General features: G+C 63.9%; 101 protein-coding genes and 1 tRNA gene (2 of these 102 only partly in view). 53 read left to right on the forward strand and 49 right to left on the reverse strand.

From position 1 onward, the window contains the following. Window positions 1-158 carry the 3' portion of a DUF1289 domain-containing protein gene (locus tag ACP150_RS08665; RefSeq protein WP_424966195.1) on the forward strand. Its footprint begins 100 nt before the window's first position, so only the last 158 of its 258 coding nucleotides appear in the window; its start codon lies beyond the left edge, outside the window; the stop codon is at window positions 156-158. A 27-nt stretch (window positions 159-185) separates the two neighbouring features. On the opposite strand, the gene ACP150_RS08670 is transcribed toward ACP150_RS08665, so the two are convergent. The 6 genes from ACP150_RS08670 to ACP150_RS08695 all read right to left on the reverse strand — a co-directional run bounded on the left by ACP150_RS08670 (window position 186) and on the right by ACP150_RS08695 (window position 5,084). Continuing rightward, window positions 186-656, reverse strand: a complete 471-nt coding sequence (locus ACP150_RS08670) for a Dps family protein (protein WP_424966196.1) — start codon at window positions 654-656, stop codon at window positions 186-188. 69 nt (window positions 657-725) lie between these two features. Next, window positions 726-1,142 carry a hypothetical protein gene (locus tag ACP150_RS08675; protein WP_424966197.1) on the reverse strand — a complete coding sequence of 139 codons (417 nt, stop codon included), beginning with the start codon at window positions 1,140-1,142 and terminating at the stop codon, window positions 726-728. An 81-nt stretch (window positions 1,143-1,223) separates the two neighbouring features. Next, window positions 1,224-2,114: an L-threonate dehydrogenase gene (gene ltnD / locus ACP150_RS08680; RefSeq protein WP_424966198.1), complete on the reverse strand. Its 891-nt coding sequence runs from the start codon at window positions 2,112-2,114 to the stop codon at window positions 1,224-1,226. Window positions 2,115-2,117: 3 nt separating this feature from the next. Further along, the gene (locus ACP150_RS08685) at window positions 2,118-3,602 is read right to left on the reverse strand and encodes a tripartite tricarboxylate transporter permease (protein WP_424966199.1); all 1,485 of its coding nucleotides are present in this window, start codon (window positions 3,600-3,602) and stop codon (window positions 2,118-2,120) included. Then, window positions 3,603-4,058: a tripartite tricarboxylate transporter TctB family protein gene (locus ACP150_RS08690; protein WP_424966200.1), complete on the reverse strand. Its 456-nt coding sequence runs from the start codon at window positions 4,056-4,058 to the stop codon at window positions 3,603-3,605. Between the two features lie 69 nt (window positions 4,059-4,127). Continuing rightward, window positions 4,128-5,084: a Bug family tripartite tricarboxylate transporter substrate binding protein gene (locus ACP150_RS08695; protein ID WP_424966201.1), complete on the reverse strand. Its 957-nt coding sequence runs from the start codon at window positions 5,082-5,084 to the stop codon at window positions 4,128-4,130. An 86-nt stretch (window positions 5,085-5,170) separates the two neighbouring features. Between ACP150_RS08695 and ACP150_RS08700 the strand changes: the two genes are divergently transcribed. Beyond that, window positions 5,171-6,217, forward strand: coding sequence for a LacI family DNA-binding transcriptional regulator (locus ACP150_RS08700; RefSeq protein WP_424966202.1), 1,047 nt, complete (start codon window positions 5,171-5,173; stop codon window positions 6,215-6,217). On the opposite strand, the gene ACP150_RS08705 is transcribed toward ACP150_RS08700, so the two are convergent. The 5 genes from ACP150_RS08705 to ACP150_RS08725 all read right to left on the reverse strand — a co-directional run bounded on the left by ACP150_RS08705 (window position 6,214) and on the right by ACP150_RS08725 (window position 12,686). Then, entirely contained in the window at window positions 6,214-7,536 is a 1,323-nt protein-coding gene (locus tag ACP150_RS08705) for an ABC1 kinase family protein (protein WP_424966203.1), read from the reverse strand. The genes ACP150_RS08700 and ACP150_RS08705 overlap by 4 nt on opposite strands. A gap of 39 nt (window positions 7,537-7,575) precedes the next feature. Beyond that, window positions 7,576-8,217, reverse strand: coding sequence for a DUF3047 domain-containing protein (locus ACP150_RS08710; RefSeq protein WP_424966204.1), 642 nt, complete (start codon window positions 8,215-8,217; stop codon window positions 7,576-7,578). Between the two features lie 81 nt (window positions 8,218-8,298). Next, window positions 8,299-9,159 (reverse strand): DMT family transporter, encoded by an 861-nt coding sequence (locus ACP150_RS08715; protein WP_424966205.1) that lies wholly within the window; start codon window positions 9,157-9,159, stop codon window positions 8,299-8,301. Beyond that, the gene (locus ACP150_RS08720) at window positions 9,156-11,501 is read right to left on the reverse strand and encodes a PIG-L family deacetylase (RefSeq protein WP_424966206.1); all 2,346 of its coding nucleotides are present in this window, start codon (window positions 11,499-11,501) and stop codon (window positions 9,156-9,158) included. Before ACP150_RS08720 ends, ACP150_RS08715 begins: the two co-directional genes overlap by 4 nt. 12 nt (window positions 11,502-11,513) lie before the next feature. Continuing rightward, a complete protein-coding gene (locus ACP150_RS08725; RefSeq protein WP_424966207.1) occupies window positions 11,514-12,686 on the reverse strand; it encodes an ROK family transcriptional regulator in 1,173 nt (390 codons plus the stop codon). Between the two features lie 114 nt (window positions 12,687-12,800). Between ACP150_RS08725 and ACP150_RS08730 the strand changes: the two genes are divergently transcribed. The 10 genes from ACP150_RS08730 to ACP150_RS08775 all read left to right on the forward strand — a co-directional run bounded on the left by ACP150_RS08730 (window position 12,801) and on the right by ACP150_RS08775 (window position 22,881). Next, window positions 12,801-14,066: an extracellular solute-binding protein gene (locus ACP150_RS08730; RefSeq protein WP_424966208.1), complete on the forward strand. Its 1,266-nt coding sequence runs from the start codon at window positions 12,801-12,803 to the stop codon at window positions 14,064-14,066. Between the two features lie 108 nt (window positions 14,067-14,174). After that, window positions 14,175-15,071, forward strand: coding sequence for a carbohydrate ABC transporter permease (locus tag ACP150_RS08735; RefSeq protein WP_424966209.1), 897 nt, complete (start codon window positions 14,175-14,177; stop codon window positions 15,069-15,071). Next, window positions 15,068-15,946: a carbohydrate ABC transporter permease gene (locus ACP150_RS08740; protein WP_424966210.1), complete on the forward strand. Its 879-nt coding sequence runs from the start codon at window positions 15,068-15,070 to the stop codon at window positions 15,944-15,946. The genes ACP150_RS08735 and ACP150_RS08740 overlap by 4 nt, the downstream gene beginning before the upstream one ends. A 229-nt stretch (window positions 15,947-16,175) precedes the next feature. Next, complete coding sequence (locus ACP150_RS08745) at window positions 16,176-16,610, forward strand: VOC family protein (RefSeq protein WP_424966211.1); 435 nt, start codon at window positions 16,176-16,178, stop codon at window positions 16,608-16,610. Further along, window positions 16,607-18,091, forward strand: coding sequence for an argininosuccinate lyase (gene argH / locus ACP150_RS08750; RefSeq protein ID WP_424966212.1), 1,485 nt, complete (start codon window positions 16,607-16,609; stop codon window positions 18,089-18,091). Before ACP150_RS08745 ends, argH begins: the two co-directional genes overlap by 4 nt. After that, on the forward strand, window positions 18,092-19,144 hold the full coding sequence (locus ACP150_RS08755) for an ABC transporter ATP-binding protein (RefSeq protein WP_424966213.1): 1,053 nt from the start codon (window positions 18,092-18,094) through the stop codon (window positions 19,142-19,144). Then, window positions 19,141-20,031 (forward strand): carbohydrate kinase family protein, encoded by an 891-nt coding sequence (locus tag ACP150_RS08760; RefSeq protein ID WP_424966214.1) that lies wholly within the window; start codon window positions 19,141-19,143, stop codon window positions 20,029-20,031. The genes ACP150_RS08755 and ACP150_RS08760 overlap by 4 nt, the downstream gene beginning before the upstream one ends. A gap of 31 nt (window positions 20,032-20,062) precedes the next feature. Further along, window positions 20,063-21,055 (forward strand): SIS domain-containing protein, encoded by a 993-nt coding sequence (locus ACP150_RS08765; RefSeq protein ID WP_424966215.1) that lies wholly within the window; start codon window positions 20,063-20,065, stop codon window positions 21,053-21,055. A gap of 295 nt (window positions 21,056-21,350) precedes the next feature. Next, window positions 21,351-21,932 carry a sulfotransferase family 2 domain-containing protein gene (locus tag ACP150_RS08770; protein WP_424966216.1) on the forward strand — a complete coding sequence of 194 codons (582 nt, stop codon included), beginning with the start codon at window positions 21,351-21,353 and terminating at the stop codon, window positions 21,930-21,932. Window positions 21,933-22,059: 127 nt separating this feature from the next. Continuing rightward, window positions 22,060-22,881 (forward strand): sulfotransferase domain-containing protein, encoded by an 822-nt coding sequence (locus ACP150_RS08775; protein ID WP_424966217.1) that lies wholly within the window; start codon window positions 22,060-22,062, stop codon window positions 22,879-22,881. An 18-nt stretch (window positions 22,882-22,899) separates the two neighbouring features. Here ACP150_RS08775 and ACP150_RS08780 read toward each other — a convergent pair whose 3' ends face one another. Both ACP150_RS08780 and ACP150_RS08785 read right to left on the reverse strand, forming a co-directional pair. Then, the gene (locus ACP150_RS08780) at window positions 22,900-24,225 is read right to left on the reverse strand and encodes a glycosyltransferase family 2 protein (RefSeq protein WP_424966219.1); all 1,326 of its coding nucleotides are present in this window, start codon (window positions 24,223-24,225) and stop codon (window positions 22,900-22,902) included. After that, entirely contained in the window at window positions 24,222-25,877 is a 1,656-nt protein-coding gene (locus ACP150_RS08785; protein ID WP_424966220.1) for a glycosyltransferase domain-containing protein, read from the reverse strand. Before ACP150_RS08785 ends, ACP150_RS08780 begins: the two co-directional genes overlap by 4 nt. A 402-nt stretch (window positions 25,878-26,279) precedes the next feature. Between ACP150_RS08785 and ACP150_RS08790 the strand changes: the two genes are divergently transcribed. Continuing rightward, complete coding sequence (locus ACP150_RS08790) at window positions 26,280-26,990, forward strand: dimethylsulfonioproprionate lyase family protein (protein ID WP_424966568.1); 711 nt, start codon at window positions 26,280-26,282, stop codon at window positions 26,988-26,990. A 193-nt stretch (window positions 26,991-27,183) separates the two neighbouring features. Here the strand turns inward: ACP150_RS08790 and ACP150_RS08795 are convergent, their stop codons facing one another. Then, window positions 27,184-28,608 (reverse strand): helix-turn-helix domain-containing protein, encoded by a 1,425-nt coding sequence (locus ACP150_RS08795; RefSeq protein WP_424966221.1) that lies wholly within the window; start codon window positions 28,606-28,608, stop codon window positions 27,184-27,186. A gap of 288 nt (window positions 28,609-28,896) precedes the next feature. Here ACP150_RS08795 and ACP150_RS08800 point away from each other — a divergent pair, with 288 nt between their 5' ends. The 3 genes from ACP150_RS08800 to ACP150_RS08810 all read left to right on the forward strand — a co-directional run bounded on the left by ACP150_RS08800 (window position 28,897) and on the right by ACP150_RS08810 (window position 33,864). Beyond that, on the forward strand, window positions 28,897-30,792 hold the full coding sequence (locus ACP150_RS08800) for a propionyl-CoA synthetase (RefSeq protein ID WP_424966222.1): 1,896 nt from the start codon (window positions 28,897-28,899) through the stop codon (window positions 30,790-30,792). A gap of 22 nt (window positions 30,793-30,814) precedes the next feature. Continuing rightward, window positions 30,815-31,999 (forward strand): acetyl-CoA C-acyltransferase family protein, encoded by a 1,185-nt coding sequence (locus ACP150_RS08805; RefSeq protein ID WP_424966223.1) that lies wholly within the window; start codon window positions 30,815-30,817, stop codon window positions 31,997-31,999. 74 nt (window positions 32,000-32,073) lie between these two features. Beyond that, a complete protein-coding gene (locus ACP150_RS08810; protein ID WP_424966224.1) occupies window positions 32,074-33,864 on the forward strand; it encodes a PHA/PHB synthase family protein in 1,791 nt (596 codons plus the stop codon). A 77-nt stretch (window positions 33,865-33,941) separates the two neighbouring features. Here the strand turns inward: ACP150_RS08810 and ACP150_RS08815 are convergent, their stop codons facing one another. From ACP150_RS08815 to pufB, 4 genes are all read right to left on the reverse strand, one after another. Continuing rightward, the gene (locus ACP150_RS08815) at window positions 33,942-34,964 is read right to left on the reverse strand and encodes a PucR family transcriptional regulator (RefSeq protein WP_424966225.1); all 1,023 of its coding nucleotides are present in this window, start codon (window positions 34,962-34,964) and stop codon (window positions 33,942-33,944) included. Further along, entirely contained in the window at window positions 34,961-36,418 is a 1,458-nt protein-coding gene (locus tag ACP150_RS08820) for a PucC family protein (protein WP_424966226.1), read from the reverse strand. The genes ACP150_RS08815 and ACP150_RS08820 overlap by 4 nt, the downstream gene beginning before the upstream one ends. A gap of 84 nt (window positions 36,419-36,502) precedes the next feature. Next, complete coding sequence (locus tag ACP150_RS08825; protein ID WP_424966227.1) at window positions 36,503-36,835, reverse strand: light-harvesting protein; 333 nt, start codon at window positions 36,833-36,835, stop codon at window positions 36,503-36,505. Window positions 36,836-36,847: 12 nt separating this feature from the next. Beyond that, the gene (gene pufB / locus ACP150_RS08830) at window positions 36,848-37,003 is read right to left on the reverse strand and encodes a light-harvesting antenna LH1, beta subunit (protein ID WP_424966228.1); all 156 of its coding nucleotides are present in this window, start codon (window positions 37,001-37,003) and stop codon (window positions 36,848-36,850) included. Window positions 37,004-37,597: 594 nt separating this feature from the next. On the opposite strand from pufB, the gene ACP150_RS08835 reads away from it, so the two are divergent. Then, a tRNA-Thr gene (locus ACP150_RS08835) sits at window positions 37,598-37,673 on the forward strand. Window positions 37,674-37,905: 232 nt separating this feature from the next. Here ACP150_RS08835 and glnT read toward each other — a convergent pair. From glnT to ACP150_RS08860, 5 genes are all read right to left on the reverse strand, one after another. Continuing rightward, complete coding sequence (glnT, locus tag ACP150_RS08840) at window positions 37,906-39,234, reverse strand: type III glutamate--ammonia ligase (protein WP_424966229.1); 1,329 nt, start codon at window positions 39,232-39,234, stop codon at window positions 37,906-37,908. Window positions 39,235-39,309: 75 nt separating this feature from the next. Continuing rightward, window positions 39,310-40,656, reverse strand: a complete 1,347-nt coding sequence (locus ACP150_RS08845; protein ID WP_424966230.1) for an FMN-binding glutamate synthase family protein — start codon at window positions 40,654-40,656, stop codon at window positions 39,310-39,312. Window positions 40,657-40,666: 10 nt separating this feature from the next. After that, window positions 40,667-41,344, reverse strand: coding sequence for a protein GlxC (locus ACP150_RS08850; RefSeq protein WP_424966231.1), 678 nt, complete (start codon window positions 41,342-41,344; stop codon window positions 40,667-40,669). 1 nt (window position 41,345) lies between these two features. Next, window positions 41,346-42,242, reverse strand: coding sequence for a class II glutamine amidotransferase (locus ACP150_RS08855; protein WP_424966569.1), 897 nt, complete (start codon window positions 42,240-42,242; stop codon window positions 41,346-41,348). Between the two features lie 114 nt (window positions 42,243-42,356). Continuing rightward, window positions 42,357-42,983: a helix-turn-helix domain-containing protein gene (locus ACP150_RS08860; protein ID WP_424966233.1), complete on the reverse strand. Its 627-nt coding sequence runs from the start codon at window positions 42,981-42,983 to the stop codon at window positions 42,357-42,359. 128 nt (window positions 42,984-43,111) lie between these two features. On the opposite strand from ACP150_RS08860, the gene ACP150_RS08865 reads away from it, so the two are divergent. Beyond that, a complete protein-coding gene (locus ACP150_RS08865; protein ID WP_424966234.1) occupies window positions 43,112-44,107 on the forward strand; it encodes a GlxA family transcriptional regulator in 996 nt (331 codons plus the stop codon). Here the strand turns inward: ACP150_RS08865 and ACP150_RS08870 are convergent. The 5 genes from ACP150_RS08870 to ACP150_RS08890 all read right to left on the reverse strand — a co-directional run bounded on the left by ACP150_RS08870 (window position 44,104) and on the right by ACP150_RS08890 (window position 49,972). Further along, window positions 44,104-44,676, reverse strand: a complete 573-nt coding sequence (locus tag ACP150_RS08870) for a sarcosine oxidase subunit gamma (protein ID WP_424966235.1) — start codon at window positions 44,674-44,676, stop codon at window positions 44,104-44,106. The two genes, ACP150_RS08865 and ACP150_RS08870, sit on opposite strands and share 4 nt — an antisense overlap. Next, the gene (locus ACP150_RS08875; RefSeq protein ID WP_424966236.1) at window positions 44,669-47,620 is read right to left on the reverse strand and encodes a sarcosine oxidase subunit alpha family protein; all 2,952 of its coding nucleotides are present in this window, start codon (window positions 47,618-47,620) and stop codon (window positions 44,669-44,671) included. Before ACP150_RS08875 ends, ACP150_RS08870 begins: the two co-directional genes overlap by 8 nt. Further along, window positions 47,617-47,904, reverse strand: coding sequence for a sarcosine oxidase subunit delta (locus ACP150_RS08880; RefSeq protein ID WP_424966237.1), 288 nt, complete (start codon window positions 47,902-47,904; stop codon window positions 47,617-47,619). Before ACP150_RS08880 ends, ACP150_RS08875 begins: the two co-directional genes overlap by 4 nt. Before the next feature lie 9 nt (window positions 47,905-47,913). Beyond that, window positions 47,914-49,164: a sarcosine oxidase subunit beta family protein gene (locus tag ACP150_RS08885; RefSeq protein ID WP_424966238.1), complete on the reverse strand. Its 1,251-nt coding sequence runs from the start codon at window positions 49,162-49,164 to the stop codon at window positions 47,914-47,916. Window positions 49,165-49,282: 118 nt separating this feature from the next. Continuing rightward, a complete protein-coding gene (locus tag ACP150_RS08890; protein WP_424966239.1) occupies window positions 49,283-49,972 on the reverse strand; it encodes a GntR family transcriptional regulator in 690 nt (229 codons plus the stop codon). 102 nt (window positions 49,973-50,074) lie between these two features. Between ACP150_RS08890 and ACP150_RS08895 the strand changes: the two genes are divergently transcribed. From ACP150_RS08895 to ACP150_RS08915, 5 genes are read left to right on the forward strand one after another with little or no spacing between them, the layout of a single operon-like run. After that, on the forward strand, window positions 50,075-50,677 hold the full coding sequence (locus ACP150_RS08895; RefSeq protein WP_424966570.1) for an amino acid synthesis family protein: 603 nt from the start codon (window positions 50,075-50,077) through the stop codon (window positions 50,675-50,677). Further along, window positions 50,649-51,473 (forward strand): alpha/beta fold hydrolase, encoded by an 825-nt coding sequence (locus ACP150_RS08900; protein ID WP_424966240.1) that lies wholly within the window; start codon window positions 50,649-50,651, stop codon window positions 51,471-51,473. The genes ACP150_RS08895 and ACP150_RS08900 overlap by 29 nt, the downstream gene beginning before the upstream one ends. Next, on the forward strand, window positions 51,470-52,399 hold the full coding sequence (locus tag ACP150_RS08905; RefSeq protein WP_424966241.1) for a flavin reductase family protein: 930 nt from the start codon (window positions 51,470-51,472) through the stop codon (window positions 52,397-52,399). Before ACP150_RS08900 ends, ACP150_RS08905 begins: the two co-directional genes overlap by 4 nt. Beyond that, window positions 52,396-53,433, forward strand: coding sequence for an LLM class flavin-dependent oxidoreductase (locus ACP150_RS08910; protein ID WP_424966242.1), 1,038 nt, complete (start codon window positions 52,396-52,398; stop codon window positions 53,431-53,433). The genes ACP150_RS08905 and ACP150_RS08910 overlap by 4 nt, the downstream gene beginning before the upstream one ends. Before the next feature lie 10 nt (window positions 53,434-53,443). Next, window positions 53,444-54,907 (forward strand): aldehyde dehydrogenase, encoded by a 1,464-nt coding sequence (locus ACP150_RS08915; protein WP_424966243.1) that lies wholly within the window; start codon window positions 53,444-53,446, stop codon window positions 54,905-54,907. 77 nt (window positions 54,908-54,984) lie between these two features. Here ACP150_RS08915 and ACP150_RS08920 read toward each other — a convergent pair whose 3' ends face one another. The 3 genes from ACP150_RS08920 to ACP150_RS08930 form a co-directional block, all read right to left on the reverse strand. Then, window positions 54,985-56,478: a heme biosynthesis protein HemY gene (locus ACP150_RS08920; protein ID WP_424966245.1), complete on the reverse strand. Its 1,494-nt coding sequence runs from the start codon at window positions 56,476-56,478 to the stop codon at window positions 54,985-54,987. Between the two features lie 10 nt (window positions 56,479-56,488). Continuing rightward, complete coding sequence (locus ACP150_RS08925) at window positions 56,489-58,012, reverse strand: hypothetical protein (protein WP_424966246.1); 1,524 nt, start codon at window positions 58,010-58,012, stop codon at window positions 56,489-56,491. 71 nt (window positions 58,013-58,083) lie between these two features. Next, a complete protein-coding gene (locus ACP150_RS08930; protein ID WP_424966247.1) occupies window positions 58,084-58,800 on the reverse strand; it encodes a uroporphyrinogen-III synthase in 717 nt (238 codons plus the stop codon). 48 nt (window positions 58,801-58,848) lie between these two features. Between ACP150_RS08930 and tsaD the strand changes: the two genes are divergently transcribed. The 8 genes from tsaD to ccmI all read left to right on the forward strand — a co-directional run bounded on the left by tsaD (window position 58,849) and on the right by ccmI (window position 66,003). Then, window positions 58,849-59,922 carry a tRNA (adenosine(37)-N6)-threonylcarbamoyltransferase complex transferase subunit TsaD gene (tsaD, locus tag ACP150_RS08935; RefSeq protein WP_424966248.1) on the forward strand — a complete coding sequence of 358 codons (1,074 nt, stop codon included), beginning with the start codon at window positions 58,849-58,851 and terminating at the stop codon, window positions 59,920-59,922. Further along, window positions 59,919-60,881 carry an NAD(P)H-dependent glycerol-3-phosphate dehydrogenase gene (locus tag ACP150_RS08940; protein ID WP_424966249.1) on the forward strand — a complete coding sequence of 321 codons (963 nt, stop codon included), beginning with the start codon at window positions 59,919-59,921 and terminating at the stop codon, window positions 60,879-60,881. The genes tsaD and ACP150_RS08940 overlap by 4 nt, the downstream gene beginning before the upstream one ends. A 1-nt stretch (window position 60,882) precedes the next feature. Further along, window positions 60,883-61,155 (forward strand): YciI family protein, encoded by a 273-nt coding sequence (locus ACP150_RS08945; protein WP_424966250.1) that lies wholly within the window; start codon window positions 60,883-60,885, stop codon window positions 61,153-61,155. Further along, entirely contained in the window at window positions 61,155-61,574 is a 420-nt protein-coding gene (locus tag ACP150_RS08950; protein WP_424966251.1) for an EVE domain-containing protein, read from the forward strand. Before ACP150_RS08945 ends, ACP150_RS08950 begins: the two co-directional genes overlap by 1 nt. A gap of 206 nt (window positions 61,575-61,780) precedes the next feature. After that, on the forward strand, window positions 61,781-63,775 hold the full coding sequence (locus tag ACP150_RS08955; protein WP_424966252.1) for a heme lyase CcmF/NrfE family subunit: 1,995 nt from the start codon (window positions 61,781-61,783) through the stop codon (window positions 63,773-63,775). A 4-nt stretch (window positions 63,776-63,779) separates the two neighbouring features. Then, on the forward strand, window positions 63,780-64,343 hold the full coding sequence (locus tag ACP150_RS08960) for a DsbE family thiol:disulfide interchange protein (protein WP_424966253.1): 564 nt from the start codon (window positions 63,780-63,782) through the stop codon (window positions 64,341-64,343). Then, entirely contained in the window at window positions 64,343-64,828 is a 486-nt protein-coding gene (locus tag ACP150_RS08965) for a cytochrome c-type biogenesis protein (protein ID WP_424966254.1), read from the forward strand. The genes ACP150_RS08960 and ACP150_RS08965 overlap by 1 nt, the downstream gene beginning before the upstream one ends. Continuing rightward, window positions 64,825-66,003 carry a c-type cytochrome biogenesis protein CcmI gene (gene ccmI / locus ACP150_RS08970; protein ID WP_424966255.1) on the forward strand — a complete coding sequence of 393 codons (1,179 nt, stop codon included), beginning with the start codon at window positions 64,825-64,827 and terminating at the stop codon, window positions 66,001-66,003. Before ACP150_RS08965 ends, ccmI begins: the two co-directional genes overlap by 4 nt. Before the next feature lie 3 nt (window positions 66,004-66,006). Here ccmI and ACP150_RS08975 read toward each other — a convergent pair whose 3' ends face one another. Together ACP150_RS08975 and ACP150_RS08980 are read right to left on the reverse strand one after the other, a co-directional pair. Next, the gene (locus ACP150_RS08975; protein ID WP_424966256.1) at window positions 66,007-68,142 is read right to left on the reverse strand and encodes a protein-disulfide reductase DsbD family protein; all 2,136 of its coding nucleotides are present in this window, start codon (window positions 68,140-68,142) and stop codon (window positions 66,007-66,009) included. A gap of 133 nt (window positions 68,143-68,275) precedes the next feature. Then, window positions 68,276-68,824 (reverse strand): L,D-transpeptidase, encoded by a 549-nt coding sequence (locus ACP150_RS08980; RefSeq protein ID WP_424966257.1) that lies wholly within the window; start codon window positions 68,822-68,824, stop codon window positions 68,276-68,278. A gap of 269 nt (window positions 68,825-69,093) precedes the next feature. Here ACP150_RS08980 and ACP150_RS08985 point away from each other — a divergent pair, with 269 nt between their 5' ends. Next, entirely contained in the window at window positions 69,094-69,816 is a 723-nt protein-coding gene (locus ACP150_RS08985; RefSeq protein ID WP_424966258.1) for a DsbA family protein, read from the forward strand. An 18-nt stretch (window positions 69,817-69,834) separates the two neighbouring features. Here the strand turns inward: ACP150_RS08985 and ACP150_RS08990 are convergent, their stop codons facing one another. Further along, the gene (locus ACP150_RS08990) at window positions 69,835-70,035 is read right to left on the reverse strand and encodes a hypothetical protein (RefSeq protein WP_424966259.1); all 201 of its coding nucleotides are present in this window, start codon (window positions 70,033-70,035) and stop codon (window positions 69,835-69,837) included. A gap of 228 nt (window positions 70,036-70,263) precedes the next feature. On the opposite strand from ACP150_RS08990, the gene ACP150_RS08995 reads away from it, so the two are divergent. The 7 genes from ACP150_RS08995 (at window position 70,264) to ACP150_RS09025 (ending at window position 78,954) form a co-directional block, all read left to right on the forward strand. Beyond that, a complete protein-coding gene (locus ACP150_RS08995; protein WP_424966260.1) occupies window positions 70,264-72,003 on the forward strand; it encodes an AMP-binding protein in 1,740 nt (579 codons plus the stop codon). Window positions 72,004-72,405: 402 nt separating this feature from the next. Further along, window positions 72,406-73,671 (forward strand): M10 family metallopeptidase, encoded by a 1,266-nt coding sequence (locus ACP150_RS09000; protein WP_424966261.1) that lies wholly within the window; start codon window positions 72,406-72,408, stop codon window positions 73,669-73,671. A gap of 76 nt (window positions 73,672-73,747) precedes the next feature. Continuing rightward, entirely contained in the window at window positions 73,748-74,515 is a 768-nt protein-coding gene (locus ACP150_RS09005; RefSeq protein WP_424966262.1) for a methyltransferase family protein, read from the forward strand. After that, window positions 74,508-75,236: a bifunctional 2-polyprenyl-6-hydroxyphenol methylase/3-demethylubiquinol 3-O-methyltransferase UbiG gene (gene ubiG / locus ACP150_RS09010; RefSeq protein ID WP_424966263.1), complete on the forward strand. Its 729-nt coding sequence runs from the start codon at window positions 74,508-74,510 to the stop codon at window positions 75,234-75,236. The genes ACP150_RS09005 and ubiG overlap by 8 nt, the downstream gene beginning before the upstream one ends. A gap of 328 nt (window positions 75,237-75,564) precedes the next feature. After that, a complete protein-coding gene (locus tag ACP150_RS09015) occupies window positions 75,565-76,608 on the forward strand; it encodes a TRAP transporter substrate-binding protein (protein WP_424966264.1) in 1,044 nt (347 codons plus the stop codon). Between the two features lie 87 nt (window positions 76,609-76,695). Next, the gene (locus ACP150_RS09020; RefSeq protein WP_424966265.1) at window positions 76,696-77,499 is read left to right on the forward strand and encodes a TRAP transporter small permease subunit; all 804 of its coding nucleotides are present in this window, start codon (window positions 76,696-76,698) and stop codon (window positions 77,497-77,499) included. Window positions 77,500-77,502: 3 nt separating this feature from the next. Continuing rightward, a complete protein-coding gene (locus ACP150_RS09025) occupies window positions 77,503-78,954 on the forward strand; it encodes a TRAP transporter large permease (RefSeq protein WP_424966266.1) in 1,452 nt (483 codons plus the stop codon). Window positions 78,955-79,026: 72 nt separating this feature from the next. Here ACP150_RS09025 and ACP150_RS09030 read toward each other — a convergent pair whose 3' ends face one another. Further along, window positions 79,027-80,037 (reverse strand): Gfo/Idh/MocA family protein, encoded by a 1,011-nt coding sequence (locus tag ACP150_RS09030; RefSeq protein ID WP_424966267.1) that lies wholly within the window; start codon window positions 80,035-80,037, stop codon window positions 79,027-79,029. Then, complete coding sequence (locus ACP150_RS09035) at window positions 80,034-81,107, reverse strand: isocitrate/isopropylmalate dehydrogenase family protein (RefSeq protein WP_424966268.1); 1,074 nt, start codon at window positions 81,105-81,107, stop codon at window positions 80,034-80,036. Before ACP150_RS09035 ends, ACP150_RS09030 begins: the two co-directional genes overlap by 4 nt. A gap of 121 nt (window positions 81,108-81,228) precedes the next feature. Here ACP150_RS09035 and ACP150_RS09040 point away from each other — a divergent pair, with 121 nt between their 5' ends. The 3 genes from ACP150_RS09040 (at window position 81,229) to ACP150_RS09050 (ending at window position 83,073) form a co-directional block, all read left to right on the forward strand. Beyond that, window positions 81,229-81,510 (forward strand): putative quinol monooxygenase, encoded by a 282-nt coding sequence (locus ACP150_RS09040; RefSeq protein ID WP_424966269.1) that lies wholly within the window; start codon window positions 81,229-81,231, stop codon window positions 81,508-81,510. Beyond that, window positions 81,507-82,304, forward strand: coding sequence for an N-acyl homoserine lactonase family protein (locus ACP150_RS09045; protein WP_424966270.1), 798 nt, complete (start codon window positions 81,507-81,509; stop codon window positions 82,302-82,304). Before ACP150_RS09040 ends, ACP150_RS09045 begins: the two co-directional genes overlap by 4 nt. Window positions 82,305-82,374: 70 nt before the next feature. After that, window positions 82,375-83,073: a metallophosphoesterase gene (locus ACP150_RS09050; protein ID WP_424966271.1), complete on the forward strand. Its 699-nt coding sequence runs from the start codon at window positions 82,375-82,377 to the stop codon at window positions 83,071-83,073. Here the strand turns inward: ACP150_RS09050 and ACP150_RS09055 are convergent. From ACP150_RS09055 to ACP150_RS09065, 3 genes are all read right to left on the reverse strand, one after another. Further along, window positions 83,067-83,918 carry a tyrosine-protein kinase family protein gene (locus ACP150_RS09055; protein ID WP_424966272.1) on the reverse strand — a complete coding sequence of 284 codons (852 nt, stop codon included), beginning with the start codon at window positions 83,916-83,918 and terminating at the stop codon, window positions 83,067-83,069. The two genes, ACP150_RS09050 and ACP150_RS09055, sit on opposite strands and share 7 nt — an antisense overlap. Before the next feature lie 46 nt (window positions 83,919-83,964). Beyond that, complete coding sequence (locus ACP150_RS09060) at window positions 83,965-85,398, reverse strand: GumC family protein (protein ID WP_424966273.1); 1,434 nt, start codon at window positions 85,396-85,398, stop codon at window positions 83,965-83,967. A gap of 92 nt (window positions 85,399-85,490) precedes the next feature. Beyond that, on the reverse strand, window positions 85,491-86,339 hold the full coding sequence (locus tag ACP150_RS09065; protein WP_424966275.1) for an ExeA family protein: 849 nt from the start codon (window positions 86,337-86,339) through the stop codon (window positions 85,491-85,493). Between the two features lie 577 nt (window positions 86,340-86,916). Here ACP150_RS09065 and ACP150_RS09070 point away from each other — a divergent pair. The 4 genes from ACP150_RS09070 to ACP150_RS09085 all read left to right on the forward strand — a co-directional run bounded on the left by ACP150_RS09070 (window position 86,917) and on the right by ACP150_RS09085 (window position 92,669). Next, complete coding sequence (locus ACP150_RS09070; RefSeq protein WP_424966276.1) at window positions 86,917-87,603, forward strand: sugar transferase; 687 nt, start codon at window positions 86,917-86,919, stop codon at window positions 87,601-87,603. A 117-nt stretch (window positions 87,604-87,720) separates the two neighbouring features. After that, window positions 87,721-90,180 carry a tetratricopeptide repeat protein gene (locus tag ACP150_RS09075; protein WP_424966277.1) on the forward strand — a complete coding sequence of 820 codons (2,460 nt, stop codon included), beginning with the start codon at window positions 87,721-87,723 and terminating at the stop codon, window positions 90,178-90,180. Window positions 90,181-90,292: 112 nt separating this feature from the next. Continuing rightward, complete coding sequence (gene xrtD, locus ACP150_RS09080) at window positions 90,293-91,894, forward strand: VPLPA-CTERM-specific exosortase XrtD (protein WP_424966278.1); 1,602 nt, start codon at window positions 90,293-90,295, stop codon at window positions 91,892-91,894. 46 nt (window positions 91,895-91,940) lie between these two features. Next, window positions 91,941-92,669 carry a rhomboid family intramembrane serine protease gene (locus ACP150_RS09085; RefSeq protein WP_424966279.1) on the forward strand — a complete coding sequence of 243 codons (729 nt, stop codon included), beginning with the start codon at window positions 91,941-91,943 and terminating at the stop codon, window positions 92,667-92,669. Here ACP150_RS09085 and ACP150_RS09090 read toward each other — a convergent pair. Then, on the reverse strand, window positions 92,663-95,917 hold the full coding sequence (locus tag ACP150_RS09090; protein ID WP_424966280.1) for a translocation/assembly module TamB domain-containing protein: 3,255 nt from the start codon (window positions 95,915-95,917) through the stop codon (window positions 92,663-92,665). The genes ACP150_RS09085 and ACP150_RS09090 overlap by 7 nt on opposite strands. Further along, a complete protein-coding gene (locus ACP150_RS09095) occupies window positions 95,914-97,704 on the reverse strand; it encodes an autotransporter assembly complex protein TamA (RefSeq protein WP_424966281.1) in 1,791 nt (596 codons plus the stop codon). The genes ACP150_RS09090 and ACP150_RS09095 overlap by 4 nt, the downstream gene beginning before the upstream one ends. A gap of 198 nt (window positions 97,705-97,902) precedes the next feature. Between ACP150_RS09095 and ACP150_RS09100 the strand changes: the two genes are divergently transcribed. The 5 genes from ACP150_RS09100 (at window position 97,903) to ACP150_RS09120 (ending at window position 103,710) form a co-directional block, all read left to right on the forward strand. Further along, window positions 97,903-98,721 (forward strand): flagellar motor protein MotB, encoded by an 819-nt coding sequence (locus ACP150_RS09100; RefSeq protein ID WP_424966283.1) that lies wholly within the window; start codon window positions 97,903-97,905, stop codon window positions 98,719-98,721. Between the two features lie 83 nt (window positions 98,722-98,804). Then, window positions 98,805-100,115, forward strand: a complete 1,311-nt coding sequence (locus ACP150_RS09105) for a flagellar hook protein FlgE (RefSeq protein ID WP_424966284.1) — start codon at window positions 98,805-98,807, stop codon at window positions 100,113-100,115. 24 nt (window positions 100,116-100,139) lie between these two features. After that, window positions 100,140-101,597, forward strand: coding sequence for a flagellar hook-associated protein FlgK (gene flgK, locus ACP150_RS09110; protein ID WP_424966285.1), 1,458 nt, complete (start codon window positions 100,140-100,142; stop codon window positions 101,595-101,597). A gap of 2 nt (window positions 101,598-101,599) precedes the next feature. Next, on the forward strand, window positions 101,600-102,610 hold the full coding sequence (locus tag ACP150_RS09115) for a flagellin (protein WP_424966286.1): 1,011 nt from the start codon (window positions 101,600-101,602) through the stop codon (window positions 102,608-102,610). Continuing rightward, entirely contained in the window at window positions 102,607-103,710 is a 1,104-nt protein-coding gene (locus tag ACP150_RS09120) for a flagellar basal body P-ring protein FlgI (RefSeq protein ID WP_424966287.1), read from the forward strand. Before ACP150_RS09115 ends, ACP150_RS09120 begins: the two co-directional genes overlap by 4 nt. Here ACP150_RS09120 and recF read toward each other — a convergent pair. The 6 genes from recF to mutM all read right to left on the reverse strand — a co-directional run bounded on the left by recF (window position 103,707) and on the right by mutM (window position 110,217). Beyond that, entirely contained in the window at window positions 103,707-104,792 is a 1,086-nt protein-coding gene (gene recF, locus ACP150_RS09125; RefSeq protein ID WP_424966288.1) for a DNA replication/repair protein RecF, read from the reverse strand. The two genes, ACP150_RS09120 and recF, sit on opposite strands and share 4 nt — an antisense overlap. A 6-nt stretch (window positions 104,793-104,798) precedes the next feature. Continuing rightward, complete coding sequence (gene dnaN / locus ACP150_RS09130; RefSeq protein ID WP_424966289.1) at window positions 104,799-105,917, reverse strand: DNA polymerase III subunit beta; 1,119 nt, start codon at window positions 105,915-105,917, stop codon at window positions 104,799-104,801. Window positions 105,918-106,055: 138 nt separating this feature from the next. Continuing rightward, window positions 106,056-107,438 carry a chromosomal replication initiator protein DnaA gene (gene dnaA, locus ACP150_RS09135; RefSeq protein ID WP_424966290.1) on the reverse strand — a complete coding sequence of 461 codons (1,383 nt, stop codon included), beginning with the start codon at window positions 107,436-107,438 and terminating at the stop codon, window positions 106,056-106,058. Window positions 107,439-108,147: 709 nt separating this feature from the next. Beyond that, window positions 108,148-108,414, reverse strand: coding sequence for a 30S ribosomal protein S20 (gene rpsT / locus ACP150_RS09140; protein ID WP_424966291.1), 267 nt, complete (start codon window positions 108,412-108,414; stop codon window positions 108,148-108,150). A 92-nt stretch (window positions 108,415-108,506) separates the two neighbouring features. After that, a complete protein-coding gene (locus tag ACP150_RS09145; RefSeq protein WP_424966292.1) occupies window positions 108,507-109,283 on the reverse strand; it encodes an enoyl-CoA hydratase in 777 nt (258 codons plus the stop codon). A gap of 61 nt (window positions 109,284-109,344) precedes the next feature. Continuing rightward, a complete protein-coding gene (mutM, locus tag ACP150_RS09150) occupies window positions 109,345-110,217 on the reverse strand; it encodes a bifunctional DNA-formamidopyrimidine glycosylase/DNA-(apurinic or apyrimidinic site) lyase (RefSeq protein WP_424966293.1) in 873 nt (290 codons plus the stop codon). 84 nt (window positions 110,218-110,301) lie between these two features. Here mutM and ubiE point away from each other — a divergent pair, with 84 nt between their 5' ends. Next, window positions 110,302-111,054 carry a bifunctional demethylmenaquinone methyltransferase/2-methoxy-6-polyprenyl-1,4-benzoquinol methylase UbiE gene (gene ubiE / locus ACP150_RS09155; protein WP_424966294.1) on the forward strand — a complete coding sequence of 251 codons (753 nt, stop codon included), beginning with the start codon at window positions 110,302-110,304 and terminating at the stop codon, window positions 111,052-111,054. A 1-nt stretch (window position 111,055) separates the two neighbouring features. Then, on the forward strand, window positions 111,056-112,585 hold the full coding sequence (gene ubiB, locus ACP150_RS09160; protein WP_424966295.1) for a 2-polyprenylphenol 6-hydroxylase: 1,530 nt from the start codon (window positions 111,056-111,058) through the stop codon (window positions 112,583-112,585). On the opposite strand, the gene ACP150_RS09165 is transcribed toward ubiB, so the two are convergent. Further along, the gene (locus ACP150_RS09165) at window positions 112,547-113,398 is read right to left on the reverse strand and encodes a phosphotransferase (RefSeq protein ID WP_424966296.1); all 852 of its coding nucleotides are present in this window, start codon (window positions 113,396-113,398) and stop codon (window positions 112,547-112,549) included. The genes ubiB and ACP150_RS09165 overlap by 39 nt on opposite strands. A 93-nt stretch (window positions 113,399-113,491) precedes the next feature. Next, window positions 113,492-113,952, reverse strand: partial view of a flagellar hook capping FlgD N-terminal domain-containing protein gene (locus ACP150_RS09170; protein WP_424966297.1) — the 3' portion only. It continues 205 nt past the right edge of the window; 461 of the gene's 666 nt are visible here — the last part of the coding sequence; its start codon lies beyond the right edge, outside the window; its stop codon occupies window positions 113,492-113,494.

Here is a 113,952-nt window from a genome sequence, read left to right on the forward strand (position 1 = left end):
AGAGCCTCAAGAAGGACAGTCATCGGGAGGCCTTTGTGGCCATGCTCGTCCAGCAGCAGAAGATGCTTGGCAAGTACAAGCATTGGGCGCCGGTCTATATGCGGAAATGTCTCAAGAAAAAGGCCAAGCCCGTGCAGGCCGTGCGCGACGCAGCCTGAGGCCCCGTCGCGCCAGATCGTAAGAGTTCAGCGCAGATGCGCGCGCAGGAACCAGGCGAACTTCTCGTGGGTCTGACCGCGCGCGATGCAGAGATCCTCGGTCAGCGTATCGCCATGCTCGGCGGCCAGCTCGCCACAGCCCGCAAGAGTCGCGGCTAGGGTTTCCTGAGCGGATTTCATCGCTTCGATCATGGATTTCGCATCCCCGTGACCGTCATTCTCGGCGACTTTCGAGCGGGCGATCATCCCGGCCAGCGTGCCTTCGGCATGGGCGTCCAGCGCCTTGACTCGCTCGGCCAGATCATCCTGGGCCTGAAAGTGATCCTCGTAGATTTCCTGAAACAGAGCGTGCAGCGGGCCAAATGCCATGCCGGTCACGTTCCAGTGGAAGTTCTGCGCGAGCATCGTGGCGACAGCGGTCTCAGCAACGGACTGATTCAACGCGTCGGCAATCGCCATTTGCGCGTCTTGAGACAAGGCGGCGGCGGTTTGGGTCATGCTACCCTCCGTAAAATATTTCTGATTTTTGGCTGGCGTCGGGCTGGCTGTCACCCAAACTTAGACTTGTTATAAGTCTTGGCAAGCACCAAGCAGCATCCGAACTGCAACTCGGGCGGGTCGACACACGCGACGCGCGATCAGAAAGTGCAAGCTATCCCAATCGGTTGCATCGATCCGGTCCAGCATGCTTAAAATCCACGCCTCATCGAAGGACAGGCTGTCCTCTCCGAGCCGGTAAATGATGATCCGTCGGTCCAGCGCCTCGGGCAGACAGGCGGCGAGGCTTTCAAACGGATGTGCGCGGTGCCGATCGGTCAGGCAGGTCTGCTCCAGCGAGCAATAGGGCCGGAACCGGGTCTGCCGCGCTGCATCGCGGAGGGCCGTCAGCCGCGCGCGTCCTTTTTCCGACAATTGCGCCACAGGGCGCTCGGGCGCCTTGGCTGGGCGCAGATCGGCGGCAGGGGGAACAGCGTGCGGGGGCATTGCGACGATCTTTGTTCGAATCTAATCCCGAGTAGATTTATCGGAAATCAGCGTGTTTGGCAATGCGTCCGGGTAAAATTGTCAGGATTGCGTGTCACCTGGAAGTGTTAATCCCGCATTACGCGCATAGATCTTGGCCACCGCCGCATCATCCTCGGCTCCCAGCCCGGATCCGGCCGCTGCCATGAACTGCTGGAGCGCCGCCGCCGTAAGAGGGGCCGAGAATTTCGCCTCCGCCGCAATGTCGAGAACGATGCCCAGATCCTTGGGCCAGATATTGACCGAACTGCGCGGCGTGTAATCCCCATCGACGATATGCGGGGCCCTGTTCTCGAACATCCATGAAGAGCCGGCGCATTTCGAGATCACCTCGACGGTCTTGGCCGGATCGACCCCCTGGGTCATGCCAAAGGTCACGGCCTCGGCCATGGCCGCGATATGGGTGCCCGCCAGCATCTGGTTGATCGCCTTCATCGCCGAGCCCGCCCCGGGTTCCGGCCCCAGTCCAAAGACGGTCTCGGCCATGGCCTCCAACGCGGGACCGGCCCCGGTGAACGCCTCTGCGGATCCGGCGGCCATGATGCTCAACGCGCCCTGTGCGGCCTTGGCCGCGCCGCCCGAGATCGGCGCGTCGAGGTAGTGCAACCCGGCCTCAGCACAGCGCGCCGCCATGGCACGGGCAAAGCTCGGCGGGACCGTCGCGCAGGCGATCACGGTGCCACCGGGGCGCAGGCTTTGCGCCCAGCCGTCCGGGCCAAAGAGGACGGCTTCGGTTTGGGCTGCGTTCAGAACCGCGATGACCAACGAGTCGATGGCCTCGGGCCGTTCCGCCAGCCCGCCCTCGGTCTGAAACCGGGCCATGGGCGCGGGCGCGATATCCGCGCCATAGACCGCATGCCCGGCCCGCAGCAGCGATTGCGCCATGCCATAGCCCATGGAGCCCAACCCGATCAGCGCCATCGTTTCCGTCATATCCTAGTCCTTTCGAGCCCGCAGAGCGCGGATCAGCGGCAGGCTCAGCATGCCCGCCGCGGCGATGGTCAGGCCAAGCGCAATCGGGTGACCGGTGAAGAAGGCCGCGAAGCTGCCATCGGTGATGATCAGGCCCTGCCGCAGGCTGAGCTCCAGTGTCGGGCCCAGCACCATGCCGATGACCAGCGGCGCCATGGGATAGCCCTGCCGCCGCAGGATGAAACCGACAATCCCGGCCCCCGCCATGACCAGCAGGTCGAACGGGTTCCCCCGCACGAAGAACACGCCCACGGTGCAGAGCAACGTGATCACGATCAGCATATAGGCCTCGCGCATCCGTAGAAGCGGGGCCGCCATTTTCGACACCACCATCCCCAGCGGCAGCAGCATCAGGTTGATGACGAAGAACCCGGCAAAGATCGACGCCATGAGGACTGGGTTGTCCTCCATCAGGCGGATCCCCGGCGTCACCCCGTGCAGGGTCAGCGTGGCGAGCATCACCGCCGTGATCGCATCGCCGGGGATGCCGAGCGCCATTGTCGGCACCAGCGCGCCGCCGGTCACGGCGTTATTGGCGGATTCGGACGCGATCAGGCCGTCGGGTTCACCCTTGCCGAAATTGTCCTTGGTCGGGGCAGAGCGGCGCGCCTCGGCATAGGAGATAAACGCCGCCGTGGCCGCCCCGGTGCCGGGCAGGATGCCGACGCCATTGCCGATGGCCACGGATTTGACGAGCCCCCGGACCCGGCCCTTCCACTCGGCCAGCTTCGGCAGGACGATACCCTTGAAATCCACCAGCATCCCCGCCGGATCCGGGCCGGCGCTTGCCCGGATCAGCACCTCCGACAGGGCGAAGACCCCGATCACCACCGCCAGCAGGTTGAAGCCCGCGATCAGCTGGAACTGTCCAAAGGTGAACCGCGCCTCACCGGTGATCGGATCACCGCCGACCGTGGACAGGAAGATCCCCAGCATCCCCGCCATCAGGCCCTTCACAAGGCTCCCTTCGGAGACCGAGACGATGCAGGTCAGACCCAGCAGGATCAGGGCAAAGGTCTCGATGGGGCCGAAATTCAGGGCAAAAGCCGCGAGTTGCGGCGCGGCGAAGATCAGCACGACCGCCGAGACAAGCCCGCCCGTGACCGAGGCGATGGTCGCCCAGCCGAGCGCCTTGCCCGCCTCGCCCCGCTGGGCCATGGGAAACCCGTCGAGACAGGTCGCCGCCGATTGGGGCGTGCCCGGTGTATTGATCAGGATCGCCGAGATCGACCCGCCATAGACCGAGCCCGCATAGATCGCGAGCAAGAGCAGGATCGCCGGGGCCTGATCCATGGTCAGGGTAAAGGGCAGGATCATCGCCACGGCCACGGTGGACCCGATCCCCGGCAGCGCGCCGAGAATGATCCCCAACATGGTGCCGACGCTCAGCACCAGCAGGCCTTGCGGCGACAGAAGCAGGGCAAACGCCTGGGGCAGAAGCTCAACCATTCAGAGCCACCACAGGAACGGCGAGACCGGCAGCGGCATCGTCAGGATATGATTGAACAGCAGCACCAGACCGCCCGGCACCCCCAGCGCAATCCCGGCGAGCGCCAGCGGGTTGCGCACCTCCAGCACCCAGAGCATGCCGAAGGCCAGCGGTACGGAGCAGAGAAAGAAGCCCAGCTTGGGCAGCAGGATCACATAGGCGACAAAGGCCACCGAGATCGCCGCGACCGTGCCGAGCCGGATCGGCTTGGACGTCGGCTGCGCCATCACATCGCTCATCACGTTGAGCAGGGCGAGGGCCACCCACATCATCAGAACGATCCGGGGAAAGAACATCGGGCTGAACGCGCCGCCCAGATCCGCGAATTGCAGGCCAAAGGTGCTGAGCATGAGCCCCGCGCCAATCAGCAGCAATATCACTGAGACGACCGATCTTTCGGTCAGCATACGCGTCATCCCGCCCCTCCCCCGAGCAAGATAGGGCCGCGCCCGGGGTCTTGCCCGGGCGCAGCGGATGGGATGGTCTTAGAGACCCGCCGCCTCGATCAGGGCGCCGTTGGACTCGTATTGTGCCCGGAAGAACGCCTCGAACTCCTCGGAGCCGCGATAGTTGATCACGGTGGAGGTGTTGGTCGCGAACTCCTGGAAGCCGTCGGAATTCACCGCCGTCTCGCAGGCCGCTTCAAGCTTGGCGACAACCTCGGGCTCGACACCGGCGGGCGCAAAGAGGCCGCCCCACAGATAGAGCTCGTTCAGGGGGGGCTCGATCCCGGCCTCGGCGGCGGTGGGCACATCCGGGTAGTTCTCGAGACGCTCATCGTTGAACACCATCAGCGGGCGGAAATCGCCGCGCGACATCAGGATCTCGGTATCGCCGAAGAACTGGATCGTGCCCGCCGCCATGGCCTGCACTGCGGGGCCGGAGCCCTGGAAGGGCAGATGCTTGAGCTTGTCGAGCACACCCAGACCGGCAAAGCCCGCCACAGTGGTCAGGTGGGTCATCGCGCCCGGACCGGAGGAGCCATAGATCAATTTGCCCGGCTCCGCCTCGATGGCGGCAATCGCCTCTTCGATGGAGGTGTAGGGGCTGTCGGCGGTGGTGAAGAGCAGCGTCGGCGAGGCCGCGACCGAGCAGATCGGCGTCCAGCTGTCCACATCATAGGGGACGTCCTTGATCTGCGGCTGGATCGTCGAGACGGTGATCGAGAAATAGCCCAGCTGGTAGCCATCCGCCCGCTGACCGGCCAGCGCGCCTGCGGCCACGGTGCCGGAACCGCCCGCCATGTTCGACACAAAGGCGTCGCCGCCGATGGCTTCGGCGAAATGCGGAGCAAAGCCGCGCAGCAGCAGGTCCGTACCGCCACCCGCGTTGAACGGGGCAATCAGGTTGATGGGGCGCTGCGGAAAGTCATCGGCAAGTGCCGTTGTCCCGACCATGGCCACGGTCGCGCTCAGCAGCGCGGAGAGCGTCAATGTCTTCATGTCTTCCTCCCTGGTATCGCCTTTATTGCGATTGGTAACGTTGTCACGACATATGGTAACGTTGTCAATAACCCTGTTATAGGGCTATGCTGACCCGTATCCACCGATTGCAACTGGAGCTTGCCGTGCCCGATGGGGACTCTCGTCCGACGCTGAAACACGTGGCCGCCCGGGCGGGCGTCAGCCTGATCTCGGCGTCGCGGGTCATGCGGGGTGCTGCGCATGTCTCTGCCGATCTGCGCCAGAAGGTCGAGGCGGCTGCGAGCGAGCTGGGCTATAGCCGCAACCGGATCGCGGGGTCCTTGCGCGGGCAGTCGAGCGATCTGATCGCGGTGATCGTGCCTTCCATGTCCAACCATGTCTTCCCGCCCATCGTCGACGGGATCGATGCGGCCCTGCAGGGCAGTCGGTTCCGCCCGGTGCTCGGCATGACGGGATATGACATCGGGACCGAAGAGACGATCTTGCGCGACCTGCTCTCCTGGACCCCGTCGGCGGTCATCCTCAGCGGGGCGGAGCATACGGAGGGGACGCGCAAGCTTCTGATGCGCCATTCCGGTCCGGTGGTCGAGATGCTGGACACGGATATGGTGCCCATCGATCTGGCGGTCGGGATTTCCCAGCGCGCCGCGGGCGAGATGATGGCTACCCATCTGATCGCGCGCGGCTACCGGCGGATCGGCTTTGTCGGGGCCTGGGGCGGGCGCGACATGCGCGCGGCCAAGCGGCTTGCGGCGCTGGCGGCAACGATCGAGTCCAATGGCCTGCCGCCTCTGGTCCAGCATATCGCGACCGAGCCGTCCTCCTTGCCCGTTGGGGCCGAGGCGGTGGGCGTGCTGCGGGCCATGGCGCCGGATCTCGACGCGGTGGTCTTTGCCAATGACGATCTTGCGCTGGGGGCTCTGTTCGCCTGCCAGTCCGCCGGGCTGTCAGTGCCCGGGGATCTGGCGCTGGCCGGGTTCAATGGGCTCGACATGTGCCAGGTGATCGCGCCCCGGCTCACCACGATCCAGACCCCGCGATTCGAGATCGGGCGCACGGCGGGGCGGCTCCTGCTCGCCAATCTGGAGGGTGAGACGCGCCCGCCTCCGGCGACGCTGCCCCTGCGCCTGATCGAGGGCGAGACGACCTAGAGATAGGGCTCCAGCAGCGGTCGGATCGCGATCTCGGCCCTGAGCCGCGCCGCCAGCAGGAACATCCCCCCCATCTTGCGCTGCAGATAGAGCGCGTCCATGGGCGGGATCACCCAGAAATCCCGATCCTCTGCGAACTCCATGCCCGCTTCGCGCAACTCGCGCGCCAACGGGGTCGTGGCGAAATTGACGGGCGCATCGCTGCGCAAGGGCGTCATGGCCATGTCGACCATGTCGAGGATCGGCTCACGATGCTTCGGGGCGGTGCCCGGTTCGAGAAAACCGATCGCCTCCATCGCGGACCGGGTCGCGCTGCGATCGGCGCTGAGCCCGGCGCGCATCAGGTCGTGGTACTGGGCGACAAGCCCGGTGGCAAAAGCGCGCGACGCCCCGAAATCCAGCAACACGATCCGCCCGGTCGCGGGTTGATAGCGGTAATTGGCGAAGTTCGGATCGGTCTGCATCAGCCCGAACTCGAACAGCTCGCGCAGCATCAGCCGGATCAGCCCGGCCACGACCCGGTTCCGGGTCTCCGCATCAGCCTCGGTCAGGCTCTCGACCGCGACGCTCTCGACGAAGCTCATCCCCAGGATGTCGGGCGTGGTGAGGTCCGGATGCCCCTCTGGCACGAGGTAGTCGGGGTCCTTGTCCAGCAGCGCCCCGAACCGGGCGAGCATGTCGGCCTCGCGGGCGTAATCGGCCTCTTCATGGAGCTGGCGGCGGGCCTCTTCCATCAGCGGCGCGAGGTCGATCTCTTTCGGGACCAGCCCGGACACCCGCATCAGGCTCGCCACGTTGCGCACATCGCTGTCGATGCTGTCGCGGACGCCCGGATACTGGATCTTGAGCGCGACGTCCCGACCATCCTTCATCCGTGCGCGGTGCACCTGCCCGATGCTGGCCGCCGCCACGGGGCGCACGTCGAATTTCGCGAATTTCCGGCGATAGTCCGGGCCCCAGTTGCGCCGGAGCACCTGATCGAGCTGCTGCGGCGGCATGAAATGGGCGTCCGCGCGCAGATGTCCGAGGATCTCAGCCAGCTCCGGCGGAAGGAAATCCCCGCCCTCAAGGCTCAGAAGTTGGCCGACCTTCATCGCGGCCCCGCGCATCTGCGCGAGCTGTGCGGTGATCCGGGCGGCGTTCCCGGGGGTCAGCAGAAGCTCTTCGAATTTGGGGCGACGCCCGGTCAGAAGCTGCCGACCGCCCTGCACCGCCATGGAGCCTGCGACGCCCGCCGCCATCCCGCCAAGCCGCGCCATGCGCGACGCGCGGGAGTTGGGCACGGGCAAGCCGCGCGGTTCATGGACATATCTGGTCATGCAGGGCGAGCTAGGGCGCAGCCGCCGCCCCGCCAGCGGTTACTTCAGCTGCAGGCTGCTGACCCGCGCGGCAATCTTGCCATCGGTGTCGTCGCTATCGGCTGACACCCCGAGCCCGATCAGGACAGGGGCCTCTTCGCCAAAGGCCTTGCGGTAATCCGCGCGCAGATCGACATTCTCGGCAAATTGCCCGGTGCCCGGCCCGCGCTTGACGATGGTCACAAGCCCCGGGTGGTAGGGGCTGGGCAGTACGGCGTTTTTGGCGTGATCGCCCCCCCAGACATAGACCAGCGCCTTTGTGCCCGGCGCCTTGAGCAGCTTGCGTGCCGAGCTTGGATCGACCGTGGCGGCCGTGCCTTCGTCGGTGAACACGAAATACAGCGCGAGGTTGCGGTCATCGCCGCCCTTGCGCCGCAGATCCGTCGCGCCGACGCCCTCGGCCACGGCCCATTGCCAGGATGCCTTGCCCGCATCGCGCGACGTCTCGGGCACCGCCCGCCACAGCAGCGAGACTGTCCCGTCAGAGATCACGTCGAGGGACCCGCCCTTTTGCACGAAGTCATTTGTGAACAGGCGCAGGAACCCCTGCTCGCGCCATGACCCGTCAAAGGGCACAGGCTCGGCAAAGGCCGGGGTGGTCAGGGCAAGGGCGAGGGCGGTGAGTGTGGCACGGTAAGTCATGCCCCTGAGCTAGCGGGCCCACGGGCCTCGGGCAAATCAACGGCTCTCACGCCTGTGTGACGCTCTGTTGCAAAGCGCGGCTCAGCGCAGGCGGACCCAAAGGCTCGCCGCCACGATCAGGGTCGATCCGGCCAGCAGTGACAGGGTGGGCACCTCGTCAAAGACAAAGAACCCCACGGCGGTCGTCAGCACGAGGCTGAGATAGCCGAGAATGGCCAGCATCCCGGCCTCGCCCAGCTTGTGCGCGCGCAGGAAACAGAACTGCGCTGCTTGGGCGAAGGCGCCAATGGCCAGCAGGGCCGGCCAGTCGCCAGGGGCTACGGGGGTCCATTGAACTGCCGCAACCGGGGCCAGCACCAGCGATAGTCCGGCCGTGTAGAAGGTCATCAGCACGACCGTCGGCGCGGCCTTCAACCGCCGGGTTACGATCACCGCACCCGTGCCCGCCAGGATCGTCACTGCCAGCGCCCAGAGCGCGGGGTCATAGGCCACCGTGCCGGGCTGCAGCGCGATGGCGACACCGCAGAGGCAGACGAGCCCCGCGATCCACTGGCTGCGGCGGATCGGCTCGGCCAGCAGCATTGCGGCCATGGCCATCAGGACAAGTGGCCGGGTGAAGTTCATCGCCGTGAAAAGCGCGAAAGGCACCCGCGCGATTGCGTAGAAGGAACAGGTCAGCGCCAGCGCCGAGAGCCCCACGCGCAGCCCATGGAGCGGCAGGTTGGTGAGCGTGCGAAACGCCGCGCGGTCCCTCCAGATCCAGGGCAGCATCAGGATCAGCCCAACCCCGGCCCGGATCAGCACAAGCTGGGCAGCGGGGACCTCCAGCCCCATGGCCTTGACGATCGACAGCGCCCAGATGTTGAGCGCCATATCCGCCAGCAGCCATCCGCCGCCCCGGCGATTGCCCTCTGATCCCCGCGTTTGGCTGTCGCCGCTCACTCGGCCCGGGGCGCGGTGAGGTTCATCATCAACCGGAACGCACCGGGGGTCAGACGCTCCATCTGGTGGTGCAGGATCAGCGCGCAATGGACATGCCGCCCGGCGCCGATCTCGGCGGCCAGCAGCGCGCCGCGATGGGGGGCTTCACCCGGATCGGCCATCTCCAGAAGCGGGGTATAGGCCGTGTCCCAGGATTTGGCGAAATAGAGCCCGCGCTCCTTGTGCCAGCCTTCCCAATCCTTGGGGCCGATGCGGTTCGGATGGGTCAGGCAGGGGTGATCGGGGGCGAGGGCCGTGACCTCGGCCCGCTCATCCGTGACCCGCCAGCGCAGGGAGGGTTGCCCGATCTCCAGCGGGCGCGGCGCGGTTCGGGCGGCATCCCAGTTGTCCCATGGGCGGTGATAAAGCGTCAGCAATGTGCCGCCCTCTGCCACCCAGTCATGGATCGCCGGCAGGGCCTCGGTCAGCCCCTTCCGCATCCGGATCGCAAAAATCCCGATGACCAGCGTGTCGTAGCGGGCCAGGGCGTCGGCATCGCTCAACTCGCGGTCACTGAGCGCGGTGACATCCGCGCCGATCTGGCCGAGCCAATGGTCAACCCGGTCATTGCCTCCTCCGATATAGCCGATCCGTCCGGGATGCAGCGCGGCGTCGAGAACGCGGACCTGCACCTCCGCCGCGCCCGACAGAAGGCGGGGCGCCGTATGGTCGTGGACGATGAGTTGGCTTTCATGGGCCGGGGCCCCGTCGAGGGTCAGGGGCAGGCGGTACAGCCCCTCCGCCGGATCCTTGGGCAGGGTCACGCGCAGCCCGGTGGCCGTGGGCTCGGCCCGCCACCCCTCGGGCAGGGTGATCCCGGGCGTGGCCCCGGACGGACGGATCTCCCGCAGGGTCAGCTCGATCACCTCCGGCGGCGCGGCACGGTTCACCGCGATGCGCGTCTGATCACAGGACAGGCTCCGCGCGGGTTGGACGAGCGGCGGCGTCTCGAAGGGCAGGGAGGTCACGCTCTCGACCCCCAGCGCGCGCGTCACCACGCGCAGGGCGGGTGTGCTTGGCGCATCGGGCAGGAAAACCGGCGGATAGGCGTCCGAGGGCGCGGCCTCGGGCCCGGGGCCGATCGCACTGCCGGCCTGCACCCAGTCGGGGGGCAGCATCGGCATCACCTCGACCGAACCTGTCTCGGCAAAATGCTCCACCGTCAGCTCGGTGACCTCGCCCGGGGCCAGCACGGTGCGCGCCACATGGCCATGGATCTCGACCCCGGCAGCTGCGCGGATCAGGGTCGAAAGCTGTGCGATCTTGCGGGCGATCCGATGGGCGCTGCGCGGCGGGTTTCGGGCTTCGGCCGCCCGGCGCAGGGCCTGCAGGGCTGCGGTCGCCGCGGCGAGGATGTCGGCCGTATCGGGAAAGGCAGCTGCGGAGCGGGCGATCTGCGCCTCCGCCTCAGCCAGATCCACCTTTGCCGGGCTGTCCAGCGCGCTGAGCGCGGCGGGCAGACCGTCCGAAACCGCTGTGTCAGGGCCCGTGGTCCGCCGCCGGGCCAGGTGCAGGGGCAGATCGCGCCCTGCCCCGCGCGGGACCCAGCGGCCCATGGCTTGCGTCCGGTGGCAGGCGCGCGATTGCTGGCCGATCTGGGCATAGTCCCAGCCCGTGACCGGATCGCGCCCGGCGGCGGGCACGGTCATCGTGGCCGGAGGCGGCGGCAGATCATCGTCATAGGCCTGCCCCGCACCGGACCATCCGGGCAGATAGAGCTTCGCAATCTCCCATGGCGCGCCAAGCTCGGGGGCAAAGCCCGGATCGGCGGCCAGATCAAACGCTTCATGGGCGGCCTGTGTCATGGCCCGGTGATGGCCATGCTGGCCCGGCACATCGAGGAAGGTGGGGCAGAGGATATCCGGCTTCTCGGCGCGGATCACCTGTACCAGCCGGGTCAGCGTGCGGTCGCGGCCCCAATTGCGCAGGGTCTCTTCGCCGGATTTCGAGAAGCCGAAATCGAAGATCGCGTCGTCAGGGTGCTCGGACAGCCAATAGAGCCGCAGGGGCAGGATCTCGGCCGCGCGCTCCATCTCGGCGGTGCGCAGGGTGCCAAGCGCGGTGGTTGCCTCGGTCCCGATATCGTTCTGCCCGCCTTCGCCGCGATTGGCGCAGACATAGCTGAGCTCGATCCCGTCGCGCCAGCTCAGCGCGGCGAGCATGTCCGAGATCTCATCATCCGGGTGGGCGCCCGAATTCATGAAACTCACCGTTGTCTGCAGCGGGCGCAGGGCGCGCCACAGCGCGGTGATGCGGGGCGCGGCGCGTTGGGCGGCGATGCGGGTCTGGTCCGGGGTCGGCATGGCGACGGCTCCTCAGGCGGAGAGACTGAATTGCGGTGAGAGCGCGTTGCTGAGCACGAGGGCAGCGGCCCCGCGCGTGGCGGTGAGACGCCCGCAACTGCCCACTTGCAGACGCGGGTATTGCCGGTCCGGGCGGTGGGCGACCGAAACCTCCGGCAGGGTGATCCGCGCGACCATGGCCTCGACGATCTCTGCGGGCATGGCCCCGCCCAGCAGGATGGTTTCTGGGTCGAACAGGTTCTCGAGCAGGGGCAGGACCTGCGAGAGGGCCGCCGCCGCGCCGTCGATCCATCCCAGCAGCGCGGGCTGTCCATCGGCGAAGTGGCGCGCGAGCTGCTCGATGTCATCCCCGGGCAGGCCCGCGCGGGCCAGATGGCTCTGGACCGCGTTGCGGCTGGCGCAGTTTTCCAGAGTGCGGGGGCCGTCCGGGGTCATGACCGGGATCTGGCCGAGCTCGCCCGCATTGCCGAAGGCACCGGTAATGAGCTGCCCATGGGCGACGAGCCCGAGCCCCAGCCCGGACCCGAAATAGAGATAGCCAAAGGTTTGGACACCTTGGGCCAGCCCGCCCAGCCGCTCGGCCATGGCCGCCGCATTGGCGTCGTTCTGCACGAAGACGGGTCCGTCGAGGGCGGTTTCGAAAGCCTCCTGCACATTGATATCGGTCCAGCCGGTCAGGTCCGCCGACGCCCCGGACAGCCCGGTCGCGCCGAACGGGCCGGGCATCACGAGACCAGCCCCGAGGAGCTTGTGCTGCGCCTGCGGGCAGCTCGCCAGAAGCCGCTGTTTCAGGCTCTTTACAAGGGGCAGGATGGTCTCGGGCGCGGTATCGGTCAGGGACACCCGCTCGGTCGCCTGGATGGCACCGCCCAGATCGAGCAGGGCGCCGACGATGGCCGTCTGGCGCACTTCGATCCCGAGGGCGAACGCCCCGCCCGGGTTGATCTGGTACTGCATCGCCGGAAGGCCGCGCCCGACCGTGCGTGCGCCGCACGGCTCAAGCAGCCCGTCGGTTTCGAGATCGGCGATGATGTTGCTCACGGCTTGCGTGCTCAGCCCCGTGGACCGGGCGAGCGCGGCGCGGCCCATGGGGCCCGCGGCCTGGATCTGGCCGAGGATGACATGCCGGTTATGGCTGCGCGACCGGGGCGCATTGGCGCCGGGGGAGGGGGGGATCAGGGCCATGCCCTCAGGATTAAGTCAAATCAGTTGATAGCTCAAGTGACTTGACCTAAGCTCGCCCCCAGTGCGGGGCGCGCGCAAGCTGCGGGCCGGAAGACATCATCAGGGAGACGATAGATGACGACAGAATTTCGCAAGCTGACCCTGGCCGGGATGACCAGCCTTCTGGCGCTGGGCGCGGGGGCGGCGCAGGCCGAAAAGGTCGAGATCGAGTACTGGCAGTATTTCTTCGATGCGCGTGTCACGGCGATGGAGCAGCTGATCGAAAGCTTCGAGGCGGCCAACCCGGATATCGACGTGACCATGACCCATTTTCCCTATGCGGATTACCGCACCAAGGTCGCCGCAGCGGTGCCTGCGGGCGAGGGGCCGGATGTGGTGCAACTCTTCTACGGTTGGCTGAACGACTATGTGGAGGCCGAGCTGATCCAGCCGCTTCCGGCGGCGGATTTTCCGCCGGAGACCATCGAGGCGGAGTTCTTCCCCATGGTTGCCGCCATGCGCGAGGGTGACAATTACTGGGCCCTGCCGACGGCGGTACGTTCGCTGGCGCTGTTCTACAACGAGCGCCTGTTTGACGCGGCGGGCATCGACGCGCCCCCCACCACGCTGGACGAGCTGGTCGAGACGGCGGCCAAGCTGACCAAGCGCGATGGCGCGGGCAATATCACCCAGGTCGGGATCACGGCGGGCATGACCGCGCAGGATCACCACTGGTTCCGCGAAGTGTTGGTCCGGCAGATGGGCGGGGAGCCTTATCTGAACGACTACCAGACGGTGAACTACAACAGCGAGGCCGGTCAGAAAGCGCTGGAGTTTTACACCAACCTCTTCACCGGCGATGATGCCGTCAGCGCGATTGGCTTCATGGATGAGCCGCAAGCCGCCTTCAAGGCGGGCCGTGCAGGCATGCATATCGACGGGTCCTTCCGGATCGGCTCGCTGAACAAGACGCGCGGGCTGAAATGGGGTGTCACCGAACTGCCGGCGACGGCGGATGGAACGCGCTCGAACTACTCGTCCTATTGGGTGAACGCGATCACCACCAAGGCAGAGGGTGCGAAATACGACGCCTCGGTGAAGTTCATGCAATACATCACCTCGGATGAGGCGATGCAGGTCTGGCTTGATGTGGTTGGGGAACTGCCTGCCAAGCCCTCGGTCGGGATGACCGATGCCAATGCCGCCGACGAGACTTTTGGCCCGTTCATCCGGGGTCTGGCCTATGCCAACACTACCAAGTTTGCCAATGAGAGCGCCCAGCGTCAGCTCATGGTCGAGATGGTGGAGCGGATCACCCTGCAGGATGTCTCGTTGGCCGACAGTCTCGCCACGGCGGCGGAGGCCGAGCAGGCGATCCTCGACGATTACTACGCCGACTGAGATCGGTGGCACCGCCCGGGCGAGCCGGGCGGTGCGGACCCGCCCCGGACCACCATGATCCGCCCTACAGGATCCCGGGGCGGGTGAACCCCTTGCAGAGAGCCGCCGATGCCGGGCTATTCCAACCTGTCGATCAAACAGAAGCAGATCGTCTGGGCGTGGATCTTCCTCGCCGTCCCCGTTCTGTTTTACGGGATCATCCGGTTCTATCCGACCGGCAACGCCTTTCTGATCTCGTTTCAGGACTGGAACCTGCTCGGGGACCGGGCCTGGACCGGCTGGGACAATTACGAGAAACTGGTCGCCGATCCGGTCTTCTGGAAGGTGTTCAAGAACACGTTTCTCTACCTGCTGATCGGCACGCCGGTCAGCCTCGTGATCGCGTTTGCGGTGGCCTATCATCTGGACAAGCTGCGCTTTGCCCATGGCTTCCTGCGGATGCTCTATTTCTTGCCCTTCATGACCTCAGCGGTGGCCATGGCCTGGGTCTGGCGCTGGTTCTACCAAGGGGTGCCGATCGGGCTGTTCAACAACCTGTTGGCCTCGGTGGGTATCGCGCAGATCGAGTTTCTGAACTCGACCACCAACGCGCTCCCGGCGGTTCTGGCCCCGACGGTCTGGGCGGGGCTCGGATTTCAGATCATTATCTTCATGGCCGGTTTGCGGGCGATCCCGACCTCCTATTACGAGGCGGCCAAGATCGACGGGGTGAGCAGCTGGACCGTTCTCACACAGATCACCATCCCGCTTCTGCGGCCCACGATCGTCTTCATCGTGGTGTTTTCCTCCATCGGGTTTCTGCGGATCTTCGACCATGTCTTCAACATGACGACAAACAATCCCGGCGGGCCGCTGAATTCCACCAAGCCGCTGGTTCTGATGATCTATGAGACTGCCTTTTCGAGCTTTGACATGGGCTATGCGGCGGCGCAGACCGTGGTGCTCTTCCTGATCCTGCTGGTGGTGAGCCTGATCCAGCTCTGGCTGTTGAGGACAGACCGATGAGCACGTTTGAGGAGATCCGTCCGACCGCCAGTGCGGCACTGGATGCCAAGGGTCCGAAGAAGCCGCGCAATATGGGGCAGGTGATCCGCTGGTGGATCCTGTTTGTCGGCGGGATCCTGATGATCATGCCGATCGTCTACATGATCTCGACCTCGCTGAAATGGCCCCACGAGATTTACAACGTCAACCTGATCCCCGAGGAGCCCACCCTCGAGAACTACACCTTCGTGCTGGAGGATGGGCGGTTCTACGGCTGGTTCATCAACTCGCTGATCATCGCGGTGCTGACGACGATCTCGAACCTCTTTTTCGATAGCCTGGTGGGATACACACTCTGCAAGTTCAAGTTTCCGGGGCGGACGCTGGTCTTCATCGCGATCCTGTCGACCTTGATGATCCCGACCGAGATGCTGGTGATCCCGTGGTACCTGATGAGCCAGAGCCTCGGCTGGCTGGACACCTATTGGGGGATCATGTTCCCCGGCATGATGACGGCCTTTGGTGTGTTCCTGATGAAGCAGTTTTTCGAGAGCGTGCCCGATGACTTTATCGAGGCCGCGCGGATCGACGGGCTGAACGAGTTCCAGATCTGGTGGACCGTGGCGATGCCCCTTGTGCGGCCCGCGCTAGCGGCATTGGCGATTTTCGTATTCCTCGGGAACTGGACGGCATTCCTCTGGCCGTTGATCGTGACCAACTCGGTGGAGATGTACACGCTGCCTGTGGGGCTGTCGGGCTTTGGCGACGAGGCGGATGTGCAATGGGAGCTGATCATGACCGGGGCGGCGATCTCGACCATCCCCACACTGATCGTGTTCCTGGTGTTCCAGCGCTTCATCATCCGCGGCGTCGTGATGGCGGGGCTGAAGGGGTGAGGGCCGGTCCGACACTGTCGGCAATCGGTCCAGTGGACCGATTGAGGCCCGAACGGGCGGAGCCCTGGGCAGGCGGTGGTTCGGCGCAGCCGATGAACGGTCTAGTGGACCTTTCAAGCCGCGAACGCGCGGAGCGCTGGGAAGGTGGCGCGTCGCGGTTCTCTATCCAGATGGCGCGCCCTTGGCTTCGTCAGAATTTGAGTATTTGGAGAACAATGAGGGGGGCAGTATGAGCGGGTCAGCCCTCGCGCCGGTTTCGGCGATTGATCACGGGCATCTCTATGTAGCGGATCTGGACGCGGCTGTGGCTTGGTACGGGCGGGTTCTGGGATTGTCCGAGTTGCCCTTTCGGCCGCGGGCGGCGGAGGGTCGCTACATGGCGACGCCCAAGGGGCAGTATTGCGCGACGATTTTCCCCGGGCGGCCGCCATCGGACGGGGATCACACCAAGGCGTTTCGGGTTACGGGCACGGTGTTTCTGGGCTTTGCCGAGGTTCTGCCCCATCCGGATGTCATGGGGCGGACGGGTACGCCACTGGGGATCGATGACGCAGATGACCATGGCCGGGCCTGGTCATTCTATTTTCAGGATCCCGATGGCAATCATCTGGAGCTGACCACCTATGACCATGACAAGGTCCGCGCCGTTCTGGGGGAGCCATGACCGACCATTCCACCTTTCCCGATCCCACCTATCGCGACACGGTGCTTGCCCCGCTTTTTGAGGGGGTGAAGACCCATTACGCGGCGCATATGGGCGCGATCAACCGGGCGCATCTGGTGATGCTGGTCGAGACCGGGATCCTGGGCGCAGGGGACGGGGCGGCCTTGGCGCGTGCGCTGGCGGATATCGACGCGGAGGTCGAGATCCCCAAGCTCACCTATACGGGCGAGCATGAGGATTACTTCTTCCTCGTAGAGGCAGAGTTGCGCGCGCGGCTCGGGGATCTGGGCGGGGCGCTGCACACGGCCCGCTCGCGCAACGATATGGACCACACGCTGTTCAAGTTGGCCCTGCGCAGCCGGGGGGCCGAGGCGCAGGGGTTGGTGCTGGCCCTTGCGGAGGCTCTGATTGCCAAGGCCGAGGTCGAGCGCGACACCCTGATCGTGGCCTATACCCATGGCCAGCCGGCGCAGCCCACGACTTTTGGGCACTACCTCTCGGCGGCGGCGGAGGTCCTTTTGCGGGATGCGGCGCGGCTCGACGCAGCGCTTGAGGGGTTGGAGCATTGCCCAATGGGCGCCGCGGCCATCACCACCAGCGGCTTTGCTATTGACCGGGACCGCGTGGCGGAGCTGCTGGGTTTCGACGGGCCCTTGCGCAACTCCTATGGCTGCATCGCCAGCGTGGATTACGTCACGGGGCTCTATTCCGCGCTGAAACTGGTTTTCCTCCATCTTGGGCGGGTGGTGCAGGACATGGCCTTCTGGTCATCCTTTGAGGTCGGGCAGCTTTATGTGCCGAACGCGTTGGTGCAGGTCAGCTCGATCATGCCGCAGAAACGCAACCCGGTGCCGATCGAGCATATGCGGCATCTGGCCAGCGTGACCTGTGGGCGTTGCGACATGGTGGTGAACACGATGCACAACACCCCCTTCACGGACATGAATGACAGTGAGGGCGAGGTGCAGCAGGCGGGCTACGCGGCCTTTGACAGTGGGAACCGCGTGTTGCGGCTGCTGGCGGCGATGGTGCCGCAATGCGGGATCCGGGCGGACCGGGTGCAGGCCAACGCGGATGCGGCCTGTGTCACGATCACCGAGCTGGCTGATACGCTGGTGCGGGCCGAGGGCCTGACCTTTCGCCGGGCCCATGAGGTGGCGGCGCAAACGGCGAAATCGGTGATCGCGCGGGGCGTGCCCCTGTCGGACGGGTATGATGCCTTTGCCACCGCCTTTACCGCGCAGGAGGGCCACGCGCCCGGGCTGGACGCGGCGGGCTATGGCGCGGCGGTCTCGGCCGAGAGCTTCGTTGCGCGCCGGGACCGGTTCGGAGGGCCCGCGCCCGCCGCGCTCGACGCGGCATTTGCCGCTTATCGCACCGAGCTGGCGTCCCTGCGTCGGGCATTTGAGGCCCGGCAGGCCCGTTGGCAGATGGCGGATAAGGCTCTGGCGACGGCATTCACACAGGTTTTGGAGGGGTAGATGGCAAATCTGAAGCTTACGGAGCTCACCAAGGCCTATGGCAGCACGCAGGTTCTCCATGGGATCGAGTTGACGATCCATGATGGCGAGTTCGTGGTGCTGGTCGGTCCCTCGGGGTGCGGCAAGTCCACGACCTTGCGGATGATCGCCGGGCTCGAAGAGGTGACCGGGGGCACGATCGAGATCGGGGGCCGCGTGGTCAACAATCTCGAACCCAAGGAGCGGGACATCGCCATGGTGTTCCAGAATTACGCGATCTATCCGCATATGACCGTGCGCAAGAATATCGGCTTTGGCTTGCGGGCGTCCAAGATGTCCAAGGCGGACAAGGATGCGCGGATCGACGAGGTGTCGGGCATTCTCGACATGACCGACCTTCTGGGGCGCAAGCCCAACCAGCTCAGCGGGGGCCAGCGGCAGCGCGTGGCCATCGGGCGGGCGATGGTGCGCGATCCGGCGGTGTTTCTCTTTGATGAGCCGCTTTCGAACCTCGATGCGCAGCTCCGGACACAGATGCGGCTGGAGATCAAGAAGCTGCACCAGCGCGTGGGCAACACCATCGTCTTCGTCACCCATGATCAGGTCGAGGCGATGACCATGGCGGACCGGATCGTCATCATGAAGGACGGCCATATCCAGCAGGTCGGCACCCCGGCTGAGGTCTATCACAGCCCGGCCAACACCTTTGTCGCGCAGTTCATCGGCGCACCGGCCATGAACATGCTGCCGGGGCAGGTCGCCGATGGGGCGGTGCGGCTTGCCTCGGGGCGCGACATCGCCCTGCCGCGGGCCACGGCGGGCGGCGATGTGCTGGTGGGCGTCCGTCCCGATGATCTCATTGCGGATCACGGCGTGCCCCTTGTGGAGGGCCGGGTGTCCGTGCGCGAACCCCTGGGGTCCGAGACCTTGATCTACGTGGAAACCGAAGCTGGCGAGGTCGTGGCCAAAGCCGATGGCCGCACCCCGCCGGAGGTCGGCGCGACCGTCCGGCTTGGGGCTGCACCCGAGACACTGCACCTCTTCGACACGGCCACGGGCGCGGCCCTGCCATGAGCGGAGGAGTTCTCTGCGCCGGTCGGCTCTATTGCGATCTGGTGTTTCAGGGGCTGGGGCGGATGCCCAGCCTCGGCACCGAGGTGTTTGCCGAGGGGCTGAGCCTGCATCCCGGGGGCGGGGCCGCCCTGACGGGCGCGTATCTTGCGGCCCTGGGCGTGCCCGTGTCGCTGCTGGCGACCCTGCCCGCCGCGCCCTTCGACGGGCCGGTGACCGAGACGCTGGATGCCGCGGGGCTCGACCTGAGCCTGTGTCCCAACGCGCCCAAGGGTGCGGACCCGCAGATCACCGTGGCCATGCCCTTGGGCGAGGACCGCGCCTTTCTGACCCGGACCGACGGGCCAGCCTTGCCCCGGATCGATGGCGGCGGGCTGCGGACCCTGAAGGTGCAGCATCTGCATATTGGCGAGCTGCGCACCCTGGCCGAGCATCCCTGGCTCGTGGCCGCTGCGCGCGAGGCTGGCATGACCGTGTCGCTGGATTGCGGCTGGGACGATGCCATGGGGGCCGAGGCGCTGGGCCTGATCGCGCAGGTCGATGTCTTCTTGCCCAACCGCGCCGAGACCGAGGCGCTGGAGCGTCTGGGAATGGTCGATTGCCCGGCCCCTGTCACGGTGATCAAGCGCGGGGCCGAGGGGGCCGAGGCCCTGACCCGGCAGGGCAGCGTCCGTGTCCCGGCCCACAAGGCGGAGGTCGTGGACAGCACCGGCGCGGGGGATGCGTTCAATGGCGGTTTCCTCGCGCGCTGGCTCGAAGGGGCCTCCTTGCGTCGATGTGTCGAGGAAGGTGTACGCTGCGGAGCCGCTGCCGTTGCTGCGCCGGGCGGGCTGAGCGGGGCTGCGGCCCTGCGCAAGGCCGAGGCGCCCGCCGAACAGGTGCATGGGTGATGGCAAACCACGCCCGCGGGGCATCGCGCCCATGACATCCCCCGACACGCAAAGCTGGATGGCGCGGGAGATTGCCGAGATCCCGGAGGCTGCCGCGCGCCTGACCGGGGCCGACGCGCAGGCATCCCTGCAGGCGCTGGCCGGAACCCTGCGCGCCGCAGAGCCGACTTCGATCTCGCTGATCGCCCACGGGTCCTCGCGCCATGCGGGGGCGGTGATCGGCCATGCGCTCTGGCGGTGCCTCGGCCTGCCGGTCGCGCTGGAACCCCTCGCGCCGGGGGGCCTGCCGGAGGCGGTGGCCAGCGGTCGGCCGCGCGCCGTGCTCGGGATCAGCCAATCAGGGCAAAGCCCGGATCTGAGCGCGGCGATGGCGGCAGCCCGGGGCACCGGCGCGCTGACCCTTGCCGTGACCAACACGCCCGGCAGCCCGTTGGCCGAGGCGGCGGCCCATGGTCTCGATATGGCCGCCGGACCCGAACAGGCGGTGGCGGCGACCAAGAGCTTCGTGAACTCCGCCTTGGCCGGGCTCTGGCTCGTGGCCCACTGGGCCGAAGATGCGGCGCTGGCCGATGCGCTGACCCGGGCTCCGGAGGCGCTGCGGACAGGCACGGGTGTGGATCCGGCCCTGGAGGCGATCCTGTGCGACAGTGCGGGTCTTTTTGTGCTGGGTCGGGCTGCGGCGGCCGGTGTGGCGGCGGAAATCGCGCTGAAGGCGATGGAGCTCTGCGGGCGGCATGCCACGGCCTATTCCGAGGCCGAAGTCCTCCATGGTCCGGCGGCCATCGCGGTGGAGGGGTTCGGGGTGATCGGCCTTGTGCAGCCAGAGGGCGGTGCCGTGCTCGACCGGCTCGCGCAACAGGGCGCGCGCTGTTACCGGGTGCCCGAGGCGCCCCTGCTCCATCCGCTTATCGACCCATTGATCCAGCTCCCGGCGGTCTACCGCGCGCTGGAGGCGGCGACGCGCAGGCTGGGCCGCAACCCGGACCGTCCCCAGTTCCTCGCCAAGGTTACCCGCACACATTGAGCGGGCCCCCCGCCATGTGCATCCCCAGCATAAATCCGCGCGCAGACCTGCGCGGGCGCAGGCCGGATACAGGGCTGGTACATTGTAGCTGTTTACCAGCAAATGGCTTCATGCCATGGTCCAGATGTGGCGCCAATTCGCGCGCTTTACCGAATGATGTACCCACCAGATGCCCTTGACGCGCCGTCGAAACACCCCGATGCAGCAGCAGATCACCACGTGGCCACCACGGGATCTGCCGATGCTCGGAGCGGGTCGCGCCGCCTCGGATACGATCTGAGCTTGGAGTGTCGCTATGCTGTATGAAGAACATAATCTGGTGTTCATACATCAACGCAAATGTGCCGGTTCGACCGCGTACAAGTTTCTGGGCGAGCTCCCACCGGAGGACAAGGCAAAGTATCAGAATGGTGTATACAAAGATGACTGGGATGAGCAAAAGCTGGCGAAGTACCTCAAGCTAGCCATTGTCAGAAACCCCTGGGATCGGTTCATCTCCGGCTGGAAATACTGCGAGTCCACCAAGAAGAATTCCTTGCTCGAAACCCTCGAGAACCCGCCAGTGAAGGGCCATGATTACCGGCACCTGACGCGTAGCCAGGTTGGGGCGCTCAAATATCCGGATGGGCGCTGGGCGGTGGATATGCTGATCAGTTTCGAGGACCTGCAGACCGGGTTCGACCGCCTCTGCGAGCTTCTGGATCTTGAAAAGAAGACCCTGCCCAAGGTCAACGCGCTGAAAGACCGGCCCACCTATCAGGCCGCCTTTGGCCCCGAGGAGCAGGAGGTGTTCGCCGCCCTGATGGCAGATGACATCGAAAACCTCGGCTATTCTTTCGACAAGCCCGGCGAGCCCGGCATCACCATCTATCCCTGAAGACTGTCCGGGTATCCGCGTCAGCCAGTTCCGATCCGGGCGGCTCTGGTCGGGCAAGCCGGTTGGACGTGACAGCGACTTCCTTTACCTTTTGTGGCAGACATGACCGACGGAGACAGCGCATTTCATGAAACCCAATATCATCGTCATCGGCGCGCAGAAAGCTGGCTCCACATGGTTCCACGCAATGCTCGGGGATCATCCGGACATCTTCATGTCCGAGACCAAGGAGTTGCAATATTTCGATCAGGGTGACCACACCGATGATGGGTTCGTCGAATACATGGAGCACTTCACTGATGGTTCGTCTCTAGCCTATCGCGGCGAAAGCACGCCGGGCTACTTTTGGACAAGTCGAAAGCGCGTTGCCATACCGCAGCGGATCAAACACCGGTTGGGCAATGATGTGCGCTTCTTTCTTGCGCTGCGGAACCCGGTAGAGCGGGCGATCTCGGCCTATTGGCACCACCTGCGACATGGGCGTCTCGACCTGACCAAGTCTTTCATGCACAACTTTCGCGCCGCTGTTGGCGATATTGAGCAAATTGGCCATTACAAACAGCACTGGCTTGACTGGCGTGCTGTTTACGGCCGCGAACATTTTTTCGTTGAGCAGTTTGATAACATAAAGACCGACGGTCAAAGCGTCGCTCAGGCGGCCTATGCGTTTCTCGGATTAGAGCCGCATATTTTCAAGGAGCAGGGCACGCAGTTCAATCGTGGAGTAACGTATAAGAAGGTTGGCGATGCGATCACCGTTGTTGGTGAGCTGCACAACCGGATCCACAAGCGCTATCCCGACCTGAACCTGGATGACCGCGAGGCCCTGCCCGGGCTGAGAATTCCCGACAGCGCGATCGCGGAGCTTTATGAGGTCTATGCCGAGGACATCGCCTTTTGCGAGACCGAGATTTTCGGCACGCCATTGGGTTGGGAGCCGCGCAGCTAGGCGCCGCTCCCCGCCGGGTCAGTTCGACAGCCAGAGCCGCGAGAAGGACAGCTTGTCGGTGTCCTCGGGCATGGCCCAGGCTTCGGGCCAGGGGGCGACCGGCGCTGCGTCGCTGTCCTCGTCGGTCTCGGCGGCGGGCGGTCCCGCGGGGATTTCCCAGCCGGTCACGTAGAGCGTTTGCAGCAACGAGGCCTGGCTCAGCGCGCGCAAGGCGCTGTGCACGGGCGCGCCACCCACAAGGGTCAGGGCGCTGCTCTCCGGCAGGCTGACGTGCAGCGCGTCCGGCGTGGCCGAAACCGTGATCCCCGGCAGATCGCCTGCATTGGGGGTCGCGTTCAGCCCCGTGGCCGAGATGCGATAGGTCCCGCCGCCCTGCAGCGCGAGGCAGGTCCGCGTCCCGTCCGCAGCCGGGAGGGACACCGCGCCGGCATCGGGCGCGATCCCCTCGACCTGCGGGGTCGTCCCGGTGTCGAGCGCGGCCTTGACCAGTGCGCGGATGTTGTTCAGGGGCAGGGACGCGCCCATCTGCTTGCTCAGGCTCGGGACCAGCTCGGGCCCGAATTTCTTGGCGAGCGTGCGCGCACCCCGGGCCGACAGCGTCTCTTTGCGGGCGGAGCCGAAGGATTTGCTTTTCTGGTGGTGAACAAAGCAGTCCAGCAGCACGCAGAGGCGATAGCCCTCGGCCTTCAGCCGGATGCACAGGTCGTTCTCTTCGCCATAGCCTTCGGGGTAGCCCTGGGTGTCGAAGCCGCCGATGGCGTCCAGTGCGCTGCGGCGGAACACCGTGCAGAACCCGTTCAGGATCGGCACATCCACGCAGACCCCCTTGCCAAGCTCGTGCAGCAGGGCGGCGACCGTCTCGCGCTCTGCGGGATCAAAGCCCAGCCCGTCATTCTCGGAAAACTTGCCGGTTTCGGGATCGACGAGATCGGGCACCGACTGGAAGCTCGCCGCGTTGGACAGCGGGCCGACCCCGGCGAGATAGGCATCACTCTCGAGCTTGGCGACGAGGGGCCCGGCCCAGACCGCCGGCAGCAACGTGTCGGAATTCAGGATGCAGACATATTCTGTGTTGGTCTGGTCCACGCCCATGGCGATGTTGCGCGTATAGCCGCGATTGCGGAAATGCGAGATCAGCGTGACATTCGGTGCGTCGGCGAATCGGCTGCGCAGGGTGTCCTGAACATGCCAGTCGGACCCGTCATCCATCAGGAAGATCGGGCAGCCCCCGGCATCGCTCTGCAAGAGCGAGGTGACGCAATCGAGCGTTTCCTCCAGCGCGCCATAGACGGGGATCACAATGGACAGGTCAGCCAGATTGGGCGAGGCGGCAGGCGTGCTCATACAAATCGTCCCGTCAGGTTCTTGTGGGCGCGCTTCGTGAAGAAGCGGCTGTTCTTGGCGCAGTAGCGCGCGTCGAGCGGGGTGATGTCGATCCCCTCTTTCCACGCGGAATAGGTGAAGGACATCTGATCCCGGCGCGACCCCAGATAGATCCGTCGCCACCAGGTCTCGAAAAAGGCGCGCACGCCCAGATCCTGATTGCGGGAGAACAGAACATTGGTCTCATAAAGCCCGTAATGCTTGGGCAGACCGTCCTTCTTCATCTGTTCGAGCACGCGTTCGATGATCGGGGCCTGATCGAGCTTCAGCTTCTTGATCATCAGCGCCTCTTCATAGACGCAATCGCGGTCTGGATGCAGGAAGGTGGCGATCTCCGACAGGGTCTCATGGGCGATCAGGATCTGCCCGCTGGAGGATTTGCACTCCACGTTGCTGTCGATCCAGGTGACGAACTCCGCGTCCGGAAAGAGCCAGTGGGGATGGGTCTTGTACCACAGGCATTGGCGCTTGATGTCGGTTTCCTGCAGGGTCGGGCTGACCAGGGTCCAGGGGCTGCCCTCGGGGATCTCGGCCGCGTCGGTGATCAGGAAATAGCTGCAATCCTCCATCTCCGGCGGGATCGGCAGGTCATCATAGCCGCCCAGATTGACACAATAGACCACCCGCTTGGTGGTGACCTTGTGCGCCCCGGACAGAAGATCGCGATCGAGGATCGCCTCGGCACCCACGGGGCGGAGGGTCGGGGCGGGCGCGTTCTCGTCCACAAGCGCGGGGATCACGAGGGTCTCGCGCTTGGCCATCACCTCCTGCAGCAGCAGAAAGCCCTCCAGGCTCAGATCCGTGACCTCATTGGGATGGGCGCGGGTCATGACCTTGCGCACGGCCAGGATGGTGGGGTCATCCGCCGCCCCGAATTTCAACGTCTGGGGCAGCAGGCTGGTCGGGTTTTGCGGCGACAGAAGCGAGCTGCGGGACATATGGGTCCGGTACACCGTCGCGCATTGGGTCAGGTAGACCATCTCCATCGCCGCGTTGGACGGGCGGCGGTTGCCGAGATACTTCAACCGGTTCTCGAAGGCGCCATTGGACCACAGATGGGCAAAGGCCGCCTTGGTCTTGCCCCGCAGATGCGCGAGATCCCGGTGGTTCGAGATGTAATGTGTCAGATCGATGAGCGAGAGTTCTTCGTAATCCGCATCGCTGAGACCCTTGAACAGGCTGTGCAGCGGTTGGGCCTCGGTGACCGTGATCGCGCTGAACCCGGGATGCAGCGAAATCTGTCCCACCGGGGCCTCCGTCGCCAGAAGCTCTGCAAGGCTGAGCTCCTCGGTCAGGCCAAGTTGCATCTTGAGCCATTGCGGACAGAGCAGCGGCGCGGGTCCGAACACCGTATCGGACGGCCAGTCCTCGAGCATCTGGGCGAAGGCATCGATGGTCTCGGGGATCTCTTCGAGCGGATGCTCCTCCTGCGAGACGAGAAACTTCAGGAACCCCATCTCGACCAGTCGCGAAGGCGCGCGACCCTCGGCAAAGCCGTTGGTCAGGAAGTGGCCAAACCCCTCGATCCCGGCATCCTGCACATCGGTGTTGGTGTCGAAGTAATGAGCCTCGTCAAAGAAGATCTCGACCGTGTCCCGTGCATCCTGTGTCAACAGGCTGGCGACGTCGACACCCGGATCGCTCTCAAATTCGTCGTCAGGGTAAAGCAAGAAAGCCCCACATGTTGCGGCGTTCGACGCGCGACGCCTGGGTGGCAGGAATGGGTTGGTGGTGCCCGAGATCACGTGATTTTGCAAGTTGGTTTGCCCAATCCCTGGGCGCTCCGGGGCGAAGTGTTCGCCCAGAGCCACAGGCGGATCCGCGCGGTGCGTGACAGGGGCGTGCCCGGGTTGCGCCGGATGCGGGGTCCGGGTCAGACAAGGGGGTGCATCGCGCGCGGATGTCGCCCATATGTCGTTTGCGACATGGGAAATGGCGCGGATTGCGACGAAGCGCGAACGCAGGTCGGGCATAGCTCGGCCAAACCGGATGTGCCTGATACGAGACCCGAGATGATGATGGACACCCCCCCGCTCTCCGAGACCGAGGCCCCTGCGCCGAAGCTCTTCGATCACCCTGACTGGCTGTACCTGCTGCGGGAATTTGACGGGCTCTACCGTCATGGGTCCGCCGGGGGCAGCAAGCTGATCCGTGGCCATCGCAAGCGGGTGCGGGACACGCTGTCCAAGACCATCGATGGCAACCCCGCGCTGGTGATGCGCGCGCCGGAGGTCAAGCCGGTCACGGCCCATCTCGCCCGGGCGCTGGATCTGGGGGAACGGGGTGCGGTCTCGGGCATGGCGCGCGCGCTGGAGCGGGTCTCGGGGGCGCTGACATGGGAATATGGCTATACCAAGGTGCCCCGGACGCTGGTCCGGAAATACGCCTATTGCGAGGTGCTGGGCCCCCGTGGCCCGGTGCAGTCTGACCGGCTGGTGCTGGGTTTCGTTCTTTTCGCGCCGCGCACGACCTATCCGCAACACAGTCATGCCGAGATCGAAGAGAGCTATATCTCCATCGCCGGGGCCTGGTCCGAGAATGACGTGGCGGTGCATGCGCCGGGGTCGCTGATTCTCAACCGTCCGGGCGAGGAACATCGGATCACCACGGCGGATCTGGATCCGTGCCTTTTGGCCTATGCCTGGGTCGGACCTTCCACGCGGCTAAGCGATCCGGGCATGAAGATGAGCTCGACCCGCAAGGCGCGGATGCGTCAGGGGATCTAGGGTCCGGCACCGGGGACGGTCGGACGGCAGTTCGGAGGTCCGGTCAGGACGTTGTCCTTGCGCGGCGTGGCCCGCATCCGCGTCGTGGCGATCTGGTCGGATCTCTGCCCCCGGAATGGCTCGGGGCGGGGCGGTCTTGGCCGGTAACTTCAGCCTTCCGGTGCTTGCCCGGCTAGGCGGACCCGCCCAAGCGTCAGTCGATCCGGAACGGCACCGCCTGACGCGAGTGGTGGTCCACCGCGATCTCGCGGGCCAGCGGCGGGACGGAGCGATGGCTGCAATCGGCCCGCTCGCAGATCCGGCATCCCGTGCCGATAGGCTCGAACCGATCCACATTCGTGACGTCCAGATCATCCGCATAGACCAGCTGTGAGGCGTATTTCGCCTCACATCCCAGCCCGATTGCGTATTTGCGCGAGCTGGTGTGGAAATCCCCGCTGCGGATCGTCTTGCTGAAGGCGAGGCACAGATATTGCCGCCCATCGGGGGTGCCAGCGAGCTGTCGCAGAATCTCGCCTTGGCTTTCAAAGGCCCGGTGGACGTTCCACAGCGGGCAGGAGCCGCCGAACCGGGTGAAATGCAGGCTCGTGGCGCTGTGGCGTTTGGTGATGTTCCCGGCCCGGTCGATCCGCAGAAAGTAAAACGGCACGCCCTTGTTGCCGGGGCGCTGCAACATGCTGAGCCGGTGGCAGACCTGCTCGCGGCTGGCATCGAAGCGAAAGGCAAGCCGGTCGAGATCATGGCGCATCTCGGCGGCGGCGGCGCGGAAATCCCCGTAGGGCAGGACCACGGCCCCGGCAAAGTAGTTCGCGAGGGTCATGCGACAGACCTCGCGCGCGCTGGTGGAATGAAAGGCTGCATCGTCGAGCAGGCCCTCGATCAACCCGCGCTGTTCGATCAGGGCGAGTTGATAGGCCATTTGGAACAGGTTCGTCGCCGCCGTCGATGTCGCGCTCAGATGCAGGGTTCTGGTCGCCGGATCATAGCGCCGGATCGCGCCCGCCTCGGCGGCTTTCTTGGTCTCCAGCACCCGGACGCCATGGGTGTCGGCGAGGTATTCCGCCAATTGCGTGGCGCGCTGGTTTTCCGAGTGGTCGAGGATCCGGGCAAAGGCCTCCGCCTTGCGGTCCAACTCGTCTATGTAGTTGTCTTTGTAATGGAAATAATCCCGCACCTCCTCGTAGGGCAGGGGGGTGACCGAGGCCTCGGTCTCGGCCAGCCGGTGGTCGATCTGGCCCAGCTGCGCGCGGGTCTGCTGGAACACCTGATAAAGCCCGAGAAAGGCGCGCACCATGTTCGGCGTGTTCGAGGCGGCGATCTTCAATTCCTGGGGCAGGACCGTGTCATCGGCAAAGATCGGGTCCGACAGGATCTCGCCCAGATCCACGGCGACCTTGCCGGATTCGTCCAGCGCCAGTTCCGACAGGTCGAAATCGAACACATCAAACAGCGCGAGGATGACCGAGGCCGAAAGCGAGCGATGATTGTTCTCAATCTGGTTGACGTAGCTCGTTGAGATCCCAAGTTCCTTGGCAAACTCCGCCTGAGTGAGCTTGCGGCTCTGGCGGAGATGACGGATGCGGGCTCCGGCAAAGACTTTTCGCAGTTCGTCGGCCATTCACATTTCCACATTTCACACATTTCAATTTGTGTATTCGTACATCGTAACACGTTCAGGGATCGACGCATAGCGGACCGGTCGCCTACCCCTGTGGACAGATCGACAATGGAGCGCCGCCAAGGTGCCAGACCAGGCGGTCGAGGGGGGATCCAAGACGATGATACTGCATGTCCGCATCCTGCACGGTGAGCAGGGTGAGGCCAGCGCAGCCGCGTGGTGACACGCGGACCAGACACAGCGCGGGCGGTCCCGGCTGCGCGATCCTAGACGTGAAGGGGGGATTTTATGGGGAAGTATTCTGAAGTTTATGGCGCATCGCAGGCCGATCCGGAGGCATTTTGGGCCGAGGCCGCGAAAGAGGTGTCCTGGAGCGTGCCGCCGACCAAGGTGCTCGATGACAGTGCTGCGCCGTTCTACCGGTGGTTTGCCGATGCCGAGGCGAACACCTGCTATAACGCGGTGGACCGCCATGTAGAGGCCGGGCGTGGCGATCAGCCCGCGATCATCCATGACAGTCCGGTCACCGACAGCAAGACGACCATCACCTATGCCGAGCTGCTGGAGCATGTCTCACGCCTCGCAGGTGTGCTGGCGGCGCGCGGTGTGGGCAAGGGCGACCGGGTGATCATCTACATGCCCATGGTGCCCGAGGCCCTCGTGGCGATGCTGGCCTGCGCCCGGATCGGTGCGATCCATTCGGTGGTCTTTGGCGGGTTTGCCGCCCATGAGCTGGCCGTGCGGATCAATGATGCGGCCCCCAAGGCCATTCTGAGTGCCTCCTGCGGGATCGAGGGCAGCCGGGTCATCGCCTACAAGCCCCTGCTCGACGAGGCGATCTCGCAATCCGAGCACAAGCCGAACTTCACGGTGATCCTCCAGCGTCCGCAGCTCGAGGCCAGCATGGAGGCCGGGCGCGATCTCGACTGGGCCGACAGCGTGGCCTGCGCCGAGCCGGTGGGCTGCACACCGGTGGGCGGGGCCGACCCGCTCTATATCCTCTATACCTCGGGCACGACCGGGCAGCCCAAAGGCGTGGTCCGCCATGCGGGCGGCCATATGGTGGCGCTGCTCTGGACGATGAAGAACCTCTATAATGTCGAGGCGGGTGATGTGTTCTGGGCGGCCTCGGATGTGGGCTGGGTCGTGGGGCACAGCTATATCTGCTACGGGCCCCTGCTCGCGGGCTGTACGACGGTTGTCTTCGAGGGCAAGCCCGTGGGCACCCCGGATCCGGGCACCTTCTGGCGGGTGATCGAGGATCACGACGTCAAGGTCCTGTTCACAGCCCCGACCGCCCTGCGCGCCATCAAGCGCGAGGACCCCGAAGGCTCCTATATCGGCAAATACGACCTGAGCGGGCTGCAGGCCCTGTTCCTCGCCGGAGAGCGTGCGGATCCCGACACGATCGCCTGGGCCCAGACCCATCTGGAAAAGCCGGTGATCGACCATTGGTGGCAGACCGAGACCGGTTGGGCCATCGCCGCGAACCCGCTCGGCATCGAAGAGCTCCCGGTCAAACCGGGCTCTCCGGCGGTGCCGATGCCGGGCTACAGCATCGAGATCCTGGACGACGCGGGACACCCCGTCGGTCCGGGCACCCTGGGGGCAATCACCGTCAAGCTCCCCCTGCCCCCAGGGACCCTTCCCACGCTCTGGAACGCTGATGCGCGCTACGAGAGCAGCTACCTGCACGCCTTCCCGGGCTATTACGAGACCGGCGATGCGGGGATGATGGATGAGGACGGATACCTCTACATCATGGCGCGCACCGATGACGTCATCAACGTGGCCGGGCACCGCCTGTCCACCGGTGGCATGGAAGAGGTGCTGGCCGCCCATCCCGATATCGCCGAATGCGCGGTGATCGGCATTGGTGACAAGCTCAAGGGTCAGGCGCCGCTGGGCCTTGTGTGCCTCAATGCCGGGGCGGATCGCACCGAGGCGGATATCGCCAAGGAATGCGTCGCCCTCGTGCGGCAGGAGATCGGACCGGTTGCGGCCTTCAAGACCTGCCTTGTGGTGAACGGTCTGCCCAAGACGCGCTCGGGCAAGATCCTGCGCGGGACGATGGTGTCCATCGCCAATGGCACCCCGTGGAAAATGCCCGCCACCATCGACGACCCGGCGATTCTGGATGTCATTTCGGACCGGATTGCCGGTCTCGGGCACCCGGTCGATTGATTTCAGGAGTGAGGAAAAAGCTATGACGAAAGATGTTGTTATTCTGGACGGGGCCCGCACGGCCATCGGAACCTTTGGCGGGGCATTGGCGGGCACGGCCCCTACGGCCCTGGCCACCGCAGTCTCGAAAGAGGCCATGGCCCGTTCCGGTGTCGAGCCCGGGCAGATCGGCGCCTCGGTCTTTGGCCATGTGATCAATACCGAGCCCAAGGACATGTATATGGGCCGCGTGGCGGCCGTGGATGCGGGCGTGTCCGAGGATGCGCCGGGTCTGACCGTCAACCGGCTCTGCGGGTCGGGGGCTCAGGCCATCATCTCGGCTGCGCAGCACATCATGCTGGGCGACACCGAGTTCGCCCTGGCCGGTGGCGCCGAGAGCATGTCCCGCTCCCCCCATGCGACCCAGTCGATCCGCACGGGTCAGAAGATGGGCGATGTGGCCTTCACCGACATGATGATCGGCGCCCTCAATGATCCGTTCGGGGTCGGCCATATGGGCGTGACCGCCGAGAATGTCGCCGCCGAGCATCAGATCAGCCGGGACCAGCAGGATGCCTTTGCCGTCGAAAGCCAGCGCCGCGCCGCCGCGGCCGTCGAGGCCGGGCATTTCAAGAACCAGATCCTGCCCATCGAGGTGAAGGTCCGGCGCGAGATGGTCGCCTTTGACACGGACGAGCACATCAAGGCATCGACCACCATGGAAAGCCTCGGCAAGCTGCGCCCGGCCTTCAAGAAGGATGGCAGCGTCACCGCGGGCAATGCCTCGGGGATCAATGACGGGGCGGGCGCGCTGGTGCTGGCCTCGGCAGACGCGGCCGAGGCGGCGGGGCTCAAGCCGCGTGCGCGGCTGCTCGGCTATGCGCTGGCCGGTGTGCGCCACGAGGTCATGGGGATCGGCCCGGTGCCGGCGGTGACCAACCTGCTCAAGAAGATTGACATGACCGCCGACCAGTTCGACGTGATCGAGAGCAACGAGGCCTTCGCCGCTCAGGCTTGCGCGGTGAATGCGGGGCTCGGGCTCGATACCGACAAGGTCAACCCGAATGGCGGCGCGATTGCGCTGGGCCACCCGATCGGGGCAACGGGCGCGATCATTTCGATAAAGGCGCTCTACGAGCTGGAGCGGATCGATGGTCGCTTTGGCCTCGTCACCATGTGCATCGGTGGCGGCCAAGGTATCGCGCTGGCCTTTGAACGGCTAAGCTGAGGACTTGCGAGGTGCCCCAGAGGGCGCCCCGCGACCACGCGTGTATTGTTCGGCGCAGCAGGGGGGAGAGTGCCATGACTGATGTAACCACCGAGACCGGGGGTGCGAACCTGCCCGAGGTGACGACACGGATGATGTCGATCGCGCAGCGGAGCATGGCCGTGGCCGCCCAGATGCAGGCCTTGTCCATGGCCAAGGCGAACGGCTCTGAATACTCGCTGATGGACGCCTCGACCCTGGCCAAGGCCTATACCAATGTCTGGACCCGGATGCTGACCAAGCCGCAGGAGCTTTGGGCGGCGCAGCTCCAGATGGGTACGAGCATGGCCCAGGCCTGGACCGCGATGCTGATGCCGCCGGGCGAGGAGGATGCGCCGATCCGGGATCGCCGTTTCGCGGATTCCCACTGGAATGACGATCCGGTGTCGCGCGCCTATCGCGACGCGTTTCTCGTGTTGGAAAAGTCGATCTCGGACCTGTTGGACACGATGACCGAAGAGGGGCGCGACGATATGCGGGTGAACTTCTACACCCGTCAGGCGGTCAGCGCGCTCTCGCCTGCGAACTACCTTGCCACCAACGCGGCGGCCCGGTCCAAGTTGCTCGAGACCGGGGGCACCAGCCTGCTCGACGGGCTGGAAAACATGCTCGACGATCTGGAGCGTGGCGAAGGTCGGCTCGACATCGCGACCAATGACGCCCATGCCTTCGAGGTCGGGGTGGATCTGGCCACGACCGAGGGCGAGGTGATCTACGAGAACGAGCTGATGCAGCTCATCCAGTATCACCCCCGCACCGAGACGCAGAACAAGATCCCCATGCTCTTTGTTCCGGCCTGGATCAACAAGTTCTACATCATGGACATGCAGCCGAAGAACAGCCTGATCCGCTATGCGCTGGAACAGGGGCATTCGGTCTTCGTGATCTCCTGGGCCAACCCGACCAAGGCCCATGCGGATCTGGATTTCGGCGATTACATGAAGCTCGGCCCGCTCACGGCGCTGGATGTGATCCGCGACATCACCGGCGAAGAGAAGGCCAATGTTCTGGGCTTCTGCATCGGCGGGATCCTTGTGACGGCCATGCTCGGCTATCTCGCGGCCAAGGGCGATGACCGGATCAACGCCGCGACCACGCTGGCGACCATGGTGGATTTCAAGGATGTGGGCGAGATCGGTGTCTTCATCGACGAAGAGCGGCTCGAAATCCTCCGCGCGCATATGGAAGAGAAGGGATATCTCGAATCCCATCACCTGCAGGACATGTTCTCGATGCTGCGGGAGAATGACCTGATCTGGTCTTTCTACGAGGCCAATTACCTGCAGGGGAACAAGCCCCGGCCGTTTGACCTGCTCTATTGGAATTCCGACAGCACGCGCCTGCCGAAGGCCATGCTGCTGTGGTATCTCAAGGAGGTCTATCTCGAGAACAAGCTGCGCCAGCCCGGCGGGCTCGAGATGGACGGGCAGAAGATCGATGTCAGCAAGGTCGAGACGCCGGTCTTCGTGCTGGCGACGATTGACGACCATATTGCGCCCTGGACCTCGATCTATCCGGCGACGGGCCTGTTCGGCGGCGAGGTGGAATTCGTGCTCGGGGGTTCCGGCCATATTGCCGGGGTGATCAACCCGCCCAACGAGCGGATGAAATACGGCTACCGCACGGGCGATGGCTATCCGGCCGATCCGCAGGCGTTTCTGGACGCCGCCGCGCAGCACAAGGGGTCGTGGTGGCCGCACTGGACCGAATGGCTCGCCCAGCATGACGGAGAGCAAGTGCCTGCCCGCAAACCCAAGACCCGGGGCAAGTACAAATCCATCGAGCCTGCACCGGGCCGCTATGTGACCGCGCGCCCGGCGGATTGACCGCCCGGACGTACCGCACAGCTGAATGCAAAAAGAGGCGCCGTGGCGCCTCTTTCCGTATTCGGGTTTGCGTGGGATCAGCGGCTGATCAGCGTCGGCATCCCCAGCATCTTGGAGAACGAGAACCGGTCCTCGCGCTTGCTCACCAGCGGGATCGGGAAGTTCGCCATCCGCTTGTGTCGCGAGAAGATCGAGCCGGTGAAGGGCTTGCGCTTGCTCAGGAGCGAGATCGGGAAGTTCGCCATGCGCCCATGTCTGGGGATCAGCGTGCCCGTAAAGGGTTTGCGGTCGCTTATCAGCGGGATCGGGAAGTTGGCCATGCGCGGCGCGCCCGGGATCAGAGCATTGGTCCCGGTCTTGCCATTGATCAGAAGCGGGAAGGGCCAGTTCGCCATGCGCTGGTGGCGCGGGATCAGCGAGCCGGTATAGGGCTTGCGCTTGCTGATCAGCGGGATCGGGAAGTTCGCCATCCGGGCGTGGCGCGGGAACAGGAACTTGTCCGAGGGCTTGCGCCGAATGGTCAGCGGGATCGGGAAGTTGGCCATCCGGGCATGGCGCGGAAAGGCGAACTCGTCGCGCGGCTTCATCCGAATGGTCAGCGGGATCGGGAAATTGGCCATCCGGGCATGGCGCGGGAAGGCGAACTCGTCCTTGGGCTTGCGGTGACTGATCAGCGGGATCGGCCAGTTCGCCATGTAATGGTTCGTCTCGTCAGGGTCCCGTTCGCGGGTCAGGAAGAGCGGGTGATCCGTCAGAACGCTGGTCGACTTGCCCGGCTTGTCCGCGACATAGACCTCTTCCACCAGATCGCCCATGTCCTTGGCGCCCATGGCCGCAGTCGTGTCCCGGGTCGTCTGGGCCACGCCAAGCGGCTTGTGCCCGGCATTGACCATCAGAACGGCGCCGCCCTTGGCCAGCGCCTTTTCATAGGCCTTGGCGGTTGCCTTTTCCACATGGGCCGCAGTCAGCGTGTCGGTCAGGCCGTCGGCATCGGTGTAGAGCCGCAGAATGCTGCGTGGAAAGCGCTGCGAGAGAAACCTGCGCTCCGCCGCCTTCGCTTGCTTTGCGTCTTCGAAATACCGCGTGATGACTTTTGTCATGATGCCTCCGCCTGTTCGGAATGTGTGTCCGATACGGACCTTGCGGACCGCGTGGTGTCAGGGCCCTGCGCAAACCGCGCCTTACCCAGCAACGGGAGTAAGGTAGCGCAAGCAAGGCCAAGGAAAACGATTTCGATGAGAAAAACGGCGTTATAGGGGGTGTGGACTGCGACCCCGCTCTCGCCGCCGCCGGCCAGGATCACATCCCGTACGATCCCCGCGAGGGCAATGCCGAGCCCGGCTGCGGTGGCCTGCACAGCCCCCCAGGTGCCCAATGCCATGCCGATCTGGTCCTTGCGCGCCATGCGCATGGTCGCCGTCAGGGTGGCATGGCCGAACAGCCCCGCGCCCAGTCCGCAGGCCAGTGTGCCCGCCAGAAAGACCTGCGCCCCGCCGCCCATGGAGGACAGGATGATCGCGGCAAATCCGGGGATCCCGATCAGCGCACCGATCAGGCCCAGCCGGATCGGCGCCCCGCCCGAGCCGAGGATGCGCGAAGCGATCCCGAAGCCGATCAGCGTGCCGCCCGCGAGCAGGGCCGTGAGTTTCGTGGTCTCGGCCACCGAAAAGCCGAGGGCCTGACCGCCATAGGGTTCCAGCAGCACATCCGCCGCCCCGAACCCGAAGGTCCCGAGCGCAATCACCACCAGCAGGCGCATCTTGCCCGGGGCCTGTACCAGTTTGGCCAGCGCGACGCGGAACGGATCATGCTTGGCAACGGCCATCTTCTGGGCGCGGACGCGGTCACGGGCTTCCTGCTTCCACATGGCGAACATGTTCAGCGAAACCGTGATCACCGCGGCGCCCTGGATCACCTGGATCAGACGACCGGGCGTGTAATTTTCAAGAAGCGCACCGAAGATCAGCGCGCTCACCACCATCCCGAAGAGCAGCATGACATACATCAGGCCGACCACCTTGGGCTGGTCTTCTTCCTCGACCAGATCTGTTGCCAGGGCGAGGCCCACGGTCTGGACCATATGCATGCCCGCGCCCACCAGCAGGAAGGCAAGGCCCGCCGCGGACATCCCGATCCAGCGCGGGGCGTCCACCGCCTCGCCATAGCCAGACAGCACCAGCAGCGAGAAGGGCAGGATTGCGAAGCCGCCAAACTGATAGAGCGTGCCCTTCCAGATATAGGGCACCCGGCGCAGGCCGAGGGCCGAGACATGGGTGTCCGACTTGTACCCGATCAGGGTGCGGAAGGGCGCAAAGAGCAGGGGCAGCGCAAGCATCCCCGCCACAAGGGTCGCGGGCACGCCAAGCTCGACGATCATCACGCGGTTCAGGGTGCCGACCAGCAGCACCACCGCCATCCCGACGGTCACCTGAAACAACGAGAGACGGAGCAGCCGCGACAGGGGCAGATCGTCCGTCGCGACATCTGCAAAGGGCAGATAACGCGGACCGATCGTGGCCAGTTTGCGTAAAGCGAAGTCGCGGTAATTCAGCATCACCCACTCATATTCGGGGGTCAAAAGGGACCTGCGGACAGGTGCCCGCAGATCTCAGGACAGTCTTGACGGTCAGAGGACGCGTCAGTGTTCCATCGTATGCACGGGAGGTGCAGCGCTGGCGAGGACCGCCGTCGTGGTGGATCCGTCCGGCATGATCACGAGGACCTGCTGGCCGCCATCCTGCGCGGGCATCACATAGGACGCTTTCGCGGTCTCGACATCCTTCAGCATCGTCGCCGAGGCTTCTTCCTGATCGCCCGTCCCCAGAGGTTGGCCGGACAGGAAGTCAGACACCCAGGAGGTGTTGCTCAGAACAGCAACATGGACAGAAAAGGAGCCGAGTGCGACGGCGCCGAGAAATACGGGCACGCCTACGGCGGGAGGCACGACAAGCCACATCTTTGCGTTGTTCATGTCGGTCCTCCGTTATCCGAGCCAGGGCGTCGAAGCCGCGACCAGGAAATGCGCAAGCAGCGCGATTGCACCGAAGACACGCGTGCCATCAATCAGATAGCTGTGCACCTCTTCAGCTTCGTTCAGGGTCAGGCCTGTGGGCCAGACCTTATCGGGGTCATCGGACATATGGGTCCTCCTTCAATGCGGCGTCATTTGAAGCGCAATGACGATCAGCAGTGCATTGCACCAATGATGCCACGCAACTTTACGGTCTCGAGACGTCCTTCTCCGGACCGCAGGCTTAGTGTGTCATGATTTATAGACATTGCAAGTGTAAATAAGAATTTACAATACGACGCTTTGAGGGGGCGACTCAGGGTCAAGAAGCTCAAGCGTTTCAGAACTTTGCCGGTGCTCGCGGGCTGTATCCCACCCGGTGGCGCGGGCCTGACAGGCCTGAACCCACATCTGAGATACACAAGATGGCGCGAGAATCGCTTTTTGCAAATCTTGAGTGCAGATTTGATCGGCCGGCCACTGACAGGCGCGCGCCGCCCCGTGTCTGTCCCGGCCTTTGCCGCGCAGCGCTGCCTCTGTTCCGCGGCTGGAAAGCCTGCGTCATGGCCGCGCTTCAAGAGGTCTTGCACGGGACCATCAGAGGGGATAAACGACCCGTCATTGTCCCGCCCGTTCGCCTTGAACGGTGGCCCGGAAGCTCCTGAAAACGGCGCATCGGACCCGGGACAGCAGCCCTCCGGGGGTGCAAAAAGGAAGAAAAGCGCCGCTGTAGCTCAGCTGGTAGAGCACGTCATTCGTAATGATGGGGTCGGGGGTTCGAGTCCCTTCAGCGGCACCACTTTCTTCCCCGAACCTTCCCCGTTCTGAGCTACGTTACATCAGACCACCCGTATCAAGTGCCTTGGCCGAAACCACGTTCCGCTCGGGGTTCCGCAGGGTGTAGCGCGTCCAAAGATGGTCCGTGTGGACCCCCATCTGGGGCTGTCGGATCTTCGCGAAGGTGGCAGCACCCGTTCTCAACGAGGTTGCGACGGGACAGACACGGGGGGCCGCCCCCCATGCCCTCCGCGTCAGATGTCGAGCGTGTTCACCCGCTCCCATTCCGAGAAGTGGGAGACATAGGAATTCCATTCCTGCATCTTCATCTTCAGGTAGGCGTTGGAGAACTCCTCGCCCATGGCCGCCTTGAGCCCCTTGTCGCGGTCATAGGCGCGCAGCGCGTCGAGCAGGTTCAGCGGCAGCTTGGGCGCGCCCCGGACCTTGTGGCCCTCGGCATACATGTCGATGTCGTGTCGCTTGCCCGGATCGGCCTTGCTGCGGATCCCGTCGAGACCCGCCGCGATGATCACCGCCTGCAGAAGATAGGGGTTGGCCGCGCCGTCGGGCAGGCGCAGCTCGAACCGGCCTGGGCCGGGGACACGGACCATATGGGTGCGGTTATTGCCGGTCCATGTCACCGTATTCGGCGCCCATGTCGCCCCGGAGACCGTGCGCGGTGCGTTGATCCGCTTGTAGCTGTTTACCGTCGGGTTGGTGATCGCCGCCAGCGCCGAGGCGTGCTTCATGATCCCGCCGAGGAAATGCTTGCCCCGCTCCGACAGGCCCACCTCGCCGGTCTGCCCATCGCCCTCACCCGCAAAGACATTGGTTCTGGCATCCGCCCCGGGCGCGTCCCAGACCGAGATATGCGCGTGACAGCCATTGCCGGTCAGGCCCTCGATGGGCTTGGGCATGAAGGTTGCGCGGAAGCCGTGTTTCTCGGCGACGGACTTGGTCATGAACTTGAAGAAGCTGTGCTTGTCGGCTGTCCTGAGGACATCGTCGAACTCCCAGTTCATCTCGAACTGGCCATTCGCGTCTTCATGGTCGTTCTGATACGGCCCCCAGCCCAGAACGAGCATGTAGTCGCAGATCTCGCGCACCACGTCATAGCGGCGCATCACGGCCTGCTGGTCATAGCACGGCTTCTCGGCTGTATCGAACGGGTCCGAGATCTGCGTGCCCTCGGGGGTCAGCAGGAAATACTCCGCCTCCACCCCGGTCTTCACATGCAGGCCCTCGCTGGCGGCCTCGTCGATCAAGCGACGCAGGACGTTGCGCGGGGCCTGCGCGACATCCGCGTCTTCCATGACGCAATTGCTCGCGACCCAGGCGACTTCGGGCTTCCAGGGCAGCTGGATCACCGAAGAGGCATCCGGCACGGCCAGCATGTCCGGATGGGCCGGGGTCATGTCGAGCCAGGTGGCAAACCCGGCAAAGCCCGCGCCTTCTTTCTGCATGTCGGCGATGGCCTGCGCGGGCACCAGCTTGGCCCGTTGGCCGCCGAACAGGTCCGTGAAAGAGATCATGAAGTAATTGACACCCTTGTCCTTGGCGAAGGCGGCGAGATCAATGGTCATGTGGCGTTGTCCTGTTGTCGGTTTGGGTCGAAATGAAGGGGCGCCCGCGGCGCGGGGCATGGCGGTTCGGTCTGGTCAGAAACTGGTCCCTGGTTTGCCCGGATACCAGTCGGTGCCGGCCAGAGGGATCCGCGCCATGGCTGCGGCCTCCATGGTCAGGGCGCAGAGGTCCTCGGGTTCCAGATTGTGCAGGTGGCTCTTGCCGCAGGCCCGCGCGATGGTCTGCGCCTCCAGCGTCATCACCTTGAGGTAGTTGTTCAGCCGCCGACCGCCTTCGACCGGGTCAAGCCGGGACATCAGATCCGGGTCCTGGGTGGTGATGCCCGCCGGGTCATTGCCCTCGTGCCAGTCATCATAAGCGCCCGCGGTGGTGCCGAGCCGCTGGTAGTCATCCTCCCAGCGCGGGTCATTATCCCCCAGCGCGATCAGGGCCGCCGTACCGATGGCCACCGCATCCGCGCCGAGCGCCATGCATTTGGCCACATCGGCCCCGGTGCGTACACCGCCCGAGACCACCAGCTGCACCTCCCGGTGCATGCCCAGATCCTGCAATGCCCGCACCGCCTCGCGGATGCAGGCGAGGATCGGCTGGCCCACATGTTCGATGAAGACGTCCTGCGTGGCGGCCGTGCCCCCCTGCATCCCGTCCAGCACGACCACATCCGCCCCGGCCTTCACAGCAAGCGTCGTATCGAAATAGGGCCGTGCACCGCCGACCTTGATATAGATCGGCACCTTCCACGAGGTGATTTCCCGCAGCTCGAGGATCTTGATTTCCAGATCATCGGGGCCGGTCCAATCCGGATGGCGGCAGGCCGAGCGCTGGTCGATGCCCTTGGGCAGGTTGCGCATCTCGGCCACGCGGTCGGAGATCTTCTGGCCCAGAAGCATGCCGCCCCCGCCGGGTTTCGCGCCTTGCCCGACCACAACCTCGATCGCATCGGCCTTGCGCAGATCATCCGGGTTCATCCCGTAGCGCGAGGGCAGGTACTGGTAGACCAGCTTGTCGGAATGCCCGCGCTCCTCGGGGGTCATGCCGCCATCGCCGGTGGTGGTCGAGGTGCCCGCGAGGGTCGCGCCCCGGCCCAGAGCCTCCTTCGCGGGGCCCGACAGCGCGCCAAAGGACATGCCCGCGATGGTGATCGGGATGTCCAGCTCGATGGGGTTGGCCGCAAAGCGCGTGCCCAGCGTCACCCGCGTGTCGCAGGTCTCGCGGTAGCCCTCCAGCGGGTAGCGTGAGATCGAGGCGCCCAGAAACAGCAGATCGTCAAAATGCGGCACCTTCCGCTTCGCTCCGCCGCCGCGCACGTCATAGATCCCCGTGGCCGCCGCGCGCCGGATCTCGGCATTGACGCTCTGGCTGAAGGTGGCCGACTGGATCGGTTCGGTCCGCGGAGGACCATCCTGCTTGATGTCCTTCATCTCTGGGTCCTCAATAGGCATTGTCGATATGGAAGTTGTAGAGCTTGCGCGCCGAGCCGTAGCGCTTGAACTCTTCGGGTTTCGCATCGCAGCCCCCGCGCGCGAGCAGGTCCGCCAGGATCTCGAGATGTTCGGGCCGCATCTCCTTCTCGATGCAGTCCGCGCCGAGCGATTTGACGGAACCGCGCACGAAGAGGCGCGCCTCGTAGATCGAATCCCCCAGCGCATCGCCCGCATCGCCGCAGACCACGAGGTTGCCCGATTGCGCCATGAAGGCGGACATGTGCCCGACATTGCCATGGACCACGATGTCGATCCCCTTCATCGAGATCCCGCAGCGCGACGAGGCATTGCCCTTGATCACCAGCGTGCCGCCATGGCCCGTCGCCCCGGCATATTGGCTGGCATCGCCATCGATCACGACCGTGCCGCTCATCATGTTCTCGGCCACGCCCGGGCCCGCCGAGCCATGAACATGGACCGTGGCCTGCTTGTTCATCCCGGCGCAGTAATAGCCGGTCGAGCCTTTGACAGTCACCTCGATCGGGGCGTCGAGACCGACCGCGATGGCGTGACTGCCGCGTGGGTTCACGACCTCCCACTGGGTCTGGTTGGTGGTCTCTGCCTGCGCATGGAGGGTGGCGTTCAGGGCGCGCAATCCCTGCGCCTCAAGGTCAAAAATCTGCATCTCAGTGGTTCCAGAAATAGACGGTGGCGGGCTCGGGCTCCCAGACGCGGGCGGTGTCGATCCCGGGCAGGTTGACCAGCGCGCGGTATTCGGAGCCGAAGGCGACATATTGGTCGGTCTCGGCCATGACTGCCGGTTTGCAGGCAATCGGGTCGCGGACCACGCCGAACCCGTCCTTGGTGCCCACCACGAAGGTGAAGAACCCGTCCAGATCCTCAAGCGAGCTTTCCAGCGCATCGCCCAGGGTCGCGCCATTCTGCATTTTCCAGGTCAGGTAGGCGGCGGCCACCTCGCTGTCATTCTCGGTCTCGATGCGCACGCCCTCGCGTTTCAGCTTGCGGCGCAGGGAGTTGTGGTTCGACAGGGACCCGTTGTGGACAAGGCATTGGTCGGACCCGGTATTGAAGGGATGCGCGCCCATGGTGGTGACGGCGGATTCCGTGGCCATGCGGGTGTGGCCGATGCCATGGGTGCCGGACATCTCGGAAATGCTGAACCGTGCGGCGACGTCCTTGGGCAGGCCCACTTCCTTGTAGATCTCGATGATGTCGCCAACGCTCATCACCCGGATCGCGGGGTCATGGGCCTCCAGCGCGGCGCGGGTCGCCTCGACCTGCGCGGTGGGCACCTCCAGCACTGCATGGGTGTCCTTCTGGTCCAGAGTAATGGGGGCACCGATCGCGGTCCCCAGCGTGTCGGCCAGCCCGTCAAACACCGTCTCGGGGTGATCAGACTGGATCGTCAGCTTCGACACTCCGCTCTGCTCATCGCCATAAAGGGCAAGGCCCGCACTGTCCGGACCGCGATCGGTCATGGTGACCAGCATATCCGTGAGCATGGCGCCCAGCGCGGGCTCCAGCGATTTGTCCTTCAGAAATAGGCCGACGATCCCGCACATCCGCACGTTCTCCATGATCTGGGGTTTGGCCGGACGGTAGCATTCCCCCCTGGCGATTCACAACCATGAAGAATAAAAATTTCACCACAGGAATATTTCCGGCGTCTCGAACGCTTACCGCCCCTGCGGATAGCTGATGATCGAGATGTAGCGCGCGGGCAGGTCCACCAGTGTTTCCGGCCCGTGCGGGGCATCCGCATCGAAAAACAGTGTATCGCCCGGGCGCAGGGGATAGACTTCGGCCCCGTGCCGGTAATCCACCGCGCCGCTGAGCATGTAGATCGTCTCGAGCCCGCCATGCTGGAACGTGTCGAACGTGTCGGATTCCGCGGTCAGCTCTATCAGGTAGGGTTCGACAATCACGCCGCTCGCATTGCTGCCGATATGGCCCAGCAGGTTGTATTGATGCCCCGCCCGCGTGCCCTCGCGCGCGATCTCGACGCCCTTGCCCGCCTTGGTATGCACGGCCTCGCGCCGCTCTTCATATTGCCGAAAGAACGCGGTGAGCGGCACCGACAGCGCGTTGGCCAGCGATTGCAGGGTCGAAAGCGAGGGCGAGGTATTGCCGTTTTCGATCTTGGACAGCATCCCGATGGAGAGCCCGGTCAGGTCGGAAAGTTCGGCGACCGTGATGCCGTGCTGCTTGCGAAAGGCCCGGACCTCGCGCCCGATCGCGACCTCCAGCACGCTCTCGCGCCCGGCCTGAACGGAATGGGGGTCCTGACTCAGTTTGACGACCATCGGTGTCTCCATCACTGGGGTACGCGCCGGGACAGGGGGCACGCACGGGGCTTCAGAGTTTCTTCTGATTGCCACTTTCTTTCCTGAGATTACACTAGGCGGATCGAAATCAAACCTCCACCGGGCCCATGACACAGACCATGACCGCCGGGTTTCTGATCTCGTCAGGCTTTCCGATGGCATGCCTGACCTCGATGATCGAACCCTTGCGCGCTGCCAACGAGATCCACGGCACGGATGTCTTCCGGTGGCGGTTGCTGTCCGAGGGGGGCGGGCAGGTCACGTCCAGCGCGCAGATCGGGTTCGAGACGGATCCGCTGCGGCGTGAGGACCCGGTTTTTGACTATCTGATCCTGCTCTCGGCCCCGACTGCCCGCCTTGCCACGCCGGCCACGGTCGGGATCCTGCGACGGCAGGCGCGGCACGGGGCGGTGCTCGGTGCGGTGAGCGGCGGGGTTTTTCCCCTGGTCCGGGCAGGGCTGGCGCCGGACACCCCCGTCGCGGTGCATTGGTGTTATCAAGCCGCCTTTGAGACGGCCTTCCCGGATCAGGCGGCCACGGATCAGGTGCTGGAGTGGCGCGGCAAGACGATCACGGCGGCCGGGGCAGCGGCGGCCTTTGACCTTGCGCTTTTGATGATCGAGCAACGGCTCGGACGGGCGCTGGCGACCGAGGTGGCCTGCTGGTTCCAGCACCCGGTGATGCGCCGGGGCGATGTGGCTCAGGCCATTCCCGCGCTTTTGTCCGAGGCACCGGGGGCCGAGTTGCCGCCGCTGGTGGCGCAGGCCGTGCGCCTGTTCTCCGAGACGCTGTCCGAGCCGCCCGGGGTGGCCGAGGTTGCAGCGCGGCTGGAGATCTCGCCCCGGCAGTTGGAGCGCGCCTTCAAGCAGGCGACCGGGCTCAGCCCCTCGCGCTATGCGCGCAAGCTGCGGATGGAGGCCGCACGCCAGATCGTGCTCTATACCAATGACCGGCTGGCCGAGATCGCGCAGGCCGTGGGCTATGGCGATGCTCAGACCTTTGGCAAGCATTACCGGGCGGCCTTCGGGAAATCGCCGCTGGAGGACCGGGCGCAGATCAACCTGTTCCGGGTGACCGGCAACCTGCCGGTGCCCTCGACCTAGATCGCGCCCATCGCCGTCAGCAGCGCATGGTGCAGCGAGCCCGCTGCCGAGCGTGGCCCGAGAATGCGCAGCCCGGCCTCTTGCCCCCGCCACCAGACGAAGCAGCCGAGATGGTCGAGCGTCGTGCGCTGCACCCCGCCGGGATCCATGCGGCGCAGATCGACGGGGCAGAGCAGTTCCATCGCCGCGACCATCCCCTCCCCCTGCAGGTCGAAGACGACCCAGCCATCGGTCTGCTCGGTGATCGAGGCACTCTCGCCGAAGCGCTGTTTCAGGCTGGCGGCAAGGTCCGCGTCGCGGGCCAGTGGAGCGGCGATCATCCACGCCTCCGGCCCGATCCAGAACCCGGCCTCGTCCGCGCGCTCGGTTGCTCGTCCCGGTGCGGGCACCGCATCAAGCAAAGCGATCAGATGGTGCTGGCAGGCTGCCTCCTGCCCCTGCCGCGCGGTGACCGAGGCCAGCGCGAGATCCGGGATCTCGGTCAGGGTCAGGTGGCCCACCGTATCGACCCGGGGCGTCCTGCCGCCGAGGGCGGTCAGCGGGTTCTGGGTGAGAAGGATCTCAGTCACGGAGCCGCTCTCCTTCGGGGTCGATGAAATGGGGTGAGACGACCTCCACCGCATGATCCACGCCCGTAAGCGGGCTGACCACGCGCAGGATCTCACCCAGGCGCGCGCCCCCGGACTTGAGAAATCCCAGTGCGATGGCATGACCCAGATGGGGTGAGAAACAGGCCGAGGTGACATATCCCTGATCCTGCGCGGCGGTGACCGGGGCGTCCTGCGCCACCAGATGCGCCCCCGCCGGCACGGGCAGGGCGGGATCCACGGGTTTGAGCCCCACCAGACGCAGCGCATCGGGCGCGGTCAGCCCCGCGCGGCGGGACAAGGTGCTGCCGATGCTGTCTTTCTTTTCGGACACCATCCGCGCCATTCCGAGGTTCAGCGCCGTGGTGGTGCCATTCAGCTCATTGCCCGCTGGATGCCCTTTCTCGATCCGCATGACGCTCAGCGCCTCGCTGCCATAGGCGACCACGTCATACTCGGCGCCCGCGGCCATCAGCTTGCGGATCAGGGCATCGCCATAGCGGGTCGGCACGGCAATCTCATAGGCCAGCTCGCCCGAGAACGAGATCCGGAAGAGCCGCGCCCGGATGCCATCCACGCTGATCTCGCCACAGGCCATGTAAGGAAACGCCGCGTTTGAGATGTCGTGTTCCGGGTCCACGGCCTTCTGCAGAAGACGCCGCGCATTTGGCCCGGCCACCGAGAACTGGGCCCAGGCCTCGGTGGTCGAGATGAGCTGCACATCCATGTCGGGAAAGAGGCATTGGCGCACGAATTCCATATGGCGATAGACGCTGACCGCGTTGGCGGTGGTCGTGGTGACGACGAAATGGTCCTCGGCCAGCCGTGCGGCGGTGCCGTCATCCATGGCGATGCCATCCTCACGCAGCATCAGCCCGTAGCGGACCTTGCCCACGGGGACCTTGGCGAAAGGGTTGCAATAGACCCGGTTGAGGAAGGCCGCCGCATCCGCGCCCTGCACATCGATCTTGCCGAGGGTCGTCACATCGCAGATCCCCACGGACTTGCGGGTCTGCAGCACTTCGCGGTCCACCGCTTGCCGCCAATGGGTCTCGCCCGGTCGGGGGAACCATTGCGCGCGCAGCCACATGCCGACCTCGACGAAAACCGCGCCTTGCTCTTCGGCCCAGTGGTGCGACGGCGTCTTGCGGGTGGGTCGGAACGCCGCGCCGCGCGATCGCCCGGCAAAGGCCCCGATGGCGGTGGGCGTATAGGGCGGGCGGAACATGGTCGTGCCCACCTCGGGGATCGGCTTGCCCGCAAGTTCGGCCATCACCGCGAGCCCGCCCATATTCGACGTCTTGCCCTGATCCGTGGCCATGCCCAGTGTCGTGTAGCGCTTGAGATGCTCGACGGAGGTGAAATTCTCCTGATGGGCCAGTTGGATATCCTTGACGGTGACATCATTCTGTTGGTCGAGCCAGGCGCGTTTGGCCCCGGCCACGTGCCAGAAAGGTGTCAGGCGCACCGGAGCATCCGCGGTCTCGGGCAGGTCCGGGCAGGGGGCGATGATCCCCAGATCGGCCAGCGCGGCCTGTGCGCATTCCGCGCCGCTGCGCAGGGCCCCGGCGGTGGTGAGCTGCCCCGAGGCCGCTCCCGCCACGCGCAATCCGTCAGGCAGGCTGTCCCCGGGGACGAAGGCGGCGATGGTCTCGTCCCATGTCGGTCTGCCGCGATGGTGGCTCGCCAGATGCAGGTTCGGGTTCCACCCACCCGAGACACCGAGGGCGCCGCAGGCCAGCTGCCGCTCTGTGCCATCCGCGGTGGTGACCGTGATCCCGGTCAGTCCGAGCCGTCCGCGTGTCTGGGTGATGGTCGCGCCCTGGAGGACCTCGACCTCTCCATGGGTGGGCGCGTCCGGGCGCGTGTCGAGAATGGCGGCAATCTCGACCCCGGCGGCCTGCAGGTCCATCGCCGCGCGGTGCCCGTCATCGTTATTGGTGAAGATCGCGACCTGCCGGGCCGGGGTGACCGCCCAGCGGTTGACATAGCTGCGCAGGGCCGAGGCGAGCATGATCCCCGGCCGGTCATTGTTCTCGAACGCAATGGGCCGTTCTGTGGCCCCTGCGGCCAGCACCGCGCGCTTGGCATAGATCCGCCAGAGGATCTGGCGCGGTTTGCCCGGCGGCGGGGTGGCCACATGGTCCCAGACCCGCTCCAGCGCGCCATAGATGCCGTGGTCGAACCCGCCAAGGACCGTGGTCCGGGGCATGATCCGGACATTGGCGAAGCTTCCCAGCTCAGCCATGACCGCGCTGGCCCAGTCAGCCCCCGGCTGGTCGCCGATGCTGTAGGTCTCGGAATTCAGCCGCCCGCCCAGACGGAAATCCTCGTCGGCGAGGATCACCTCCGCCCCCGCGCGCGCCGCGGTCAGGGCGGCCAACAGCCCTGAGGGTCCCGCGCCGATCACCAGAAGGTCGCAATGGCGGAACCCCTTGTCATAGGCATCCGGGTCGTCCAGCGCCGAGAGCGCGCCGAGCCCGGCAGCCCTCCGGATGATCGGCTCATAGACCTTTTCCCAGAAGGCGGCGGGCCACATGAAGGTCTTGTAATAGAACCCCGCTGCAAAGAAGCGCGAGAGCCGATCATTGATGGCCATGGCGTCGAAGGCGAGGCTCGGCCAGCGGTTCTGCGACGTCGCTTCCAGCCCGTCGAAGAGCTCCGCCGTGGTGGCGCGGGTGTTCGGCTCTGCCCGCGCGCCGCTGCGCAGGGTGATGATGGCGTTCGGTTCCTCCGAGCCTGCGGTCAGGGGGCCGCGAGGGCGGTGATACTTGAAGGACCGCCCCATGAGCCGCACGCCGTTGGCCAGCAGCGCCGAGGCCAGCGTATCGCCCGCATAGCCGCCATAGGTCTTGCCATCGAAGCGAAAGCTGAGCGGTGTGGCGCGGTCGATCTGCCCGCCTGAAACACGGTGGATCTGGCTCATCGCGACCGACCTTCCCGGCGGGCCACGTCCCGGGCCAACTCGACCGAGGTGATCTCATGGGTGAGGGTGTTGCGGGTCACGACGAGCCAGGACCGGTCCCCCTGCTCGTGGAACCACAGCTCCCGGTGTAGTCCGGCGGGGTTGTCGCGCAGATAGCCGTAACGCGTGAACGCCTCCAATGCGCCCTCGGCCATGCCATCCGGGCGCTGGATCAGGGCGGCATCGCCAAGATAGGTGAACTCCGCAGCGTCGCGGGGGCCAAGCAGGGGGTGGTCAATGATCATGGCAGCACCTCAATGCAGGTTGGGCTGATTGCCCATGCCTTTTTCGTCGATCATGTGCCCGGTGGCGAAGCGATCGAACCGATAGGCTGTGGCGGTGGGGTGGGGGGCATCCGTGGCGAGCAGATGGGCATAGGCATAGCCCGAGGCCGGCGTGGCCTTGAACCCGCCATAGCACCAGCCGCCATTGAAATAGAGCCCGTCGATATGGGTCCGGTCGATGATCGGCGAGCCATCCATGCTCATGTCCATGATCCCGCCCCACATCCGCAGGAGGCGCGCGCGCCCCAGCATCGGGAAGATCGCCATCCCGCCCTCGCAGACATCCTCGACCACGGGCAGGTTGCCGCGCTGGGCATAGGAGTTGTAGCCGTCGATATCGCCGCCAAAGACCAACCCGCCCTTGTCGGACTGGCTGACATAGAAATGCCCGGCCCCGAAGGTGATCACCCCCGGCAGCAGGGGTTTCAGCCCCTCCGAGACGAAGGCCTGCAGGACATGGCTCTCGATCGGCAGGCGCATCCCGGCCTGTGCCATCACCCGGCTGGAGGATCCGGCCACGCAGACCCCGACCTTGCCCGCCCGGATCGGCCCTCGGGTCGTTTCCACCCCGGTGCAGACACCGTTCTGGATGGCAAAGCCGGTGACCTCGCAATTCTGCAGGATATCCACGCCGAGCTGGTCGGCAGCGCGTGCATAGCCCCAGGCCACCGCGTCATGGCGCACGGTACCGCCGCGATGCTGGGCCAGCCCGCCCTTGATCGGAAAGCGGGCATCGGCGGTGTTCAGGAAGGGGTAGCGCGCGGTGATCTGCGCTGTGCTCAGCAGATCCGCATCCGCGCCATGCATCCGCATCGCATTGCCCCGCCGGATGAAGGCATCGCGCTGGGCGTCCGTGTGGATCAGGTTGAGGATCCCGCGCTGGCTGACCATGGCGTTGTAGTTGAGCTCCTGCTCCAGCCCTTCCCAGAGTTTCAGCGAGAACTCGTAGAAGGGTTCATTGCCATCCAGCAGGTAATTCGAGCGGATGATCGTCGTGTTGCGCCCGACATTCCCGCCGCCGATCCAGCCCTTCTCGAGCACGGCCACCCGGTGCTGGCCGTATTTCGCGGCGAGGTAATAGGCCGTGGCAAGCCCATGCCCGCCGCCGCCGATCACCACGATGTCGTATTGCGGCTTCGGCTCCGGATCGCGCCAGGCCGGACCCCAGCCCCGGTGCCCGGTGAGGGCTTCTTTGATGACGCGAAAACCTGAATAGCGCATGCGGTTCGGACTCCTTCCGGGTCACCATGGGCGCATTGCCCTTGTTTTGTCCCGGTGAAACCCGACCCGGGGTCAGGCAAATCGGACATCGGGGTGGAAAAGACGGCTCGCGCGCGGTTCAGTCGTCCTGCGCGTCTTCCGACGCCAGAAGCCGGTCCGCAATGGCCATGGTGTCGTCCAGATGGCTTTCGACCGCGGCGCGCGCGGCCGCCGCGTCCCCGGCCGCGATCGCGTCACAGATCCGGTCCATGTGTTCGGGTCCAGGGCGGGCGCGGTCGGGCTGGGTCAGGGTCAGCAGGCGCAACCGGCTGATGCGTCCGTTGAGGCGCTGAACGACCTCCCACGCGACGCTGTGCCCGGCCCCTTGGAAGATCTCGGCGTAGAATTCCGAGCTTGTGCGAAATACCGCGCCGGGGCTGGCCACTGCGACAGCCTGCTTGAGCCGGTCGAGGGCAGCGCGCAGGCGGGTGATGCCCTCGGGGGTGATATTGCGGGCGCAGGCTTCGGCGGCGGCGGTCTCCAGCGCGCGGCGGATATCGTAGATCTGCCGCGCGTCGTCCCGGCTCATCCGGGCGACGATGGGTCCGCGCCCGGGCAGGATCTCGACCAGACCTTCGGCCTCGAGATAGCGGATCGTTTCGCGCACCACCGTGCGGCTCACCCCAAGCTGGTCGCAAAGCGGGCGTTCCACCAGACGCTGACCCGGTTCGAAGACGCCTTCGATGATGGCCTCGCGCATCCGCTCCTGCACGAGGTCGCGCAGGGTGGCGGGAGGGTGGTCGATCTTCGCAAGGGCCGGTTTGGACATGGGTCTCAGGATAGGTCCCGCGCTGCGGCGGAGCAAGATCATATTGACAGATGATATTATGGTATACCAGATTTGAGCCAGCGAATCCTGAAAGGCGAGGCCATGGCGGCAGAGATCCGAAAAACGCTTCTGCATGTTGAAAAGACCCTGATCGAGGGGGGCAAGGCGGCGAAGACACCCCTGACCCTGATCGCGGCGGTGGCAGTGATCCGGAACCCCTGGGCCGGGCTGGGCTTTGTCGAGGACCTGCGCCCGGCCATCACGGACTGCGCCCCGGGGCTCGGCGCGCTGCTCACCGAGATGATCCTTGGCGCCGCGGGCGGCGGTGACAAGGTCGAGGGCTATGGCAAGGCCGCGATTGTCGGGGTCAATGGTGAGGTGGAGCATGGCTCGGCCCTGATCCACACCCTGCGCTTCGGCAATCACTATCGCGAGGCGGTGGGTGCGAAATCCTACCTCGCCTTCACCAACACACGCGGTCCCGCCTACGCATCCTTGCAGATCCCGCTGATGGACAAGAATGATGGCGGGCGGCGCAGCCATTACCTGACGATTCAGCTCGCGATCCCGGACGCCCCCGCGCCGGACGAGATCGTGATCGCGCTGGGCGCCTCGATTGGCGGGCGACCCCATCACCGGATCGGGGACCGGTATCAGGACCTCAAAGAGCTTGGCCATGACGTCGATAACCCAGCGGCAGTTTGACGGACCCGGGCGTGTCGCGTTTCGCGAGTGCGGGCGGGGCGCGCCGCTTGTCCTGCTCCACGGGGTCGGGATGCAATCGGCGGCCTGGGCGCCGCAGATCGCGGCCCTGTCCTGCGATCACCGGGTGCTCGCGCTGGATCTTCCGGGCCATGGAGGGAGCGCGCCGTTGCCGGGGCGCCCGCAACTGCCGGATTATGTCGACTGGCTGCACGGGGTGCTGGAGGGGCTGGGTCTCGGCCCGGTCTGCCTTGTCGGTCACTCCATGGGCGCGATGATCGCGACCGGCTATGCGGTGACGCATCCGCGCCATGTGCGCCGGGTGGCGCTGCTGAACGGCGTCTACCAACGGGATCCGCAGGCGCGGCGCGCGGTGATCGCCCGCGCTGCAGAGATCCGCGCCGGTGCGGTGGATCTCGAGACACCACTGGATCGCTGGTTCGGTCAGGATCCCGACACTGATACTGACACCGAAACCGTGCGCGCGCAGGTGCGCGGCTGGCTCGCGGCGATGGACCCAAAAGGCTACGCGGACGCCTATGGCGCTTTCGCAGCGGGCGACGGGATCTACGCCCCCAAGATGGGCGAGATCGCAGCACCGCTTCTGGCGCTGACCGGTGCGCTGGATCCGAACTCCACACCGGCCATGGCGCGGGAAATGGCGCGGGCTGCCCCGCATGGCCGCGCGGTCGTGCTGGACGGTGCGCGCCATATGGCAAACCTGACCGCCCCCGAGGAGGTCAACACCGCGCTGACCGCATGGTTGCGGGACGGGACCGCAGAAAGGCGCCGCGCATGAGCACGCTCGATCCCATGGAACTGCGCAAGGCATTCGGCACCTACCTGACCGGTGTCACCGTGGTCACCGCGATGGATGCGGCGGGTGCGCCGCTGGGCTTCACGGCAAACTCCTTCACCTCGGTCTCGCTCGACCCGCCGCTGGTGCTGGTCTGCCTCGCCGGCAGCTCGCAGAACTTCGAGGCCTTCACCCGGGCCGAGCGCTTTGCGGTGAATATCCTCGCCGACAGCCAGATCGCGCTATCGAACACCTTTGCCCGCCCGGCGGAGGACCGGTTTGCCGGGGTGGACTGGTCCCCGGGCCCAAACGGCGCGCCGATCCTGGCCGGGGTCTCGGCCTGGTTTGATTGCGACATGTTCCGGACAGTCGAGGCCGGGGACCATGTGATCCTTATCGGCAGGGTGCAGGCCTTTGACCATACGCCTGCCCCCGGGCTGGGCTATGCGCGCGGGGCCTATGTGGCACCCTCGGCGGAGGCGGATGCTCTGACCCCGCGCCGGGACATGGTGGTCTCGGCCCTGATCGAGCGGGATGGTCAGGTCCTGTTGCAGGATGCCGGGGATGGCAGCCTGACCCTGCCCATGAGCGATGACGTGACGGGCGGCGTGCAGGGCACGCTCGACCGGCTGATCGCAGGGACCGGCCTGAAGGCCGAGCCGGGGTTCATCTATGCCGTCTATCAGGACGCGCGTCTGAACCGGCGGCATGTCTCGTTCCTCTGTCCGGCCCCCGCAGGCACCCCGCGGCGCGGCAGCTTTACCGTGCTCAACCCCTCGACCCTGATGGATGTGGCGGATCCCGCAACCTGCACCATGCTGGAGCGGTTTGCCGAGGAAAGCCGCCTCGGCAATTTCGGGGTCTATTACGGAACCGAAGTGACCGGCGAGGTCAGACCGCGCGCGACAGGAGGCGCAGCCACCCCATGAAGTTTTCCCTTTTCGCGCATATGGAGCGGATCTCGCCCGATCAGGACCAGAAGCAGCTCTATGACGAGTTCATCGCGCTCTGCAAAATCGCGGATGCGGGCGGGATGCATGCGGTCTGGACAGGCGAACACCATGGCATGAACTTCACCATGGCGCCGAACCCGTTTCTCAACCTGATCGACGTGGCGCGCCATACGCAGCATGTCCGGCTTGGCACGGGCACGGTGATTGCGCCCTTCTGGCACCCGATCCGGCTGGCTGGCGAGGCGGCGATGACCGATCTGATCACCGACGGGCGGCTCGATCTCGGGATCGCGCGGGGGGCCTATTCCTTTGAGTACGAGCGGATGATGCCGGGCCTCGATGCCTGGGAGGCGGGGCAGCGCATGCGCGAGCTGGTTCCGGCCGTGCAGCGGCTCTGGGAGGGGGACTATACCCATGAGGGGGAGTTCTTCCGATTCCCCAAGACCACCTCCGCGCCGCAACCCCTGCAACCGGGCGGTCCGCCGATCTGGGTCGCGGCCCGCGATCCGAACAGCCATGAGTTTGCCGTGGCCAATGGCTGCCATGTGCAGGTCACGCCCTTGTGGAATGGCGATGGCGAGGTCGCGGATCTTATGGCCAAGTTCAAGGCGGCCTGTGCGAAATACCCCGCGCAGCCACGGCCGAAGATCATGCTGCTCCGCCACACCTACGTGGCCGAGGATGCCGCGGATGTGGCGCGGGCGGCAATCGAGCTGAACCGCTTTTACTGCTATTTCGGCGCGTGGTTCATGAACAAGCGCGAGATCCATCAGGGCCTGATTGACCCGCTGAGCGAGGATGAGATTGCAGCCCATCCGATGTATTCCCCGGCGAACATGGAACGGGATCTGGTGATCGGCACAGCGGGCACGGTGATCGACCGGCTGCGCAAATGCGCCGAGCTGGGCTATGATGAGTATTCCTTCTGGGTGGATTCCAGCATGAGCTTCGAGCGCAAGAAAGCCTCGCTCGAACGGTTCATCGCCGATGTCATGCCCGCGTTCCAATAGGACCCTGAGCATGCAGCAGTTCCAGCACTATATCGACGGCGCCTTTGCCGAGGGTGCGCGCCAGTTCGAAAGCCTCGATCCCGCCAATGGCCAGCCCTGGGCGCGGATGCCCGAGGCGAGTGTCGCCGATGTGGACCGCGCGGTCGCGGCGGCCGATGCCGCTTTCCTTGCGCCTGACTGGGCCGGGATGACCGCGACCGCCCGGGGCAAGCTTCTCTACCGTCTGGCGGATCTGATTGCTGAACATGCGGGGCGTCTGGCCGAGTTTGAGACCCGCGATACGGGCAAGATCATCCGCGAGACCTCGGCCCAGATCGCCTATGTTGCCGACTTCTACCGCTACTATGCGGGCCTTGCGGACAAGATCGAGGGCGCGCATCTGCCCATCGACAAACCGGATATGGAGGTCTGGCTGCGCCGGGAGCCTATCGGCGTGGTGGCCGCTATCGTGCCCTGGAATTCGCAGCTCTTTCTCTCGGCGGTCAAGATCGGCCCGGCGCTGGCGGCGGGCTGCACGGTGGTGCTCAAGGCATCCGAGGACGGACCGGCGCCGATGCTGGAATTTGCCCGGATTTTTGATCAGGCGGGGTTTCCCAAGGGTGTCCTGAACGTGATCACTGGCGGGCCCGAGGTGGGCGCGCGGCTCAGCAGCCATCCCAAGGTGGCCCATGTCGCCTTCACCGGCGGCCCGGAAACCGCGCGCCATATCCTGCGCAACTCGGCCGAGAACCTCGCCTCGACCTCGCTGGAACTGGGCGGCAAATCGCCTTTCATCGTGTTCGAGGATGCGGATCTGGACAGTGCCGCTAATGCGCAGGTCTCGGGGATCTTCGCGGCCACGGGCCAAAGCTGCGTGGCAGGCTCGCGGCTCGTGGTGCAGGCCTCGGTGAAGGAGGCGTTTCTCGCCCGGCTCAAGGCCAAGGCCGAGGCCGTGGTGATCGGTCCGCCGGACGCGATGGACACCGAGGTCGGACCGCTTTGCACCGCAGGCCAACGGGATGCCATCACCGACCTGACAAACCGTGCCATCGTCCAGGGCGCCCGCTGCGTGACCGGCGGAGCACCGCTGGAGGGGCCGGGGTATTACTTCCCGCCAACGATCCTCGATTGCTCGGATGCGCGCGCGGCGGACAGTCTCGTCGAAGAGTTCTTCGGGCCCGTCCTCTCGGTCGTCTCTTTCGAGACCGAGGCGGAGGCAATCGCCATTGCCAATGACACCCGCTATGGGCTGGCCTCGGGGCTGTTTACCCAGAACCTGACGCGGGCGCATCGGATGATCCGTGCGATCCGGGCCGGGATCGTCTGGGTCAACACCTACCGCGCCGTGAGCCCCATCGCGCCCTTTGGCGGGCATGGCCTGTCCGGGCATGGGCGCGAAGGCGGGCTGCAGGCGGCGCTGGACTACACCAAGATCAAGTCGGTCTGGCTGCGGACCAGCGATGAACCGATCCCCGATCCTTTTGTCATGCGCTAAGGCCCGACACGCGACCGGTGCATGAAAAAGCCCGGCGCTGGGGAACCAGGGCCGGGCTTTGCAGGTCTGTACGCAGATCAGGCCGAGGCGCGGTTCGGCTCCGCCGGATCCCCGGTCTCGTCGCTGGGCGTGATATCCACCACTTCGGGCACGATGACATCATCCTCGGGCGCTGGCTCGGCGCTCTTGTCTTCGATGGCACCCACGATCAGGGGCAACATCTCGGTCGAGTTCGTCAGCGCGATCTCGGATTGCGGCGGCTCGACCCAGGACAGGGCGTCGAAGGCGCCGCAATTGTCGCAGACCGGCACCCAGGCCGCGTGGATGTTGTTGCAGTTGCCACAGGTCCATTGCGGCCCGCGCGAGGCAGTGACGGCCTTGGCCAGCCAGGCGCGGACGATCGCGTCATCCGACCCTTCGCCCTTCTCCACAGCGGCCATGATCGTCAGGGACCGGGCGGTGGCCGCGGTCTCGTAGAGATCGCCGAGCGCCTTGCGCGCCGCCGGGAAATCCTCGGCCGCGATGAAGAGCTCGGCCATCAGCAGGCGCGATTCCACATGGTTCGGCTTGGGCTTGATCAGGGCCTCGAACCGCTTGATCCGCGCCGCGGCGGTCTCGTCCGGGGCGATCTCGGCATAGGCGGCGGCAAGCTCGGGATGGGGGTTCAGCTCCCATGCGCGCTTGAGCAGCTTGGTCGCCTGCCGGGGTTTGCCCGCGCGGATCGCCACGCGCGCCGCCATTGCCGCCGAGGGCACAAGCCCGGGCGCCATGCGGTTGGCGTCGTTGACCAGCGCATCGGCCAGTTCGGTCTTGTTGGCGCTCATGGCGTCCATGGCTTCGCTGACGGCCAGAACCGCATCACGACGCTTATGCACATCGCGGGGCAGGTCGCCGGTCTTCAGCTTGGCCGCCAATGTCTTGCGCGCACCGGACCAGTTCTCGTCACTGGCCTGCAGGCGCAGCAGCGTGTCCTGCACCTCGGTGTGGCGGGGCTTGAGCGCAAAGGCCTTCTCGGCCAGCGCCATCGCCGTCTCGGTATCGCCATCGGCCAGCCGCTGGCTCAGCAGGCCGCGCACCCCGGCGAACTTCGTCCGTTCATCGGTGAGCATGGTCTTGTAGGTCTCGGCAGCCTTGGCTCGGTCACCGGCCAGCTCCGCCGCCTGCGCGGTCAGCAGGCTGGTGAGGTCCGGACGGCCCAGATAGCGCTCGGCGCGCGCAGCCTTGGCCATGGCGACCCGACCTTCGCCGGAGGCCAGAGCCATCATCCCCTGGGCCAGCGCCTCGAAACCCTTGCGCTCCCGCCCGCGGGAGAAATAGCGCGACACGGCGGTCTCATCGCCATTGAGGAATTTCAGGGTTGCCAGCAGCAGCCCCGCCGCCTTGAACAGGAGCCATGCCGAAAGGAGCAGAAGCAGCATCAGCACCACCGCCGCCACGGGCGAGAGCGTGAATTCGGTCGAGGCCACGGCGATGCGCACTTGCTCGCCGGTATCCATCAGGAACGTGGCCCCAAAGGTGAGCGCCGCGACCATCGCGACGAAAATCAGGATCTTGATAAGTGACCAAAGCATCGGGGCGCCCTCAGTTCGAATTGATTTCAGTGGCGAGCGCGTCCAGCGCGGCGATCGCGTCGACCCGGGCCTGCGCAGCACCGATCCAGGAACTCATTGCGCTTTGACCTTCTTCGGGCAGCGCGGCGATTTCGGCCAGGGCCGCTTCGAGCTGCCCGGAATCCACCGCCTCCTGAGCGCGGGACAGGATCGCATCCGGATCATCCCCTTCCTTGGCGGTCAGCGACCGTGCCCCGACCTGCGCACGCAGGAAGGCAAAGACGCGGTCCTGCGGCGCGTCGCCCACGGTCGCCTTGAGCGAATCCGCGAGACCGGCCCGGGCGGCTGCCGGGAATTGCCGTTGCAGCTCCAACAGGGTGTCGACCCCGCTTGCGGCCACGGTGGTCAGCGCCTCGGGGACCGGAACGGTGATCCCTTCGACGGCACCGGCAAAGCCCGATCCGTTCTCGAGCGCCGCCGACAGGTTCGACACCAGAGCCCGGTTGGAGGCTTCGTCCACAGCCGATTGCGTTTCGCTCTGCAGCGCCCCGGCCTGGCTGCGCACGGCCTCCATCTCAGCCTGGGCGGCTTCCATCTGCGCCTGCGCCGCGGCGGCGGCTTCGGCCAGTTGGGCCTGCATGGCGGCATTTTCTTCCTGTTGCTGCGCCAGGGTTGCCTGCAGCGCGGCCATGGCGGCGCTGTCGGCGGTCTCGGTGCCCTCGGGCAGCGCGGCGATGGCGGCCATTTGTTCTTCGAGATTCGAGATCAGGCCGGTCTGGGCTGAAATCTCTGACTGGAGCGTGCCAAGCTCGCCCTGCAACCCGCCGAGCTGGTCGGCGACGCTGGCCACGGTGCCTTCGACGCTTTCCACTGCGCCCGCGATGGCATCGACGCGCGGATCCTCGGACGGGGCGCTGGCCACGGTCGCCAGCTCGCTCTGCAAGGCGGCGAGGCTGGTTTCCAGTGTGCCGATCTTGGCGATCTCGGCGGAATTGTCTTCGGTCCCGATGATGCCTTCGCCCACCAGGTAATAGCACAGCCCAAAGCCCAACCCGGCAGCGACCACACCACCGAGGAACGGGCCCATGAAGCCGCCCTTCTTCTGCACCACGACCGGTGCAGGTTGCGGCGCAGGCTGCGGCGCGGTCTCCGCTGTCGACAGATCCTCGATGACCGGCTCCGGTTGCGGTTCGGGATCGGACATCTCGGAGGCGTCTTCGGGTTTCTCCGCATCCGGATCGGCAGTCACGTCGTCAGTGGTCACCTCGTCCAGCGTGCTGTCCTCGGTGGGGGTCTCATCGCTGGCGGTCTCGGGGGTTTCCTCGGTGACCTCGGCGTCGGATTCCGTGGCGTCAGTAGTCTCTGGGGTGTCGTCGGAGGTCGCGGCGACCTCCTCTTCCGTGGCTGTGTCCGCCGGCTGTTCGTCCAGAATTTCGGCGTCTTCAATCAGCTCGTCTTGTTTCGTCGTGGCCTCTGCGTCGAGGCTTTCTGGGCTGTGTTCGGTGTCGGATACCTGGTCCTCGGGTGTTTCGTTCGGGGTTTTTGGATCTGACACGGACAACATCCTTCCAAGAATTCACGGAGCCATGCGCCCGAATCCTCTTTCCGACCGCACCGTCTGCCAGACTAGCCAGAGGACCTGCCTGTCTCAAGGCGATTGCCCGCCCCATCGACCAAAAGAGCAGCCCGCATTGCCGCAGCTGTCGGCGTTTTAAGCGTCTCGACACCCGCATAAGCAGACCCGTCCAGAGCGCTTGCAACTGCAGTGCTCATCGCGACGATCCGCGCGTCGGGGGCTGCGGGGCATTCTGCGGCGAAAATCGCGGCGGTGCGCGGGGAAAAGAGCGGCACGAGGCAGGGCCCGGTGAGCGCCGCGCGCGCTGCGTCGGTCAGGGGGCAGGGGAGCTGATCATAGGCGATGCAGTCCCGCGCATCTTTGCCCGCCGCACGCAACCGCGCGGCGATCTCGCCCCGGGCATGGGCGCCGCGGATATGCAGGAACGGACCGGGCTGGGTCAGGGCGAGGGCGAGGACATCCTCCGCCGTGCCCTCCGCCGATTGTGCGTCATACCCTGCGGCGCGGGCCAGCTCGGCGGTGCGCGCCCCGACGCAAAGCGCCCGTTGCCCGGCGCGGTCGGGGGCCGCCGGGTAGCGCGCCACGCCATTGGCCGAGGTGAATATCAGCGTCACCTCGGGGGGCGCGGGCATGAGCCCGTCCCGCGTCTCGATCCGCAAGAGCGGCGTGATTACAGGGGCGAGCGTATCGGGGAGTGTGGCGGCAAATGCCTCCGCCTGCGCGCGGGGGCGCGTCAGCAGAACGGGGAGAGGCGGTTGTCTGACCATGGTCCCGGTGGTAGCTGCGGGGCAACGAAGGCGCAACCGAGGCAGGCCATGTCGGCGACCCCCCTGACCGTTCTGGGCATAGAAAGCAGCTGTGATGACACGGCGGCGGCGGTGCTGCGCGGGCCCGAGGTGTTGTCCTCGGTGGTCCATGGCCAAACCGCGCTGCATGCGGAGTTTGGCGGCGTGGTGCCCGAAATCGCGGCGCGCGCCCATGTGGAAAAGCTCGACGTGGCGGTGCAGGCCGCGCTGGAGGCGGCAGGTTTGCGGCTCGATCAGATGGACGCGATCGCCGTGACGGCGGGGCCGGGGCTGATCGGCGGCGTGCTGTCGGGGGTGATGCTGGCCAAGGGGCTGGCGGCGGCCTCGGGCGTGCCGCTGGTCGGGGTGAACCACCTCGCGGGTCACGCGCTGACCCCGCGCTTTACCGATGGGCTCGCCTTTCCCTACCTGATGCTGCTGGTCTCCGGGGGCCATTGCCAGTTCCTGAGGGTCGAGAGCGCGGAACGGTTCCACCGGCTGGGCGGCACCATTGATGACGCCCCCGGCGAGGCGTTCGACAAGACCGCCAAGCTCCTCGGTTTGCCGCAACCGGGCGGCCCGGCGGTCGAGGCCGAGGCACAGGCGGGCGAAGCCAAGCGGTTTGCCTTTCCCCGCCCGCTGCTGGATCGGGCTGGGTGCGATATGTCCTTTTCGGGCCTCAAGACCGCGCTGCTGCGTGCGCGGGACGCGGTCGTGGCCGAGCATGGGGGCCTGCGCCCGCAGGATCGCGCGGATCTCTGCGCCGGGTTTCAGGCGGCGGTCTGCGATGTGCTGGTCGAGAAGTCCCGCCGCGCGCTGGCCGACTGCAGTGACCTGACCGGGTTCGCCGTGGCCGGGGGGGTTGCGGCCAATGGTGCCGTGCGCGCCGGCCTGCAAGGGTTGGCTGAGGCCGAGGGGCTGCCCTTCGTGGCACCGCCCCTGCGGTTTTGCACGGACAATGCCGCGATGATCGCCTGGGCCGGGCAGGAGGCTTTTGCCGCCGGGCAGCGCGCGGACATGACCCTTGGGGCCCGTCCGCGCTGGCCACTCGATGACCGGCAACCGGCGTTGCTCGGGTCCGGCAAGAAGGGCGCCAAGGCATGAGCCCGTCGATAGATGTCATGGGAGCGGGCGCTTTCGGATCGGCCCTGGCCATCGCGCTGTGCCGGGGCGGGCGGGATGTGCGGCTCTGGTGCCGGGACCCGGCACAGGCCGAGGCGATGACGGGGGATCGCAAGGTGCCGCGCCTGCCGGGGGTGACCTTGCCGCCCGAGATCGCGGTGACCGCTGATGCGGCGGTGATGACCGCGCCGATCCGCCTGCTGGCGGTGCCGATGCAGGCGCTTGGCGGGCATCTGGCCGCGCATCGCCCGCCGCGCGGCACCGCGCTGGTCGCCTGTTGCAAGGGGCTTGATCTGGCTACGCGTCAGGGGCCCACGGGGCTTATCCAGAGCCATGCGCCGGACGGGATCCCGGCCGTTCTAACCGGGCCCAGCTTTGCCGCCGATATCGCCCGCGGCCTGCCCACGGCCTTGACCCTGGCCTGCGCGGATGGCGCACGCGCCGTGGATCTGCAGAACGCGCTGTCGACCGAGGATTTGCGGCTCTATCGCAGTGCGGACCCGATCGGGGCCGAGCTGGGCGGGGCGCTCAAGAACGTGGTGGCCATTGCCGCCGGGCTGGTGATTGGGGCGGGCCTCGGTGAGAGCGCGCGCGCTGCCCTGATGACCCGGGGCTATGTCGAGATGCAGCGGCTCGCCCAGCATCTCGGCGCGCAGCCGACGACCCTCGCGGGGCTCTCCGGGTTTGGCGACATGGTTCTGACGGCGACATCAAAGCAATCGCGCAACTTTGCCTACGGGCAGGCATTGGGGGCAGGCACCCGTCCGGCCCCAGGCGTCACGGTCGAGGGCCGGGCCACGGCCCAGGCCGTCGCGGGGATCGCCGCCGCCGAAGGTCTCGACATGCCGATCTGCACGATGGTATCCGCTGTGATCGACGAAACCCTGACCATAGAGCAGGCGATGGGGGCCCTGATGTCCCGCGACCTGCGAGAGGAATGACATGCTGGTTGCCCTGATCGCCATAGACAAACCCGGAGCGCTGGAGGTGCGGAAGGCCAATCGCGAGGCCCATATCGCCTATCTCAAGGCCTCGGACGCCGTGCAGCAGGCGGGGCCCTTCCTGTCCAATACCGGCGAGATGTGCGGCTCGCTCATCATTCTCGACGTCGCCGATATGGAGGCCGCACAGGCCTGGGCAGCGGGCGACCCCTATGGCAAGGCGGGTCTCTTCGAGAGCGTCGAGCTGCGCCATTGGAACCGGGTCATCGGCTGATGCGCTACTGGCTGTTCAAATCCGAGCCCTCGGTCTGGTCCTGGGACATGCAGGTGGCCAAGGGCGCTGCGGGCGAGGAATGGGACGGCGTGCGCAATTATCAGGCGCGCAACTTCATGCGCGAGATGGCGCTGGGCGACCGGGGGTTCTTCTATCACAGCCAGAAGGACAAGGCGGTGGTCGGCACGGTCGAGGTCTCGGCCGAGGCCCATCCCGATAGCACCACCGAGGATGATCGCTGGGACTGCGTGGACATCCGCGCGCTCAGCCCTTTCGCGCGTCCGGTCACCCTTGACGAGATCAAATCCGAGCCCTGTCTGGCCGAGATGGTGCTGGTGCGCAATTCGCGGCTGTCCGTGCAGCCGGTCACGGCCACGGAATGGGCATTGATTTGCGAAATGGGAGGGCTTGCCCCCTGATTTCGAACGGAAGTCACTTTTTGCGTGCAGGTTTGTCGCAGTCTGTCGGGAATCCGTGGCAGGCTCGGGGGTGGCCCCCTATTGTAGAGAGAACGCGGACTGGTCGGCCTCGCAGATCCGTGATCGGACAAGAGGCGGTTCACGCCGTTTCGGACTTGATGTGATCGCCAGAAAAGCGTCGGCTTTTCAAGCAGGAGGACCGCGACATGATCCCTGAGATTGGCAATTTCGCCCTGATGCTGGCCCTTGCGGCGGCACTGGTCCAAAGCGTGCTGCCCATGGCCGGTGCGGCACGGCGGAACGTCCTGTGGATGCAATCGGCCATCACCACCGCACTGATCCAATGTGCCCTTCTGGCGGTGGCTTTTGCGGCGCTGATGCGCTCGTTCATCGTCAGTGACTTCACCGTGGTGAACGTGGTTGCCAATTCGCACTCACTGAAACCGATGCTCTACAAAGTGGCGGCGACCTGGGGCTCCCATGAGGGGTCGCTCCTGCTCTGGGTGCTGATCCTCGCGATCTTTGGGGCCGGTGTCGCGGTTCTGGGGCGGAACATTCCCGCCGAGCTGCGCGCGCGGACCCTGTCGGTGCAGGCCTGGATCAGTGTCGGCTTCCTGTCCTTCATGATCTTCACCTCGAACCCGTTCGACCGGATGTTCCCGGCACCGCTCAACGGCAATGACCTGAACCCGCTGCTGCAGGATATCGGTCTCGCCCTGCATCCGCCGCTTCTCTATCTGGGCTATGTCGGCTTCTCGATTGTCTTTTCCTTCGCCGTGGCCGCGCTGATCGAAGGCCGGGTGGATCCGGCCTGGGCGCGTTGGGTGCGGCCCTGGACCCTGGCGGCCTGGGTGAGCCTGACGGGCGGTATCGCGCTGGGCTCCTGGTGGGCCTATTACGAGCTTGGCTGGGGTGGCTGGTGGTTCTGGGATCCTGTGGAAAACGTGTCCTTCATGCCCTGGCTTCTGGGAACGGCGCTGCTCCATTCGGCGATTGTCACCGAGAAACGCGACACGTTCAAAAGCTGGACGATCCTGCTGGCGATCCTGACCTTCTCGCTGTCCTTGCTGGGCACTTTCATCGTCCGGTCGGGGCTTCTGACCTCGGTCCATGCCTTTGCCGTCGATCCCGAGCGCGGGGTCTATATCCTCGGCCTGCTCGCGGTTTCGATCGGTGGCTCGCTGGCGCTGTATGCGTGGCGCGCGCCGCAGCTTGAGGGCGGTGGCCTCTTCACCCCGATCAGCCGTGAGGCGGGTCTTCTGATCAACAACCTGCTTCTGGCGACGGCCACGGCGGCGGTCCTCTTCGGGACGCTCTATCCGCTCTTCCTCGAGGCGATCACCGGCGACAAGATCTCGGTCGGTCCCCCCTTCTTCAACGCAAGCTTCATCCCGATCATGCTGCCACTGGTGTTCCTGATGGGGATCGGGCCCTTCCTGAGCTGGAAGCGCGCGGATCTGCCGGGCGTGATGTCCCGGCTGAAGCTGGCGATCGGGCTCGGCATCCTCGCGGCGCTCTGGGCCTGGTACATGGACACCCAAGGCCCGGTCATGGCGATTGTCGCCATGGGCATCGCGGGCTGGCTGTTCATCGCGTCCGGGCGGGAATGGCTGTCGCGGATCAAGGCGGGCAGCGTGCCCATGGCCGAGAGCCTGCGTCGGGCGCGCAACCTGCCGCGTGCCGCCCATGGCATGACGATTGCCCATATGGGCGTTGCGGTGCTGATCCTCGGCATGGTCGGCTCTTCGGCATGGAAGTCCGAGCAGATCCTGTTCGCGGCCCCGGGCACGGTGGTCGAGATCGCGGGCTATGACGTGCGGTTTGACTCCGTCGACCGGGTGCGCGGGCCGAATTACGTGTCGGATATGGGAACGCTGACAGTCTTCCGCGATGGCGAGGAGATCACAGTGCTGCAACCTGAGCGTCGCTGGTATCCGGTGGCCGAGATGCAGACCACGGAATCGGCGATCCGCTCGACCCTGGCCGGGGACCTCTACCTGACCATCGGTGAGCCCGCAGCGGACCGGAACTCGAACGAGTGGACCCTGCGGATCCTCTATGAGCCCTTCGTCAACTTCATCTGGATCGGGACCGTCTTTCTTGTGATTGGCGGGATGTTCTCGCTGACGGATCGGCGTTTGCGTGTGGGCGCGCCGCGTCGGGCGCAGGCCGCGCCTGCCCAAGCCACCCCTGCGGAGTAACCTTATGAGACGTGTGCTCGTTGCCCTTCCGGTGCTGATTGTCCTCGTGCTGGGAGCGTTCTTCTGGTGGGGGCTGAACCCGGATCGGGACCCTAACGCGATCCCTTCCGTGCTGATCGATGCGCAGGCGCCGCAATTCGATCTGGGCGGGATCCCGGGAGTGGACACGCCGGGTCTGGCCACGGCGGATCTGTCCGGGTCGGACAGCCCGCTGGTGGTGAATGTCTTCGCGTCCTGGTGCGTGCCCTGCAAGGCCGAGCATACGGTTCTGACCCGCATGGCGCGGGATGAGGACATGCGGCTGCTTGGCATCAACTACAAGGACAAGCCCGAGGATGCGGCCCGCTGGCTTGCGGAGCTCGGCAACCCCTATGAACGGATCGGCGCGGATCTGAACGGGCGCACGGGCATCGAATGGGGCATTTCCGGCGTGCCGGAAACCTTTGTGATCGATGCCAACGGGATCGTGGTCTACCGCTTTGTCGGTCCGATCCTGACCCCCGACGATGTCGAGCAGATGCGCGGTGCGCTTGAGTTGGCCCGATCCCGCAGCGGGGGGGGCTCGTGATGCGGTTCCTCACAGCTGTCTTGCTGGCGCTGAGCCTTTTGTCCGCGCCCGCCCTTGCGGTGCAACCGGACGAGATCCTCGACGATCCGGTCCTCGAAGAGCGCGCGCGCGAGCTGTCCAAGGACCTGCGCTGCGTGGTGTGCCAGAACGAGAATATCGACAGCTCCCATGCGGGCGTGGCGCGGGATCTGCGGATCCTTGTGCGCGAACGTCTGGTTGCCGGGGACAGCGATCAGGAGGTGCTGGATTTCGTCGTGGCGCGCTACGGCGACTACGTGCTCTTCAACCCGCCTTTCAAGCCCGCGACCTATGCGCTCTGGATCGGGCCCTTCGCGGTGATGGGTCTGGGCCTGCTCGGGGTGGTGATCATGCTTGCCCGGCGTCCGCGCAAGATCGATGCACAGGCCGTGGCCCTGAGCGATGACGAAGAACGCGCCGTGGCGGCGATGCTGGCCGAGGACGGCAAGGAAGGACCCAAGGAATGATTTGGGCAATTGGCGGTGTTCTGGCCGCTCTGTCTGTACTGGTGCTGGTGCTGCCGGCGATGCGCAAGCGCACTGACACGCTGGGCCGCGATGAAAGTGCGTTGGAGATCTTCAAGGATCAGTTGGCCGAGGTGGACCGCGATGCGGCGCGGGGCCTGATCTCGGGCGATGAGGCGACCGCCGCGCGCTCGGAGATCAAGCGCCGGATGCTCGCCCTGACCAAACGGCAAGAGGCCGGCGGCGCTGGCGAGACCCGCACGGGCGGGGTGGCCGTCTTGCTGGCGGCGGCAGCCTTCATTCCGGTGGCTGGCTTTGCCCTCTACGCGGTGCGGGGCGCGCCGGAGATCCCGAGCCAGCCCTTTGCCGAGCGCGCAGCCGAGCAGGAGGAGGTGACCGAGGTTGCCGAGCTGGCCGAAACCCTGCGCACGCGGTTGCTGGAGGATGAGACCGGCGGGCCCTCGGATGGCTGGATGCTGCTCGGGCAGACCTATATGCGGATGAACCGCTTTGGCGAGGCGGCGCAGGCCTTTGCCGTCGTGGCCGTGCGGCCCGAGGCCGATAGCAGCGTGCATTCGCAATATGCCGAGGCCCTGATCGCGGCGGAGAACGGGGTCATTACCCAGACCGCCAGCCGCGCGATTGCCCAGGCGATGACGCTCGATCCGATGAACCCGGCGGCGGTCTATTACAACGCCCGCGAACTGGCGCAGGAGGGGCTGATCCGCGATGCGCGTGCCTCGCTTCTCACCCGGATCCAGCAGGCCAGCGGCCCCGAGCCCTGGATGGAGATTTTCCTGCAACAGGCCAATCAGCTTGGGGAAGAGATCGGCATGGACCCGATTTCCCTGCGGGATGTGGTGTCGATCCCGTCTCAGGCGCCGGCTCCTGCCATGCCCGGCCCCACCGCCGAGCAGGTCGAGGCAGCGCAGGAGATGAGCGTCGAGGATCGCTCGGCCATGATCCGGTCCATGGTGGACGGGCTGGCCGCGCGGCTTGAGGAAGAGCCCGGCGATCTCGAAGGTTGGCTCCGTCTGGCCCGGGCCTATGCGGTGCTGGGCGAGGCCGAGGGGGCGGCAGAAGCCGCTCAGAAGGCGCGGGCGCTGGCGGATGTGCTGCCCGAGGGGGATCCGGGACGGCTCGCCACGCAGGCCGCCTTGGACGCGCTCGGCCTCTGAGGATTACTGCGTGGCCAGAGCGATCTGGCGCAAGCCAGCCTCGCGCAGGGCTTCGGACACGGTCTCGGCGCTCAGGATCTCGGGCAGGGGGATGCCTTCGGGCGCGGCGGGGCCGTAGACCACGTTGAACGGAATACCGAAGCGGCCAAAGCTCTTGAGGTAGGCCGCGATCACATCGCTCGGGCGGGTCCAGTCTGCGCGCATGGGCGTGACGCTGTCGGATTTCAGCAGACTGGCCACCGGGTCACGGTCGAGCACCAGCGCCTTGTTGGCCTTGCAGGTCAGGCACCAATCCGCCGTCACATCCACGAAAACCACCTCGCCCGCCGCCACGCGGCGCGGGATCTCGGAGCGGTCAAACACCACCCAGTCCGAGGCCGCCAGGGCATCGCCGCTCTCGGCGCTGGTTGGGGCCGGACCAATGGGCAGAAGGAATGTCGCGATCAGCGCCGCGGCGGCCACCGGGGTGCGGGCGCGGGACAGGCGCGCGCCCAGAGGAGACAGGATCAGCACAAGGGCCGCGAGCGTCCCCGCTGTCCAGAGCGCTGCGGACAGGCCCGCCACACCGATCAGGACAAAGAGCAACCAGGCCGCGGTCAGAAGCAACAGGGCCGCGAGCACGAATTTCAGCGTGACCATCCAGGCGCCCGGTTTCGGCAGGTAGCGGATCAGCCCCGGCGCGGCGGCGATCAACAGATAGGGCAGGGCCAGACCCAGCCCGAGCGCAGTGAAGATCACCACGATATCAATCGGGCGCCCGGCCATGGCAAAGGCGATGGCGGTCCCGAGGAAAGGCGCGGAGCAGGGGGTTGCGAGCACGGCGGCAAAGGCCCCGGTCGCGAAATCCCCGAGATAGCCTGAGCCCTTGTCCGACGCCATGCGCGTCATCAGCCCCTGGGGCAGGGCGATTTCGAACAGTCCGGCCAGATTGGCGGCGAACACGGCAAGGATGGCCAGCAGCGCCACGAGGAAATAGGGGTTCTGGAACTGCAGGCCCCACCCCACCGAGACCCCCATACCGCGCGCGGCCAGGGTCCCAGCGGCGAGCGCCCACATGAAGGCCAGCACCCCTGCTGCGGACATCAGGAACCCGACGCGGACCCGCGCAGGGGAGTGGTTCTTGGCCTTGAGCGCCGAGGCGAACTTGATCGACAGCACCGGCAGGACGCAGGGCATCACGTTGAGGATCAGCCCGCCCAGTACCGCCACCAGCGCGATCCAGAGAAGCTCGGTCACCGCCGATCCGGCGGCCTGGGTCGCATCATAGGGCGGGGCAGGTGCGGTCGCGTCCAGCGCGACATCCTGCAGGTCGATGGCCACGGCCCCATCGGTGAGGGTCAGCCGGAGGGGCTCTTCGCCCGTCACGGGCTCCGACAGGATCGGCAGCTGGGCCCAAAGCGCGTCGCCCTCGACGCGGATATCGGGCACGCCAAAGGCCGTGAATTCGCCCATCTCGGGAAAGACATCCGGGTCGGTCCAACCCCCTGCGCGCGCCACCGACAGAACCAGGGCCGTGCCGTCATCGGTCAGTGCGGCAGAGGTCAGGCTGGCGCCGAACCGCTCCGGTGCTTCGGGCACCTGACTGGCGGCATCGGCGATCAGCGACGCCGCGTCGAGATCCACGCCCTCCCCCGGTGCCAGAGGCAGGGACAGCTCAAAGGTCTCTGGCACGCAGATATCCGCGCAGACGAGCAGGTTCACCTGCGCCGAGAGCTGGGCCGGCGCGCCGGGATCGGCGAGCGTGACCTTGAGCGGGAAGGTCACCTCATCCGCGTAGCCGAAATTCTCGATCCCGAAGGCGCGGAACCGGGTGGGCGCGGGGAAGAGAAGCTCGACCTCCGCGATGTTCTCGGAGCCTTCCCATGTCACTTCAGGGGGCAGTCCGACCTCGCCCGGCGAGCGCCAATAGGTTTTCCAGGCATCCTCGAGCGTCACCGCGATCCCGGCGGACAGGTAGCGTGCGTCGGGCGCGATCCCGTTCTCGGCGGTGACCAGACGGGCCGTGGATATGGGCGAGACATGGGGCTCGGATTGCGCCGCGGGGCTGGGCCCGGCAAGCGCAACCAGCCCGCTCGCCAGCGCGAGCGCGTATCCGACACCCCGCGCGCGGCGGGTCAGGTCTTTGAGAGTTCGGCTCACGCGTGCATATCCTGAGACTCAGACTTCGCTATTATATAGGCCCGCGTCGTCTCAGGAACGAGAGGACACATTTGCAGACCTGCCGTCTGCGGGCGGCAGGTGCAATCAAACTCTGGTCACGAGCTTGCGAGCGTCAGAGCACGGTCACCAGCGTCCCCGTGGGCACCCGCTCGTAAAGGTCGATGACATGCTCGTTGATCATCCGGATGCATCCATTGGAGACCGACCGCCCGATCGACCGGGGCTGGGTCGTGCCGTGAATGCGGAAATAGGTGTCCACATTCCCCTGATAGAGATAGAGCGCCCGGGCGCCCAAAGGGTTGTCCGGACCGCCGGGGACCCCATCGGCGTATTTCGCATAGCTGCGCGGATCCCGCTCGATCATCTCGTCCGTCGGACGCCAGCTGGGCCAGACGGCCTTGCGCTTGATCGTGGCATTGCCCTTGAACTCCAGCCCGGCCTTGCCGACCCCGACGCCATAGCGCAGCGCCGTCCGGTCCGATTGCACGAGATAGAGGTAATGCGCCGTGGGCACGACGATGATCTGACCCGCCTTGAACGGATAGCGCAGGGGCACGACCCGGGGTTCGAACCTTGGGTCGAGTTGAAACCCGCTTTGGGCGATGGCTGGTGTGGCGAGGGTCGCCAGACCCATCCCGAGAAACGCGCGCTTGGTAATCATGGCAACTCTCCTTCATGTCCCGCGGTGGCCCGGACGTTGCCGGGCGTGGCCTGACCCGCCGGTAAACCCGGCTTTCAGATCCGGGTTTGGGGTAACAAGCAATCACCGATTCGCTCATCACATCCCCGCGAGGCTAGGGCAAACATTCTGAATATGTTGTTTCTCGAACGCCAGATCCCGCCAATGGCTTTGACGCGGCACGGCATCTGGGACATTCTGCGCGCGACAACCCCGTGACGGTTTCGGACCGCCACCGTGAGGAGACTTCGATGAAAAACCTGCTGTCAACCGCCGCCCTGAGCCTGTGTCTCGCCCTGCCCGCCGGGGCGCAGGACCTGAGCGACGCGCGCATCAAGGAGCTGGCGCTGGAAGCGATCCTGGAGAACCCGCAGATCGTCATGGATGCCGTTGCGATCCTGCGTGAACGTGAGGCCGAGGCGCAGGCTGCCGCAGCCGCCGAGACCCTGTCCACCCAGCGCGATCTGCTGGAGCGGGACGAGAACGCGCCGGTGCTCGGCAATCCCGATGGCGATGTCACGGTCATCGAGTTCTTTGACTATAACTGCCCCTATTGCCGCCGGGCCAAGCCCACGATCGAAGGTCTGATCGCGGCGGATGCCGAAGTGCGTGTCGTGTTCCGCGAATTTCCTATCCTTGGCGAGAACAGCGTGATCGCCTCGCGGGCCGCGCTGGCCGCGCGCGAGCAGGGCAAATACGAAGAGTTCCACTGGGCGCTCATGGCGCTGTCAGGTCGGATTGGCGAGGCGCAGATCATGACCGCCGCCGAAGAGGTCGGGCTCGACACGGATCAGTTGCGCACAGACATGGAGTCCGATGCGGTGACCGCGCATATCGAAACCTCGATGGCGCTGGCTCAGTCGCTGGGGATCACGGGGACGCCGTCTTTCGTGGTGGGCGAGACCATCTTGCCGGGGCTGGTGGATCAGGCGCAGCTCGAAGAGCTGGTTGATGCCGAGCGCTCGGATGGCTGAAGTGGCAGCGGCCCGCGTCTAGCGGGCCACGTTCGCCGCAAAGCCGAGCTGGTTCAGGACCGACAGGACGACAGCCTCGGATTCCTGCGTGCGCACTTCGATGATGCAATTGTCCGGATGTGTGTCGACGACGGCATCCGGATCCAGTTCGGTCAGAGCATCCTGAATCGACGACACCCGGCTGGAGCGGTTGATATCTGGAACGGCAAACTTGGTCATCTGGATCTCCTCCAACTGCGCGGGGCGCTGTCGTTTTCGTTCGGTGACGCAGAGCCCCGTGGGGCTCAACCTCCAGTTCCTGGACGTATACCTAGCGTACCCGATCTCGTTCGCAACGATTTGTTAACGATTTGGGCGGAGTTGACACAGGCGCGGTGTCGAGACACCTCATGTGTTCATGGAGTGCCGTGAGTTTGGGCGCTTTCTTTGCAAAATGGGGAGGATGGCGTGGGTCAAAGTGTTCAGGGACAGGTCGGGGCGGGATTGGGAATCACGCCGGATGACGGCATCAGCCATGTGCGCGGGGCGACGGAGCGCCCGCTTCTCGACCTGACGATCCCGGATCTGCTGCGCCGGACGGCGGCGGCCCAGCCCGCGCGAACCGCCGCGATTTTCGCCGATCAGGACATCGTCTGGACCTATGAAGAGTTCGCCCGCAAGGTCGATGAGCTGGCCACGGGTTTCGCGCAGCTGGGTCTTGTGCGCGGGGACCGGGTCGGCATGTGGGCGCCGAATTGTGCCGAGTGGCTGCTGACGCAATTCGCAACTGCGCGGCTGGGGCTGATCCTCGTGAATATCAACCCGGCCTATCGCACCCATGAGCTGGGCTATGCCCTGACCAAGACCGGGTGCAAGGCGCTGATCCTCGCGCCTGCCTTCAAAAGCTCGGACTATGTGGCCATGCTGACGGAGCTGGCGCCCGAGATTGCCAGCGCCGCGCCCGGGGCGCTGGCCGCCGAGGGCCTGCCGGATCTGCGGGCGGTGATCGTCACCGGCAAGACGGCCCCGGCGGGGATGCTGGCCTTTGATGCTGTTCTGGCGTCCGGGCGCGATGTGGTGGCGGCGGATCTCGACGCGCTGGCGGCGGGTCTCGACCCCCATGACGCGATCAACATCCAGTTTACGTCCGGCACCACGGGTATGCCCAAGGGCGCGACGCTGACCCACCACAATATCGTCAACAACGCGGCATCCGTGACCGATGCGATCCGCCTGACAGCAGAGGACCGGCTCTGCATTCCGGTGCCGTTCTATCATTGTTTCGGCATGGTGATGGGGACGCTGGGCTGCGTGACCAAGGGCGCGACCATGGTCATCCCCGGTCCGGGCTTCGAGCCTCTGGTGACGCTGGAGGCCCTGTCGACCCATCGCTGCACGGCGCTTTATGCGGTGCCGACCATGTTCGTGACCATGCTCGAACATCCCGACTTCGCGCGCTTTGACCTCAGCACGATGCGCACGGGCATCATGGCCGGCGCGCCCTGTCCGATCGAGGTAATGCGGCAGGTGCAGGCGCGCATGCATATGAGCGAGGTGACCATCGCCTATGGCATGACCGAGACCTCGCCTGTCTCGTTCCAATCGGCGACCGATGACCCGGTAGAAAAGCGGGTGACCTCGGTCGGCCGGATCCAGCCCCATGTGGAGGTGAAGATCGTGGATGAGGCAGGTGATCCGGTGCCCGTGGGCATGCAGGGCGAGCTGCTGACCCGGGGCTATTGCGTCATGAAGGGCTATTGGGAGGACCCCGAGCGGACCGCTGAGGCGATAGATGCCGAGGGCTGGATGCACACGGGCGATCTGGCCACTCTCGATGCCGAGGGGTTTTGCAAGATCACCGGGCGGGTGAAGGACATGATCGTGCGGGGCGGCGAGAACATCTATCCCCGCGAGGTGGAAGAGTTTCTCTATACCCACCCGGATGTCAGCCAGGTGCAGGTCTTTGGCATCCCCGACGCCCGCTATGGGGAGCGCAGCTGCGCCTGGATCGTGGTGAAGCCCGGCGCCAGTCCGAGCGCGGAGGACATCCTCGACTTCTGTCGCGAACGGATCGCCCATTACAAGATCCCCGCCCTGATCCGGTTCAAGTCCGACCTGCCGATGACCGTCACGGGCAAACCGCAGAAATTCATCATGCGGGCGGAGATGGTGGCAGAGCTTGGCCTGGAGGAGATTGAGACCGCCTGAGCCGTCAGATGGCTGGTTAACGTCGCGGCTTTTGGCGGGTGTTTTACGGACAGGATCGCGGCCCGCTGTCCGGGCCGGGGGTCCTCAATACTCTCCGCGACCGGGACGCCAATTAAGGTTCTCTTAACCATAATGACGATAGGGTGACCCCCGCGGAGGCTAAGACCGTTTCCGTGGCCGAATAGGCGATAATCTGCCGCTCAAAGCGAGATAGTAACCTTAACGGGACGTAACGTTCCGGATGACAGAGAATTTGTTTGCCAGTAAAACAGACGGCCAATACAGCCGAAAAGATCTAGTTAACAACCCCGTCGCAGCATGCGACCCGGAGCTTTGATTATGTGTACCATTTGCCAGGCAATGCATCCCGATCGTGAACGGTTTACTTACCACGAGGCTCCCATGCTCGGCGCGCTTGCGCGCGTCACGCTTGAAGCGACCCTGCCGGAATACTCCGTGGACGAGGTCGCGGACCAGCTCAAGAGCGGTTTCTTCAATCCGAACGAGACGTCCTGGGATCTGGATCCGGGCGAGCCGATCAATGTCGATATCTCGCGCCTGACCGACAAGGGCCAGTACTATGCCGAGCTCGCGCTCGATGCCTGGACCATGACCACCGGGATCGAGTTCAACATCACCGAGCTGGATGTGATCGCCTTTGGCTTTGCCGAGAGCGGGATCGTGTTTGATGACACCGAATCCGGCGCCTATGCCCAGCCGATCACCAACAGCCGCGACGAGATCTACACGGCCAAGATCAACATCTCGCAATCCTGGATCCGGACGGATAGCGAGACCATCGATAACTATTCCTTCCAGACCTTTATTCACGAGATCGGTCATGCGCTGGGTCTGGAGCATGCGGGCAATTACAATGGCAACGCGACCTATCCGAAGGACGCGCTTTATTCCAACGACAGCTGGCAGATGTCGATCATGTCGTATTTCAGCCAGACCGAAAACACCTCGATCGACGCCAGTTTCGCCTATGTCGTCACGCCGATGATTGCCGATATCCGCGCGATCCAGCAGCTTTATGGCGTGGATGGCGGTCTTCGCACGGAGAACACCACCTATGGTGATAACTCGAATGCGGGCGGCTATTACGACGAGCTGATGACCACGCGGAACCCGATCGCCTATACGATCATCGATGATGGCGGGTTGGATACGCTGGATTTCGGCTCTGTGACCGAGAACCAGACAATTGATCTCACGCCCGGATCGATCAGCGATGTGAACGGACTCAAGGGTAACCTCATCATCTATACCGATACGGTGATCGAATTCGCCCGGGCGGGATCGGGCAATGACACGCTGACCGGCAATGCGGCGGACAACTACCTGCTGGGAGGCGACGGGTTCGATACGCTGATCGGTGGCGAGGGCGACGACGTGCTCATGGGCGAAGGGGGCGTTGACGTCCTCACCGGGGGTGCGGGCGCGGATGGCTTCGTGTTGTCCGGGACCGGCTCTGACGGGCTCGATGTCGTGACGGATTTCACCGACGGCGAGGATCAGCTCTTCTTCGAGTCTGCTCAGACCTTCAGTGATATTCTGGTGGTCGAACGCGCCTTTGGCACCGTGGTCGGCTTCGGCGGAGACCGGGCCGTCCTGCTCGGGATCGAGGCGGATGTCCTGGGTGCCGAAGACTTCGTTTTCATCTAGGCGCGGATTTTCTGTTTTGGCGGGGTTTTGACGCAGGCCCCTCGACAGGGGGCGCGGCGCTGCTAGCTCCGCCCCTATGACGTCCTCCGACACTCCTTTGTTCCGTATGGGCCTTGCCCTGACCTATGGCGCGATCTGCCATGGCATCTTTGCCTTGGCGGGGCTCGCGATGCTGCTGGGGTTGTTTACCGGGATGCAATCCGGCTTCGGTGCGGTGCCGCAGCCCTATGCCTGGATCGCGAACCTCGTGTTGCTGGCGCAGTTTCCCCTCGCCCATTCCGCGCTACTGACGCCCCGGGGGCGACGCGTGCTCGCGCGACTGGCCCCGGCGCCCCATGGGCAGACACTGGCGACGACCGTCTATGCGACCATCGCGTCGCTGCAACTTCTGCTTCTCTTCACGCTCTGGACCCCTTCGGGCGTGGTGCTTTGGCGCGCCGAGGGCGTGGCGTTCTGGGTGCTGTGCCTCTGCTATGGGGGAAGCTGGCTGCTCCTGACCAAGGCGTCGTTCGATGCGGGGCCCACGGTGCAATCGGGCTCGTTGGGCTGGATGGCCCTGCTGCGCGGGCAACGTCCGGTGTTTCCCGATATGCCGGAGCGCGGTCTCTTTCGGGTGGTGCGCCAGCCGATCTATGTGGCCTTTGCCCTGACGCTGTGGTGCGTGCCGGTGTGGACGCCGGACCAGCTGTTGGTGGCGACGGTTTACACCGCCTATTGCGTGACCGCGCCGAGGTTCAAGGAGCAACGCTTTCTCAGGATCTATGGGGATCGCTTCCGCGCTTATCAGGCCCGTGTGCCCTACTGGATCCCCGGGGGCCCAAGACGAGGACGGACCGATGCCTGATGGACCCGCGCCGCAGCGCAACGACCTGCAGATTTATGACGACCGCGCCGATCAGTGGTGGACCGGTGAGGTGCGCTGGGTTCGCACCCTCAAGAACATGGTGCCGGGGCGGCTGGCCTATTTCGACCGCTTCACAACGTGGGAGGGGCAGGCCGTGCTCGATCTCGGCTGCGCGGGCGGTTTCATGGCCGAGGCCATCGCGCGCAAGGGCGCGCAGGTCACGGGGATCGACCCGGCGGCCAAGGCGATTGCGGCCGCCCGCGCCCATGCGGCGGCCGAGGGCCTCGAGATCCGCTATGATACCGGGGTGGGCGAGGCGCTGCCCTATGACGATGCGCGCTTCGATGTGGTGGTCTGCGTTGACGTGCTGGAGCATGTGGAGGATCTGGCGCAGGTGATTGCCGAGGTCTCGCGGGTGCTGCGGCCCGGGGGGATGTTTCTGTTCGATACGATCAATCGCAACCCGCTTGCGCGGTTGGCGGTGATCACCATGGCCGAGGATGTGCTCGGCTTGCTGCCCAAAGGCACCCATGATCCGGAGATGTTCATCAAGCCGGCGGAGCTGCGGGATGCCCTGTCGGGCGCGCAGTTCGAGGTCGGGGCCTTCACCGGGCTTGGACCGCGCGGGATCACGCGGCGGGGTGATTTCACCTTCGGGCGGCTGCCGGGAACGGCGATCATCTATATGGGGACCGCGCGCAAACCGGAGCGCATTGGCTAGTTGAGGGCGCCGCGCATGGCTGCGACACAAAGCACCCGAAATCGCGCAAATTGTACCTTCGCCCGCTCCGGCCACGGCCCCGGTCAGAATCGAAGCCACCGTTGTCGCAGCCCGGACTCCCCTGCGTAGTATTGGGTAGAGCACATCCCGGGCTATGCCCCGGCAGGTAATTTTGTTATTAACATCAGGCACCTAATTTTTGGTAATTGCGCCTTGCCATGCCGAGTTATTTTTTAAATGCTCACGTGGTGATCGCAGCTTTTTTGAGTTGCGGAAAATGGTAAGAAAGTTTTACCAAAGCACGTGGGATACCTAGGGAGGGAAATCCATGAAGTTCAGAACAATGGCGGCGATCAGCTGCCTGAGCCTTGCTGCGACCGGGGCATCCGCGCAGGAAGTCCTCGAGATGACGTCGTCGTTCGGTAAGAACCTGCCGATCCTCGGCACCGCCGGCGTCGACTTCGTCGAAAAGATCAACAGCATCTCCGAAGGCGTCGAGTTCGAGCATTTCGATCCGGGCGAGCTTGTCCCGACACTCGAAGCGCTGGACGCAGTGTCCAACGGGTCAGTGGACGCGTCCTATGCGACCGCGGGCTACTGGCAGGGCAAGATCACCGCGGCATCGCTGTTCGCGGCCGTGCCCTTTGGTCCCGAAGCGGGCGAATTCCTTGGCTGGATGCTCTATGACGACGGCGCCGAGCTCTATCAGCGCATGTATGACGAAGCAGGCTATAACGTCCACGTTCTGCCCTGCGGGATCATCGCTCCGGAAACTTCCGGCTGGTTCAAGAACGAGATCACCTCGATGGCCGATCTCGAAGGCCTGAACATGCGCTTCTTCGGCCTCGGCGCCGAAGTGATGCAGCGTCTGGGTGTGTCCACCTCGCTGCTGGCTGGTGGCGACATCTTCCCGGCGCTGGAGCGTGGGGCAATCGACGCGACCGAGTTCTCGATGCCCCGCATCGACGCGCGCCTCGGCTTCTATAACATCGCGAAGTTCAACTACTTCCCCGGCTGGCACCAGCCCGCCACGATGTTCGAACTACTGGTCAACAAGGATCGCTGGAACGATCTGGATGAGCGCAGCCAGAAGCAGATCGAAGTGGCCTGCCTCGCGAACATCACCACGAACTACGCCGAAGGCGAAGCGACCAACTTCGCGGCCATGATCGAGAATACCGAACAGCACGGTGTGACCATCAAGACCTGGCCCGAAGAGATGCTCGCCACGTTCGAGAGCACCTGGAACGAGGTTGCCGCCGAGCTGGCCGCCGAAGATGCGTATTTCAAGGAAGTCTGGGACGACCTGCAGGAGTACCGCGAAGGCTACAAGACCTGGGGTAACACCATCTATCTGCCGCGCCCGCGGTAAGATCTGAGCCTACCAAGCCGGGGCGGCGCCAAGGGCCCGCCCCGGTTTTTTCGTGTCTGAGGGCACGCAACAAGGGCGGGGGGAGCCATGGAACCAGCCGACGAAATCATCAAACTTTCTGATCCCGGCGAAAAGGACCGCGCGGTCCATAATCGCGGTGACAGAGGTATTGTCTGGGTCTCGAACGCCGCCGCGTGGTTGTTCCCGATCCTGATGGTCGCGATCTGCGCTCAGGTGGTGCTGCGCTCTTCGGGGTTCAACCAAGCCTGGCTGGACGACCTGCAATGGTGGCTCTACGGCGCAGCCGTGCTGGTGGGGATCGGCTATGCCGTGACCACGACCAGCCATGTGCGCGTGGACATCCTGTTCGACAATTACTCGGAGCAAAAGAAGACCAAGATCGAGATATTCGGCCTCGTCTGGTTGTTTCTGCCCTTCATCATCCTGTGCTGGGACGTCACCGTTCATTACGCCATCTCGTCGGTGATCGCCGATGAGGGTTCGGACAGTCCGAACGGCCTGCATAACCTGTGGTTCCTGAAGGTGGTGATGAATGTGTCCTTCGCCTTTATCGGGATCGCGATTTGGGCGGCCTATGTGCGGTTCCTCGACAAGCTGACCGAGCCGGTGCTGTGGAAACAGCTCCTCTGGGCGTTCCCGTCCACCATGTTCCTGATCAACCTGATCGTGTTCTACAGCATCTGGTGGTTCCTGCGTCTCACCACGCCCGCCGATGTCACCGATCGCGAGATCGGGCGGATGCCGATCTTTGGCGAATGGGAAGTCGGTGTGGAGGAGATCCCCTACACCATCATCATCACGACGGTTGTCACCCTGCTCGTCATCGCGGGCGCGTGGCTGATGGACCGTCGCAAAGAGGCGAGGTTTTAACCTATGCTGACCTTGCTTGAGGCGGTTTCGCCCATCCTGACACTGAACGAGATCGCCGTGTTGGGGATGTTCGTTGTCTTCATCTTCATGCTGTTCCGGGGCATCCCGGTGGCCTATGCGCTGGTCGGGGTGAGCCTTGTCTTTGCCCTGATCGCCGAGATCTTTCTCGACCCGAACCGGTCTGTGCTGCGCGAGGTGATCGATTTCGACCGGACCGGTATCGATTACCAGCGATTGCAGGTCCTCTCGGGGCGCCTGTTCGGCAATATCGTCAAGAACCCGGTTCTGGTCGCCCTGCCGATGTTCATTTTCATGGGCCTGATGCTGGATCAGTCCGGCGTGGCCCAGCGGATGATGCACTCGATGCAGAAGCTGTTCGGGGGCCTGCGCGGCGGGCTGTCCCTGACGGTTCTGCTGATCGGGATCATTCTCGCGGCGTCCACGGGCGTGATCGGGGCATCGGTGACCCTGCTCGGGGTCATGGCGCTGCCGGCGATGATGAAGCAGAACTACTCGAAACCGATTGCCACGGGGACGATTGCCTCGGCGGGGACGCTGGGCATCCTGATCCCGCCCTCGATCATGCTCGTGATCATGTCGGACCAGCTGGCCATCAGCCTGGGCGATCTGTTCATGGGGGCGCTCTTCCCAGGGCTGATCCTCGGTGCGCTCTACATCGTGTTCATCGTGATCTACGGTCTGATCAACCCCAAGGCGATGCCGGTGCCCGAGCATACGGGTGAGGTCGGCTGGGAGGTGGTCAAGGACGTGCTCCTCGCCGTGGTGCCGCCGATGTTCCTGATCCTGCTCGTGCTGGGCTCGATCTTTGCGGGCTTCGCGACACCGACCGAGGCGTCGGGGCTGGGCGCCTTTGGGGCGACGGTGCTGGCAGCGCTGAACGGCAAGCTGAACTTCAAAGTTCTCAAGGAGGTCAGCCGTTCGACCCTGAACACCGCCGGTTACATCGTCGGGATCTTCCTGGCCGCGAACTTCTTCGCGCTGGTGCTGCGCCGCTATGGCGGGGATGAGATCATCCAGGGCTATGTGACCTCGGCCTTCTCGGATCCCTACATGATCGTGCTGTTCATTCTGTTCATCATTTTCCTGCTTGGGTTCCTGCTGGACTGGATCGAGATCACGATCATCATCATGCCGCTGATGCTGCCGATCATTCAGGGCCTCGAACTGGCGGTGCCCGGCTTTGATCAGGTGCGGGACCCGGCGGTCGTGTGGTTTGCGATCCTCGTGGCGGTGACGTTGCAAACAAGCTTCCTGACTCCACCGGTGGGCTTCGCGCTCTTCTATCTGAAGGGGGTATGTCCGCCGGGGGTGAGCCTTGGGCACATCTACAAGGGGATCATTCCCTTCGTGATGCTGCAGCTTCTGGGGCTCTTCATCGTGTTCGAGTTCCCGGCGTTGACCACATGGTTACCTGCGGTGGCCTACGCGGATTAGCGCGGAACGTGAGCTGACATCAAAAAAGGGCGTGCCACTGGCGCGCCCTTTGCATTTGCAATGTGCCCGGGGTCAGAGCGGCAGGCGGCGCTGCTCCGCGGCGGAGGTGTAGACCGCCTCTTCCATCCGACGCACCTCGAGATAGTCCCGCGCCGCGTTTTCGAAAGGCTGCTCCCCGCGCAAGGCGGCGAGCACATGGGCATTCAGGGCAAAGACGCAATCCCCTGCAAAGCCCGGATAGGTTCGGGCGGCGAGGATCTCGGTTTCGTCGGTTGCGCCGAACACCCGGCGTGTGACCGAACCATTGCCCCAGAGGCTTAGCGTCGCCTCCGTCCCCTCCAGCAGGGCCTCGCCAAAGGTCAGGCGCGGATTCTCCGTCGCATGGTCTAGCAGGCGGTTGCCGTCAAACAGCGCCCGCGCCCCGGAGGCGTAGTCGAACAGGATGTAGCCCGCATCCTCGCCCGCGATGACCGGGTTCTCGCGGCGCAGATCCGCATAGACCCCCGTGGCCGGGCCCAGAAGGTAGCGGAATGTGTCGATCCAATGGACGGCTGTTTCCTGCACCAACAGGCGGCGCATCCTCTGGAAATAGGGCTGCCGGTCGAGATAGGCCTCGGGCCCCCGGCCATCCCCCGTGCGGAAGCGAAAGGTCAGTTGGCGCGGATCACCGATCGCACCATCCTCGATGGCAGCGCGCATGGCGCGGTACCAGGGCTGGAAGCGGAAGTTCTCATGGATGATGAGGGGGATCTGCGCCGTCTCCGCCTCGGCAGTGACGGCATGGGCCTCCTCAAGGCTGCTGCAGAAGGGTTTCTGGCAGATGATCGCGCGGACGCCCTTGGAGATGGCCAGCCGGATTGCCGCCGCATGGGTCTTGGGCGGGGTGATGATGTCGAGGATCTCGGGAACCTCGACAGCGAACAGGTCGTCGAGTGTGGCAAAAGCGGGCAGACCCGTGGCTGTCGCCTTGTCCAGATCACGGTCCACCGCCCCGACAAGCGTGGCGTCGTCCAGACGCGCCCAGGCGTCATAGTGGAACCGGGCGAAATACCCGGCTCCGACACAGGCAACGCGGTAGCTCACAGCTGTGCCGCGACGGCTGCGGCCGCCTCCTCAGTGGTGGCCTTGCCTCCCAGATCACCGGTCAGGATCGCCCCTTCGGTCAGCACGGCCTCCACCGCCTCGCGCAGGCGCGCGCCATCCGCCGCGATCTCGGCATTCTCGGCGCGCACGCCCAGCCAGTCGAGCATCATGGCCGCCGACAGGATCATCGCCAGCGGGTTCGCAATGCCCTGACCCGCGATGTCCGGCGCCGTGCCGTGGCACGGCTGGAAGACCGCGTTGTCATCCCCGATATCGGCAGATGGCGCGAGACCGAGCCCGCCCATCAGGCCCGCGCCCAGATCGCTGAGAATGTCGCCGAACATGTTCTCGGTCACCATCACGTCGAACGCGCCGGGCCGCGTCACCATCCAGAGCGCCATGGCGTCCACATAGGCGTGGTCTGCCGCAAGCTCCGGATGCTTGGCGGCCTCGGCATCGAAGAGCTCGCGGAAATAGGCAAAGGCACGGAAGACGTTGGCCTTGTCCACGCATGTCACCTTGCCGGATCCCCGTCCGCTTGCCTTGCGCTGGGCTGCCAGATCGAAGGCAAACCGGAACAGCTTCTCGGATGTGGCACGGGTGATCCTGAGGGTTTCCTTGGCATAGTCCTCGGTCACCTCGCCGGTGCCCTTGGTGTGAAAGAGCCCCTCGGTGCTTTCACGGATCAGGACGAAATCCACCGGACCCGGCGCAGCCAGCGGCGTCGGATGACCGGGCACGATCCGAACGGGGCGCACCCCGGCATAGAGGTCGAGCGCGATGCGGATATCGATTTGCGGCGTGATTTCCGTGCCGTCCGGATACCGGATATCGGGCAGACCCATCGCCGAAAGCAGGATCGCGTCCGACCGCCGCGCGGCCTCGACCGAGGCCTCGGGCAGGGCCTCGCCGGTCTTGGCGTAATGCGACGCGCCCATCGGATGATGATCAAAGGCCAGCCTGTAGCTGGTCGCGGCCTCGGAAATCTGGGTCAAGATCGCGAGCGTCGGTGCCATGATCTCGGGCCCGATCCCGTCGCCGTCGAAGACGACAATTGAAAAAGTCTGCATGGATATCCTCCCGCGCGCAATCTGCCGGTCTGGCCCGCCGGTCGCAAGCGTCTTGCAAGGGGTCCGGCGCTCGACATAGGTTTTCTGAACTGATCCATGGGAGGATGCGCAGGTGTATGCGGTGACAGTCACATTTCGGTTGGTGCCGGGGGGCGCGGAGGCGTTCATGCCCCTGATGCTGGCCAATGCCCGGACGACGTTGACCGACGAGCCCGGATGCCTGCGCTTTGACGTGTGTACGGATCCCGCACTGCCGAACGAAGTGTTCCTCTACGAGATCTACTATGATCGGGCGGCGTTTGATCGGCACCTGGAGACACCGCATTTCCGAACCTTCGATGGGGAGGTTGCCAACCTCGTGGCCAGCAAGGAGGTGCGGACCTATGCGCAGGTGCAGGTATGAGCACCTGGGAGGTGTACGCCGTCAAATACGCAGACCGCAACGCGCGTGTGCGCGGAGACAGCTTTCTCTTTGACGACCAGCATGATCAGCCCCATCCGATGGATTACTTCATGTGGGTGCTGCGCCGTGGGGCGGAAACCATCCTGGTCGATACCGGCTATGACAAGGCCGAAGCGGCGGAGCGGGGGCGGCCCATCCGGCTTGATCCGCGTGAGGCGCTCGCGCCGCTCGGGTTGCAGCCCGAGGATATCGATCGGGTGATCGTCACGCATCTGCACTATGATCACGCGGGCGGGCTGCATCTCTTTCCCAATGCGACACTCTACATGCAGGCGGCTGAGATGGCCTATGCGACGGGGCCTTGCATGTGCCATGACGCGCTGCGGTTTCCCTTCACCGGGGCGCATATCTGCGAGGCCGTTCAGCGGCTGTACTCCGGCAAGCTGGTGTTCTTCGAAGGCGATGGCGAAGTTGCCGAGGGCGTGACCGTGCACCAGATCGGCGGGCACTCGCGAGGACTGCAGGCGGTGCGGGTCCGGACCGAGGCCGGGTGGCTGTGTCTCGCGTCGGACGCGGCGCATTTCTACGAGAACCTCTGGTCGCGCAAGCCCTTCCCTCTGGTTGTGGATCTCGAGGACATGCTGCGCGGGTTCTCCCGCCTCGAAGCTCTTGCAAGCGATCACCGCCTGATCGTGCCCGGGCACGACCCTCTCGTGTTTGACTACTTCCCTGCCACAGAACCGGAGATGATCCTGCGATTGGATCGGGGACCGGTATCCGGCGATTTCGGCTGACGTGTTTTCATTCCTGTCCAAAGGGAGATCCGGGACCGCGGTGGAGATCGCGCCGCTTCGGCCGAACCGGTTGACCTATGCTGTGGGGGATATCCATGGGCGGCGGGATCTCCTCGATCAGATGATCGACGAAATTGAGGCGGACGCGGATGGGGCGCAGGGCGACCTGGTGTTTCTCGGGGATTACATTGATCGTGGTCCGGACAGTGCGGCGGTGCTGAAGCGTCTCTATCGGTTGGAGCTGGGCAATCTGACCGTGACCTGTCTGATGGGCAATCACGAGCGGATGTTCCTGTCATTTCTGGAGGATCCAGCGCGAGGTGAGCTCTGGCTGCGGAATGGAGGGCTGGAGACCATCGCCGATTTCGGCCCCGCGCGGCGTACCAGCGTCAACGGTCAATCGCCCATGGAGACTCTGAGGGATCAACTGCAGGAGGTGATCGGCACGGACATGCTGGACTGGCTGCGGGCCTTGCCGCTTTCCTTTCTCAGCGGAAACATGGGTTGTCTCCATGCCATGGCCGATCCGACGCGCGCTTGGGAGGATCAAGAGGAACGGATGTTGCTCTGGGGGCGGCCGAGCCCAAACTCAGCGCCGCGGCCCGATGGGATCTGGCTTGTCCACGGTCATACGATCGTTGATGCGGCTGAGATTGGCCCCGGACGGATCAGCGTCGATACAGGCGCCTATCGAAGTGGTGTGCTCAGCGCTGTGCGCTGCGACGGCGCCACGGCGCGCATTCTTACCGTGCGAGGCGTGGCTCAGTAGCTCTCGCTGCTGTTGTACCCGTAGCCATAGCCTTCGTCGGAATGGCGGCATTTATTCAGAACCATGCCGAGCACATTGGTGTGTTCCGCAACTTCCTTTTCGCAGCGATCCAGATCTGCGACCTTGCTGCGCTCTGCATCGGCCACGATCAGCACGCAATCCACATTTGTGAAGAACGCCGCAGCATCATCGTTCACGAACATCGGTGGCACATCAAAGAGCATGATGCTCGGCTTGTAGTCCGCCTCGATCCGGTCAACGATGTCGGTTGTCAACGTGTTGAGAAAGACATCGGACGGGTCTTTTACCCGGTGCGCGTTGAGCGAAAGCGCCACGTTCGGCCCGAGACGACGAGCATGCTGCTCAAAGGGCAGGTGCCCATGCAGCACATCGGCCACCGTTCCGCTGGGCTTCACCCCGAGGATTTCAGCCAAGGCGGGGCGCCGCATATCCAGATCCATGAGGATTGCACGGATCGATCTCTGGCGCGCTATGGAACTTGCCAGGTTGCAGCAGACCGTACTCTTGCCCGCGCCACTGTTTGCAGAGGTCACGGCGAGGCGTTTCCAACCGTTTTTCTCCATCTGCTTGAGGGCTTTGGTGCGCAAGACGTCGAAACTGGCGGCCTCGGACTGCCTGGAGCCGGCCGAGAAGACCCGGTTCTTGATCAGATGCGCCGGGTCGATCTGGAACTCTTCGAGGGCGCCCCAGCGTTGATCCAGGCTCGATCCACCACGCTCCCGCGGGGCCGCGGTGTCGGGGCCCGCTTCAACGATGCCGCTACTGGTCGGCGCGTCTCCACGGCGTTCGCGCGCTTTCTCGAGAGCTGCTTGCAGTTTTTCCATTCAACTGGTTCCTTACACCTCAGCGTGGTGCCACATGCGGTGGCGTCTACACGCCAATCTTGTTGAGGACGCGATCCGCCAGAAGATCGAGCGGCAGATACAGCATATGAATCGCATAGAGCGCGACCGGAATTCCGATGATGACCAGGATCACGATGGCTGACTTCAAACTGCGTTCGAGCACCTCTTCACGCCGGGTCTTGACGTAGGGCAGCGTCGCCAAGGGCGCAATTCCGAGGCTTTTGACGAGGTCTACGGGGCGGCGCACAGTGCGATCAAGAAGCTCCAGCAGAAGGATCAGACCCAGACCAAGTCCGATCCCGGCCAGAGAGCCCCCCAGAAACACAAGCATCGGCGAAGCGCTGGATGGATCCGTCGGGGTCGTCGCCTGTTCGAGAACTGTGATCCGCTGGCCGCGTGCTGCCAATTCGATCCTCTCGCCGGTTTGCGCAATATGGAGACGTTCCACCGCGGCGTTATATTGCTGTTGCACGTTCTGATAGTCGCGCGTCAGACCTTGGAGTGTCACGGAAATTCCAGGCGTTTCATCCAGGGTGGCTTCAACCTCTTCAACCTGCGTATTCGTCAGCTCGAGCTGTTCCCGCAGAAACGCGATTTGCGCATCGATCTGTTCAATCTGGGACTGCAAGGTCGACGTTGGATCATCGGACGGCCGCTGACCGCCCAGAGATTGGATCACGCCTTCCACCTGTTGGATGCGCGACCGCAGGATACGCACACGCGGAGATGTCTCACCCGCGGTTTCCATGGCTTCGGCCAGCTCAAGGCGCAGGATCTCGACCTGTTCCTGCTCGCGGGACAAGGCCGCATTGCCTTCGAGTTGGGACGGATCGGAGCCCGAGGGCAGTGCATCCACCAGCTGCTTGCGCTGTTCGTTCAGGATCAGAATGTCGCGCGTATATGTCGTGGAACGTTCTTGCAGGTCCGCCAGACGCTCCAACCGGAACTGGAATGTCTCGGGAAGGGCCCCGATATTCTCGGACCGGAACTGCCGCATGGCCGCGGTGCGCTCGTCAACCTCCTCGGAGAGACGCTCAACTTCCTGTTTGAAGAACTCTTCGGTGTTTGACGCCCGGCTGGTGCGCAGACGGCTGTCTTCGCGCTGGATGAGGGTCACGTATTCATTGACCACGTCTGAGGTCGTCTGTGCCACGTCATCCGTGAAGGACAGCGACATCAGCGTCGCGCGGTTGCGGCCGGTTGTCAGGCGGATATCCGACTTGCCACGCATGGAGCGCACGATTTCATCCGGGCTCATCTCCGACGCGTTCGGGAACACGTCGAACCGATCGGCGATATCCAGCAGGTTCGCGCGGGTCAAAAGGCGCTGTTGAACGACTTCGAGCTGCTCTTGAGCCCCGGTATTGCTCAACGTGGTGACCAGCTCGTCCGGGATCTGTCCGGCCTCGAGCAGAAGACGCGCTGAGGCCTCATAACGGGTGGGCAGCTGCTTGGCCACAAAGGCCGAGGCCACGATGGACAAACCTGCGACAAGAATGAAGATCGGGAACCGGCGCCAGAAGACCGACAGAAGGTAGTTTATGCTCAAGTTCATTCTGCCGCCTCGCCCATTTGGTCAAAGTTTCCGATGAAGATGCCATCAGAGAGAACCTCATCAACGGCGCTTGCGGTGACCACTTGCCGATTCTCTGTCGCGGTGTAAAGCAACGCAAAGTCGCAGAGCTTGTTGACCAGCCGAGGAACGCCTTCGCTCGCCTGATAGATACGGTCCAGCGATTGATCCGTGAACTCGGTGCCTGTTCCGCCAGCATGTTTCATGCGGTGCGCTACATAATCCCCGACGGTTTCACGGTCCATCGCGGGGATGTGGTAGAAAGCCGAAACACGTTGCGCGAATTGCTGCAGATCCGGGTGCATGATCATCTTGCGGAGCTGCGGTTGCCCCACCAGCACCAACTGCAGGACTTCATCCTTGTTCGAGTTGATATTGGTCAGCATGCGCAGCTCTTCCAAACCTTCCGAAGACAGGTTCTGCGCCTCATCGATAATGATGATGACGCGCCGTCCTTCTGCATATTCAGAGATCAGAAAGTCTTGTAAACGTTGAAAAAGTTCTACGTAGTCGTCACCGGGTTCTGACGGCACAGACAGGGCGTTCAACACCCATTTCAACAACTCGCCGCGACCACCCTGCGCGTTTGAAATCAAACCGATCGTCACCTGGTCGTCGATGGAGCGCAGAAGGCGCTGGAGCAGGGTTGTCTTGCCGGCGCCAACCTCGCCCGTAACAACTGTTATAGGGGCGCTGCTGAGGATGCCGTACTCCATGACCGCATAGGCGCGTTTGTGGATCTTGCTCCAGAACAGGAAGTCGGGATCGGGCAGCAGTTTGAAGGGCCGCTCCCGGAGCCCGAAATAATCCGAATACAACCCGCTCATCGACATGGATACACACTCATTCTTTCCATCAACACGAGGCCTGAACAGGGGCGGCCTGCGCCCACCATATAGGAATTTACCCCGGTCTTTGCAGTTGTTTGTAGTCTCGGAGGGTTAAAGAACAGCGAAATGCGCGCAACGAGGCTCGGTTGTGCGCATTTTGCGCAGCACCGTGTCGTCCGGGCACTGCGGTTCGCTGTCTGCAACAATCTCTGTGCCGCGAGACCTTCGTTTTCGGTCTGTCACCGATGTCGTGATTCGTCTGCTGTCGGTTTCAGCACGCTGCAGCGTAGCGTGAAAATATTCAAAATTCGCCCAAAAATAACAACAAACGCCGACGTAGCGGCAGTTTAACCATGCACATATAAAATTTACAATCAAGTTTAACTGATAGTTTTGTGCGTGAAATCAGTATGTTACGGCGTTTTTCGGCGTGATCTGGCTTTCCTCAGGCCTTGGCAGACTCCGCCGCACGTGCTTAGTTAGCGCTGTCTTAACGATCTACAGAGTTTCAAAGATCAGTGTGTGTGGCGCGTCTCGAATTTCTGCAGACGCTGAATGGTGAGTGAAGAGTACCATGACGATAAGAGCGAACGACATTTCAGGTAGCACCCCGGTCTCCGCGATTGCAGTAGGGACCACCGCCTCCTCCAAGAACCGCCTTTACCGCAACGCAGGCAAGCGTACGCTTGATATGGTGCTGGTTCTGGGATCCGCGATTTTTGTAGCGCCTGTTATTCTTCTTCTCGCGGCCCTGGTCGCGCTTGATGGACATAATCCTTTCTACTGGCAATCTCGCGTCGGCCTGAACGGGCGGAGCTTCCGTCTGTGGAAACTGCGCACGATGGTGCCGAAGGCGGACGAGAAGCTTGAGGCGTATCTCGCGGCCAACCCTGACGCCCGCGAAGAATGGGACACGACCCAGAAGCTGAAATCGGACCCGCGGATCACGCGTGTGGGCCGGATCCTTCGCAAAAGCTCCCTTGATGAACTGCCGCAGCTGATCAACGTGCTGCTTGGCGACATGTCTTTGGTCGGGCCGCGTCCGATGATGGAAGCCCAGCGTGAAATGTACCCGGGCAAGGCGTATTATCGCATGCGCCCCGGTATCACCGGCACCTGGCAGATCTCGGATCGCAATGATTGCAGCTTCCGCGGCCGGGCTCAGTTCGATGATCTCTACGAGCAAAAGATCACTCTGCGGGAAGACGTCCGGATCCTGAAGCAGACCTTCTCCGTGGTCTTCCGCTGCACCGGATACTAATAAACCCTTAGGGGTTGGTCGCTATATGTCGCAGAACTGCACGAATTCGTGCAGTTCTTGCCGTGGCTAGACCATACTTGCACTGCTACACTGGCAAGAACGGCGAGAGAAACGCCAGTGAGAATTGCGGAGAGTAGTTGTATGAGATTTGCTGGTTCAGTTCGCTTGGCGATCGGCGTCCTTGGTGTGTTGGCGCTTGCCGCCTGTGACACTGCCGAGGAGCGCGCGGAAGAGCACTATCAAAAGGGGCTCGAACTGATCGAGGCTGGCGATGCCGACCGCGCTCTGGTCGAATTGCGAAATGTTTTCAATCTGAATGGCAACCACCGGGATGCGCGCGCACTCTATGCAGCCACCGTGCGTGACATGGGCCGAACGCGTGAGGCCTTTGGGCAGTATCTCCGCCTGGTCGAACAGCATCCGGATGATCTCGAGGCGCGCCTTGCCCTCGCGAATCTGTCGATTGAAGGCCGCACCTGGGAAGATGCGGCGCGCCATGCTGCCCGGGCCAAGGAACTTGCGCCGGACGAGTTCGAAGTGCAGGTGGTCGACCTGGTGGTGCGCTACCGCGAGGCTGGACTGGCGAATGACGATGCGACGCGGGCCGAATTGCTGGCAACGGCTCAGGACATGCTGGAAACCGCGCCGGACAAGCTGACCCTCCATAATGTGGTGATCGACGGAGCCATCTGGCAACAGGACTTCGAACTGGCTCTTGCCCGTGTCGATGACGCGCTCGGCCATCACCCGGAAGAGCAGCAGCTCTATATGCTCCGCCTCGCCGCGCTTGAGCAGCTGGGAGACATGGACGGCATCGAAGAGCAGTTGGTCGCGCTGGCGCAGCAATTCCCCGATGTTGAGCGGTACCGCCGGCTGGTTTTGCAGTTCTATCAACAGCGTGGCGAGCCGGAAAAGGCCGAAGCCTTTATTCGCAGCATTGTCTCCCCCACGGATGAGGACCCGGCGGAATACGTCGCGTTTGTGCGCTATCTGCGGGACACGCGGGGGATCGAAGCGGCTGTGGAAGAGCTCCAATCCGCCCTGGAGCAGGCTCCGGATTCGGCCGTTCTGAAGGCACTGCAAGCTTCCTTGATCTTCGATTCCGGGCAGCGCGACGAAGGCATTTCCCGGATGCAGGCTCTGGTGGACTCGGATGAGGGATCCTCGGATGCGCTGCGCTTCAAGGTTGCTTTGGCGCAGATGCTGCTGGCCACGGGCAACGAAGTGGGCGCGCGAAAGCTGGTCGAAGAGACGCTTGCCGAGGATGTCAGCAATGTGGATGCCATCAAGATGCAGGCCGCATGGCTGATCGACGGCGATGAGACCGAGCGCGCAATCAGCCTTCTGCGCACTGCTTTGGACCAGACGCCGGACGACCCGCAGATCATGACGCTGATTGCCAATGCGCATTTGCGCAACGGCGATCGGGAACTCGCGCGGGATCTTCTGAGCCTTGCTGCGGATACGTCCTCCTTTGCTCCGGATGAGAGCCTGCGTTATGCGCAATTCCTCGTTGGCGCTGGCGAGCTTCTGGGGGCCGAAGACGTCCTTGTGAACGCATTGCGTCGGTCGCCCTCCAACCTGCGACTGCTGGCCCTCCTTGGCGATGTGTATGTCAGGCTGGAAGATTGGTCTCGTGCCGAACACGTGGAGCGTACCCTGCGCGGGCTTGAAGAGCCTCAAGCCAAGGATGCTGCGGATGCCATCCGTGTCGCCATTCTGGATGGTCAGGACCGCAGCGAAGATGCCCTTGATTTCCTTGCTCAACTTGCGACTGGCGAAGACGGAAATTTCCGGGCCTTGACCGCAGCGGTCCAGTCGCTCATCGCGGCGGGTGAAGTCGAACAGGCGCGAGCGCTTGTCCAGGATGCGATCGAAATCGACCCGGACCGGTTTGACCTCAAGTTTCTCGATGCCGCGCTGGAAAGCAGTGCCGGTGATCTGTCGGTCGCCGAGCAGACCTATCGCGAGCTGATTTCCCGCGAGGAAGCGAATGAGCGCGTTTGGGTCGAGCTTGTGCGCGTCCTCAACCGTGCGGGCAAACCTGGTGAGGCGGGGCTCATGCTTGACCAGGGACTTGAGAAGTTCCCGGATGGTCCGAACCTGCTCTGGGCAAAGGCGTCAACGCTGGAGCAGCAGAACGACTTCGAAGGAGCGATTTCAATCTATGAACAGCTCTATGCGATCTCTAGTCGCTCGACCATCGTATCCAACAATCTGGCGAGCTTGCTCTCGACCCATCGTGGGGATGAGGCCAGCATCGAGCGGGCCTATCGGATCGCGCGTCGCCTGCGCGGGACAAACAATCCGGCGTTCCAGGACACCTATGGTTGGCTTGCCTATCAGCGCGGCCGCTTCGACGAGGCCCTGACCTATCTCGAGCCCGCCGCCGCTGGTCTGCCTCAGGATCCGCTGGTTCGGTTCCATCTTGGCATGACCTACCTCGCTGTGGACCGGACGACCGAAGGGGTCGAGGCGTTGCAGACCGCGATCTCTCTGGCGGGTCCTGATGATGTGCGGCCACAATTTGAGATTGCTCGTGAAGAGTTGAACAAACTTGAGAGCGCAGGGCAGTGATTGCTCCGCGAATCCATGTATGAAACGTCAGCGTTGCGGTTCGAGTACCGCAGCGTTGAACTGACGCGTAAATAACGGCCCCCCGTGTGTACTAGCCTTTAGGTGATTGTGAATGTCGACGTTAACAGAAAGCATAAGTTCCGGTCGCGACCGGCTGCCAGTTAATTTACCCGGGCTGTTGTCATTTGGGCTTCTTCTGGCTGTCTCCGTCCCGATTTTCTGGATGGGGTTCGTCTCGTTGTTCAACGCATGGGGCACGCCTGAATACAGTCATGGACCCCTGATCCCGCTGATTTCTCTGTATCTCTTCCTGCGTGAGTTGCGGGACAAGCCGCATGCGCCCGAGGGCGAATCCAAGAAGAGATGGCCAGGGATCCTTGTGATTGCCTTTGGCCTTCTGATTGCCTTTGCCGGAAACCTGGCGCGTATCCCGGATATCATCACCTATGGCTTTATCATCTGGACCGGCGGCGTTGTCCTGACCGTGTTCGGCTGGAAACAGGGTATCCGTCATCAATTGCCTGTCTTCCATCTGGTCTTCATGCTGCCGCTGCCGCAATTCGTGTACTGGCAAATGACGATGTTCCTGCAGGGCATCTCATCCGTCGTTGGGGTCTGGTTCGTGCAACTCGCCGGCGTGCCGGTGTTCCTTGAAGGGAACATTATCGATCTCGGCGTCTACAAGTTGCAGGTGGCGGAGGCATGCTCGGGTCTGCGTTACCTCTTCCCGATCCTGTCGTTTTCCTATCTCTTTGCGATACTGTATCGGGGACCCTACTGGCACAAGGCGGTACTCCTGCTGATGGCAGCCCCTCTCGCGGTATTCATGAATTCGGTCCGGATCGGCATCATCGGTGTGATGGTCAACTCCTATGGCATCCAGCATGCGGAAGGGTTCATGCACTTCTTTGAGGGCTGGGTCATCTTTGGCTCCTGTATCGCGATCCTCTTCCTGATGGCGATTGCCCTGCAACGCCTGACCCCGAACCCTCTGCCGCTCAGCGAGGCGATTGATCTCGATTTCAACGGGCTTGGCGCCGTCAGCGCGCGCATCCTGTCGATCCCGAACTCTGTTGCGATGATGGTTGGTACGGGGATTGCTGTGGTGACCACAGCGCTGTTCATTGCCATCAATCCCGGTCCGGCCCCGGCAATCGAACGGGATCCGTTCGCGATCTTTCCCCGCCAGATCTCTGAGTGGCGGGGCGTGCAGGTCCCGCTCGACACCCAGATCGAACAGGTGTTGGGGGCAGATGACTACATCAACGCCAACTATGTGAACCGGGAAACCGAAGATACGATCAACTTCTTTGTGGCCTTCTATCACAATCAGACCGAGGGCAGCGGGATCCACTCGCCGGAGGTTTGCCTCCCTGCCGGCGGATGGGAGGTGTTCAGCCTCGACCCGTACGAAGTGTCCTTGCCTGAAACGTCCTATGGTACGTTTAATCTGAACCGCGCGGTCATCCAGAAGGGGCTCTCCAAGCAGCTGGTCTATTATTGGTTCGAGCAGCGCGGCGAGCGCTTTACCAATGACTACTCCGCCAAAGCCGCCGTCGTGTATGATGGCATCTTCGAAGGTCGGACCGATGGCGCGATGGTGCGCTTCGTGACCCCGATCCGCGGTGGCGAACCGGAGAGTGCGGCAGACGCCCGTCTCAAGAGCTTCATGGAGGAAACTCTGGTTAAGCTTCCGAGGTTTGTTCCACTTTGAAGTCCAGCGGATTGCATCTAGGGTGTTCATCAGGCGCTAGGTCCTGATGAGCATCCAGATGAACGAGACGAGTAGACCATCACCCGCTCATACCATCCAAACGGGCTCATCTGACCTCAAAGCTTCCAAGAGCCCGGCTGCGACGGCGATGCTCGTGCCCTGCGTGATAATCGCGATTTGCGTGCTGGTTGAGGCGATTTTTCAGATCGCCAATCTCGGTCTGATCGACCATCCGCGCCTGCGGGCCGAAGTGCTCGAGTATCTTGCCTTCTGGCCCGGTCTGCTGCGTAGCTGGCAGGCAAACTACTCCCTCCAGCCTTATGCGATGTTCTTTTCTTACGGGTTCCTGCACGGCGGGCTGCTGCATCTCTTGCTGAACATGGTCACGCTCTATTCCCTGTCCAAGGCGGTCATCCAGCGGGTCGGAACAGTCAAGTTCATCGCACTTTACACGGTGGCCATTCTCGGCGGCGCGGTGGGCTACTGGCTCCTCACGTCCAGCCTTCGTCCGATGGTGGGTGCGTCCGGGGCGCTTTTTGGCCTCGCCGGTGCGATCGTCGCCTGGGACTATCTCGACCGTTACCTGTTCTCCGAGGGGTTGCTGCCGGTGCTCAGAACCGTGCTTTTTCTTATCGGATTAAACCTGGCCTTGTGGTGGGCGATGGACGGACAGCTGGCTTGGGAGACCCATCTCGGCGGTTTCGTCGCCGGGTGGATCATGGCCATGCTGCTGGATCCGACGGGGCGACCGCCGCCCGAAAGCGACGCTCAGTAATCTCGTTCGAAAAACAGGCCGATGCTACTGTTATCGGTACCTGCGGTCCCCCGCGCAGTGAGTGAATCCGTCAGCTCAACGTTCAGGTCGATCTCGGTCTCGCCTTCATTGTTGATATTCACATTGGTGTAGACGTCGTCAGAGATGTACTTGCCCAAACGCAGGTTGGTCTGACCGTCATCTTCGGTCGTCAGGTCCAGATCATCGAGACCCGCCTCCTCGCGTAGGGCGTTGAAGAACCCGAGCCCGGTGCCGTTGCGCGCGGCCACCAGCGAGTTTGCGAGCTGCAGAGCCTGAAGCGGGCTCAGTCCCGAAACCTCGGAGTCAAACAGAAGCCGCGACAGCACTTCGTCCTCGGGGAGGGTCGGTGTGGACTCAAAACTGATCTCGGGCTCATCGGCCGGGCCGGAAATGATCGCGGCAACCTCGTAGTCGTCGGTCTCGGTGCTCGCAACGAAGCGGATATCCGGCACGATCGACGCCGTCAGCAGGATCTCCCCTTCGGTCAGGTCCAGCCGCTGGCCAAGAATATCGAGCCGACCACGCTGCAGCTCAAACTCGCCGACAGGGCGCGGATTTGCGGAGGTTCCGGAAATCTCGACACTGCCGCCCAGTTCGGCGTCGAGACCAAACCCTCGGACGAAAATCCGTGTGGGAGAATTGATAAAGAGGTCAAGGCCGAGCACGGGGCCGCCTGCCCCACCGGCTGAGGCGGGCTCTGGTTGCGCGGCCAGCCCGGCATGGGAAAGCGTCCGTTCAACGCCCTGTGGCGCGCCGACATGGCGAACCCCTTCCAGGGTGCCAACTGTACCGCCGCCATCCGGAATGCGGATTTCGGTTTCGGCGAGGTTGATTTCGCCAGACAGGACCGCACCACCGGTGAGCGGTCCGTCGAGGGCAATCGCGCCATCGATCCGGGTGGCGAGAAAGCCCTGCAGTGCAAAGCGCAACCTGTCGATATCGATGTCGAGCGCGGCTTGCTGTGGAGGGGTGAGGCCCAGCGATCCACCCAGCGAGATACGCCCGCCCCGGTTGCCGCGCCCAGAAAGGTCGAGGGTTGTGGTGCTGCGTTCAAGACCGATCGTACCGCCCAACTGTTCCAGCGCGAAGCCGACGGTTGGGTCGGCCACGCGCCCATTTTCCACCCGCAAGGTCGCGGTCACCGCATCGAGCCCAAAGGGTCCATTAACCGACACGTTGAACCCAATGGCGCCGCTTGCCGTTCGGGGCGACAGGAAGGGCTGCGCGAGTTCCATCCGAACAGTCCCGTCCAGAGTCAGATCTGCTGTCGCGAAATCCTCGGCAACCGAGCCGCCGACATTCAGCCGCAAGCCGGCTGGTCCGGATCCGCTGCCATCGACGGTATAGCCCCCTGCGCCACTGCGCACGGTGCCGGAAAACTCGGCGGCACCGGGAAAGCCCGGCACGATGCGCGCCAGCGAATCCAGTGCAAGCGCGATGTCGAGGTCCGTTTGCGCGTTGCTGCCGCCGCCAGTCGCCGACAGGTTCAGCGCTTCGGTTTCTATGAGGGCCTGGCGGATCGAGATCCCGTCCGTGTCCCGTGCCCCCGAAAAGGCAAGATCTGCGCGCCCGCCCAACAGGTTGTCTGCCTCGGCGATCCCGGTCTTCAGGTCGCGACCTTGTCCCGAAACTTCCAGATCGAACATCCCGCTCAACAGGGTAGCGGTCCCGCTCAGGTCCAGATCCACCGCGCCTTGCAGCGCCTGCCCCGTCAGAGCCGCAAAGCGTGACAGGTTTGGCGCAGAGAGCGCGATACCCCCCTCGAAATCCACGCCTTCTGCGAGGTTTGCGAACATCCCGTCGAGGGATAGTTCCACATCCCCAGCCGCAATCGCGGCTTCGGAAATGGTCAGAGGGGCTTCCTTCTGCCAGTCGAAGGTCGCGTTGAAGGCCACCTCGTCCCCGGCGGCCTGTTGAAGTTTCGGATCCCCCAGGACCACCCCATCCGCACCACCACTCAGACGTCCGGAGACGGCCCCGAGGGTTTCCCCTTCGGGCAGGGTCAGCTCCCCCGCGCCGCGAAGATCGACGCTTTCAATCTCGAACGCGCCTTGTTGCAGATCGGACATGGCGATCACTGCGGACCAGGTCGACGCCGCCGTGCGATCGTAGGAAACGTTGACATAGGCCGATGTTAGCTCGGTTGGAGTTCCCGGAATCGGCAGGCGCACGGGGGTCCCTTCGGCGGCCGCCAGACGGGCGACGAGGGTGATCTGTTCGGGCCATTTTGTTTCCGATAGGGCCAGCCGCGTGCGCATGTTGAAGAGTGAGCTCTGCAAATGCAGCCGCGGGACACTGATCGCACCATTGGCAAAGAGCACAGTTTCGAAGTCGAGGCCGGTTTCCGGGCCGAAGAAGCCCTTAATGTCCTCGGTGACCAGAGGCCGGATATCGCCCGACAGCTTGGCCTGTATGGTCCGGTCGACGCCCTCCGCGCCCTCGGCCTCAGCCGCCAGAAGGCGCACGATCCCGCCCAGCCGCGTGCTGTCGGCTGTGTCGAACCGAACATCTGCTTCGAAATCCGACAGCAGCCCCCGCCCGGTGACCGCCAGCTCCAGCGCCGGTGCCCCGGGTATCCCGGTCCTGCGCGACAGCAAACCGCCTTCGCGCCCCTTCGCGTCGAGGATCACGACAAGCTCTTCGCTGCTGTTCTCGAAACTTGCGTTGAGGTTGAGCAGCGTCCCGTCCACATCGGTCCGTTCCAGATCGAGCGCAATGGCACCGTTGCCATTGGCCAGGGTCAGCCCGCCGACCAGTTTCGCAACAACCTGTTCGCCGAAAATGGCCTCTTCGAGCACAATCTCCTCGGCTGCGATGCGCTCGATTTCAACCGAGACGGGCAGTTCCGGCAACTGAAACTTGAAAGGCTCGGCTTCGGCGCTGGGCAGTTCCGGATCCTCAGGCGCTGCGGCGGGCAGGCGGAGCAGGGTGATCCGAGCGGCGGCCAACTCATTGGCACGTATACGGCCTCGCAACAGCGCCGTGCGGGTCCAGTCCAGTTTCGCATCCTCGATGATCATCCAGGGGCCATTGGGATCGGCGAAGGTCAGGCGTTCGATCGTAGCCGTCGAAGACAGTGCGCCGCTTAGCCCGTCGACGGTGACTTCCAGGGTATCGCTGGACAGGCTGCGTTCGAGAAGCCCTTCGAGACCGCCCTTTTTATCCTGTGCGATTGCGCTCAGAGGCAGCCAGATCAGGCAGGCGAGAGTAATCAGAAATCGTATCAAAACGCTTGCCCCAGGCCGAAGTAGAATTGCACGCCGTCATCGGTGTCGCCGCCGACCGGAGCGGCGATATCCACCCGGATCGGGCCGACGGGCGTGTCGTAGCGCAGGCCAATCCCTGCGCCGCTATGGCTGTCACCGCTGCCCGTGAACACGTCTCCATCCGTGATCAGACCGTAATCGAAGAACCCGACCGCCCCGATGGCGTCGGTGAAGCGATAGCGTGCCTCGAGAGAGAGCCCGGCGAAGCCCTCGCCGCTGGACAGGCTGCCATTGCGTTCAACGCCAAGGGATTCAAAGGGTTGACCGCGTACAGTGCCGCCCCCGCCCGAGAAGAACAGATAGGATTCCGGAACCGATCCCGAGGTTGCGCCAAAGACGCTGCCCAATTGCCCGCGCACGGACAGGGTCAGGGCGTCATCCTCTATAAAGGACTTGTAGTACCGCGCATCCAGTGTCGAGCGGACCCCGTCATCCGCATCACGCTCTCCGACAAAGGGGAAGACCTCGCCGCTGATGAACGTCCCGGCGCGGGCATCGGTGACGATGTCGCGGGTGTCATAGGTCGCGCCGACCGGCGTGCCGAAGATGCGGAAACGCCGCTTGCCGGGCTTCAGGTCGGTCTTGGTGGCCGAAAGCCGGATCCCACCATAGAGGAACAGCTCGTCGCTCAGCCGATAGTTGAACCCCGTGTCGAAGGTCAGGATGTCTTCGCGAAAGGTCGAGTTCGCCTCGCGCGAGATGTCCAGAGAGGCTCGGAAATCGGCCTCGGGGGCAAAGACCGCCGGGCGCAGGAAGGAAACTCCAAACGTGTATTCGAGCTCCTTGCCGTCTTCGAGCTGCTGGGTCAGGTCGGCGTCAAAGCGCAGCCGTTCCCCGCCTCCCAACAGATTGCGGTGGAACCAGAAACCCGAAACCGAGATGCCATCGCTGCTGCCGATTTCGGCGCCAAAGCCAAGGCGGCGCGGCTTTTCTTCCTGTAACTCCACGATGACGTCGATGGTGTCGTCGGGGTTCGGGGTCTCGGCCTCTTCCACAACGACGAAGCGAAAGGCCCCGGTACGAGAGATCCTGCGTTGGATCGTCTCGAGGCCATCATCGGTAAACAGGGCGCCCGTCGGAAAACCGGCCATGGCCCGGATGCGCTCGGTGCGGACATCCTCATTCCCGGTAATCCGCATCTCGCCAAAGGTCAGGCGTGGGCCCGGGTCGATATCGATATCCACATTCAGCGCGTTCTCACGATGGGCCGCTGTCACGCTTTGACCCGTGAGTTTCGCCTTCGCATGGCCCACATCCCGCCAGCCCTGGATCGAGGCATCTGCGGCCTGCTTGATCAACCCGCTGCGCGCCAGCACGCCGGAGCGGAAATCCTCGGGCAGTTCCGTACCCGGGGCGGTGGGATCCACGACTGCGCGCCCGAAGGTAAAGGGTTTGCCGGGCTCGATCTCGACTTGGACCGTTCCGACCGACTCCGGGATCTCGAAGGGAGAAAGCTCGGCTGCCTCGCGCCCATCCACCAGAATCGAGACAACCCCCGAGTAGTACCCGTTCCGGTACAGAACCGAGAGATAGCGTTTGTAATCCGCCTTGGCCGCGGCCACGAGATCCTGCGAGGTCGAACTCTCTTCTTCCAGAACCACGCGCACCAGTGATGCGGCTCTCAACGCGTTTGACAGGTCTTCATCGATGAAAGAGGTCGAAATCTGCAGCTCTTGGGCCTGAACGCCCGTGATGGCGACACCGGTCACCACCAAAAGTGCACCGATCCGTGCCCGCACTCGCCCCATCACCCATCCCATCGCACTCTACCTGTTCGCCTCGCTCCTGCCTCAGGCATACCCCATCGCGGCGCGCACGCAAACGGCTGAGACGGGCTGAGCGCGGGTTTAACCAACTGGTCAATAAAGGGCGCATTTGAACTGTTAGGTCCACCTTAACAGCCTGCGGGCTAAAACCGGTCTTGGGTGAAGTATAGAGGTGATGCGATGGGTGGGGACCTTCCCGCACCAGTCATCATCAAACGTAAAAAGGTTATCGCAGGCGGCGGCCACCACGGGGGTGCGTGGAAAGTTGCCTATGCGGACTTCGTGACCGCGATGATGGCCTTTTTTATGTTGATGTGGCTGCTGAATGCAACGACCGAAAAACAACGTAAGGGAATCGCGGATTACTTCAATCCAACGATCCCGGTGAACCGGATCTCTGGCGGTGGCGAGGGGATGTTCGGGGGGGATAACATCTTCTCCGAGATGACTTTGGCACGCAGTGGCACGGGCGGCACCGACCGGACCAATGGGTCGGCATCGGCCCGCGCCGATGCGGAAGCCGAGGGCGCACGCCTGCAGGCTTTGTCAGAGGATCTGTTGGGGTTGAGCGGCGAGAGCGACGTGGCCGAGCAGCTCAAGCGCCATGTGACCACGCGGGTGACCGATCGCGGACTTGTGGTCAATCTCTATGATCAGGACGGAGCCACAGTGTTTGTGCCCGGCGGGAATGAGCTCACGCCTTTGGGCACCGCGCTGCTTCTGGTCGTGGCGGAGGTCTTCAAGGTGGTGGACAATGGCCTGACGGTCACCGGACATGTGCCGAGTCGCCCCGTGGTTCTGCGCGAAAACGATGTCTGGGAAGTCTCGACAGAGCGGGCGCATGTCGCGCGCAAGTCGCTTCAGGAGGCCGGATTCCCGGCGGAGCGGATTGTCATGGTCTCGGGGCAGGCAGATCGCAAGCCGAAAGCTTATCCAGATATATCAATTCAAAACAACAGGTTGGAGATTGTCTTGCTGCGTTCGAGCCATTCCAAGTAAAAAAGAAGGCCAAATTAGGGCGCCTTTAACAGCTTCGGTTCCAAGTTCCGATCATCGGAGTCGATGCTGCAGAAAGGCGCACAATGACTATTTCTTCTTCTTTGAATGCGGGTGTTGCCGGACTTAATGCGAATGCGACGCGTCTGGCGACCATCTCGGACAATATCGCGAATTCGTCCACCTATGGCTACAAGCGGGCCGAGGCGGATTTCCAGTCCATGGTTATCACGGACAATGGCAGCGGCAGTTATTCTGCCGGTGGTGTCCGGGCCACGACCACACGTGTGATTGACGAACGAGGGCCCTTGGTCGCGACGTCAAATTCCACCGACCTTGCCGTTGCGGGCAGTGGCATGTTGCCCGTGACCACGATGGCTGCGGTGGAAAACCCGAATGGAAACTACCCTCTCAATCTGATGACGACGGGCTCGTTCAGTCCGAATGAGGATGGGTATCTGACAACGGCAACGGGTATGGTCCTCATGGGATGGCCTGCGGATCCGGATGGAACGGTCCCGGACTTCCCGCGGGATACTGTCGCCGGGCTTGAACCGATCGAGGTGACCTACAACCAGTTTGCCGGCGATCCGACGACGCTGATGGATCTGAACATCAACCTGCCTGCGGATGCAACCAAGGCCGATTCCGGGGCTGAGCCGATCATCATGCCGATGGAGTATTTCGGCAATCTCGGGACCTCCGAGACCCTGACCGCCACCTATACGCCGACTATTCCGGCGTCTGGGGCATCGAATACCTGGACCTTGTCGATCACGGATTCCGCATCCGACGGGGCTGTGATTGCCGAGTTCGAGTTGGTCTTCAACACGGGCCGCGACACAGGCGGTAGCCTGGCATCTGTAACGGCGCTCTCCGGTGGTTCCTACAACGACACGGAAGGTACTCTGGATCTGACCGTGGCAGGTGGCCCGATCTCTCTGGAGATTGGCGGACTTGGCGGGTCTGGCGTTCCGACCAAGATGACGCAACTGTCCGATACCTACTCCAGCGATTACGACAAGAACGGGACACCTGTGGGTGGGCTCACAGGAGTGCGTGTGGATGAGAACGGGATGGTGAATGCCATCTATGACAACGGGGCTACGCGGACGATTTACCAGATTCCGCTCGTTGATGTGCCCAACCCCAACGGTCTGATGTCGAAAGACAATCAGGCGTACTCGGTCTCTTCCGACAGCGGCGCCTTCTTCCTCTATGACGCAGGAGATGGTCCGACCGGAGACATCGTGGGGTTCGCTCTGGAGGAATCCACAGCGGATGTCGCGGGTGAACTGACCCGGTTGATCACGACGCAACGAGCCTATTCCTCGAACGCGAAGATCATTCAGACCGTTGACGAGATGTTGCAGGAAACGACCAACATCAAACGCTGATAATCATCGGAAAAGGACCCTTCCATGTCCGTCACGACTGCTCTCAACAACGCGCTTTCTGGCCTCACGGCGGCCAGCAAGGCCGCGTCCATGGTGTCCGCGAACATCGCCAATGCGAATACCGAAGGCTACGGCGTGCGCGAAATGGAGCTGTCCTCTGCGTCGCTTGGCGGCCAGGGGGCCGGGGTCAGGGTCGATGGCGTGTCCCGAAGCGTGGACGAACGCGTTCTCGCGGATCGTCGCGCTGCGGATGCCGCCTTCGCCAATGCGGCAACGCAAGCCAGCTACTATGCGAGCGTCGAAGCCGCGATTGGCCTGCCCGGCGATGCCGGATCTCTGTCGTCCGAGCTTGCCAAGTTTGACGCGGCATTGATCGAGGCGGCGAGCCGTCCGGACTCGGACGCGCGGCTGTCGAGTGCGGTTGCCGCAGCAGACAGTCTGGCAACGACATTGCGGGATCTTAGCGACGGTATCCAAGCCGAACGTCTGGAGGCTGAAAAGCAGATCGCCTCTCAGGTGGACGTTTTGAACACGTCGCTGTCTCAGATTGAAGACCTGAACAAGGAGATCCAACGCCAGGTCTCCAATGGGAATGACGCTCTTGCGCTCATGGACCAGCGCCAACTCCTGATTGATCAGGTCGCTAGCATCGTACCCGTGAATGTTGTCGATCGGGATTTTGGACAGGTTGCGCTTATCTCCGATGGGGGCGGGGTCTTGCTCGATGGGCGTGCGGCGGAGTTTGTCTTCGAGGATGTCGGAGCGATCGTGCCCGACATGACCGTGGAGGGCGGTGGGCTCAACTATATCGAAATGAACGGAAACCCGGTTGATACGAGTACGAGTATCAATCCGTTGAAGGGGGGATCTCTTGAGGCCCTCTTCGAGGTTCGCGATGAATTGGCGGTATCGGCCCAGCAGGATGTCGATGCGGTTGCAAGAGACCTGATCGAACGCTTTGCCGATCCCGCTATTGACCCGACGCTGGCGCCTGGGGATCCCGGGCTCTTTACGGATGATGGGACTGCGTTTGACATCAGCACGGAGACGGGGCTTGCTGGGCGCATTTCGATCAACGCCCTTGTGGACCCGGATCAAGGAGGCGAATCCTGGAGGCTCCGTGCCGGGCTTGGCGCGACGTCCCCCGGAGAGGCAGGTGCGGGCACCATCCTCTTGTCATTGTCAGACGCGTTGAATGACCCGCGCGTGACATCCTCGGGGTCGTTCTCTTCTGTTCCGCGCTCTGCATCTGAGCTGGCCAGCGACTTTCTCTCCAAGATCGGGACTGCGCGCCAAGCCTCCGACGGAGAGGTCGCCTACACATCCGCAAAGTGGGAAGCGCTTCGGACGCTTGAACTCGAACGCGGGGTGGATACGGATCAGGAGCTGCAGAAACTTCTGGTTATCGAAGATGCCTACGCGGCGAATGCGCGTGTTATTCAAACTGTCGACGAGATGCTCGACTTGCTCCTGAGGATCTGACCATGATTTCGACCTCCATCGGTGATCTCGCGCAAACCATGTCCAACCGCATGCAGATGACGCGCTTGAAGAGCAATCTCGGTACCCTGACCTACGAAATGTCGTCGGGGAAGAAAGAGGATATCGCCTCCGAGGTGCGCGGCGAATTCAGCGCGGTCTCCGCGCTCGAGGGGTCCCTGAAAACACTGGCAGCCTATGAGAACTCCGTGACCGAAGGCGTTCTGCTGTTTGACACAGCTCAGGCGTCCCTGACATTGATCAACGATTTGACCGTTGAAGCTGGTCCCAACCTCATTCTTTCGGGCGAAGTGTCTGATCCCGCTATGCTCAAAGCGGCCGGAGAGGATGCCGAGCAGAAGCTGGCAACCATTGTTTCCGCGTTGAACGTCTCCGTATCCGGGCGCGCGATCTTTGGTGGGGCGGCGACGGATGGATCGCCTTTGATTGCTGCTGAGGAGATCATGAATGAACTTACCGCCCTCGTTGCGGGTGCGCCAACGCCGGCAGATGCGCTCGCGATCGTAGATAGCTGGTTTTCGGATGCGGGGGGAGGTTTTGAAACCCTCGCTTATCAGGGGTCTGCCGATCCCATGACCGCAATCCCGGTCGGGCCCGATGAGCGGCTTGCCCAGAGTATCACAGCGGCGGATCCGGCTATTCGCGAGGTGATGTCGTCCTTTGCAAGTGCGGCGCTCGTGGCCAGAGGCGCGTTCGACGGTGATGCGCAACTGCAGGCGGACCTGATTGGTGCTGCCGGTGAAGCGATGCTCAGTTCCGAAACCGGGTTGTCGGTGATCCAAGCTGAGCTCGGGGCGCAACAGGCGTTTCTGGATGGCGTCAGCGGTCGCCTGGATACGCAGAAGAGCACGTACCAGATGGCGCTGAACGAGATTTACGCCGCAGACCCTTATGAAGTCGCGACTCAACTCGAAGCCGTCGCGCTGCAACTTGAGACGACGTATGCGGTGACATCGCGTCTCAGCAGTCTTTCGATGACCGAGTATCTGCGATGATCAGGTCTCTTTTGTCCTGGCTTTTGTGCCTCTGCCTCGCCACGCAGAGCTTCGCAACGCCTATCCGTCTCAAGGACCTGGTTGAGTTTGATGGCGTCAGAGGGAACGATCTTGTCGGCTATGGCCTCGTGGTCGGGCTCAATGGAACGGGGGACGGCATTCGAAACGCGCCGTTCACCGAAGAGATACTGGGAAACATTCTGGAGCGTCTGGGCGTAAATGTCTCGGGCGAGCAGTTCCGTCCCAAGAATGTCGCAGCCGTGATCGTGACGGCCGAGTTGCCGCCCTTCGCACGCGCGGGCAGTCAGATTGACGTCACCGTTTCGGCGATTGGCGACGCCAAAAGTCTGCTCGGCGGTACGCTGATCATGACACCTATGAACGCCGCTGACGGGGAGATCTATGCGGTTGCTCAAGGTACCATCATTGCTGGCGGGGAATCAGCCCGTGGCGGCAATGAAGAGATCGTTACGGGGGTTCCGACGGCAGGGGTCATTCCATCCGGCGCCCGCGTCGAGCGGGAAGTCGATTTCGAGTTTGGCGAGCTGACTTCCTTGCGGTTGGCCCTGCGTGCACCTGATTTCACGACGGCCTCGCGGATTGAGACCGCTATCAATGCCTTCTTCGAAAGGCAGGTGGCGCTGATGCTCGATGCGGGTACCGTGGAGATCGATATCGCACGAACACGTCTACGGTCCGCCGCACACGCAATCGGACGCATCGAAAACATCCTTGTGGAGCCTGAGTTGCGCGCGCGTGTGGTGGTGGATCAACGCTCCGGCACCATCGTGATGGGGGAAGATGTCCGTGTCTCTCGCGTCGCGGTGTCTCAGGGAAACCTGACCATTCGGATCGAGGATCGTCCGGTGATTGCGGTGCCAAACCCCTTCTCGACTGCGGACACGATTGTCGTCCCCAGGCAGGAAGTGGAGCTTGACCGTGAGCCAGGCATTGGGCTTGCTGAAGTTCAGGAAGGCACAAATCTGTCTGAAGTCATTGCAGGCCTGAACGCGCTGGGCGTTGCCCCGAGAGACATGATCGATATCCTGAAAAGCATCAAAGCCGCCGGTGCGCTCCACGCGGAGTTCCTGGTGCGCTAAGTTGAAGCGTCGCGGACTTCGACGAATTGTGCGCGCTGAGCAAGACCTTGGAAAAGATCGCTTTCCGTACCAGTCAGCCAGGCCTGTGCACCTAATGTGCAAATCTCATCGTAAAGTGCCAGCTGCCTCTCATGGTCAAGATGCGCAGATACCTCGTCGAGCAGGACCAATGGTGGCGATGCGTTCATGGACCGCAATGAACGAACCACTGCGAGGATCAAAGAAATCAGAAGTGCTTTCTGTTCTCCTGTCGAGCAGTCTTGGGCGAGCATCCCTTTTGCCGAGTAAAGGGCTGTCAGGTCATCGCGATGCGGTCCGGTAAGTGTGCGACCAGCCAGCAGATCCCGATTTCGACCCGACTGCAGGGCATCCTTTAGGCGCGCGCCCTCCGCAAGAACGCGACCCCCATCCGGGCCAGCCAGTCCGAGTCCGGCCGAAGGAAAGCAGTCATTGGTCTCATCTTGAGCCTTGGTAATCCGATCCAGCGTGTCCAATCGGTTGGCGACGATCTGTGCGCCGGAATGCGCCATCCGGTCTTCGAGCGCGTCATACCAATGGGGATCCCGGGCCCCGTCTTTGAGCAGCCGGTTGCGATCGCGCATGGCCTTTTCGTAGCTCAGAACTGATTTTCCGTGATCTGGTCGGAAGTTCAGCGTGAGGCGGTCCAAAAACCGGCGTCGCCCCTCGGCAGCTTCGGTCCACAGGCGATCCATTGCCGGAACGAGCCAGACCACGGGCACCAACGCGCCAAGCGCAATCTGCGGCTTCGCTTTGCCATCAATCCGGACGTTACGGGCTACGGCATCTTCGCTGCCGGTTTCCACTACATGGTGGTCTTGGCCCTTCGACACATGCGCGGTGATCTTCCAACCAATGGCTTCGGGCTGACGGGCCAGCTGATTGGATTTTGCCCTGCGCAGTCCACGACCCGGAGACAACAGGCTAAGCGCCTCAAGTATGTTGGTTTTACCCGCGCCATTTGGCCCATAGAGGACCACCGGGCCTGGCTCCAAATCCAGCTTGAGCGATTTGTGGGATCGAAAATGGGAAAGGTGAAGATGCTCGACCGCTAGCTTCGCCACACGCGATCACACCCGCATGGGCATAACGACGTAGACTGCTGAAGAATCGCCGCCTTCGCGCATCATCGTAGGGTCAGCGGCGGAGTTGAAAAGAAACACGGCGTTCTCACGATCAACCTGGCTTGCAATCTCCAGAAGGTATTTCGCATTGAAACCGATCTCGAGCCGCTCATCGCCATAGGCCACAGCAAGCTCCTCTTCAGCGGCGCCGCTATCGGGGGCGTTGACCGACAAGACCAGACGATCTTCGTCCAGGGCCAGCTTCACAGCACGAGACCGTTCGGAACTAACCGTCGCCACACGATCTACAGCCTTGGCAAACTCAGAGGCATCCACTTCGAGTTTGCGCGAATTCCCCATGGGAATGACCCGGGTGTAATCGGGGAAGGTGCCATCGATCACCTTGGAGGTGAGCGTAATCTCGGGGGTCGCGAAACGGACTTTCGTTTCAGATACGGACACGGCGATCTGCGCGTCATCGTCTTCCAGGAGTTTGCGAAGCTCTCCCACGGTCTTGCGGGGGACGATCACGCCCGGCATTGTCTCGGCCGCATCCGGCAAGTCCGTATCGATGCGCGCCAGCCGGTGTCCATCTGTTGCCACACAGCGCAGGCAGCGACCATCCTCGCCATCCGCGACATGCATGTACACACCGTTGAGATAGTAACGGGTTTCTTCGGTCGAAATCGCGAATTTGGACTTTTCGAACAGCCGCCTCAGAACCTTCGCGGGCGCCGAGAAGTTGCTCGTATATTCCGCCGTTGTCATCACGGGGAAATCTTCGCGGGGCAGGGTCGCGAGCGAGAAGTTCGACCGTCCGGCGACAACTTCCAGCCGTCCCTTGGCACTGTCATCGATCAGTTGGACAAGCGCACCATCCGGGAGTTTCCGGACAATTTCGTGCAGTGTCACGGCCGGCACGGTCGTCGCCCCCGCGCGCTCAACCTGGGCAGAGACCCGATCCACCACCTCGATATCCAGATCCGTGGCGCGAAAGCTTACGGCATCGCCCTCGGCCTCGATCAGCACATTCGCTAGGATCGGAATGGTGTTGCGCCGCTCGACAACCGATTGCGCCTGGCTAACGGCCCTAAGAAGAGTGGCCCGCTCGATGCTGATTTTCATAGCGTTGTCCTATGCCCCCCGGGAGCGCTCGAGCCTAAGCATTCTTGCAAAGTGCTCAAGCGCTAAATGCGAACTTCCAATGGTTTGAGGGGGGCGTCAAGGCCCGCCTACCTGTTGCGGGCCTATGGCCTGTCCCGGTCAGACCTGAAGGGTCCGGGTCAGGATCTGCAGGTCTTCCTTAACCTGCGGGTCTTCGTCGCGCAGGGCCTCGATCCGTTTGACCGCATGAATGACCGTGGTGTGGTCGCGGCCGCCGAAGCGACGTCCGATCTCCGGCAGTGACCGGGTGGTCAGGGTCTTGGCCAGATACATGGCCAACTGCCGCGGTCGTGCTATGGCGCGCGTGCGGCGGGGGCCAAGAAGATCGGTCATGCGCACGTTGTAGAATTTCGAGACCGTCTGCATGATCTCGTCCACGGTTACCCTCCGATCATTGGCCCGGATCATGTCCGACAGGGCCTCTTGCGCAACCTCGATCGTGATGTGCTGACCCACGAGGGACGAGAACGCGAACAGGCGGTTCAAGGCCCCTTCAAGCACGCGCACATTGGTCGAGATCCGTTGCGCCAGAAGCTCCAGCACCCCGTCATCGATATGGATCGATTCGCCGTTGGCGATGTGGTCCTGAAGCCGCTGTTGCAGGATCCCGAGTCGCAGTTCGTAATCCGTCGGATGCAGGTCCACGACAAGACCGCTCGACAGGCGCGACTGGATCCGATCCTCGAGCCCGTCGATCTCGCCCGGTGCGCGGTCCGCCGAGATGATGATCTGCTTGTTCTGATCGATCAGCGAGTTGAACGTGTGAAAGAATTCATCCTGGGTGCTGTCCTTGCCTGCGATGAACTGCACGTCATCCACCATAAGCAGGTCAACCGAGCGAAACAGCTCCTTGAACTCCATGGTGTTTCGATCGCGCAGAGCGCGAACAAAGCGATACATGAATTGTTCCGCCGAAAGATACAGCACTTTCAACTCTGGGTTGCGTGAGCAGGCTTCCCAGGCAATGGCGTGCATCAGATGTGTCTTTCCAAGACCGACGCCTCCATAGAGGAACAACGGGTTGAACGACACCGGTCCCCCTTCGGCCACGCGCCGTGCGGATGCATGCGCCAGCTCATTAGGTTTGCCGACCACAAAGTTCTCGAATGTCAGTCGCGAGTCCAGCGGAGCACTTTGCAGCGACGCGGACGGAACCGGCTTTTCGCCTGCCGCCGGTGTTGCCTTGGTCGCCGGTGCCGCAGTCTTCGCGACGGATGCATTGTTCCGGGCCGTGGCGGCCAGACGTGCAACATCGAATTCGATACGGTTCACCTGTACGCCCGCCGACAAGAGATGCTGCAGAATGTCGTCACGGTAGTTCCGCGCGACCCAGTTTCCGACAAAGTTTGATGGTGCTTCGAAACGGACGACCCCTTCGCGGCAGTCCGTAAATTTCAGTGGCTCGATCCAAGTAAGGTAGTTGTTTTGCCCGACAGTCTTAAGCAGATCATTCTGAACACTCCCCCAAGTGTCTTCGGTCATTTTTTGCCCTTTTTATAAGTGTTTAGGACTGCACCCATGACAGTCCACGTGCCTTCCATCCACACCGCGTGCCGCGGTGCTTCTCGTCGTTCAGGTCTCCTTCAAAACCCTCCGTCACGTTCACGCAAACCACCGACTCGCCTCGCTCGGCAAACGCTTGCGCCATGGTCTGTGCAGCACTGAGTGAGCGTGCCCCGGACCGGCAGATAAAAAACGCCTGCGAGGGAGCAGCTCCTCCAAGGGCGTCCAGCACCTGCTGTGCGAAGTCCACGTTCCGAGACATCTCGGGGAAGCTGGCCCATTCGACTCGAATGGGCGCACGGCCGAGATCGCTGAGATCGGGCACGCCCACGAACGCCCACTCGGCGGCAGATCTGACATCCACCAACACCGCGTTTGCATCCTGTGAGAGACTGTCCCAGACGTCATGAGGCAAAGCCTCTCCGACGACGGGATTTGGGCCCGCGCTCATATCCTAACTCACTTCCGTGTGACTCGCTGGGACATGGGTATCAACTGGTCCACCGGTCTCGCAACAAATCTTCTTTGTTGACTCCGGGGATATCGTTCATCGAATCTTTACACAACCCTGGGTTGATGTTGGGCTGGCCGAGTAAGGTTCATGAAATGCTGGGGAATTCCGTCATAAAAGCAAAAACGCCCCCGAATGGAGGCGCTTTCAAATTTTTTTCAACCTGAGGGTGAGCGATCAGGCGCTGAGCGCTTTCACCCGCTTGGTCAGGCGCGACATTTTCCGGGCTGCCGTGTTCTTGTGCACGATGCCCTTCGTCACGCCCCGCATCAGCTCCGGTTGAGCCGAGCGCAGAGCATCGGTGGCCACCGCATAGTCCCCGGACGCAATGGCTTCTTCCACCTTGCGCAGATACGTGCGGATGCGCGACCGACGCGCCTTGTTAACGTCAGCGCGACGCTCGTTCTGGCGCGCGCGTTTCTTTGCCTGAGGCGAGTTGGCCATGAGGCCTCCCACTTGATGTCACGAGTAAAATTCTGAACCGCTCCAATAGAAGCGACTCGCGGTCAAGTCAACCTGTGAACAGGGCAAATGCCCTATTTGTCCCGGAACTGCGGTTCGCGCTTCTCGAGGAAGGCCCCCATGCCTTCGCTCTGGTCCTCGGTGGCGAACATGGCGTGGAACAAACGCCGTTCGAACAACAGCCCCTCGCGCAGCGATGTCTCGTAGGAGCGGTTGACCGCCTCCTTCACCGCCATGGCCGTCAGTTGTGACTTCTCGGCGATCTTGTGGGCCGCACCCATCGCCTCTTCCATCAGCTTTTTCACCGGGACGACCCGGCTGACGAGGCCAGAGCGTTCGGCCTCCTGCGCGTCCATGAACCGGCCTGTCAGGTGCATGTCCATGGATTTCGATTTGCCGACAAAGCGGGTCAGGCGCTGCGTGCCGCCGATCCCGGCGACCACGCCAAGATTGATCTCGGGTTGGCCGAATTTCGCTGTTTCCGACGCGATGATAAAATCGCACATCATGGCGATCTCGCACCCGCCGCCCAGGGCGTAGCCCGACACCGCGGCGATGATCGGCTTGCGGCAGTTCAGCAGGCGCTCGACCTCTGGCCCGAACAGGTCCGACCCGAACACATCCACGAAGGTCTTGTCGGACATCTCCTTGATATCGGCACCGGCGGCAAAGGCCTTGTCGGACCCGGTGAGAATGATGCAGCGGACCTTCTCGTTCTCTTCCGCGGTCTTCAACGCCTTGGCGAGCTCTTGGAGAAGTTCCGTGTTCAGAGCATTCAGCGCGTCCGGTCTGTTCAGCCGGATCAGTGCGACATGGTCCTCCACATCGACGATCAGCGTGTTGTAGGCCATTCAGCCGCTCCCGTTGTTCCCAGCCCGGGCAGGGTTACCAACTGGAGCGCGGGGTGCAAGGTTATCTTTGGCAGCTCGGACAATAGAAGGACGATCTGCCTGATTGCACGATCCGGCGCACTACATCTGGGCATCCCGGCGTCTGGCAGGACGCGCCTTCGCGGTCGTAAACGCGGAATCGGTGCTGGAAATACCCCAGATCGCCATCGGTTTGCCGATAGTCTTTCAAAGAGGATCCGCCCGCCTCGATGGCCTCGCCAAGCACCGCGCGGATGATCGGCACAAGGCTGCGCACCCGGGCTTCCGAGATCCGCGCGGCCTTGCGGTGTGGCGCGATCCCGGCCCGGTAGAGCGCTTCGCAGACATAGATGTTGCCAAGCCCTGCGATGATCTTCTGGTCGAGCAGGGCGGATTTGATCGGTGTGTTCCGGCCCTTGAGGCGTGCCACGAGATAGTCCTCGTCAAAGGCGTTCCCCAGTGGCTCGGGCCCGAGACTGGCGAGCATCGGATGGGCCTCGACCGCGTCGCTCGGGGCGAGATCCATCGCCCCGAAGCGCCGCGCATCGTTGAAAACCACCCGCGCGCCGGTCTCGAAGTCAAAGACCACATGGTCGTGTTTCTCGAGTGCGGGCAATGTGTGGTGAAACGCCCCGGGGCCATGGGCAGGTTCTGCCGCCTGCGGGGCGTGGATCAGAATGCGCCCGGACATGCCGAGATGGATGATCAGGGTCTCGCCCGTGTCGAGCTCGGCGAGGATGTATTTCGAGCGCCGTCCGAGCCGTTGCACCCTTGCCCCGCTGATGCGTTCGGCCATGCGTTCGGGCAGGGGCCAGCGCAAATCCGGGCGCCGCACATCTGCCGCGATAATCCGCTGACCGGTCATGACCGGATCCAGCCCGCGACGGACCGTTTCGACCTCTGGAAGTTCAGGCATCAGCTCCCCCTGCGTTGCAGCACGTTGTCACCGCCAAGACGCAGCCTATAAGGAGGGGGCAGCATCCACCGATGGCAAGAGCACATGACCGAGAAGAATGAGAAAACCACGCATTTCGGCTACCAGACGGTGGCCGAGCAGGACAAGGCCTCGCTCGTGCAGGGTGTCTTCACGAATGTCGCGTCGAAATACGATGTGATGAATGACCTGATGTCCGCTGGTCTGCACCGGGTCTGGAAGGATGCGATGATGGATTGGCTGGCCCCGCGGGATGGTCAGCGTCTGCTCGATGTGGCGGGCGGCACGGGGGACATCTCTTTCCGGTTCCTCAAGCGGGCCCCCGGCGCCGAGGCCGTGGTGCTCGACCTGACCGAGAGTATGCTGGTCGCCGGGCGGCAGCGCGCCGAGGCCGAGGCGATGGACACGCGGCTCGACTGGCTGGTGGGCGATGCCATGGCGCTGCCCTTCGAGAGCAAAAGCTTCGACGTCTATACGATCAGTTTCGGGATCCGGAACGTGACCCGGATTGCCGACGCGCTGTCCGAGGCCTTTCGCGTGCTCAAGCCGGGCGGTCGGTTGATGGTGCTCGAATTCAGCCAGCTGCCCAATCCCGGGCTGCAGAAAGCCTATGACCTCTACTCTTTCAACGTGATCCCGCCCATGGGCCAGATGGTGGCGAATGACCGCGAGAGCTATCAGTATCTCGTGGAATCCATCCGGCGTTTCCCGGATCAGGAGACCTTTGCCGATATGATCCGCGGGGCCGGGTTCGAACAGGTGAAGTATCGCAATCTGAGCTTCGGGATCGCCGCGCTGCATTCCGGGTGGAAGCTCTAGGATGCGCGGACCCCATAACTTCTGGCGCCTGATCCGAACCGGAGCCACCTTTGAGCGGACAGGGGCCATGCGCGTGGCGCTCGAGGCGATGGATGCGCCCCCCGCCTTGCGGCTGGCCGCACGGGTGCTGGGCTGGCCGTTCCAATGGCTCGGGCTCAAGGGGGATGAGAGCATGCCACCGGTGACCCGGGCGCTGACCGCGCTCGGGCCGGCCTATATCAAGTTCGGCCAGATCCTCTCGACCCGGCCGGATGTGGTCGGGCAGGAACTGGCGGATCAGTTGAAGGTTCTGCAGGACAAGCTGCCGCCCTTCACCGCCGAGGAGGCCAAGCGCGAAGTGGCCCGCGAGCTGGAGATGCCGGTGGAAAGCGTCTTCTCCGACTTCTCGCCGCCCGTGGCCGCCGCCTCGATCGCTCAGGTTCACAAGGCGCGGCTCGCCGAGACCGGCGAGGCTGTTGCGATCAAGGTCCTGCGCCCGGGGATCGAGAAGGCGTTCCGTAAGGATATCGACGCCTTCTACCTGATCGCACAGGCGGTTTCGCTCTTTGCGCCCGGCGCGCGGCGCTTGCGGCCCATCGATGTGATCGAGCATTTCGAAGGCGTGGTCATGGGGGAGCTGGATCTCCGGCTCGAGGCCTCCGCCGCCGGGGAGTTCGCGGCGACCACGGCGCAGGATGCCGGGTTCAAGGTCCCCGAGGTTCATTGGGATCTCTCGGCGCGCCGGGTCATGACCCTGTCCTGGGTCGAAGGCCTTCCGATGCATGATGTCGACGCCATTCGAGCGGCCGGAATCGACACGATGGAATTGGGCAGCCGGGTGCTGTCGCTGTTTCTCAGCCAGGCCCTGCGTGACGGGTATTTCCATGCGGATATGCATCAGGGCAACCTCAAGGTCGGGCCGTCCGGGGACATCATCGCGCTCGATTTCGGCATCATGGGGCGGATCGACGAGTATACGCGCCGGGTCTATGCCGAGATCCTCATGGGGTTCATCCAGAAAGACTATCGCCGGGTCGCCGAGGTTCATTTCGAGGCGGGATACGTGCCCGCAGACCGGGATATCGATCAGTTCGCGCAGGCGCTGCGCTCGGTCGGGGAGCCGATTTTCGGGATGGATGCCTCGCGCATCTCCATGGCGCGACTCTTGGCCTATCTCTTCGAGGTTACCGAGCGGTTCGGGATGGAAACACGGACCGAACTGATCCTGTTGCAGCGCACCATGGTCGTGGTCGAAGGGGTGGCCCGCTCCTTGAACCCGCGGATCAATATCTGGGAAGTCGCGCAGCCGATCGTTGGATCCTATATCGCGCAAAATGTGGGGCCCAAGGCCCTGCTGCGGGACCTGACCGCGACGGTTCGGGTTCTGGGCAAGTTCGGTCCGCGCTTGCCGCAGCTCGCGGAAGCCGCGCTCATTCGCCAGACCACATTGGCCACGCCGCCGCCCAAGGTGGCGCGGGTTCCGGGCTGGGCCTGGTTTGTCGCGGGGGCCGTCTCAGCAGGCACGATCGGCGCGCTCGCGGGCCTCTTCTAGGGCGGTGCATTCCCGGTCCAGTGCAGTGGCATAGTCCAGCTGCCCACGGTCCAGCTGCCACTGGCAGTAGCAGGCCATGCGCCAGCGATAGAACGGTGCGCGCCGGGTATAGGCGCGCGACACTTCTGCGTCCCCGTAGGCCCTGAGCAGGTCCGCGTCCTTGATGATGACTGGCGTGTCAGACAGAGATTGCATGCCCGGTGACGTCGCATGCGCGATGTCTTCGCAAGGATCCCCGAGGGCCGGGCACTGCCAGTCCAGAGCAACGGCTGCGCCGGTCGCCAGCATCGCGGCATTGGCCGGCACCAGGTCTCGGTGAACAAGGACCAGAGGGGTAGTCAGGGTTCCCACCACGGCCTTTGGAGCGAGGTTCATCAGCCATGCCGGTGCGCTGCTTTTTGAAAGCATGGTGACCCCTTGCGCGCGCAACTCCAGGGTGTCGTGAGACTGCCGGGCCAACCCGTCCCATCCGGGGGTCTTGTGAATTCGGCGCAGCAATTCTGCGAGCGCTTCGGTCGTGACGGGGCCTTCGGGCCGCAGATATTGGGACACCAGCAGCGTTGTCCCCCCCTCAAGCGCGCGGATCGACAGGGGAAAGGGCGACAAGGCCTTGCTGCTCAGCCGCTTCATCGCCTCCCATTCTGCTCTTGGATCATTCGGGAACAGGGGGGTGCCGCGATCCACGCTCGAAGCCTTCAGGATCGTGGAGGGGCCATCCGCCGCATCATGCAACCAGACATGGCTGGTGCCCCCTTTATCGATCCGCTGCAGCCTGTCCTCAGAGAGACCCAGATCCGCAAGGGTTCTGCGCAAGGCGACGGAAATCTCCGTCAGTCTGATCTGGGGGGGCGAGCCGGCCATGGCGCGGAGCTATAGCCAGAGAGAGCGGGGCTGACCAGATCGGTTCTAGAGGGGTTGCCTCAGACTGATCACGGAGGAGGAGTCCACTTCGATGCCGCCTTCGGTGACAAGTTGTGTCCCGCCACCTGACGCCTTCACCTCGAGGACTTCACGATAGGCGGAGACCTGGCCCAAGGGCAGCTCCTCGCCCCGGGCTGTGGAAGCCACCGCCAGAGTATAGGCACCGTCCGGCAGGGGATTGCCATCGGCGCCGACCCCGGCCCAAAGGGCGGTTTCCGCAGACGTGTCCATGGCGAGGCGTTGCACCTCGGTGCCATCGGAGCGGAACACGACCAGCTCGGCCGTATCGGCGACGGCCGGGATCTCCGGTCGGATCTCGATTGGAGACCCATCGAAGTAGAGCTCGCCCGAGGCCAGAGCGTCCATCCCGACCCAACTGGCCAGTTGGGAGAGGTTCATCAACCCCATCTGACCGCCGAGATCCTCCAGCAGGGCATTGGTCCGCG

It is taken from the genome of Dinoroseobacter sp. S375 (assembly GCF_049800775.1).
GTDB lineage: Bacteria > Pseudomonadota > Alphaproteobacteria > Rhodobacterales > Rhodobacteraceae > Dinoroseobacter.

Excerpts from the sequence above, each read along its gene's own strand:
- ACP150_RS08940 (WP_424966249.1), top strand. The coding sequence starts at position 59,919 with ATGAGCCCGTCGATAGATGTCATGGGAGCGGGCGCTTTCGGATCGGCC.
- ACP150_RS08740 (WP_424966210.1), top strand. The coding sequence starts at position 15,068 with ATGAGCACGTTTGAGGAGATCCGTCCGACCGCCAGTGCGGCACTGGAT.
- ACP150_RS08695 (WP_424966201.1), bottom strand. The coding sequence starts at position 5,084 with ATGAAGACATTGACGCTCTCCGCGCTGCTGAGCGCGACCGTGGCCATG.
- pufB (WP_424966228.1), bottom strand. The coding sequence starts at position 37,003 with ATGTCCGATGACCCCGATAAGGTCTGGCCCACAGGCCTGACCCTGAAC.
- ACP150_RS08880 (WP_424966237.1), bottom strand. The coding sequence starts at position 47,904 with ATGATCATTGACCACCCCCTGCTTGGCCCCCGCGACGCTGCGGAGTTC.
- mutM (WP_424966293.1), bottom strand. The coding sequence starts at position 110,217 with ATGCCTGAACTTCCAGAGGTCGAAACGGTCCGTCGCGGGCTGGATCCG.
- ACP150_RS08675 (WP_424966197.1), bottom strand. The coding sequence starts at position 1,142 with ATGCCCCCGCACGCTGTTCCCCCTGCCGCCGATCTGCGCCCAGCCAAG.
- tsaD (WP_424966248.1), top strand. The coding sequence starts at position 58,849 with ATGTCGGCGACCCCCCTGACCGTTCTGGGCATAGAAAGCAGCTGTGAT.
- ACP150_RS08910 (WP_424966242.1), top strand. The coding sequence starts at position 52,396 with ATGAAGTTTTCCCTTTTCGCGCATATGGAGCGGATCTCGCCCGATCAG.
- ACP150_RS08755 (WP_424966213.1), top strand. The coding sequence starts at position 18,092 with ATGGCAAATCTGAAGCTTACGGAGCTCACCAAGGCCTATGGCAGCACG.
- ACP150_RS08825 (WP_424966227.1), bottom strand. The coding sequence starts at position 36,835 with ATGAACAACGCAAAGATGTGGCTTGTCGTGCCTCCCGCCGTAGGCGTG.
- ubiG (WP_424966263.1), top strand. The coding sequence starts at position 74,508 with ATGCCTGATGGACCCGCGCCGCAGCGCAACGACCTGCAGATTTATGAC.
- ACP150_RS08915 (WP_424966243.1), top strand. The coding sequence starts at position 53,444 with ATGCAGCAGTTCCAGCACTATATCGACGGCGCCTTTGCCGAGGGTGCG.
- ACP150_RS08850 (WP_424966231.1), bottom strand. The coding sequence starts at position 41,344 with ATGCAGATTTTTGACCTTGAGGCGCAGGGATTGCGCGCCCTGAACGCC.
- ACP150_RS08735 (WP_424966209.1), top strand. The coding sequence starts at position 14,175 with ATGCCGGGCTATTCCAACCTGTCGATCAAACAGAAGCAGATCGTCTGG.
- dnaN (WP_424966289.1), bottom strand. The coding sequence starts at position 105,917 with ATGAAAATCAGCATCGAGCGGGCCACTCTTCTTAGGGCCGTTAGCCAG.
- glnT (WP_424966229.1), bottom strand. The coding sequence starts at position 39,234 with ATGACCATTGATCTCGCCGCCTTCGCCAAGGACAAGGGTGTCAATTAC.
- xrtD (WP_424966278.1), top strand. The coding sequence starts at position 90,293 with ATGTCGACGTTAACAGAAAGCATAAGTTCCGGTCGCGACCGGCTGCCA.
- ACP150_RS08720 (WP_424966206.1), bottom strand. The coding sequence starts at position 11,501 with ATGCCGACCCCGGACCAGACCCGCATCGCCGCCCAACGCGCCGCGCCC.
- ACP150_RS08930 (WP_424966247.1), bottom strand. The coding sequence starts at position 58,800 with ATGGTCAGACAACCGCCTCTCCCCGTTCTGCTGACGCGCCCCCGCGCG.
- ACP150_RS08795 (WP_424966221.1), bottom strand. The coding sequence starts at position 28,608 with ATGGCCGACGAACTGCGAAAAGTCTTTGCCGGAGCCCGCATCCGTCAT.
- ubiE (WP_424966294.1), top strand. The coding sequence starts at position 110,302 with ATGACCGAGAAGAATGAGAAAACCACGCATTTCGGCTACCAGACGGTG.
- ACP150_RS08920 (WP_424966245.1), bottom strand. The coding sequence starts at position 56,478 with ATGCTTTGGTCACTTATCAAGATCCTGATTTTCGTCGCGATGGTCGCG.
- ACP150_RS08730 (WP_424966208.1), top strand. The coding sequence starts at position 12,801 with ATGACGACAGAATTTCGCAAGCTGACCCTGGCCGGGATGACCAGCCTT.
- ACP150_RS08775 (WP_424966217.1), top strand. The coding sequence starts at position 22,060 with ATGAAACCCAATATCATCGTCATCGGCGCGCAGAAAGCTGGCTCCACA.
- ACP150_RS09095 (WP_424966281.1), bottom strand. The coding sequence starts at position 97,704 with ATGGGGCGAGTGCGGGCACGGATCGGTGCACTTTTGGTGGTGACCGGT.
- ccmI (WP_424966255.1), top strand. The coding sequence starts at position 64,825 with ATGATTTGGGCAATTGGCGGTGTTCTGGCCGCTCTGTCTGTACTGGTG.
- ACP150_RS09105 (WP_424966284.1), top strand. The coding sequence starts at position 98,805 with ATGACTATTTCTTCTTCTTTGAATGCGGGTGTTGCCGGACTTAATGCG.
- ACP150_RS08960 (WP_424966253.1), top strand. The coding sequence starts at position 63,780 with ATGAGACGTGTGCTCGTTGCCCTTCCGGTGCTGATTGTCCTCGTGCTG.
- ACP150_RS09120 (WP_424966287.1), top strand. The coding sequence starts at position 102,607 with ATGATCAGGTCTCTTTTGTCCTGGCTTTTGTGCCTCTGCCTCGCCACG.
- ACP150_RS08805 (WP_424966223.1), top strand. The coding sequence starts at position 30,815 with ATGACGAAAGATGTTGTTATTCTGGACGGGGCCCGCACGGCCATCGGA.
- ACP150_RS09070 (WP_424966276.1), top strand. The coding sequence starts at position 86,917 with ATGACGATAAGAGCGAACGACATTTCAGGTAGCACCCCGGTCTCCGCG.
- argH (WP_424966212.1), top strand. The coding sequence starts at position 16,607 with ATGACCGACCATTCCACCTTTCCCGATCCCACCTATCGCGACACGGTG.
- ACP150_RS08945 (WP_424966250.1), top strand. The coding sequence starts at position 60,883 with ATGCTGGTTGCCCTGATCGCCATAGACAAACCCGGAGCGCTGGAGGTG.
- ACP150_RS08950 (WP_424966251.1), top strand. The coding sequence starts at position 61,155 with ATGCGCTACTGGCTGTTCAAATCCGAGCCCTCGGTCTGGTCCTGGGAC.
- ACP150_RS09015 (WP_424966264.1), top strand. The coding sequence starts at position 75,565 with ATGAAGTTCAGAACAATGGCGGCGATCAGCTGCCTGAGCCTTGCTGCG.
- ACP150_RS08905 (WP_424966241.1), top strand. The coding sequence starts at position 51,470 with ATGAGCACGCTCGATCCCATGGAACTGCGCAAGGCATTCGGCACCTAC.
- flgK (WP_424966285.1), top strand. The coding sequence starts at position 100,140 with ATGTCCGTCACGACTGCTCTCAACAACGCGCTTTCTGGCCTCACGGCG.
- ACP150_RS08700 (WP_424966202.1), top strand. The coding sequence starts at position 5,171 with ATGCTGACCCGTATCCACCGATTGCAACTGGAGCTTGCCGTGCCCGAT.
- ACP150_RS09065 (WP_424966275.1), bottom strand. The coding sequence starts at position 86,339 with ATGAGCGGGTTGTATTCGGATTATTTCGGGCTCCGGGAGCGGCCCTTC.
- ACP150_RS08810 (WP_424966224.1), top strand. The coding sequence starts at position 32,074 with ATGACTGATGTAACCACCGAGACCGGGGGTGCGAACCTGCCCGAGGTG.
- ACP150_RS08670 (WP_424966196.1), bottom strand. The coding sequence starts at position 656 with ATGACCCAAACCGCCGCCGCCTTGTCTCAAGACGCGCAAATGGCGATT.
- ACP150_RS08815 (WP_424966225.1), bottom strand. The coding sequence starts at position 34,964 with ATGACAAAAGTCATCACGCGGTATTTCGAAGACGCAAAGCAAGCGAAG.
- ACP150_RS08990 (WP_424966259.1), bottom strand. The coding sequence starts at position 70,035 with ATGACCAAGTTTGCCGTTCCAGATATCAACCGCTCCAGCCGGGTGTCG.
- rpsT (WP_424966291.1), bottom strand. The coding sequence starts at position 108,414 with ATGGCCAACTCGCCTCAGGCAAAGAAACGCGCGCGCCAGAACGAGCGT.
- ACP150_RS08725 (WP_424966207.1), bottom strand. The coding sequence starts at position 12,686 with ATGGCCCTGATCCCCCCCTCCCCCGGCGCCAATGCGCCCCGGTCGCGC.
- ACP150_RS08685 (WP_424966199.1), bottom strand. The coding sequence starts at position 3,602 with ATGGTTGAGCTTCTGCCCCAGGCGTTTGCCCTGCTTCTGTCGCCGCAA.
- ACP150_RS08855 (WP_424966569.1), bottom strand. The coding sequence starts at position 42,242 with ATGTGCGGGATCGTCGGCCTATTTCTGAAGGACAAATCGCTGGAGCCC.
- ACP150_RS09085 (WP_424966279.1), top strand. The coding sequence starts at position 91,941 with ATGAGCATCCAGATGAACGAGACGAGTAGACCATCACCCGCTCATACC.
- ACP150_RS08770 (WP_424966216.1), top strand. The coding sequence starts at position 21,351 with ATGCTGTATGAAGAACATAATCTGGTGTTCATACATCAACGCAAATGT.
- ACP150_RS09115 (WP_424966286.1), top strand. The coding sequence starts at position 101,600 with ATGATTTCGACCTCCATCGGTGATCTCGCGCAAACCATGTCCAACCGC.
- ACP150_RS09035 (WP_424966268.1), bottom strand. The coding sequence starts at position 81,107 with ATGCAGACTTTTTCAATTGTCGTCTTCGACGGCGACGGGATCGGGCCC.
- ACP150_RS08845 (WP_424966230.1), bottom strand. The coding sequence starts at position 40,656 with ATGAAGGACATCAAGCAGGATGGTCCTCCGCGGACCGAACCGATCCAG.
- ACP150_RS08710 (WP_424966204.1), bottom strand. The coding sequence starts at position 8,217 with ATGACTTACCGTGCCACACTCACCGCCCTCGCCCTTGCCCTGACCACC.
- dnaA (WP_424966290.1), bottom strand. The coding sequence starts at position 107,438 with ATGACCGAAGACACTTGGGGGAGTGTTCAGAATGATCTGCTTAAGACT.
- ACP150_RS08745 (WP_424966211.1), top strand. The coding sequence starts at position 16,176 with ATGAGCGGGTCAGCCCTCGCGCCGGTTTCGGCGATTGATCACGGGCAT.
- ACP150_RS09145 (WP_424966292.1), bottom strand. The coding sequence starts at position 109,283 with ATGGCCTACAACACGCTGATCGTCGATGTGGAGGACCATGTCGCACTG.
- ACP150_RS09005 (WP_424966262.1), top strand. The coding sequence starts at position 73,748 with ATGACGTCCTCCGACACTCCTTTGTTCCGTATGGGCCTTGCCCTGACC.
- ACP150_RS08860 (WP_424966233.1), bottom strand. The coding sequence starts at position 42,983 with ATGGTCGTCAAACTGAGTCAGGACCCCCATTCCGTTCAGGCCGGGCGC.
- ACP150_RS09045 (WP_424966270.1), top strand. The coding sequence starts at position 81,507 with ATGAGCACCTGGGAGGTGTACGCCGTCAAATACGCAGACCGCAACGCG.
- ACP150_RS08790 (WP_424966568.1), top strand. The coding sequence starts at position 26,280 with ATGATGGACACCCCCCCGCTCTCCGAGACCGAGGCCCCTGCGCCGAAG.
- ACP150_RS08820 (WP_424966226.1), bottom strand. The coding sequence starts at position 36,418 with ATGCTGAATTACCGCGACTTCGCTTTACGCAAACTGGCCACGATCGGT.
- ACP150_RS08955 (WP_424966252.1), top strand. The coding sequence starts at position 61,781 with ATGATCCCTGAGATTGGCAATTTCGCCCTGATGCTGGCCCTTGCGGCG.
- ACP150_RS09000 (WP_424966261.1), top strand. The coding sequence starts at position 72,406 with ATGCTCGGCGCGCTTGCGCGCGTCACGCTTGAAGCGACCCTGCCGGAA.
- ACP150_RS09020 (WP_424966265.1), top strand. The coding sequence starts at position 76,696 with ATGGAACCAGCCGACGAAATCATCAAACTTTCTGATCCCGGCGAAAAG.
- ACP150_RS08705 (WP_424966203.1), bottom strand. The coding sequence starts at position 7,536 with ATGACCAGATATGTCCATGAACCGCGCGGCTTGCCCGTGCCCAACTCC.
- ACP150_RS08760 (WP_424966214.1), top strand. The coding sequence starts at position 19,141 with ATGAGCGGAGGAGTTCTCTGCGCCGGTCGGCTCTATTGCGATCTGGTG.
- ACP150_RS08900 (WP_424966240.1), top strand. The coding sequence starts at position 50,649 with ATGACGTCGATAACCCAGCGGCAGTTTGACGGACCCGGGCGTGTCGCG.
- ACP150_RS08875 (WP_424966236.1), bottom strand. The coding sequence starts at position 47,620 with ATGAGCCAGATCCACCGTGTTTCAGGCGGGCAGATCGACCGCGCCACA.
- ACP150_RS08980 (WP_424966257.1), bottom strand. The coding sequence starts at position 68,824 with ATGATTACCAAGCGCGCGTTTCTCGGGATGGGTCTGGCGACCCTCGCC.
- ACP150_RS08780 (WP_424966219.1), bottom strand. The coding sequence starts at position 24,225 with ATGAGCACGCCTGCCGCCTCGCCCAATCTGGCTGACCTGTCCATTGTG.
- ACP150_RS08800 (WP_424966222.1), top strand. The coding sequence starts at position 28,897 with ATGGGGAAGTATTCTGAAGTTTATGGCGCATCGCAGGCCGATCCGGAG.
- ACP150_RS08965 (WP_424966254.1), top strand. The coding sequence starts at position 64,343 with ATGCGGTTCCTCACAGCTGTCTTGCTGGCGCTGAGCCTTTTGTCCGCG.
- ACP150_RS08865 (WP_424966234.1), top strand. The coding sequence starts at position 43,112 with ATGACACAGACCATGACCGCCGGGTTTCTGATCTCGTCAGGCTTTCCG.
- ubiB (WP_424966295.1), top strand. The coding sequence starts at position 111,056 with ATGCGCGGACCCCATAACTTCTGGCGCCTGATCCGAACCGGAGCCACC.
- ACP150_RS09025 (WP_424966266.1), top strand. The coding sequence starts at position 77,503 with ATGCTGACCTTGCTTGAGGCGGTTTCGCCCATCCTGACACTGAACGAG.
- ltnD (WP_424966198.1), bottom strand. The coding sequence starts at position 2,114 with ATGACGGAAACGATGGCGCTGATCGGGTTGGGCTCCATGGGCTATGGC.
- ACP150_RS09100 (WP_424966283.1), top strand. The coding sequence starts at position 97,903 with ATGGGTGGGGACCTTCCCGCACCAGTCATCATCAAACGTAAAAAGGTT.
- ACP150_RS08895 (WP_424966570.1), top strand. The coding sequence starts at position 50,075 with ATGGCGGCAGAGATCCGAAAAACGCTTCTGCATGTTGAAAAGACCCTG.
- ACP150_RS08765 (WP_424966215.1), top strand. The coding sequence starts at position 20,063 with ATGACATCCCCCGACACGCAAAGCTGGATGGCGCGGGAGATTGCCGAG.
- ACP150_RS09055 (WP_424966272.1), bottom strand. The coding sequence starts at position 83,918 with ATGGAAAAACTGCAAGCAGCTCTCGAGAAAGCGCGCGAACGCCGTGGA.
- ACP150_RS08985 (WP_424966258.1), top strand. The coding sequence starts at position 69,094 with ATGAAAAACCTGCTGTCAACCGCCGCCCTGAGCCTGTGTCTCGCCCTG.
- ACP150_RS08885 (WP_424966238.1), bottom strand. The coding sequence starts at position 49,164 with ATGCGCTATTCAGGTTTTCGCGTCATCAAAGAAGCCCTCACCGGGCAC.
- ACP150_RS08890 (WP_424966239.1), bottom strand. The coding sequence starts at position 49,972 with ATGTCCAAACCGGCCCTTGCGAAGATCGACCACCCTCCCGCCACCCTG.
- ACP150_RS08690 (WP_424966200.1), bottom strand. The coding sequence starts at position 4,058 with ATGACGCGTATGCTGACCGAAAGATCGGTCGTCTCAGTGATATTGCTG.